This is a genomic window from Mesorhizobium sp. Root157, assembly GCF_001427385.1.
Classification (GTDB): domain Bacteria; phylum Pseudomonadota; class Alphaproteobacteria; order Rhizobiales; family Rhizobiaceae; genus Mesorhizobium.
The window spans coordinates 110,659-226,001 of the sequence record NZ_LMGJ01000034.1 but is presented as its reverse complement, the minus strand read 5'-3'; the positions used below and the strand labels follow the sequence as shown (position 1 = coordinate 226,001).

Annotated in this window: 101 protein-coding genes and 1 tRNA gene (2 of these 102 only partly in view); 51 read left to right on the top strand and 51 right to left on the bottom strand. The window is 60.7% G+C overall.

Translation table 11 applies throughout. From position 1 onward, the window contains the following. On the top strand, nucleotides 1–220 hold the end of the coding sequence (locus ASD64_RS16640) for a kinesin (protein ID WP_056107040.1). The gene continues 5,582 nt to the left of window position 1, outside the view; only the last 220 of its 5,802 coding nucleotides appear in the window; its start codon lies off the left edge, out of view; the stop codon is at nucleotides 218–220. Between the two features lie 187 nt (nucleotides 221–407). Here ASD64_RS16640 and ASD64_RS16635 read toward each other — a convergent pair whose 3' ends face one another. The 5 genes from ASD64_RS16635 to ASD64_RS16615 form a co-directional block, all read right to left on the bottom strand. After that, on the bottom strand, nucleotides 408–1,058 hold the full coding sequence (locus ASD64_RS16635) for an OmpA family protein (protein ID WP_056107038.1): 651 nt from the start codon (nucleotides 1,056–1,058) through the stop codon (nucleotides 408–410). A 151-nt stretch (nucleotides 1,059–1,209) separates the two neighbouring features. Continuing rightward, nucleotides 1,210–1,578, bottom strand: coding sequence for a GFA family protein (locus ASD64_RS16630; RefSeq protein ID WP_056107183.1), 369 nt, complete (start codon nucleotides 1,576–1,578; stop codon nucleotides 1,210–1,212). Nucleotides 1,579–1,781: 203 nt separating this feature from the next. After that, a protein-coding gene (gene prfB / locus ASD64_RS16625; protein ID WP_156460193.1) for a peptide chain release factor 2 occupies nucleotides 1,782–2,913 on the bottom strand; the annotation gives its coding sequence in 2 pieces (ribosomal slippage) (nucleotides 1,782–2,846 and nucleotides 2,848–2,913; 1,131 coding nt in all). A gap of 152 nt (nucleotides 2,914–3,065) precedes the next feature. Beyond that, the gene (locus ASD64_RS16620; protein ID WP_056107034.1) at nucleotides 3,066–5,522 is read right to left on the bottom strand and encodes a penicillin-binding protein 1A; all 2,457 of its coding nucleotides are present in this window, start codon (nucleotides 5,520–5,522) and stop codon (nucleotides 3,066–3,068) included. A gap of 204 nt (nucleotides 5,523–5,726) precedes the next feature. Continuing rightward, nucleotides 5,727–6,863 (bottom strand): N-acetylmuramoyl-L-alanine amidase, encoded by a 1,137-nt coding sequence (locus ASD64_RS16615; RefSeq protein ID WP_244480830.1) that lies wholly within the window; start codon nucleotides 6,861–6,863, stop codon nucleotides 5,727–5,729. A gap of 759 nt (nucleotides 6,864–7,622) precedes the next feature. On the opposite strand from ASD64_RS16615, the gene ASD64_RS16610 reads away from it, so the two are divergent. Then, complete coding sequence (locus ASD64_RS16610; RefSeq protein WP_056107029.1) at nucleotides 7,623–10,577, top strand: Rne/Rng family ribonuclease; 2,955 nt, start codon at nucleotides 7,623–7,625, stop codon at nucleotides 10,575–10,577. A 129-nt stretch (nucleotides 10,578–10,706) separates the two neighbouring features. Here ASD64_RS16610 and ASD64_RS16605 read toward each other — a convergent pair whose 3' ends face one another. Continuing rightward, the gene (locus ASD64_RS16605; RefSeq protein WP_056107026.1) at nucleotides 10,707–11,633 is read right to left on the bottom strand and encodes a glutaminase; all 927 of its coding nucleotides are present in this window, start codon (nucleotides 11,631–11,633) and stop codon (nucleotides 10,707–10,709) included. 15 nt (nucleotides 11,634–11,648) lie between these two features. Then, nucleotides 11,649–12,797: a pyridoxal phosphate-dependent aminotransferase gene (locus ASD64_RS16600; protein WP_056107024.1), complete on the bottom strand. Its 1,149-nt coding sequence runs from the start codon at nucleotides 12,795–12,797 to the stop codon at nucleotides 11,649–11,651. A gap of 143 nt (nucleotides 12,798–12,940) precedes the next feature. Between ASD64_RS16600 and ASD64_RS16595 the strand changes: the two genes are divergently transcribed. The 6 genes from ASD64_RS16595 to aat all read left to right on the top strand — a co-directional run bounded on the left by ASD64_RS16595 (nucleotide 12,941) and on the right by aat (nucleotide 18,245). Continuing rightward, nucleotides 12,941–14,341: a M48 family metalloprotease gene (locus tag ASD64_RS16595; protein ID WP_056107022.1), complete on the top strand. Its 1,401-nt coding sequence runs from the start codon at nucleotides 12,941–12,943 to the stop codon at nucleotides 14,339–14,341. Between the two features lie 41 nt (nucleotides 14,342–14,382). After that, nucleotides 14,383–15,189 (top strand): DsbA family protein, encoded by an 807-nt coding sequence (locus tag ASD64_RS16590; protein WP_056107020.1) that lies wholly within the window; start codon nucleotides 14,383–14,385, stop codon nucleotides 15,187–15,189. A 140-nt stretch (nucleotides 15,190–15,329) separates the two neighbouring features. Continuing rightward, nucleotides 15,330–15,764 (top strand): type II 3-dehydroquinate dehydratase, encoded by a 435-nt coding sequence (aroQ, locus tag ASD64_RS16585; protein ID WP_056107018.1) that lies wholly within the window; start codon nucleotides 15,330–15,332, stop codon nucleotides 15,762–15,764. Nucleotides 15,765–15,791: 27 nt separating this feature from the next. After that, nucleotides 15,792–16,259, top strand: a complete 468-nt coding sequence (gene accB, locus ASD64_RS16580; protein WP_056107016.1) for an acetyl-CoA carboxylase biotin carboxyl carrier protein — start codon at nucleotides 15,792–15,794, stop codon at nucleotides 16,257–16,259. A gap of 11 nt (nucleotides 16,260–16,270) precedes the next feature. Beyond that, complete coding sequence (accC, locus tag ASD64_RS16575; RefSeq protein WP_056107014.1) at nucleotides 16,271–17,614, top strand: acetyl-CoA carboxylase biotin carboxylase subunit; 1,344 nt, start codon at nucleotides 16,271–16,273, stop codon at nucleotides 17,612–17,614. A gap of 10 nt (nucleotides 17,615–17,624) precedes the next feature. Continuing rightward, complete coding sequence (aat, locus tag ASD64_RS16570; protein WP_056107012.1) at nucleotides 17,625–18,245, top strand: leucyl/phenylalanyl-tRNA--protein transferase; 621 nt, start codon at nucleotides 17,625–17,627, stop codon at nucleotides 18,243–18,245. Between the two features lie 97 nt (nucleotides 18,246–18,342). Here aat and ASD64_RS16565 read toward each other — a convergent pair whose 3' ends face one another. Next, nucleotides 18,343–18,918 carry a GNAT family N-acetyltransferase gene (locus ASD64_RS16565; protein ID WP_056107010.1) on the bottom strand — a complete coding sequence of 192 codons (576 nt, stop codon included), beginning with the start codon at nucleotides 18,916–18,918 and terminating at the stop codon, nucleotides 18,343–18,345. A 66-nt stretch (nucleotides 18,919–18,984) separates the two neighbouring features. Here ASD64_RS16565 and ASD64_RS16560 point away from each other — a divergent pair, with 66 nt between their 5' ends. Both ASD64_RS16560 and ASD64_RS16555 read left to right on the top strand, forming a co-directional pair. Continuing rightward, on the top strand, nucleotides 18,985–20,349 hold the full coding sequence (locus tag ASD64_RS16560; RefSeq protein WP_056107008.1) for a DNA polymerase IV: 1,365 nt from the start codon (nucleotides 18,985–18,987) through the stop codon (nucleotides 20,347–20,349). 87 nt (nucleotides 20,350–20,436) lie between these two features. Next, a complete protein-coding gene (locus ASD64_RS16555) occupies nucleotides 20,437–21,324 on the top strand; it encodes a DMT family transporter (protein ID WP_056107006.1) in 888 nt (295 codons plus the stop codon). A gap of 18 nt (nucleotides 21,325–21,342) precedes the next feature. Here the strand turns inward: ASD64_RS16555 and ASD64_RS16550 are convergent, their stop codons facing one another. From ASD64_RS16550 to ASD64_RS16540, 3 genes are all read right to left on the bottom strand, one after another. Next, nucleotides 21,343–22,143 carry an ion transporter gene (locus tag ASD64_RS16550; RefSeq protein ID WP_056107004.1) on the bottom strand — a complete coding sequence of 267 codons (801 nt, stop codon included), beginning with the start codon at nucleotides 22,141–22,143 and terminating at the stop codon, nucleotides 21,343–21,345. A gap of 39 nt (nucleotides 22,144–22,182) precedes the next feature. Beyond that, a complete protein-coding gene (gene dnaE / locus ASD64_RS16545) occupies nucleotides 22,183–25,662 on the bottom strand; it encodes a DNA polymerase III subunit alpha (protein WP_244480827.1) in 3,480 nt (1,159 codons plus the stop codon). A 151-nt stretch (nucleotides 25,663–25,813) separates the two neighbouring features. Next, on the bottom strand, nucleotides 25,814–27,826 hold the full coding sequence (locus ASD64_RS16540; RefSeq protein ID WP_056107000.1) for an acetyl/propionyl/methylcrotonyl-CoA carboxylase subunit alpha: 2,013 nt from the start codon (nucleotides 27,824–27,826) through the stop codon (nucleotides 25,814–25,816). 197 nt (nucleotides 27,827–28,023) lie between these two features. Between ASD64_RS16540 and ASD64_RS16535 the strand changes: the two genes are divergently transcribed. From ASD64_RS16535 to ASD64_RS16520, 4 genes are all read left to right on the top strand, one after another. Further along, nucleotides 28,024–29,151: an S-(hydroxymethyl)glutathione dehydrogenase/class III alcohol dehydrogenase gene (locus tag ASD64_RS16535; RefSeq protein ID WP_056106998.1), complete on the top strand. Its 1,128-nt coding sequence runs from the start codon at nucleotides 28,024–28,026 to the stop codon at nucleotides 29,149–29,151. Between the two features lie 72 nt (nucleotides 29,152–29,223). Then, a complete protein-coding gene (gene gfa, locus ASD64_RS16530) occupies nucleotides 29,224–29,793 on the top strand; it encodes an S-(hydroxymethyl)glutathione synthase (RefSeq protein WP_056106995.1) in 570 nt (189 codons plus the stop codon). Between the two features lie 49 nt (nucleotides 29,794–29,842). Continuing rightward, on the top strand, nucleotides 29,843–30,310 hold the full coding sequence (locus ASD64_RS16525) for a YaiI/YqxD family protein (RefSeq protein WP_056106992.1): 468 nt from the start codon (nucleotides 29,843–29,845) through the stop codon (nucleotides 30,308–30,310). Nucleotides 30,311–30,327: 17 nt separating this feature from the next. Next, a complete protein-coding gene (locus ASD64_RS16520) occupies nucleotides 30,328–30,999 on the top strand; it encodes a DUF1345 domain-containing protein (protein WP_056106990.1) in 672 nt (223 codons plus the stop codon). A 19-nt stretch (nucleotides 31,000–31,018) separates the two neighbouring features. Here the strand turns inward: ASD64_RS16520 and ASD64_RS16515 are convergent, their stop codons facing one another. Next, entirely contained in the window at nucleotides 31,019–33,160 is a 2,142-nt protein-coding gene (locus tag ASD64_RS16515) for a GumC family protein (RefSeq protein ID WP_056106987.1), read from the bottom strand. A gap of 243 nt (nucleotides 33,161–33,403) precedes the next feature. On the opposite strand from ASD64_RS16515, the gene ASD64_RS16510 reads away from it, so the two are divergent. The 4 genes from ASD64_RS16510 (at nucleotide 33,404) to ASD64_RS16495 (ending at nucleotide 37,959) form a co-directional block, all read left to right on the top strand. Further along, the gene (locus ASD64_RS16510) at nucleotides 33,404–33,967 is read left to right on the top strand and encodes a polysaccharide biosynthesis/export family protein (protein ID WP_056106985.1); all 564 of its coding nucleotides are present in this window, start codon (nucleotides 33,404–33,406) and stop codon (nucleotides 33,965–33,967) included. A gap of 4 nt (nucleotides 33,968–33,971) precedes the next feature. Next, nucleotides 33,972–35,102, top strand: a complete 1,131-nt coding sequence (locus ASD64_RS16505; RefSeq protein WP_056107180.1) for a glycosyltransferase family 4 protein — start codon at nucleotides 33,972–33,974, stop codon at nucleotides 35,100–35,102. Between the two features lie 92 nt (nucleotides 35,103–35,194). After that, entirely contained in the window at nucleotides 35,195–36,727 is a 1,533-nt protein-coding gene (locus ASD64_RS16500; RefSeq protein ID WP_056107177.1) for an undecaprenyl-phosphate glucose phosphotransferase, read from the top strand. After that, nucleotides 36,724–37,959: an O-antigen ligase family protein gene (locus ASD64_RS16495; protein ID WP_056106983.1), complete on the top strand. Its 1,236-nt coding sequence runs from the start codon at nucleotides 36,724–36,726 to the stop codon at nucleotides 37,957–37,959. The genes ASD64_RS16500 and ASD64_RS16495 overlap by 4 nt, the downstream gene beginning before the upstream one ends. Nucleotides 37,960–38,028: 69 nt before the next feature. On the opposite strand, the gene ASD64_RS16490 is transcribed toward ASD64_RS16495, so the two are convergent. Beyond that, nucleotides 38,029–38,556 carry a hypothetical protein gene (locus ASD64_RS16490; RefSeq protein WP_413813614.1) on the bottom strand — a complete coding sequence of 176 codons (528 nt, stop codon included), beginning with the start codon at nucleotides 38,554–38,556 and terminating at the stop codon, nucleotides 38,029–38,031. A 610-nt stretch (nucleotides 38,557–39,166) separates the two neighbouring features. On the opposite strand from ASD64_RS16490, the gene ASD64_RS21755 reads away from it, so the two are divergent. The 9 genes from ASD64_RS21755 to rfbD all read left to right on the top strand — a co-directional run bounded on the left by ASD64_RS21755 (nucleotide 39,167) and on the right by rfbD (nucleotide 51,807). Further along, on the top strand, nucleotides 39,167–41,053 hold the full coding sequence (locus ASD64_RS21755) for a hypothetical protein (RefSeq protein ID WP_056106979.1): 1,887 nt from the start codon (nucleotides 39,167–39,169) through the stop codon (nucleotides 41,051–41,053). Between the two features lie 118 nt (nucleotides 41,054–41,171). After that, entirely contained in the window at nucleotides 41,172–43,283 is a 2,112-nt protein-coding gene (locus tag ASD64_RS16480) for a type I secretion protein (RefSeq protein WP_156460192.1), read from the top strand. Nucleotides 43,284–43,305: 22 nt separating this feature from the next. Next, nucleotides 43,306–45,597, top strand: a complete 2,292-nt coding sequence (locus ASD64_RS16475) for a type I secretion system permease/ATPase (protein ID WP_156460191.1) — start codon at nucleotides 43,306–43,308, stop codon at nucleotides 45,595–45,597. Then, nucleotides 45,594–46,931, top strand: a complete 1,338-nt coding sequence (locus ASD64_RS16470) for an HlyD family type I secretion periplasmic adaptor subunit (RefSeq protein WP_056106975.1) — start codon at nucleotides 45,594–45,596, stop codon at nucleotides 46,929–46,931. The genes ASD64_RS16475 and ASD64_RS16470 overlap by 4 nt, the downstream gene beginning before the upstream one ends. A 337-nt stretch (nucleotides 46,932–47,268) precedes the next feature. Further along, complete coding sequence (locus tag ASD64_RS16465) at nucleotides 47,269–48,201, top strand: glycosyltransferase family 2 protein (protein ID WP_162249085.1); 933 nt, start codon at nucleotides 47,269–47,271, stop codon at nucleotides 48,199–48,201. A gap of 196 nt (nucleotides 48,202–48,397) precedes the next feature. After that, entirely contained in the window at nucleotides 48,398–49,279 is an 882-nt protein-coding gene (rfbA, locus tag ASD64_RS16460) for a glucose-1-phosphate thymidylyltransferase RfbA (RefSeq protein WP_056107176.1), read from the top strand. Beyond that, nucleotides 49,272–49,850, top strand: coding sequence for a dTDP-4-dehydrorhamnose 3,5-epimerase (gene rfbC / locus ASD64_RS16455; protein ID WP_056106971.1), 579 nt, complete (start codon nucleotides 49,272–49,274; stop codon nucleotides 49,848–49,850). Before rfbA ends, rfbC begins: the two co-directional genes overlap by 8 nt. Further along, entirely contained in the window at nucleotides 49,847–50,908 is a 1,062-nt protein-coding gene (rfbB, locus tag ASD64_RS16450; RefSeq protein WP_056106969.1) for a dTDP-glucose 4,6-dehydratase, read from the top strand. Before rfbC ends, rfbB begins: the two co-directional genes overlap by 4 nt. Before the next feature lie 17 nt (nucleotides 50,909–50,925). After that, complete coding sequence (gene rfbD / locus ASD64_RS16445; protein WP_056106967.1) at nucleotides 50,926–51,807, top strand: dTDP-4-dehydrorhamnose reductase; 882 nt, start codon at nucleotides 50,926–50,928, stop codon at nucleotides 51,805–51,807. Nucleotides 51,808–51,885: 78 nt separating this feature from the next. Here rfbD and ASD64_RS16440 read toward each other — a convergent pair whose 3' ends face one another. Beyond that, nucleotides 51,886–54,591: a glycosyltransferase gene (locus ASD64_RS16440; protein WP_162249084.1), complete on the bottom strand. Its 2,706-nt coding sequence runs from the start codon at nucleotides 54,589–54,591 to the stop codon at nucleotides 51,886–51,888. Between the two features lie 176 nt (nucleotides 54,592–54,767). Between ASD64_RS16440 and ASD64_RS20750 the strand changes: the two genes are divergently transcribed. Beyond that, nucleotides 54,768–55,511: a class I SAM-dependent methyltransferase gene (locus tag ASD64_RS20750; protein WP_082550021.1), complete on the top strand. Its 744-nt coding sequence runs from the start codon at nucleotides 54,768–54,770 to the stop codon at nucleotides 55,509–55,511. A gap of 33 nt (nucleotides 55,512–55,544) precedes the next feature. Here the strand turns inward: ASD64_RS20750 and ASD64_RS16425 are convergent, their stop codons facing one another. The 5 genes from ASD64_RS16425 to ASD64_RS16405 form a co-directional block, all read right to left on the bottom strand. Next, complete coding sequence (locus ASD64_RS16425; RefSeq protein ID WP_056106958.1) at nucleotides 55,545–56,705, bottom strand: DUF2793 domain-containing protein; 1,161 nt, start codon at nucleotides 56,703–56,705, stop codon at nucleotides 55,545–55,547. Between the two features lie 69 nt (nucleotides 56,706–56,774). Continuing rightward, complete coding sequence (locus tag ASD64_RS16420; RefSeq protein WP_082550020.1) at nucleotides 56,775–57,986, bottom strand: class I SAM-dependent methyltransferase; 1,212 nt, start codon at nucleotides 57,984–57,986, stop codon at nucleotides 56,775–56,777. 153 nt (nucleotides 57,987–58,139) lie between these two features. Next, nucleotides 58,140–58,820, bottom strand: coding sequence for a class I SAM-dependent methyltransferase (locus ASD64_RS16415; RefSeq protein ID WP_056106953.1), 681 nt, complete (start codon nucleotides 58,818–58,820; stop codon nucleotides 58,140–58,142). Nucleotides 58,821–58,872: 52 nt separating this feature from the next. Beyond that, nucleotides 58,873–60,135: an ABC transporter ATP-binding protein gene (locus tag ASD64_RS16410; protein ID WP_244480822.1), complete on the bottom strand. Its 1,263-nt coding sequence runs from the start codon at nucleotides 60,133–60,135 to the stop codon at nucleotides 58,873–58,875. Nucleotides 60,136–60,208: 73 nt separating this feature from the next. Continuing rightward, entirely contained in the window at nucleotides 60,209–61,018 is an 810-nt protein-coding gene (locus ASD64_RS16405; RefSeq protein ID WP_056106949.1) for an ABC transporter permease, read from the bottom strand. A 538-nt stretch (nucleotides 61,019–61,556) separates the two neighbouring features. Between ASD64_RS16405 and ASD64_RS16400 the strand changes: the two genes are divergently transcribed. Further along, a tRNA-Pro gene (locus tag ASD64_RS16400) sits at nucleotides 61,557–61,633 on the top strand. 48 nt (nucleotides 61,634–61,681) lie between these two features. Here the strand turns inward: ASD64_RS16400 and ASD64_RS16395 are convergent. The 7 genes from ASD64_RS16395 to ASD64_RS16365 all read right to left on the bottom strand — a co-directional run bounded on the left by ASD64_RS16395 (nucleotide 61,682) and on the right by ASD64_RS16365 (nucleotide 66,595). After that, nucleotides 61,682–62,020, bottom strand: a complete 339-nt coding sequence (locus ASD64_RS16395; RefSeq protein WP_244480821.1) for a hypothetical protein — start codon at nucleotides 62,018–62,020, stop codon at nucleotides 61,682–61,684. Between the two features lie 169 nt (nucleotides 62,021–62,189). After that, complete coding sequence (locus ASD64_RS16390; protein WP_056106945.1) at nucleotides 62,190–62,732, bottom strand: MerR family transcriptional regulator; 543 nt, start codon at nucleotides 62,730–62,732, stop codon at nucleotides 62,190–62,192. A gap of 193 nt (nucleotides 62,733–62,925) precedes the next feature. Further along, nucleotides 62,926–63,249 carry an integration host factor subunit alpha gene (locus tag ASD64_RS16385; protein ID WP_056106943.1) on the bottom strand — a complete coding sequence of 108 codons (324 nt, stop codon included), beginning with the start codon at nucleotides 63,247–63,249 and terminating at the stop codon, nucleotides 62,926–62,928. A gap of 99 nt (nucleotides 63,250–63,348) precedes the next feature. After that, nucleotides 63,349–64,320 carry a beta-ketoacyl-ACP synthase III gene (locus tag ASD64_RS16380; protein WP_056106941.1) on the bottom strand — a complete coding sequence of 324 codons (972 nt, stop codon included), beginning with the start codon at nucleotides 64,318–64,320 and terminating at the stop codon, nucleotides 63,349–63,351. A gap of 7 nt (nucleotides 64,321–64,327) precedes the next feature. Further along, complete coding sequence (gene plsX, locus ASD64_RS16375) at nucleotides 64,328–65,398, bottom strand: phosphate acyltransferase PlsX (protein ID WP_056106939.1); 1,071 nt, start codon at nucleotides 65,396–65,398, stop codon at nucleotides 64,328–64,330. A gap of 99 nt (nucleotides 65,399–65,497) precedes the next feature. Beyond that, nucleotides 65,498–66,046 (bottom strand): YceD family protein, encoded by a 549-nt coding sequence (locus ASD64_RS16370; RefSeq protein ID WP_056106937.1) that lies wholly within the window; start codon nucleotides 66,044–66,046, stop codon nucleotides 65,498–65,500. A gap of 12 nt (nucleotides 66,047–66,058) precedes the next feature. Beyond that, entirely contained in the window at nucleotides 66,059–66,595 is a 537-nt protein-coding gene (locus ASD64_RS16365; RefSeq protein ID WP_056106935.1) for a ubiquinol-cytochrome C chaperone family protein, read from the bottom strand. A 121-nt stretch (nucleotides 66,596–66,716) separates the two neighbouring features. On the opposite strand from ASD64_RS16365, the gene ASD64_RS16360 reads away from it, so the two are divergent. Next, entirely contained in the window at nucleotides 66,717–67,229 is a 513-nt protein-coding gene (locus ASD64_RS16360) for an outer membrane protein assembly factor BamE (protein ID WP_082550027.1), read from the top strand. Nucleotides 67,230–67,546: 317 nt separating this feature from the next. Here the strand turns inward: ASD64_RS16360 and ASD64_RS16355 are convergent, their stop codons facing one another. The 3 genes from ASD64_RS16355 to ASD64_RS21120 form a co-directional block, all read right to left on the bottom strand. Continuing rightward, on the bottom strand, nucleotides 67,547–67,930 hold the full coding sequence (locus ASD64_RS16355) for a hypothetical protein (RefSeq protein ID WP_244480820.1): 384 nt from the start codon (nucleotides 67,928–67,930) through the stop codon (nucleotides 67,547–67,549). Between the two features lie 66 nt (nucleotides 67,931–67,996). After that, nucleotides 67,997–69,376, bottom strand: a complete 1,380-nt coding sequence (locus ASD64_RS16350) for an aspartate aminotransferase family protein (protein ID WP_056106929.1) — start codon at nucleotides 69,374–69,376, stop codon at nucleotides 67,997–67,999. Nucleotides 69,377–69,433: 57 nt separating this feature from the next. Further along, nucleotides 69,434–69,592, bottom strand: a complete 159-nt coding sequence (locus tag ASD64_RS21120; RefSeq protein ID WP_156460190.1) for a hypothetical protein — start codon at nucleotides 69,590–69,592, stop codon at nucleotides 69,434–69,436. Between the two features lie 135 nt (nucleotides 69,593–69,727). On the opposite strand from ASD64_RS21120, the gene ASD64_RS16345 reads away from it, so the two are divergent. The 4 genes from ASD64_RS16345 (at nucleotide 69,728) to ASD64_RS16330 (ending at nucleotide 76,055) form a co-directional block, all read left to right on the top strand. After that, the gene (locus tag ASD64_RS16345) at nucleotides 69,728–71,293 is read left to right on the top strand and encodes a trimethylamine methyltransferase family protein (protein ID WP_056107174.1); all 1,566 of its coding nucleotides are present in this window, start codon (nucleotides 69,728–69,730) and stop codon (nucleotides 71,291–71,293) included. A gap of 75 nt (nucleotides 71,294–71,368) precedes the next feature. After that, on the top strand, nucleotides 71,369–73,939 hold the full coding sequence (locus tag ASD64_RS16340; RefSeq protein WP_056106928.1) for a GcvT family protein: 2,571 nt from the start codon (nucleotides 71,369–71,371) through the stop codon (nucleotides 73,937–73,939). Beyond that, entirely contained in the window at nucleotides 73,936–74,706 is a 771-nt protein-coding gene (locus tag ASD64_RS16335; protein ID WP_056106926.1) for an NYN domain-containing protein, read from the top strand. Before ASD64_RS16340 ends, ASD64_RS16335 begins: the two co-directional genes overlap by 4 nt. Before the next feature lie 29 nt (nucleotides 74,707–74,735). Then, entirely contained in the window at nucleotides 74,736–76,055 is a 1,320-nt protein-coding gene (locus ASD64_RS16330; RefSeq protein WP_056107171.1) for a M24 family metallopeptidase, read from the top strand. Here ASD64_RS16330 and ASD64_RS16325 read toward each other — a convergent pair. Further along, on the bottom strand, nucleotides 76,052–76,876 hold the full coding sequence (locus ASD64_RS16325) for a phosphate/phosphite/phosphonate ABC transporter substrate-binding protein (protein ID WP_056106924.1): 825 nt from the start codon (nucleotides 76,874–76,876) through the stop codon (nucleotides 76,052–76,054). The two genes, ASD64_RS16330 and ASD64_RS16325, sit on opposite strands and share 4 nt — an antisense overlap. A gap of 75 nt (nucleotides 76,877–76,951) precedes the next feature. Then, a complete protein-coding gene (locus ASD64_RS16320; protein WP_056106922.1) occupies nucleotides 76,952–77,962 on the bottom strand; it encodes a fatty acid desaturase in 1,011 nt (336 codons plus the stop codon). A gap of 224 nt (nucleotides 77,963–78,186) precedes the next feature. On the opposite strand from ASD64_RS16320, the gene ASD64_RS16315 reads away from it, so the two are divergent. Together ASD64_RS16315 and bmt are read left to right on the top strand one after the other, a co-directional pair. Further along, nucleotides 78,187–79,035, top strand: a complete 849-nt coding sequence (locus ASD64_RS16315; protein ID WP_056106919.1) for a helix-turn-helix domain-containing protein — start codon at nucleotides 78,187–78,189, stop codon at nucleotides 79,033–79,035. Between the two features lie 81 nt (nucleotides 79,036–79,116). After that, on the top strand, nucleotides 79,117–80,133 hold the full coding sequence (gene bmt, locus ASD64_RS16310; RefSeq protein WP_056107166.1) for a betaine--homocysteine S-methyltransferase: 1,017 nt from the start codon (nucleotides 79,117–79,119) through the stop codon (nucleotides 80,131–80,133). Between the two features lie 13 nt (nucleotides 80,134–80,146). Here the strand turns inward: bmt and ASD64_RS16305 are convergent, their stop codons facing one another. The 6 genes from ASD64_RS16305 to ASD64_RS16280 form a co-directional block, all read right to left on the bottom strand. Continuing rightward, nucleotides 80,147–80,425, bottom strand: a complete 279-nt coding sequence (locus ASD64_RS16305) for a hypothetical protein (protein WP_056106917.1) — start codon at nucleotides 80,423–80,425, stop codon at nucleotides 80,147–80,149. A 144-nt stretch (nucleotides 80,426–80,569) separates the two neighbouring features. Beyond that, nucleotides 80,570–82,576, bottom strand: a complete 2,007-nt coding sequence (locus ASD64_RS16300) for a vWA domain-containing protein (RefSeq protein ID WP_056106915.1) — start codon at nucleotides 82,574–82,576, stop codon at nucleotides 80,570–80,572. Between the two features lie 2 nt (nucleotides 82,577–82,578). Then, nucleotides 82,579–83,139 carry an RNA polymerase sigma factor gene (locus ASD64_RS16295; protein ID WP_056106913.1) on the bottom strand — a complete coding sequence of 187 codons (561 nt, stop codon included), beginning with the start codon at nucleotides 83,137–83,139 and terminating at the stop codon, nucleotides 82,579–82,581. A 177-nt stretch (nucleotides 83,140–83,316) separates the two neighbouring features. Then, entirely contained in the window at nucleotides 83,317–83,742 is a 426-nt protein-coding gene (locus ASD64_RS16290) for a DUF1810 domain-containing protein (protein ID WP_056107164.1), read from the bottom strand. 178 nt (nucleotides 83,743–83,920) lie between these two features. Next, nucleotides 83,921–84,580 carry a hypothetical protein gene (locus ASD64_RS16285; RefSeq protein WP_056106911.1) on the bottom strand — a complete coding sequence of 220 codons (660 nt, stop codon included), beginning with the start codon at nucleotides 84,578–84,580 and terminating at the stop codon, nucleotides 83,921–83,923. Next, on the bottom strand, nucleotides 84,577–85,203 hold the full coding sequence (locus ASD64_RS16280) for a LysE family translocator (RefSeq protein ID WP_056106909.1): 627 nt from the start codon (nucleotides 85,201–85,203) through the stop codon (nucleotides 84,577–84,579). Before ASD64_RS16280 ends, ASD64_RS16285 begins: the two co-directional genes overlap by 4 nt. Before the next feature lie 243 nt (nucleotides 85,204–85,446). Between ASD64_RS16280 and ASD64_RS16275 the strand changes: the two genes are divergently transcribed. Together ASD64_RS16275 and ASD64_RS16270 are read left to right on the top strand one after the other, a co-directional pair. Continuing rightward, the gene (locus tag ASD64_RS16275; protein WP_056106906.1) at nucleotides 85,447–85,680 is read left to right on the top strand and encodes a hexameric tyrosine-coordinated heme protein; all 234 of its coding nucleotides are present in this window, start codon (nucleotides 85,447–85,449) and stop codon (nucleotides 85,678–85,680) included. Between the two features lie 10 nt (nucleotides 85,681–85,690). After that, on the top strand, nucleotides 85,691–86,242 hold the full coding sequence (locus ASD64_RS16270; protein WP_082550019.1) for a redoxin domain-containing protein: 552 nt from the start codon (nucleotides 85,691–85,693) through the stop codon (nucleotides 86,240–86,242). Nucleotides 86,243–86,413: 171 nt separating this feature from the next. Here the strand turns inward: ASD64_RS16270 and ASD64_RS16265 are convergent, their stop codons facing one another. Continuing rightward, entirely contained in the window at nucleotides 86,414–87,988 is a 1,575-nt protein-coding gene (locus ASD64_RS16265; RefSeq protein ID WP_056106904.1) for a trimethylamine methyltransferase family protein, read from the bottom strand. Between the two features lie 256 nt (nucleotides 87,989–88,244). Between ASD64_RS16265 and ASD64_RS16255 the strand changes: the two genes are divergently transcribed. Further along, nucleotides 88,245–88,943, top strand: coding sequence for a corrinoid protein (locus tag ASD64_RS16255; protein ID WP_056106900.1), 699 nt, complete (start codon nucleotides 88,245–88,247; stop codon nucleotides 88,941–88,943). A gap of 52 nt (nucleotides 88,944–88,995) precedes the next feature. On the opposite strand, the gene ASD64_RS20740 is transcribed toward ASD64_RS16255, so the two are convergent. Beyond that, nucleotides 88,996–89,130 (bottom strand): entericidin A/B family lipoprotein, encoded by a 135-nt coding sequence (locus ASD64_RS20740; RefSeq protein ID WP_082550018.1) that lies wholly within the window; start codon nucleotides 89,128–89,130, stop codon nucleotides 88,996–88,998. 64 nt (nucleotides 89,131–89,194) lie between these two features. Between ASD64_RS20740 and ASD64_RS16250 the strand changes: the two genes are divergently transcribed. From ASD64_RS16250 to ASD64_RS16210, 8 genes are all read left to right on the top strand, one after another. Continuing rightward, a complete protein-coding gene (locus ASD64_RS16250; protein WP_056106898.1) occupies nucleotides 89,195–89,827 on the top strand; it encodes a DUF1638 domain-containing protein in 633 nt (210 codons plus the stop codon). A gap of 49 nt (nucleotides 89,828–89,876) precedes the next feature. After that, entirely contained in the window at nucleotides 89,877–90,452 is a 576-nt protein-coding gene (locus ASD64_RS16245) for a DUF4893 domain-containing protein (RefSeq protein ID WP_056106896.1), read from the top strand. 194 nt (nucleotides 90,453–90,646) lie between these two features. Then, nucleotides 90,647–90,949: a virulence factor gene (locus ASD64_RS16240; RefSeq protein WP_056106895.1), complete on the top strand. Its 303-nt coding sequence runs from the start codon at nucleotides 90,647–90,649 to the stop codon at nucleotides 90,947–90,949. Beyond that, complete coding sequence (locus ASD64_RS16235; protein WP_413813613.1) at nucleotides 90,942–91,601, top strand: methylenetetrahydrofolate reductase C-terminal domain-containing protein; 660 nt, start codon at nucleotides 90,942–90,944, stop codon at nucleotides 91,599–91,601. The genes ASD64_RS16240 and ASD64_RS16235 overlap by 8 nt, the downstream gene beginning before the upstream one ends. Continuing rightward, the gene (locus tag ASD64_RS16230) at nucleotides 91,598–92,689 is read left to right on the top strand and encodes a methylenetetrahydrofolate reductase (RefSeq protein ID WP_056106893.1); all 1,092 of its coding nucleotides are present in this window, start codon (nucleotides 91,598–91,600) and stop codon (nucleotides 92,687–92,689) included. Before ASD64_RS16235 ends, ASD64_RS16230 begins: the two co-directional genes overlap by 4 nt. 73 nt (nucleotides 92,690–92,762) lie before the next feature. After that, nucleotides 92,763–93,734, top strand: coding sequence for a methyltetrahydrofolate cobalamin methyltransferase (locus ASD64_RS16225; RefSeq protein WP_056106891.1), 972 nt, complete (start codon nucleotides 92,763–92,765; stop codon nucleotides 93,732–93,734). Nucleotides 93,735–93,926: 192 nt separating this feature from the next. Then, a complete protein-coding gene (locus ASD64_RS16215; protein WP_056106888.1) occupies nucleotides 93,927–96,002 on the top strand; it encodes an ASKHA domain-containing protein in 2,076 nt (691 codons plus the stop codon). A gap of 125 nt (nucleotides 96,003–96,127) precedes the next feature. Further along, nucleotides 96,128–97,072, top strand: coding sequence for an alpha/beta hydrolase fold domain-containing protein (locus tag ASD64_RS16210; protein ID WP_056106886.1), 945 nt, complete (start codon nucleotides 96,128–96,130; stop codon nucleotides 97,070–97,072). 67 nt (nucleotides 97,073–97,139) lie between these two features. On the opposite strand, the gene ASD64_RS16205 is transcribed toward ASD64_RS16210, so the two are convergent. Beyond that, complete coding sequence (locus ASD64_RS16205) at nucleotides 97,140–98,039, bottom strand: LysR substrate-binding domain-containing protein (protein ID WP_056106884.1); 900 nt, start codon at nucleotides 98,037–98,039, stop codon at nucleotides 97,140–97,142. Between the two features lie 219 nt (nucleotides 98,040–98,258). Between ASD64_RS16205 and ASD64_RS16200 the strand changes: the two genes are divergently transcribed. From ASD64_RS16200 to ASD64_RS16195, 3 genes are all read left to right on the top strand, one after another. Continuing rightward, complete coding sequence (locus tag ASD64_RS16200; RefSeq protein WP_056107159.1) at nucleotides 98,259–98,459, top strand: hypothetical protein; 201 nt, start codon at nucleotides 98,259–98,261, stop codon at nucleotides 98,457–98,459. A gap of 323 nt (nucleotides 98,460–98,782) precedes the next feature. Next, nucleotides 98,783–98,917 (top strand): hypothetical protein, encoded by a 135-nt coding sequence (locus tag ASD64_RS21860; RefSeq protein WP_156460187.1) that lies wholly within the window; start codon nucleotides 98,783–98,785, stop codon nucleotides 98,915–98,917. A 331-nt stretch (nucleotides 98,918–99,248) separates the two neighbouring features. Next, on the top strand, nucleotides 99,249–100,187 hold the full coding sequence (locus ASD64_RS16195) for a GlxA family transcriptional regulator (RefSeq protein ID WP_413813616.1): 939 nt from the start codon (nucleotides 99,249–99,251) through the stop codon (nucleotides 100,185–100,187). A gap of 32 nt (nucleotides 100,188–100,219) precedes the next feature. Here ASD64_RS16195 and ASD64_RS16190 read toward each other — a convergent pair whose 3' ends face one another. From ASD64_RS16190 to ASD64_RS16140, 11 genes are all read right to left on the bottom strand, one after another. Then, on the bottom strand, nucleotides 100,220–101,038 hold the full coding sequence (locus ASD64_RS16190; RefSeq protein WP_244480819.1) for a DUF1194 domain-containing protein: 819 nt from the start codon (nucleotides 101,036–101,038) through the stop codon (nucleotides 100,220–100,222). Between the two features lie 141 nt (nucleotides 101,039–101,179). After that, a complete protein-coding gene (locus tag ASD64_RS16185) occupies nucleotides 101,180–103,741 on the bottom strand; it encodes a GcvT family protein (RefSeq protein ID WP_056106878.1) in 2,562 nt (853 codons plus the stop codon). Nucleotides 103,742–103,877: 136 nt separating this feature from the next. Beyond that, a complete protein-coding gene (locus ASD64_RS16180; RefSeq protein ID WP_244480818.1) occupies nucleotides 103,878–104,651 on the bottom strand; it encodes an FkbM family methyltransferase in 774 nt (257 codons plus the stop codon). Next, complete coding sequence (locus ASD64_RS16175; protein WP_056106874.1) at nucleotides 104,648–105,841, bottom strand: hypothetical protein; 1,194 nt, start codon at nucleotides 105,839–105,841, stop codon at nucleotides 104,648–104,650. Before ASD64_RS16175 ends, ASD64_RS16180 begins: the two co-directional genes overlap by 4 nt. A 31-nt stretch (nucleotides 105,842–105,872) precedes the next feature. After that, nucleotides 105,873–107,345 (bottom strand): aspartate aminotransferase family protein, encoded by a 1,473-nt coding sequence (locus ASD64_RS16170; protein ID WP_056106872.1) that lies wholly within the window; start codon nucleotides 107,343–107,345, stop codon nucleotides 105,873–105,875. A gap of 58 nt (nucleotides 107,346–107,403) precedes the next feature. Beyond that, complete coding sequence (locus ASD64_RS16165) at nucleotides 107,404–108,411, bottom strand: NAD-dependent epimerase/dehydratase family protein (RefSeq protein ID WP_056106871.1); 1,008 nt, start codon at nucleotides 108,409–108,411, stop codon at nucleotides 107,404–107,406. Next, nucleotides 108,411–108,851, bottom strand: a complete 441-nt coding sequence (locus ASD64_RS16160; protein ID WP_056106869.1) for an EamA family transporter — start codon at nucleotides 108,849–108,851, stop codon at nucleotides 108,411–108,413. Before ASD64_RS16160 ends, ASD64_RS16165 begins: the two co-directional genes overlap by 1 nt. A 120-nt stretch (nucleotides 108,852–108,971) precedes the next feature. Next, nucleotides 108,972–110,327, bottom strand: a complete 1,356-nt coding sequence (locus ASD64_RS16155; protein WP_056106866.1) for an FAD-binding oxidoreductase — start codon at nucleotides 110,325–110,327, stop codon at nucleotides 108,972–108,974. Continuing rightward, complete coding sequence (locus ASD64_RS16150; RefSeq protein WP_056106864.1) at nucleotides 110,324–111,763, bottom strand: UbiA family prenyltransferase; 1,440 nt, start codon at nucleotides 111,761–111,763, stop codon at nucleotides 110,324–110,326. The genes ASD64_RS16155 and ASD64_RS16150 overlap by 4 nt, the downstream gene beginning before the upstream one ends. A gap of 194 nt (nucleotides 111,764–111,957) precedes the next feature. Next, entirely contained in the window at nucleotides 111,958–112,221 is a 264-nt protein-coding gene (locus tag ASD64_RS16145) for a hypothetical protein (protein WP_056107157.1), read from the bottom strand. A gap of 141 nt (nucleotides 112,222–112,362) precedes the next feature. Next, nucleotides 112,363–114,843 carry a mechanosensitive ion channel family protein gene (locus tag ASD64_RS16140; RefSeq protein WP_056106863.1) on the bottom strand — a complete coding sequence of 827 codons (2,481 nt, stop codon included), beginning with the start codon at nucleotides 114,841–114,843 and terminating at the stop codon, nucleotides 112,363–112,365. Between the two features lie 208 nt (nucleotides 114,844–115,051). Between ASD64_RS16140 and ASD64_RS16135 the strand changes: the two genes are divergently transcribed. Then, on the top strand, nucleotides 115,052–115,343 hold the 5' portion of the coding sequence (locus ASD64_RS16135) for a sarcosine oxidase subunit beta (RefSeq protein ID WP_056106861.1). It continues 968 nt past the right edge of the window; the window shows 292 of its 1,260 coding nt (coding positions 1–292); its start codon is at nucleotides 115,052–115,054; the stop codon falls past the right edge of the window.

Here is a 115,343-nt window from a genome sequence, read left to right as displayed (position 1 = left end):
CACGCTGAAAGGCCAGCAGACATTCGATGAAATCCGCCGCAAATATCAGGCGGAGGCCGAGTTCCGGGCCGCGGTCGACCGCTATTGCGACGACTTCGAGAAGTTGCTGAAGGACGTTGCCCGCAACGATCGCGACAACATCATGACGCAGACCTACCTGACCTCCGATACCGGCAAGGTCTACACCATGCTGGCGCATGCCAGCGGCCGGTTGCGGTAACGCCAAATGTCGCCCGAAAGCGGGAACCGGTTTCGGGATAACGAGCGCGGCCAACGAATCTGAATGATCGCGACGCTTAAAAGCGTACAGGAAACGAAAAGGGCGGGAAATTCCCGCCCTTTTTTGTTGATGCCGAAGGATCGTATCGCGGGCGGCGCGGTGCGCCCGGCGACAGCAATCAAGCCGCTCAGGTAAGCGGCGACAACTGGATCTCGACGCGGCGGTTCTGCGCGCGACCCTGCTCCGTACCATTGGAAGCGATCGGCCGGGATTCGCCAAAGCCGGTGACGGCAAAGCGGCGCTGATCGACGCCCTGCCCGGCCAGATAGTTGGCAACCGCCAGAGCGCGGCGCTGCGACAGGTCGAAATTGTGCTGGTCGCTGCCGGTCGAATCGGTATGGCCGTAAACGTCGACGAGCGTCTGGTTGTACTTGCGCAGCACCAGCGCCACCGAGTTCAGCACCTGATAGAAGCCGGGCTTCACGGCGTCCTGGTCGACGTTGAACGTGATGTCGGACGGCATGTTGAGCATGATCTGGTCGCCGACACGCGTGACGCTGACGCCGGTGCCCTGCAACTGGGCACGCAATTCGGCTTCGTTCTGATCCATTTTCGCGCCGACCAAGCCGCCCGCGAGAGCGCCAACGCCGGCGCCGATCAGGGCGTTACGCCGATCGTTGCCGCCGGCCAGCGTGCCTAGAGCCGCACCGGCGAGCGCGCCGATGCCAGCGCCCGCTGCCGTGTTCGAAACCTTCTGCTGACCTGTATAGGGGTCGGTGGTGCATGCCGCGGCAAACACGCCGGCCATCATTACGGCGATCAAAGTTTTTGTCTTCATAAGCTTGTCCCTCGTAAAACTGCGGCGCGCAATGCGCACCGTACCACCCTTCCGGCTGTGTTGTAGCACACAATGCGGCAAAATACGGAACGGGAAAGGCTTTCCCGCCCGCTTTGTCGCAATCGGGAAGGGAAATTTCTGCCTGGGCAACCTACCAGAGGTTCTTTCCGTCGATCACCACCACTTCGACAGCGTCAAGGTCGAAATCATCGAACAGCCGCGCATTGACCGCGATCTTGGGGTTGTCGAAATCCGGCTCGCCGGTCGACCAGTCCGGCGATTCCGTAAAGGTCCCGCAGCCGCAGATCGCACAGAAGCCGTGCTTGACCATCTTTGACTGCCACCGATAGGCCGAAACGTTCTCGGGCGGACTGGTCAGCTTGAACTGATCCGGGCGGTAGTAGGCCCAAAGCGCGCCGCGTTTGGAGCAGATGGAACAGGTGCACCGCGTCACAGTCCGCGGCGCCTCGGAGACCTCGAAGGTAGTGGCGCGGCAGTGGCAGCTTCCCTTGATGCGCATGGCTCGGCCCTCGAATGTGCTGTCGATGATGGCAGCATATACCGGGCCTCCTGACAATGCCTGTCAGGAGATGTCGCGATGGCAGATCGCCTCGCATCTCCTGACGGATGCACAAAACATGTAAAACCAACGGCTTACGGTCGTTGCATGAATCCGGTTGAGAGCGGCGCGCTTTCGCGTTTCACCGCCGAACGGAAACGGCTCTAATCGAGATCGGCTACCGCCTCGCCGGAAGCGCCTTCGATGCGCTGCGACAGCGAGGCTTCCATGAATTCGTCCAGGTCGCCGTCGAGCACGCTGCTGGGATTGGTGTTTTCGACCCCGGTGCGCAAATCCTTGACCAGTTGGTAGGGCTGCAGCACGTAGGAGCGGATCTGATGGCCCCAACCGATGTCACTCTTCGAGGCTTCCGTTGCGTTGGCCGCCGCTTCGCGCTTTTTCAGTTCTTCCTCATAAAGCCGCGAGCGCAGCATTTCCCAAGCCTTGGCCCGGTTCTTGTGCTGTGAGCGCTCCGCCTGGCAGGCAACGGCAATGCCCGTGGCGATATGGGTGATGCGGACGGCGGAATCGGTGGTGTTGACGTGCTGCCCGCCTGAGCCGGACGAACGATAGGTGTCGATGCGCACATCGGATTCGGAGACGTCGATCTGGATCGAATCATCGATCACCGGATAGACCCACACGCTGGCGAACGACGTGTGGCGGCGCGCATTGCTGTCATAGGGCGAAATGCGCACCAGTCGATGCACGCCGGACTCGGTCTTTAGCCAGCCATAGGAATTGTGACCCTTGATCATCAAGGTCGCGGACTTGATGCCAGCTTCTTCGCCGTCATGGATTTCCAGAACTTCGACCTTGAAGCGGCGGCGCTCGGCCCAGCGCGTGTACATGCGCAGCAACATCGAAGCCCAATCCTGGCTCTCCGTGCCGCCCGCGCCCGCATGGACTTCGAGGTAAGTGTCGTTGGAATCGGCCTCGCCCGAAAGCAGCGTCTCGACTTGCCTGGCCTTGACCTCGCCGCGCATCGCGCGCAGGGCGCCTTCGGCCTCGGCGACGACGCCTTCGTCGCCTTCCTCCGCACCCAGTTCGATGAGGCCCAGATTGTCTTCCAAAGCCTGCGTCAGGCCTTTGACCGCGCCGATTCCGTCTTCGAGGGACTGGCGCTCGCGCATCAGCTTCTGCGCTTCCAGCGGGTCGTTCCAGAGATTGGAATCTTCGGCAAGAACGTTGAGGTACTCAAGCCGTTTCAGCGCCTGATCCCAGTCAAAGATGCCTCCTCAGCAGGGTTATGGCCTGCCTGATCTCGTCGACAATGTTCTGCGTTTCCGCGCGCATGGCTCTAGACGCTCTACCCGTTCATCAATGGCTTGATTTGCTTGGCGCGATACATAGGCATGCCCGCATCGCCTGTAAAGCGAAATGGCAAGGCGCCGGCTTGCGCTCTAAAAGGGCCAGCGACGCGCATGTTCGAAAGGGCCGGCGCAGCCTCAGTAGAGGCCGCCGCCACCCGACTGGATGGCCTGATTGGCCTGCGGCGACAGGGCTTCGCCCGAACCGTTGGAACCATCCTCGCCCATGCCGATGATCCAGTAGGAATCGGCCGGCCCGGTGCCGGGCTTGAAGGCCTCGATGATGGTTCCGGCCTGTCCTTCCGCCGCCTGCATGCCGGTCTTGCGGTCGATGGCGACAAGGCTCATGCCCTCGGGCACCTTGAAGTCGACATTGGGCGTTCCTTCGAGCGCCACGCGCATGAAATCCTTGAAGACCGGCGCGGCAAGGCCACCGCCGGTGGTGCCGCGCCCGAGCCCCTTTGGCTTGTCGAAGCCCATGTAAAGACCGACGACAAGGTTCGGCGTGTAGCCGATGAACCACGCGTCCTTCTCGTCGTTGGTCGTGCCGGTCTTGCCGGCAATATGGCGGCCGAGTTCGGCAACCGTGGTGGCGGTGCCGCGCAGAACCACGCCTTCCATCATCGACGTGATCTGGTAGGCCGTCATCGGGTCGAGGACCTGTTCGGAATTATCGACCAGTTCAGGTTCCGGCTGGTCCTGCCATTCGGCCGCGTTGCAGCCTTCGCAACTGCGCTCGTCATGCTTGAACACGGTCTTGCCGTAGCGGTCCTGGATACGGTCGATCAGCGACGGTTTGATCGAGCGGCCGCCATTGGCCATGATCGCATAGGCCGAAACCATGCGCATCACCGTGGTTTCGCCCGAACCCAACGCCATCGGCAGGTAGGGTGCCAGATGATCGTAGACGCCGAAGCGCTCGGCATATTCGGCGACAAGCTTCATGCCCATGTCGTTGGCAAGACGCACGGTCATAAGGTTGCGCGACCTTTCAATACCGTTCCGCAATGTCGAGGGGCCAGCCGCACGGCCGTCGTAGTTCTTCGGCGTCCAGGTGGTATTGCCGCTCTGGATGGTGATCGGACCGTCCATGATGACGGATGCCGGCGTGTAGCCGTTGTCCAGCGCCGCCGCGTAGACGATCGGCTTGAACGACGATCCCGGCTGGCGCATAGCCTGCGTGGCGCGGTTGAATTCCGACTCCGCGTAGGAGAAACCGCCGACCATGGCCAGGACGCGCCCGGTATGGGGATCCATGGCGATCATGCCGCCTTCGACTTCCGGCGCCTGGCGCAAGGCATAGGCACCTTCTGCATCGTCGCGCTTCTGAACGAAGACGACGTCGCCGGGCTTCAATACCTCAGACGGAGACTTGGCCTTGACGGTCTTGCCGTCGACGACATGGCGCATGGCAAATGCCATGTCTTCCTTGCTGACGGTTGCCTCGACGCGCTCCTCGACCAGTTCGCCCGAGGCCTGCTTTGCCGGCTGGAGGCCGATCCGAAGCCCTGTGTCGGAACTGTCCAGAACAACGGCAAGCGTCCATTCAGGTACATCGTCCAGGCCCTTGACGGCACCCAGCGGCACGCCCCAGTCGCCCGAAACGTCGATTGCGGTCACCGGCCCGCGATAACCACGCAGCGTATCGTACTTGATCAGGCCGCTCTGCATGGCCTTGCGCGCGATCAACTGCAACTTGGGATCGAGCGTGGTGCGCACCGAAAGCCCGCCTTCGTAAAGCGCGTTCTGTCCATAGCGCGCGCTGATCTCGCGCCGCACTTCCTCGGTGAAGTATTCACCGGCAAACAGGTACGTGCCATTGCGGCGCGGGGTGACGCCGAGCGGTTGAGCCTTGGCCTTTTCGCCTTCCTCGCGCGTCACGTAGCCATTGTCGACCATCTGGTCGAGCACCCAGTTGCGGCGCTCGATGGCGCGGTCGGTATGCCGGAACGGATGGTAGTTGGACGGCCCTTTCGGCAAAGCGGCCAGATATGCCGCGTCCGCGATGGTCAGTTCGTTGACCGACTTGTCGAAATAGGTGAGCGCGGCACCCGCCACGCCATAAGCGCCGAGGCCGAAGAAAATCTCGTTGAGATAGAGTTCGAGGATACGGTCCTTCGGGTAGGCCTGCTCGATGCGGAACGCCAGGATCATTTCCTTGATCTTGCGCTCGTAGGTCTGGTCCGAGGTCAAAAGAAAGTTCTTGGCGACCTGTTGCGTGATCGTCGAAGCGCCGACCTGCCGGCGGCCGGAGCCGAGGTTTTGCAGGTTGGTGACGACGGCACGGCCAAGTCCGGTCACGTCTATGCCCGGATGGTTGTAGAAATTCTTGTCTTCGGCCGAAAGAAAGGCCGCCTTGACGCGATCCGGAACGGCCTGGATCGGCAGATAAAGCCGGCGCTCATGCGCGTACTCGGCCATCAACGAACCGTCCGAGGCATGAATGCGCGTCGTCACCGGCGGCTCATATTTGGCCAGCACCTCGTAATCGGGCAAATCCTTGGTCAGATTGCCGATATAGACGGCCACGGCACCAGCCACGAGCAGCGCAAGCGCCGTGCCGATGCCAAAGAAATAGCCGATAAGCCGAATCATGCCCGCTCCAGTCGAAAGTCCGTCACTTTCCTAAACGACACCCCGTCGCGTTCAAGGTCAGGCAAGTGCACGAACGAGGACATTTGTCGCCTTGATGTGGGCAAAATGCGGCAACGACCGATTCCGATCCTCATATCCGTACAATATCGCCGGGTGTTGTGCGCATGCAACGCCGTCATGTGGAGGCACGGCATGACGCCTTGCTCAGAGCGTCCCGCCCTTGGCCGCTTTCACGGAGGCGAACGCCGCAACCGCATTGGTGATGCTTTCAGCGGCCTTGTTGCGCCAATCCGGGTCGATCAGTTGAGCTTCGTCCTTGGGATTGGACAGATAGCCGAGTTCGACCAGCACGGAAGGAACATCGGGAGCCTTCAGCACGCGGAAGCCGGCAAACCGGTGCGGGTTGTTGATGAGGCCGACCGTGGTGGCAAGTTCGTCGACCAGCGTGTTGGCAAAGCTCATCGAGAAGGAATGGGTTTCGCGGCGGATGAGGTCGATGAGGATGTCCGTGACCTCCGGATTGTCGGCCTTCACCTCGATGCCGGCCAGCCTGTCGGACAGGTTCTCGCGGTCGGCAAGGGCTTGCGCTTCCGCATCGGAAGCCCTGTCGGACACGGTATAGACCGTGGCGCCGCGAATGCCCTTGAGGCTGATCGTGTCCGCATGGATGGAAATGAACAGGTCCGCCTCATGCTGGCGGGCGATGCGCACGCGGTCGTCGAGCCGCAGGAAAACGTCGCTGTCGCGCGTCATGAACACATCGTACTTGCCGGACGCCTCGAGCTTGTTCTTGAGTTCCCTGGCAAAAGCCAGCGTGACGGCCTTCTCTACGGTGCCGCTCAGCCCCTCGGCGCCGCCATCGATGCCGCCGTGGCCGGGGTCGATGACCACGGTGAAGCGCCGCAGCGGAAATTTGCTGACCCGGTCGCTCTTGTTGCCGGCAACGGTGGAACCCGTCGTTTCGGCCTGGATCGACAGTGCTTCATCGAATTCCCGGTCGGATGCCGCCGAAAGGTCGGCAACGATGCGGTAGCCCGCACCATCGTCGTTCTTCAGCACATCCACCCGTTCGACCAGAAACGGCCCCTTGCCGATCACGACCAGCCGCGACGACCCGTCAGGCAAGGCGCCGTAGCGAACGTTCTTGACCAGCCCCCTCGCCTTCAACGCCTTTGCATCGATCGCCACTTTCGCAGCCGGCAGGTCGATGACCAGCCGATTGGGAGCACGTAAGAGAAACCATCTCACGTCGGGCTCGCGGTCGAAATTCATGACGATGCGCATTTTCGTGGCATCGCCCGCCATCTTGTAGTCGATCATCCTGGCCGGTTCGGCAGCCATGGCCGATGCGGGACCGAGGCAAGGCAGGCCAAAGAGCGCCGTCAGCAGGACTAAAACGACAAGGTGAAAGCGCCACCGGATGCGCTTAGCCTTCTCCTTGTTCGCTGCCGGGCCCATATGCGGTCCTGTCGCTCCTGATTCGGCGCGGGGGCCGCTTGATTGGACGTGGCGCGGCCAAGCACGCACGCAATTAACAATTCGTATCCAGAGAAGGTTAACCAAGCCTTTTCACGAACCGGATTCCGCTGCGTCATGCCCTTTTGCCGGCAGCGGAAAACAGGGTTGCCTTCTACCTCGCCAAATCATAAAAGCGGCATTGGACTACCGCAATCTTGGAACCGTCCTTCTCGGCAGCATGTTGCTGCTTCTTGCAGTTAGAGACGGCTTCCACATTCACATGACAAAGCTTGCGGCTGGTTGCGACGGATTTCGCAGGTATGCGCCCATGGCGGAGGCGGTACCTGCGTGAAGAAAACGGCCTGGGTTTGCCCCGCGCCGGCTCTGGTCAAGAGCAAAACAAGCTGGTCCGGGTTTTCCGGGCTTTGGTTCAAAAGGTCCACTGGCTAACGATGCTTTCGAGCGCCAACATGGAAAGGTCCGCACCAAACCGCGCCATTTCGGCTGCGGGCGGTACCTCCATCGCGCTCCGGCACCGGCTGGCGGCCGCTCAATTATCCGGCACCCACCCCCAACCAGACCAACAGCATCGGGCCTTGCCCGACAGGCTGGCGCTGGCGGCTGCCGGGAGGAAACGAAATAATGCCCAACAAGATGCTGATAGACGCCTCCCACCCGGAGGAAACACGCGTAGTCGTCGTACGCGGTAACCGTATCGAAGAATTCGACTTTGAATCCCAGGACAAGAAGCAGCTCAAAGGAAACATCTACCTAGCCCGCGTAACGCGCGTAGAACCTTCCCTCCAGGCAGCCTTTGTCGAATATGGCGGAAACCGGCACGGTTTCCTCGCCTTCAGCGAAATACACCCGGACTATTACCAGATCCCGGTCGCGGACCGGCAGGCGCTGCTGCGCGCCGAAGCCGAAGAGGCCGAGGAAGATAACCACGACGACGATCATGACGGCGAGGAACGCCACGACCGCAATCGCGGCAAGCGCGGCCGGCGTCGGGGCAGCAGGAGCCGTGATCACGGCGAGCGCAAGCATGAGACCGCCGGCAGCAGCGGCGACGACAATGGCGAGAGCCCGAACGAGGACGGCGGCGAAAGCGCGGCCGAGGCCGACGCTGTCGGCGAAATCACGGAACTGACCGCGGAAGCCGGCGAAAGCGCCGCTGTTCAGGCCGAGGAAGCCGATACGCCGCATGAAGCGGCCGACGCCGCTGAAAACGAGGCAGACGCCTCCGGTTACGGCCCTACCACAACCATCGCGGCAAGCGTCGATGCCGACGTCATTTCGGAAGCCGTCCCAGAAGCGGATGCGGTCACCGAGGCGACTTCGGACAACAATGATCGTGGCATGCTGGAAGAGGTACATTCCTCGCATGGCGACGATGAGCACGAGGTCGAGTCCGTCGGCGCTGAGGACGCGCTGGAAGAGGTGCGCAACCGCCGCAAGCCCGCTCGCCGCCAGTACAAGATCCAGGAAGTCATCAAGCGCCGCCAGATCCTGCTGGTGCAGGTCGTCAAGGAAGAGCGCGGCAACAAGGGCGCGGCACTTACCACCTATCTGTCGCTCGCCGGCCGCTATTCGGTGCTGATGCCCAACACGGCGCGCGGCGGCGGCATTTCGCGCAAGATCACCAACGCGCAGGACCGCAAGCGCCTGAAGGAAGTGGTAGCCGATCTCGAAGTGCCGCAGGGCATGGGTGTCATCCTGCGCACCGCCGGCGAAAGCCGCACCAAGGCTGAGATCAAGCGCGACTACGAATATTTGATGCGGCTGTGGGAAAACGTCCGCAACCTGACGCTGGAATCGACCGCCCCTGCCCTCGTCTACGAGGAAGGCTCGCTCATCAAGCGTTCGGTGCGCGACCTCTACAACAAGGACATCGATGAAGTCCTGGTGGCCGGCGAGGATGGCTACCGCGAGGCCAAGGACTTCATGCGCATGCTGATGCCCAGCCACGCCAAGGTGGTGCAGCCCTATCGCGACACCACGCCGATCTTTGTGCGCTCCGGCATCGAAGCGCAACTCGACCGCATGGTGCAGCCGCAAGTGACGCTGAAGAGCGGCGGCTATCTCATCATCAACCAGACGGAAGCGCTGGTCTCCATCGACGTCAACTCCGGGCGCTCCACCAAGGAGCACTCGATCGAGGAAACCGCGCTCCACACCAATCTGGAAGCTGCCGAGGAAGTCGCCCGCCAGTTGCGCCTGCGCGACCTCGCCGGGCTGATCGTCATCGACTTCATCGACATGGAGGAAAACCGCAACAACCGTGCGGTGGAAAAGCGCCTCAAGGATCACCTGAAGAACGACCGCGCCCGTATCCAGGTCGGCCGCATCTCGCATTTCGGCCTGCTGGAAATGTCGCGCCAGCGCATCCGCGCCAGCGTGCTGGAATCGACCATGAAGACCTGCCCGCATTGCGGCGGCGCCGGGCATGTCCGCTCGGATTCGTCGGTGGGACTGATGGTGGTGCGCGCGATCGAGGAATTTCTGCTCAAGGATTCGCGCTGCCACATCACCGTGCGCACCCCGGCAGCGACGGCGCTTTACGTGCTCAACCACAAGCGCAGCACGCTGGTCGATCTCGAAAAACGCTTCGGAGTGACAATCACCCTCGAAACGGACGAGTCGGTTGCAGCCCAGCATTATGCGATCGCGCGCGGCGCTGTTGCCGACAAGCCGGAAGGTTTCGTCGAGTCCCGTCCGCAGCCGGTCTATGTCGAGCCGGAGGAACCGGAAGACGAAATCGTCGTCGAGGAAGAAACAGCCGACGAGGGCGAACAGCCGCAATCCGGCGAGCAGCAGGCACCACGTGCGGGCGACGACAATGGCGACGGCAATCGCGACCGCAAGCGGCGCAAAAGGCGCAGGCGGCGCGGCGGCAGGGATCGCGAGCATGGGGAACGCGAACAGTCGCATCCGGTCGCCGGCGAGGCCGAGGATGGCTCGACGTCGGAGCAGGTAGCCGGTTCGGTCGAGGAGACCGAAGAGGTTGAGGCCGGCACGGCTGCCGCCGTTGCTGAAACGGCGGACGCCAGCGAGGACGCACAGGCCAAGAAGCGGCGGCGCGGCAAGCGCGGCGGCAAGCGCAATCGTCAGGAAAATGACGAAGCCGAATCCGCAGCCGTTGCGGAAGGCGAAGCTGCTGAGACCGAAACGGCAAAACCGGATGCGGCCACAGATGCCAAGCCGGAGGCGGTAGAACCCGTCGCAGCCATCGAGGCGGCGGAAGAGGTGCAGGCGCCGACTGAAGCAGACGAGCCCGCCGCCGAAAAGCCGAAGAAGCCGCGCCGTGCGACGAGATCGAAGAAGGCAGTGGCCGAGGCCGACGCAGTGGCAACCGCGCCAGAAGCGCCGGCCACCCCGGAAGCAGTTGCGGTCCCCGCACCGGCCAGCGTCGAAGAGCCGACCGCAGCAGAGGCAGCGCCGAAGATCAAGCCGCGGGCGAGCCGCCGCAAGACGGTCGCTGCGGAAACCCCGGCAGCCCCGGTCGTTTCCTCGGACGCCGTCAGCGAGCCAGCCGAACCTGCTGCGGAAGAAAAGCCGAAGCGCGGTGGCTGGTGGCAGCGCAAGGGCTTTTTCTAGGATCTTTGCTCAGGGCGGACAAAACCCTCCTGCAGAACATGAAAACCCCGCGCCATCGTTGTGATGGCGCGGGGTTTCTTTTCTCGGCCACCCGATATGCGGGCAGGTATTCCGGAACGCCAGTTGGCGTCATCCAGCGAAGATCGACCAGTTCATTGCTCTCGCCAGTTTTTCGAGCGCGATGGAGCCAAGCTTGGAATTGCCATTGGCGTTGAGGCCTGGCGACCAGGCCGCGACCGAAGCCACTCCCGGCACGACGCCCAAAATGCCGCCGCCGACACCGCTTTTGCCAGGAATGCCGACACGGAAGGCGAAATCGCCCGATCCGTCATAGTGGCCGCAGGTCAGCATCAGCGCACTGATGCGCCGCGCCCTCTCCTGCGAGACGACGGAATGGCCGCTGACACTCTTGCCGCCATTGGCGAGAAAGCGTCCCGCCAGCGCCAATTGCCGGCAGTCCATGGCAATCGCGCAGTGGTGAAAATAGACGCCCAGCGCCAACTCCGGTGAATGGTGCAGATTTCCGAACGATTTCATGTAATTGGCAAGCGCGACATTGCGAAACCCGGTCGCCTGTTCCGAGGCCGCGACCTCGTGGTCGATGACGATGGTGTCGTCGTCCGCCACATACTGCACGAAACGCAGGATCTCGCCGATCGCCTCGCGTGGCTGATGGCCGGCAAGCAGGATATCGGCAATGACGATGGCGCCTGCATTGATGAAGGGATTGCGAGGAATGCCGGCCTCGTGCTCAAGCTGGACAATGGAATTGAAGGAGTTGCCGGACGGTTCGCGCCCGACCCGCTTCCACAAGGCGTCACCGACCTTGCCGAGCGCAAGCGTCAAGGTGAAGACCTTGGAAATGCTCTGGATCGAAAAGGCCTGGTCCGCGTCACCGGCGGTGAATATCTCGCCGTCGATGGTCGTCACGGCGATGCCGAATTTGCCCGGATCGACCTTTCCAAGCTGCGGGATGTAGCTGGCAACCTCGCCGCGATCGGTACGGCCGGCCATCTCGGCGGTGATTTCATCCAGTATTTGCTGTAGGTCCGACAAGGCGTGCCCTCTCGCCTATTTCAGCCAGCGTTCGATGCGCGCCAGCGCTTCGACCATTTCGTCGTAACTGCCGGCGTAGGAAAAGCGCATCGTACGATGGCCCTGCAACGGATCGAAATCCTGTCCCGGCGTCGCCGCCACATGCGCTTCGGCCAGCATGCGTTTGGCGAAGGCCATGCTGTCGTTGGTGTAACGGGTCACATCGCAAAAAGCATAGAAGGCACCATCCATCGGGGCCGCCAGCGCAAAACCGAGTTCAGGCAGCCGCTTCATAAGCAGGTCGCGGTTGGCCGCATAGCGCGCCTTGACCACTTCCAGTTCGTCTTCTGCCTTGAAGGCTTCGATGGCCGCGATCTGCGACAGCTCCGGGGCGGAAATGTAGAGACTCTGAGCGATACGCTCGACAGGGCGCACCAATTTCTCGGGCAGGACCATCCAGCCGACGCGCCATCCGGTCATGCAGTAATATTTGGAGAACGAGTTGATCACGGTGACATCGGGGCTGTGGGCAAGCGCGGTCGTGTCCGGCGCGGCATAGGCAAGCCGATGGTAGATTTCGTCTGAAATCACCGAAATGCCGAGGTCGTCAGCCGTCTTGACCAGGGCTGCAAGCTCCACATCCGGTATGACGGCGCCCGTAGGGTTGGCCGGGCTGGCGAACAGCACGCCTTTCAGGGGCTTTTGCGCATGCGCGATACGCAGATGGTCGGCGTGCAGATAGGCCGCACCGTCGAGTTCGATTTCCACAACCTCGATGCCAAGCGCGGCCATGATGTTGCGGTAGGCCGGATAGCCCGGCGCGGCGATGGCGACACGGTCGCCCGCATCGAACATTGCCAGGAAGGCGAGGTTGAACGCTGCCGACGAGCCAGTGGTGACGGCAATGCGCGACGGCGAAACATTGATGCCGTAGTGCTCGCCATAGTGGCTTGCGATCGCTTCTCGCAGCGAAACGAGACCCAAGGCATCGGTGTAGCCGATGCGGCCCAGCTTCAAGGCGGCCGCCGCAGCTTCCCTGACGCGAATCGGCGCGGGATCGGACGGCTGGCCGACCGCCATCGATACGACCGAGGTGCCGAGCGCTTTCAGCCGGTTCGCTTCGGCCAGAATGTCCATGGCGTGGAACGGCTCGACCTCGCCGCGTCGCGAAAGCGAAACACTCATTTGCCTCAATCCCGCCCTTTCATCAGCTCGGCTAAGATCAGCCGCGCCGCACAATTGCCCGATTGCTGTGAGGTTCACAAGTTCATGAACTTGTCAGCGCCGGCTTTTCATCGCGGGAAGGCTCGGCTACCAGTGGACGCACGATGATGAACCTGCCGCGCCCTGCTTTGCGGCTGGCCAAGGCTGGCCGGACCGTTGCAACGCTGTCTCTGGGACTGGCGTTGACCGTCGCCGCCGCTCTGCCGGCATTCGCGCAGCGCGTTCCGGTGGTTCGCGACGCCGAAATCGAAGCCCTGGTGCGCGACTATGCGCGGCCTATCTTCAAGGCGGCCGGCTTGTCGAAGGCCGGGATCGAGATCGTTCTGGTCAACGACAACAGCTTCAACGCTTTCGTCGCCGGCCGCCGCATGTTCATCAACACCGGCGCGTTGCTGCAGGCCGAAACGCCCAACGAGATCATCGGCGTCATCGCCCATGAGGCCGGACACCTGGCCGGCGGCCACCAGCAACGGCTGCGCGACCAGTTGGAACGCGCCAAGACCATGGCAATTGTCGCCGGCCTGCTCGGCGCAGGCGCAATGGTCGCCGGCGCCACCACAGACTCAAAGGGCCTCGCAGGCGTCGGCATGGGATTGGCGACCGGCGGCGGCGAATTTGCCCGCCGCAGCCTTCTCACTTACCAGCGCGGCGAAGAGATCACCGCCGACCGCTCGGCCATCACCTATCTGAACGCGACGGGCCAGTCGGGCCGCGGCATGCTGAAGACCTTCCAGCGCTTCCAGAGCGCATTGTCGCTGTCGGGCGCACAGGTCGACCCCTACCGTGTCAGCCACCCGATGCCCCAGGATCGCATCTCCAACCTGCAGACGCTGATCCAGAAAAGCCCCTATTTCGACACGACCGATTCGCCGGCGCTCCAGCAGCGTCACGACATGATGCGCATGAAGATCGCGGTCTACACGCAGGGCCAGGCTGCTGCATCGCGCCTGATCCAGAAGAACCCGGCCAGCCTTGCTTCGAAATATGGCGACGCGCAATCCACCTATCTCTTCGGCAATTTGCGCTCCGCACAGGCCAAGGCCGACGCCTTGATCAAGGCGCAGCCCAAGAACCCCTATTTCCACGAATTGCGCGGCGACATCCTGATGAAGGCCAACAAGCCCAAGGACGCGGCCGCCGAATACGCCAAGGCCGCGAGCCTAGACCCGGCCCGGTCCGGGCTTTTGTCCGTCATGTATGGCCAGGCGCTGCTTGCCGTGGGAACACAGGATTCGCTGAAGAAGGCCGTTACCGAAATCTCCAACGGGTTGGAACGCGACCGCGAGAACGCGTCCGGCTACCGCTATCTTGCCCAGGCCTATGGCATGCTGGGCGATGTCGGCGATGCGGACCTGGCGACGGCCGAGGGGCATTACTATTCCGGTGCCTACAGGGACGCAGCCGTTTTCGCGACGCGCGCGCAGCAACGCCTCAAGCCAGGCTCGCCAGGGTGGATTCGCGCCCAGGACATCATCAACCAAGGCAAATCGGCCAAGAAGAAATAGGCGTTCCGGCGGCACGCGGAACGAGCAAAGGACAAATCATCATGAAAAAGACAATTCTGCTTGGCACCGCAGGGACCGCCGCCGGACTGGCGATGCTGGCTCTCGGGTTCATGACTGCCGGTCCACAGGTGGCAAACGCCGAAGACGCACCTGCCCTGATGCAGGCGGCATCGACCGACACGAAAGTCGACCGCGCCGAGGTTGAAGAAATCATCCGCGATTACCTGCTGAAGAACCCGGAAGTGCTGCTCGAGGTGCAGGAAGCACTGGAAGCCAAGCAGAAGGAAGAGCAGCGCCTCGCCAGTCTCGGCGTCATCGAGGACAACAAGGACGAAATCTTCAATTCGACCTTCGACGGCGTCGTCGGCAATCCGAACGGCAAGGTCACCATCGTCGAGTTCTACGATTACAACTGCGGCTTCTGCAAACGCGCCATGGAAGACATGCAGGCGCTGACCAAGGCCGACCCGGAGTTGCGCTTCGTCCTCAAGGAATTCCCGATCCTCAGCCCCGATTCGCAAAAGGCCAGCATGGTCTCGATGGCCTTCCACCTGATGATGCCGGAGAAATACGGCGAATTCCACAACGCGCTTCTGGGCGGAGAGGGTCGGGCGACCGAGGCGACGGCTCTCAAGGTCGCCCTGTCGCTCGGCGCCGACGAAGCCGAACTGCGTGCCAAGATGCAAGACCCCTCGATCGTCGATGCGCTTTCCAAGACATACGACCTCGCCAACAAGTTGGCGATCACCGGCACGCCATCCTACGTCGTCGGCAATGAGGTGATGTTCGGCGCGCTCGGCCAAGAGGCGCTGGCGGAAAAGATCGCGGTGGCAAAGGCGGCGCTCTGAAGCAGGCCAGCCGCGATTTCGCCTTCGCTGCCTCTGTGGACAGGAAAAGAAGGCACTTGCGCTCTTTTCGCAGCGGTCTATGCCCATTATAGAGGGTCCGGTGCACCGGTTACGGTCGGCGCCGGGAAAGGTCGGCATTTTTGAAAACGATATTCGTTTTAAACGGTCCCAATCTGAATATGCTCGGCAAGCGCGAGCCATCGATCTATGGCACCCAGACCCTGGACGACATCGCTGGCGATTGCCGCAAGGCTGGAGCCGAGCTAGGGCTTGAGGTAGACTTTCGCCAATCCAACCATGAAGGTGCACTCGTCGACTGGATCCAGGAAGCTTCACAGGCGTCGGCGGGCATCGTGCTCAATGCAGGCGCCTATACACACACCTCGATCGCCATCCACGATGCCATAAGGGCGGCCGCGCCGCTGCCCGTGGTCGAGGTGCACCTGTCCAACATTCACGCTCGCGAACCGTTTCGCCACGTCTCGAAGGTAGCACCTCACGCTGTCGGAATGATTTGCGGTTTCGGTCCGCTCGGTTACACCCTGGCGCTGCAGGCGCTGGCCGCGCGGCTATGACCGGCGCTTAAACAAGAAGGCTCAACGATGACTACGAAGAAAAACGGCGTCGACCAGGAACTGATCCGCGATCTGGCGGGCATACTGAACGACACCAACCTGACCGAGATCGAAGTCGAACTCGGCGACTTCAAGGTACGCGTTTCGCGCCAGACGCAGACCGTTCACGCCGCGGTCGCAGCCCCACCGGTCTTCGCGCAGGCGCCTGCGCAGCCGGTTGCACCCGGCGTCCCGGCCCCGGCCGCTCCAGCGGCGGATACGAAGAACGCAGTGCCTTCGCCCATGGTGGGAACCGCCTATCTCGCCGCCTCGCCGGACGCCAAGCCGTTCGTGGAGGTCGGGCAAACGGTCAAGGAAGGCCAGACCTTGCTGATCATCGAGGCGATGAAGACGATGAACCAGATTCCGTCGCCGCGTTCAGGCACCGTCACCGCCATCCTGATCGAGGACGCGCAGCCGGTCGAATACGGCATGCCCCTGGTCGTGATCGAGTAGGCCCGACCGGGATGTTCCAGAAAATCCTCATCGCCAATCGCGGCGAAATCGCGCTCAGGGTGCTTCGCGCCTGCAAGGAACTCGGCATCAAGACGGTTGTGGTGCACTCCACCGCCGATGCCGACGCCATGCATGTGCGGTTGGCCGACGAAAGCGTATGCATCGGGCCGCCGCCTTCTCGCGACAGCTACCTCAACATCCACCAGATTGTCGCCGCCTGCGAAATCACCGGCGCGGACGCCGTACATCCGGGTTACGGATTCCTCTCGGAAAACGCCAAGTTCGCGGACATTCTTGCCGCCCACAACATCACCTTCATCGGCCCCTCCGGCGACCATATCCGCGTCATGGGCGATAAAATCGAGGCCAAGCGTACGGCAAAGCGCCTCGGCATCCCGGTCGTTCCCGGCTCCGACGGTGCGGTCACCGAGGAGAAGGAAGCCAAGCGCATTGCCGCCGAGATCGGCTATCCGGTCATCATCAAGGCTTCCGCCGGCGGCGGCGGGCGCGGCATGAAGGTGGCGCGCACCGAAGATGACCTCGAAATCGCGCTCGCAACAGCGCGCTCCGAGGCGGGCGCCGCTTTCGGCGACGACGCCGTCTACATCGAAAAATACCTGGAAAAGCCGCGTCATATCGAACTGCAGGTGTTCGGTGACGGCGCCGGCCGGGGGGTGCACTTCGGCGAGCGCGATTGCTCGCTGCAGCGCCGCCACCAGAAGGTCTGGGAAGAGGCCAATTCCCCTGCGCTCAACGCCGACCAGCGCGCCAGGATCGGCGACACCTGCGCCAAGGCGATCGCCGAACTCGGCTATTCCGGCGCAGGCACGATCGAATTCCTCTATGAGAATGGCGAGTTCTACTTCATCGAGATGAACACGCGCCTGCAGGTCGAACACCCGGTGACCGAGGCGATCACCGGCATCGATCTTGTCCACGAGCAGATCAGGGTCGCGTCCGGCGGCGGCCTATCGGTCAAGCAGGACGAGATCAAGTTCAACGGCCACGCCATCGAATGCCGCATCAATGCCGAGGACCCGCGTACATTCACGCCCTCGCCCGGCACGATCACGCATTTCCACACGCCTGGCGGCCTCGGCATCCGCGTCGATTCCGGCGTCTATTCCGGCTACAAGATCCCGCCCTATTACGACAGCTTGATCGGCAAGCTGATCGTGCACGGCCGCAACCGGGTCGAGTGCATGATGCGGCTGAGGCGCGCCTTGGACGAGTTCGTCGTGGACGGCATCAAGACCACCCTGCCGCTGTTTCGCGACCTCGTCGGCAATCATGACATCGCCGACGGCGAGTATGATATTCATTGGCTGGAAAAATATCTGGCGGCTGCCGACTAGAACCAAGACGATGACCCGTCCCTTCGCCCCGGGTTTTCGAATACCGACTGACCTTCTGCTGAAGGCCTACGCTTCCGGTGTGTTTCCCATGGCCGAAAGCGCCACGGACCCGGAAGTGTTTTGGGTCCGTCCGGAAACGCGCGGCATCATTCCGCTGGACGCCTTCCACATTCCCAAAAGCCTGGCCAAGGCAGTCCGCAGGAACCTGTTCGACGTCCGCTTCGATTTCGACTTCGAATCTGTCGTCGACGCATGCGCGGAAAAGCGGGAAACACGCGCCTCGACCTGGATCAACGGGCCGATCCGAGAAGCCTATGTGCAACTCCACCGGATGGGGCACTGCCATTCGGTCGAAGCCTGGCGCGACGGCCACCTCGTAGGCGGGCTCTACGGCGTGTCGCTCGGCCGGGTTTTCTTCGGCGAAAGCATGTTCTCGAAGGAAACGGACGCATCGAAGGTCTGCCTCGTTCGACTTGTCGAGCGCCTGAACCGGCAAGGCTTCGCGCTTCTGGACACGCAATTCACGACCGAGCATCTGAAACGCTTCGGCGCCGTCGACGTGCCGCGCGGCAAATACGAGAAAATGCTGGCGCAAGCAATCAAGGGAACGGCGGATTTCAACCCCTCCTGACCGTCCGGGGAGGTTTACCCGAACCCTTTTTGCCCATCGCGGCTGGCAACGCCAGCTTCTGCGCAATCGGGCTGGTGACGCCCAACCAATTGCCGCACTACAAGACCAGCCGAACCAGCGGCCGGCCCGCCTTGCGCTCGATCATGCGCTGGAAACCGGCTTTCTCGAAGACGCGCGTCGAACCGACGAACAGGCCGATCGAACGCGAATCGCGCGACAGGTCCATCGGGCACGCCTCAAGCAGGCGCGCGCCATTGTCGCGGGCAAAATCGATGCCGCCTTCGACAAGTTGGTGCGTGAGACCTTGCCCACGCGCCCTGGTACGCAGGAAGAAGCACGAAATCGCCCATATGGCGGGATTGTCGGCATCGGCCGGCTCCATCGGCGCCGAGCCTCTGCCCGCATTGTTGAACTCGGGCACATCTGCGCGCGGCCCGATCTGCATCCAGCCGACCGCCTTTCCATCCTGAAAGGCAAGCAGGCCGGGCGGCGGGCCGGCCTCGATGCGCGCCTTGATATGGTCCTTGTTGCGCTCGCGGTCGTTCTCGCGCCGCGCCGCCGGCGGGAGCCGGAAATGCGTGCACCAACATCCGTAACAAGCGCCTTGCTTGCCGAACAAATCCTCGAAATCCGGCCACCGCTCGGGCGTAGCCGGCACAATGGTCGTGCTCATGGTCCTCTCCGGCGCCCTACCTTGCCGCTGCCCGCTTCCTGACGTACCATATCGTTTGTTCTCTTTATGTTCGCACCAATGAACACCGCTGTCAACGATCCCGAGCATGGCTTCTGCCGCGACTGCCTGACCCTGCAGGATAGTGCAGCGCGGCGCTGCGAGCGTTGCGGCAGCCCCAGGCTGGCGCGCCACCCCGAATTGTATCGCCTGCACCTCGCCCACATCGATTGCGACGCCTTCTACGCGGCGGTTGAAAAGCGCGACAATCCCGCGCTGAAGGACAAGCCGGTCATCATCGGCGGCGGCAAGCGCGGGGTGGTCTCCACCGCCTGCTACATCGCCCGCATCAGCGGCGTGCGCTCCGCCATGCCGATGTTCAAGGCGCTGGAAGCCTGCCCGGAGGCTATCGTCATCAAACCCGATATGGAAAAATATGTCCGCGTCGGGCGCGAGGTGCGCACCATGATGCAGGCACTGACACCGCTGGTGGAGCCGATCTCCATCGACGAGGCCTTCCTCGACCTGTCCGGCACGGAGCGCCTGCACGGCCTGCCGCCGGCACTGGTGCTGGCGCGCTTTGCACTGGCGATAGAAAAGGAAATCGGCATCAGCGCCTCGGCCGGCCTGTCCTACTGCAAGTTCCTGGCCAAGGTGGCTTCCGACTTCCGCAAGCCGCGCGGCTTTTCGGTCATTGGCGAAGCCGAAGCGGTCGGCTTTCTCGCCGGGCAGCCGGTGACCATGATCTGGGGCGTCGGCAAGGCGTTCGCGGCATCGCTCGAACGCGACGGCATTCGCCTGATCGGCCAGTTGCAGCGCATGGAGCGCACAGATCTCATGCGCCGCTATGGCGTCATGGGCGACCGGCTCTACCGGCTGTCGCGCGGCGAAGACGACCGCCGCGTCAGTGCCGACCGCGATTCCAAGAGCGTGTCGGCCGAAACCACCTTCGATACGGACATTGCCGGACTCGACGATCTTGTGCCGGTGTTGCGGGCACTGTCGGAAAAGGTGTCGGCCAGATTGAAGAAAGCCGGCATCGCCGGCCGCACGGTGGTGTTGAAGCTGAAATCGCAGGATTTCAAGATCCGCACCAGAAACCGGCAACTCGGCGACCCGACGCGCCTTGCCGACCGCATTTTCTCGACCGGCCTCGATCTCATGCGAAAGGAAATCGACGGCACCAGATACCGGCTGCTCGGCATCGGAGTCAGCGACCTTTCCGACGACGACAAGGCCGATCCGCCCGACCTCGTCGATGTCCAGTCGCGCAAGCGCGCGCTGGCCGAGGGCGCCATCGACGCGCTGCGTGACAAGTTCGGCGGCAAGGCGGTCGAGACCGGCTACACCTTCGGCAAGGGACATCGCGGCCGGCCGGCGAGGCCCGACGAGGACGACGAGCCGGAAATCCGCCACCCATGGGAGCGGATTTGACCGACATGCTATGCGCGGCGCGGTCTGGCCCACCGGTTTCAACTGACTAGCGGTTGCGGCATTCCCGACGGGCTGCGAGAAAACGTCATGACGCCCGCCCCCTCCCTGCCCAAAGCCGCCTTCTGGATGGCGCTGTCGATTGCCTCGTTCCTCGGCATGACCGTCTCCGGGCGCGAAACGACCAATGCCCTGAACGTCTTTCAGGTGATGGAACTGCGTTCGCTGGTCGGGCTGCTCATCCTTCTGCCGCTGGTGATGGCCAGCGGCGGTTTTGCCGCGATGCGGACCCAAAGGCCCATGCAGCATGCGGCACGTAACGCCGTCCACTACATGGGCCAGGCCGGCTGGCTCTATGCGCTGACGCTGATACCCCTGGCCGAGCTGGTTTCGATCGAGTTCACCACGCCGATCTGGACGGCGATCCTCGCTGTGATGTTTCTTGGCGAGAAACTGAGCGCCCGCAAGGTCATCGCCATCGCATTCGGTATGCTCGGCGTGCTGATCATCGTGCGCCCCGGCATCGGCGCGATTGCGCCAGGCCACATCGTCGTGCTGTGCGCGGCCGTGAGTTTCGGCATTTCCATGGTGATGGTAAAATCGCTGACCCGGACCGAAAGCGTGGTGCGCATCATCTTCTGGATGCTGGTTATCCAGTCGATCATCGGCCTTGTCCCGGCGCTGATGGAATGGCGCAATCCACCGCTCACGCTATGGCCGTGGATCGTGGCGATCGCCTTCACCGGCATGTCGTCCCACTTCTGCCTCGCCCGGGCACTGACCTACGCCGACGCCACCATCATCTCGCCGATGGATTTCCTGCGCCTGCCGTTTACCGCGCTGGTCGGCTGGCTGATCTACAGCGAAAACCTCGATGCCTTCACCGTTGCAGGCGCCGCCCTGATCCTGCTTGGCAATCTGGTGAACGTGCGCCGGCGCAAAATGAAGCCGGAAGAGGCGGTCGCCGCGGCTCCCTGACGGTCGCCGACCGTCAGGCTATTCTCCATCGTCCGGAATGTTGAGAAGGTTACCGCAGGCCTTGCAGTGAACAGCGTCCGGCTCATGGCGCTGCAATCCGCATTGGGGGCATGGAAAGAACACCTTCGTCGGCCGGAAGATCGCTTGCGCCAGCCGTACGAACAAAGAAATGCCGATGATCATGGTGACGATTGCGGTGAGCTTGCCAGCTACGCCCGGCAAAACGATGTCGCCAAATCCCGTCGTGGTGACGGTGACAACCGTCACATACATCGCGTCGACATAGCCGGCGAATCCGGAACCGTCGCGAAAGAAGAACGTGTAGACGAAGCCGGTGACGACGAAGAGGAAAGTCAGCAGATTGACCACCGCATGGCTGGCGTCGCGCCATGCGCGGAGCCGCCGCATTTCCAGGTGCCGCCACAACGCGCCGCTGCGCGACAGCGACCACAGCCGCAGGATGCGCAGGAAGGCCAGGTTTGCCAGCGCCGTGGGGAAAAGCAGCGTCAGCAGGATGAAACCGTCGATCCACGAGGTCGGCTGCTTGAGAAGCCGCACGACATCGGTGGAAGCCAGCATTCGCCCCACAATGTCGGCGGCGACCAGCGCTGCAACGAGATAGTCGAGCCATAGGAAGGCGGGCGATTCCTGCAGGACCGGCGTAATGATGAAGAAGACGATGATCGCAAGATCGACGATGACGGCAGCGATCTGGAATTTGAACGCCGCTGGCGTGCTGCCGTGATAAAGCTTGCGCAGCCGATCTCTGACATGCTCCAGGGCAGACACGGGCCCGGCGGATTGTTCGCTTCCATCCATCACTTGCGATAGCGCTCCGGCTTCCGACCGTCCAGTGGGCTACACGAGTTCCACCTCGACCACGCCGGGCACGGCGCGCATGGCGGAGGCCACTTGCGGGGAAATGCGGTAGCGATTGGGCAGTTCGATCTCGACCTCACCCTTGCCGTCGTCCTTGATCACCACGAAACTGACCTGCCCCTCGCCCTTCACGGAAAGCTGGCCGGCCAACATGCTGACGGGTGCGGCATCGCGCACGAAGATGCGCAGCGCCTTCTGGATGCGGCTGGCCTCTTCCTCCAGCGACTGCACGGTCTGGATGCGCAGATTGACGCCTTCGGGGCGGTCCTCTGCCGCAACGGTGATGACCATCGACTTGCCGAGTTCAAGCAGGTCGCGATACTGCGCCAGGGTCTCGGAAAACATCACGGCTTCGTACTGGCCGGTGGTGTCGGAAAAGTTCACTACGCCCATCTTGTTTCCGGTGCGGGTCTTGCGCTCCTGTTTCGAGGTCACGGTGCCGGCAAGCCGCCCCGCCGTGGCGCCGCGCTTCACCGCCGCCGAAAACTCGGCCCAGGTCTGCACCCGCATCTTTTCCAGCGCCGCCTTGTATTCGTCGAGCGGATGCGCCGAGAGATAGAAGCCGACGACCTGGAATTCGCGATGCAGGCGGTCGGCCGGCAGCCATGCATCGGTCGCGGGCAGATGCAGCGCCTCGGACTGGGCACCCAGCGAGGCGCCGAAAATATCGGCCTGGCCAAGGGCCGCGTTCTCGTGCGCCAACGCGGCGAGGCCCATCATGCGTTCGACACCGGCCATCATCGCGGCGCGGTCATGGCCGAAGCAATCCAGCGCGCCCGCCGTGATCAGGCTTTCGAAGACACGCTTGCCCACCACCTTGGGGTCGATGCGCTCGCAGAAATCGGCAAGGCTCTTGAACTGGCCTTCCTTGCGCTTTTCCGCGATGTGCTCGACCGCCGCATCGCCGACGCCTTTCAGCGCCGCCAGCGAATAGAAGATGCGATTTTCGCCTACCTCGAAATCGCGGTAGCTGGAGAGCACCGAGGGCGCCACCACATCGATGTCGAGCCGCAGCGCATCTTGGCGGAAGTCCGCCAGCTTGTCGGTGTTGCCCATGTCGAGCGTCATCGAGGCGGCGAGGAACTCGACCGGATAGTGCGCCTTGAGATAGGCGGTCTGGTAGGAAACCACCGCATAGGCGGCGGCGTGCGATTTGTTGAAGCCGTAGTCGGCGAACTTGGCCAGAAGGTCGAAGATGAAATCGGCCTGCGGCTTGGTCACGCCGCGCTCGACCGATCCGGTGACGAAGCGCTCGCGCTGCTTGTCCATCTCGGCGCGGATCTTCTTGCCCATGGCCCGGCGCAGAAGGTCGGCTTCGCCCAGCGAGTAGCCCGCCAGTTCCTGGGCGATCTGCATCACCTGTTCCTGATAGACGATGACGCCTTGCGTCTCCTTCACCAGATGATCGATCTTTGGATGGATTGAGGCGGTCTCCTCCTCGCCGTGCTTTCTGGCGTTGTATGTGGGAATATTTTCCATCGGGCCGGGACGATAGAGGGCCACCAGAGCAATGATGTCCTCGATGCAGTCCGGCTTCATGCCGAGCAGCGCCTTGCGCATGCCGGCGCTTTCAACCTGGAACACGCCGACGACCTCGCCGCGCGACAGCATGGCGTAAGTTTTCTCGTCATCGAGCGGGATATGCGCCAGATCGATATCGATGCCGCGCCGGGCGATCAGTTTCACGGCAGTGTTGAGCACCGTCAGCGTCTTGAGGCCGAGAAAGTCGAACTTCACCAACCCGGCCTGCTCGACATACTTCATGTTGAACTGGGTGACCGGCATGTCCGAGCGTGGATCGCGGTACATCGGCACCAGTTCCGACAGCGGCCGGTCGCCGATGACGATGCCGGCGGCATGCGTGGAAGCATGGCGATAAAGCCCTTCAAGCTTCTGCGCCATGTCGAGCAGCGTCTGCACGATCGGCTCTTTCTCCACCTCTTCGGCAAAGCGCGGCTCATTGGCGATCGCCTCGGCAAGCTTGACGGGGTTGGCCGGGTTCTGCGGCACCATCTTGCACAACCGGTCGACCTGCCCGTAGGGCATCTGCAGCACCCGCCCGACGTCGCGCAGCACGGCGCGCGCCTGCAGCGTTCCGAAGGTGATGATCTGGCCGACCTGATCGCGGCCATACTTGCCCTGCACGTAGCGGATCACCTCTTCGCGGCGGTCCTGGCAGAAATCGATGTCGAAGTCGGGCATCGACACGCGCTCGGGGTTGAGGAAGCGTTCGAACAGCAGGGAAAAGCGCAAGGGGTCGATATCGGTGATGGTCAGCGCATAGGCAACGAGAGAGCCTGCGCCCGAGCCGCGCCCCGGCCCGACCGGAATGCCTTGGGCCTTCGCCCATTTGATGAAGTCCGACACGATGAGGAAGTAGCCGGGGAACTTCATGCGCTCGATGATGCCGAGCTCGAACTCCAGCCTCTCCTTGTAGTCTTCGACCGAATGGCCCGTGGTCGCCCCATGCGCCGCAAGCCGGTGATCGAGCCCTTCCCTGGCCTGACGCCTCAATTCTTCCGCCTCGGCCTTTTCGGCGGCCTCCGGGTCGGCAACGCCGGCACCGGCGAAACGCGGCAGGATCGGCTTGTGCGTCTTCGGATAGAAGGAGCAGCGCTGGGCGATCTCGACGGTATTGTCGAGGGCTTCCGGCAGGTCGGCGAAAAGCGTCGCCATTTCCGCCTGGCTCCGGAGAAAATTGTCGGGCGACAGCCGGCGGCGGTTGTCGGCGGCGACGACAGAACTTTCGGCAATGGCGATCAGCGCGTCATGCGCTTCATAGTCCTCGCGCGACGAGAAGAAAGCTTCATTGGTGGCAACAAGCGGCAGTTCATGCCGATAGGCAAGTTCGATCGTTGCCTTCTCGATGCCGCGGTCGTAGCCGATTGTGCGCTGCAATTCGACATAGAGCCGGTCGCCGAACAGCGCTTTCAAGGCCGACAGCCGGCTCTCGGCCAGGTCGCGCCGGTCTGCCCTGAGCGCGACCCCTATCGGACCGCGCGGGCCGCCGGTCAGGCAGATAATGCCGTCGCAATTACCGGCCAGCATGTCGGTGGTCAGGTGAACCGCCTCGCCCGCCAGCGTTTCGAGATAGATGCGGCTATCCAGCCTGACCAGGTTGCGGTAGCCGGCCTCGTTGGCGGCGATCAGTACGACGGGGGATGTCTCCGGCCCCAGTCGGCGGCGGTCGCGCTGGCCATCGGCATTCTCGCCGGAGAAAGCCAGGTCGATCTGACAGCCAATGATCGGTTGGATGCCGTCCTTGACCGCCTTCTGGGCGAATTCGAGCGCGCCGAACAGATTGTTGGTATCGGTGACCGCGATGGCCGGGCTTTCGTCCTTGAGCGCGTGGCCGACGATCTTGCCGAGTTGCAAGGCGCCCTCAAGCAGCGAATAGGCCGAGTGGACGCGCAGATGGATAAACATGCGCGGGGACGCTTCCGGCCGCGCCTGCCGCATCGCCGCTTCCCGCTTCAGCGGATCGCGTGGAAGTCTGTCATCCGCCATGTCGTTCGCGCCGCCTGAAAGGACTCAACTCCGCCCAGATGTATTGTCCCGGTCGAAGCGATGCGAGTCCAGCCGCGATGAGTTCACAACTACGGCTTTCGTCTCACGCAAACTCCATGATCACGGCATCGACCGCCAGACTGTCGCCCGGCTTGGCCTTGAGCTTTGCCACGATGAGGTCGCGCTCGGCCCGAAGCACATTTTCCATCTTCATCGCCTCGACCACGGCCAGCGTGTCGCCAGCCTTGACCTCCTGCCCTTCGGCAACGGCGATGGAGACGACCAGCCCCGGCATCGGGCAAAGCAGCATCATCGAGGTGTCCGGCGGCAGCTTTTCCGGCATCAGCTTCTCAAGTTCGGCCGTGCGCGGCAGCATCGCCCGCGCCGTTACCGACATGCCCTTCCACGCCAGCTTCATGCCGTTGGGCACCGGCCGCAGTTGGGCTGAGATTTTGCGCCCGCCCACCGTGCCGTGCCAGACCGGATCGCCGGGGCGCCAGTCGGACGCAACGGTCAACGGTTCGCCGCCTTCGATCGACAGATCGATCTCCATCGGCACCGAAATCATGCCTTCAAGAATGGCGGCTGAAATGTAGTCCTCGCCAATCTTGACCACCCAGTCGCGCTTGAGCGCGCCGGAGTGCGGGGCAAGACGTCCGCCCAGCCGGTCCAACCGGTCACGCCGCAACAACTCGACCGCGAGAGCGACGGAGCCAAGCACCGCCCTTTCCTCGGCATCGGGCGAGATGGGGGCGAAGCCATCCGGGTATTCCTCGGCGATGAAGCCGGTCGACAGCCGCCCTTCCCGCCAACGCGGGTGCTGCATCAGCGCCGACAGGAACGGGATATTGTGTTCGATGCCGTCGACGACGAAATTGTCGAGCGCATCCGACATCGCGTCGATCGCCTCGATGCGGGTCGGCGCCCAGGTGCACAATTTGGCGATCATCGGATCGTAGAACATCGAAATCTCGGCGCCGTCGGTGACCCCGGTGTCGTTGCGGATGACGATATCGCCGAACCTGCCTTCTTCCGGCGGCTGGTAGCGCGTCAGCCGGCCGATCGACGGCAGGAAGTTGCGGTAAGGGTCTTCCGCATAAAGGCGGCTTTCCACCGCCCAGCCGTTGAGCTTCACATCGCTCTGCTTGATGGCGAGTTTCTCGCCAGCCGCAACGCGGATCATCTGTTCGACCAGGTCGATGCCGGTCACGAGTTCCGTCACCGGATGCTCGACCTGCAAACGCGTATTCATTTCAAGGAAGTAGAAGTTCTTGTCGTGGTCGACGATGAATTCGACGGTGCCGGCGCTCTGGTATTCGACGGCCTTGGCAAGCGCCACCGATTGCTCGCCCATCGCCTGCCGGGTTTTCCCGTCCAGAAAGGGCGACGGCGCTTCCTCGGCAACCTTCTGGTTGCGGCGCTGGATCGAACATTCACGTTCGCCGAGATAGACGGCATTGCCGTGGCCGTCGGCGAGCACCTGGATTTCTATGTGGCGCGGATCAACCACGAATTTCTCGATGAACACGCGCTCGTCGCCGAACGAACTTTTGGCCTCCGAGCGCGCCCGGTCGAAACCGTCGCGCACCTCGGCTTCAGACCATGCAATGCGCATGCCCTTGCCGCCGCCGCCGGCAGACGCCTTGATCATCACCGGATAGCCGACCTCGCCGGCAATCTTTTCGGCGTGATCGGCGGTCTCGATGACGCCCAGAAAGCCCGGCACCGTGGAAACCTTGGCGGCATTGGCGAATTTCTTCGACTCGATCTTGTCGCCCATCGCCCGGATGGCCTTCGGCTTAGGCCCGATGAAGACGATGCCCTCCGCCTCCAGCGCCTCGCAGAAACTGGCACGCTCGGAAAGGAAACCATAGCCCGGATGGACCGCCTCGGCTCCGGTCTGCTTGCAGGCCGCGATGATCTTTTCGGGGACGAGGTAGCTTTGTGCGGCGGCGGCGGGACCGATATGCACAGCTTCGTCCGCCATTTCGACGTGGACGGCGTTGCGGTCGGCGTCGGAATAGACAGCCACGGTTGCGATGCCCATTTTCCTCGCCGTCTTGATGACACGGCAGGCGATCTCGCCGCGATTGGCGATCAGGATCTTCTTGAACATAGGCTTACGGGTCCCTCGGATTGCGGTCTCTTTTATGGACTTCATTCGACCTGCTCAAGCCGACAAAGGTTTAAACCGGCGTCGCAAGGCGCGCTTTTCCTCGTAGACAACTAAGTTGCCTTGCGTCCTGCGCAAGGCCTGCTAGCTTGGCGGCCAATCCGGACATACAATCTGAAATTGCCTTGGAGGGCCTGCCTATGAAAACCCGTGCCGCTGTTGCTGTCGCTGCCGGAAAGCCGCTGGAGATCATGGAGGTCGACCTCGAAGGTCCGCGCGAGGGCGAGGTTCTGGTCGAGGTGAAGGCAACCGGCATCTGCCATACGGACGAGTTCACGCTGTCGGGCGCCGATCCGGAAGGCATCTTCCCGGCCATCCTCGGCCATGAGGGCGCCGGTGTCGTCGTCGATGTCGGCAAAGGCGTGACCAGCGTCAAGAAGGGTGATCACGTCATTCCTCTCTACACGCCGGAATGCCGCTCGTGCCCGTCATGTCTCAGCCAGAAGACCAATCTGTGCACGGCAATCCGCGCCACGCAGGGCCAGGGCCTGATGCCGGACGGCAGCTCGCGGTTCTCGATCGGCAAGGACAAGCTGTTCCACTATATGGGCTGCTCGACCTTCTCAAATTTCACCGTGCTGCCGGAGATCGCGGTGGCCAAGGTCAACCCGGACGCTCCATTCGACAAGATCTGCTACATCGGCTGCGGCGTCACCACAGGCATCGGTGCGGTCATCAACACCGCCAAGGTCGAGATCGGCGCAACAGCTATCGTCTTCGGACTGGGCGGCATCGGCCTGAACGTGATCCAGGGCCTGCGTCTCGCCGGCGCCGACATGATTATCGGTGTCGACCTCAACAACGACAAGAAGGCATGGGGCGAACGCTTCGGCATGACGCATTTCGTCAACCCGAAGGAGGTTGACGGCGACATCGTGCCATATCTGGTCAACATGACCAAGCGTGGCGCCGACCAGATCGGCGGTGCCGACTACACGTTCGACTGCACCGGCAACACCAAGGTGATGCGCCAGGCGCTTGAATCTTCGCACCGTGGCTGGGGCAAGTCGGTCGTCATCGGGGTGGCCGGTGCCGGCCAGGAAATCTCGACCCGGCCGTTCCAACTCGTCACCGGCCGCACCTGGATGGGCACCGCATTCGGCGGCGCGCGCGGCCGCACCGACGTGCCGAAGATCGTCGACTGGTACATGGACGGCAAGATCCAGATCGACCCGATGATCACCCACACGCTGAAGCTCGAAGACATCAACAAGGGCTTCGACCTGATGCATGCCGGCGAATCCATCAGAAGCGTCGTGGTTTTCTGAGTAAGGAAAGGGAAAAGCCGCCGACCGCAGGGCCAGCGACTTCACGTTGAAGGTTCAACAGGGGAGGAAAGCATGCCTGAAAAACTACATCCCGGTATCGACAAGGGATTGCCCAAGAAGAGCGCCAAATTCAAAGGTGGAACGCTCGTCTGCGCTTGCGTGAACAACCCGGTGACTGTCGAAATCACCGGCCAGATCGCGCACAACCATGTCTGCGGCTGCACCAAATGCTGGAAGCCGGGCGGCGCGCTGTTCTCGGTGGTCGCTGTGGTGCCCACCGAAAACGTCAAGGTCACCGCCAGCAAGAGCAAACTCAAGGTGGTCGACAAGAAAGCGCTGATCCAGCGCCATGCCTGCCGGGCCTGCGGCGTCCACATGTACGGGCCGGTCGAGCGCGACCATCCGTTCCAGGGCCTGTCATTCGTCCATCCGGAGCGGTTCCAGGAAACCGGCTGGGAGCCGCCGGGGTTCGCGGCCTTTGTCTCTTCCATCATCGAGGCAGGCGTACAGCCGGCCAAGATGAAAGGCATCCGCAACCAGTTGAAGAAGATTGGCCTGGAACCCTACGATTGCCTGTCGCCCGGTCTTATGGACTATATCGCTACATGGACGGCCAAGAAGTCCGGCGTGCTGCCGGCATAGGCCGAATCATGGCCGGGCGCCAAACGCCCGGCCCCTGCATCGAGTAACAATGACGCCACCCATCATCCTCGTCGATGCCGACGCCTGCCCCGTCAAGGCGGAGGTCGTCAAAGTGGCTGAACGCCTTGGCGTAGCGGTCACTTTCGTATCGAACGGCGGCATGCGCCCTTCCCGCGACCCGATGATCCGCCACGTCGTGGTTTCCAAGGGCGCTGACGCGGCTGACGACTGGATCGTGGAAAATGCGAAACCGAACGACGTCGTGATCACGGCGGATATTCCGCTGGCTGCACGAGCGGTAGCACTCGGCGCGCATGTGCTGGGGCCAACCGGTCGACCTTTCACGCCCGAAACCATAGGCATGGCTGTCGCCATGCGCGATCTCAAGCAGCATCTGCGTGAAACCGGCGAGAGCAAGGGTTACAATTCGGCATTCACGCCGCAAGACCGCTCGCGTTTTCTTGGCGAACTCGACCGCATTCTGCGGCGCGCCGTAAAGTCCGTGCAAGAGCCGTAACCGGACCTGACCGACCGATGGCCATCACCAAATTCCCGATGCACAGACATGTTCAGTTCGCCGCATCGGCGCTGGTCGGCATTGTTGCGCTGGCGGTGGCGCTGTTCGTTGCCGCACCGATTGCTTATTCCATCGGCGCCAACGCCTTCTTCGCCGCCTACATCGCGCTGGTCCTGGCACAAATGCCGCAACTGACGCCGGGCTATCTGCGCAAGAACGCCGACGCGACAGACCAGCCGGTGATCGTGATATTCATGGTGACCTTGATCGTCGTTGCCGTGGCCATCGGCTCGCTTTTCCAGATCATCAATTCCAAGGACAGCCCCCATGCATGGGAACTGGTCTTCGCTCTGCTTTCCGTCCCGCTCGGGTGGTTCACGATCCATGCCATGGCTGCGATGCATTATGCGCACATCTACTGGAAGGACGACGAAAGGGGCACCGGAAAAGGAGAAGGCAAGCAAGGGCCTCCAATCGGCGGACTGGATTTCGCAGGCGCCAAGCGCCCGGAAGGCTGGGATTTCCTCTATTTCGCAACCGTCATCGGCATGACGGCGCAGACAGCCGACACCGGCATCACCACAACGCAGATGCGCCGCGTCGTGCTGGTGCATTCGATCGTGTCGTTCTTCTTCAACACCGTGATCGTGGCAGCAGCGGTGAACCTTGCGGTCAGCCTCGGGGACTGACGAGGCAGAACGGGGCTTGTCAGGCAGCGGATTTGCCAGGCAACGGCGCACCGGGCGTATCGTGGCCAGCCGGCGTCACCAAAATCACGTCGGGGTAGCCGTTTTCGATCAGTTTGACGGTCGCTTCAACCACGCTGTCGGCAACTTCCAGCACGCTCACGAAGACCACTGTGTCCTCCCCATTCAGGCGACGGATGCCTTGCGCATCGGTCGGCCCGCATTCCACCACGACAAGATCGTAAGCGGTGGTCAGGGACTGCATGATGATCGGCAGACGGTCAGCGGCCCGCATCGCGCGAACCGGATCGGCAGTGCCCACCGGGATGACATGGCAATCCGAATATTGGTCGGGGTGGATCACGTCGCTGAACTGCGCTTCCGACGCGAGCAGATTGGTGATCCCGGGAAACACGCCGCTCTCCAGCATGGCGCGCGATGCAGCCCCTGAGGCTGTCAGATCGAGAAGGATCACGCGCAGGCCGGCATCGGAGACCTCACGGGCGACCAGAATTGAACTCGCCGCCGCCTCATCGCCTTCAGGCGAAATGAAGATGGCACGGCCAGCCCCCCCCGCGATCAGTTTCTCGGCCGCCTTCTCGATGTCGATCTCGCCCAGATTTGGGCGCGAAGGGGCGACGATGTCCTCGACGACCGCCGCATCTGTGGTGGCGGCGACCAGCCGCGCTTCGGCAATATCATCGGCGGCGACGCGCACTGGCGGCGGCATCTCAATCTGCTCGACATGATCCGGCCTGGCGCCGACGGCTGGCCGCATGGCACGCCCGGAGAACAATTCGATCAAAAGCGCCACAACCGCAGCCAACAGAAGCGACCCGACGAAGGCTGCCCCGGCGATCGGCACGATCTTCGGGAAATAAGGCTCGGAGGGTAGCGTGGCGCGCGAGAACACACGTGCATCCACCGGCAAATAGTTGCGGTCCTGGCGCGACGAAGCCTCGCGATAGCGTGTTAGGTAGGATTCCAGAAGTTGACGCTGGGCTGTTGCCTCGCGCTCCAGTGCGTTGAGTTCCACTTCCTGCTCGCCGGCGCGTGCGGACTGCGCCTTCAGCTTGTTCACGTCGGCCACGAGTTGAGCTTCCCTCGCCTGCGCGGTCTCAGCCTCGGTGATCAGCGCCGCCATCACCTTCTCGGCCTCGACGCGAATCTGCCGGTCGAGATCCGCAAGTTGCGAGCGCAAGGCGCGGATACGCGGATGATTGTCGAGCAAGGTGGTCGACAGGTCGGCGATGTCCGATTTTAGTTGCAACTGACGTTCGCGCAGCCGCTGGATCAGGCTGGAAGACAGCACTTCCGGGATGGCATCCAGAGAGCCCCCGCCCTGCAGGGCCTTGCGCACGCTTTCGGCTGTCGCTTCGGATGCGGCCCTGCCGGCGCGGATACGCGACAATTCGCTGGAAAGCTCGGAAAGCTGCTGCGTTGCCAGAAATGAATTGTTCTGGCCGAGAAGCAGACCGGATTGGCTGCGATAGTCGGCAACCTTGGCTTCGGCCTCCTTGACCCGCCTGGACAGGTCTTCGATCTCCGGCGCAAGCCAGTCCGTGGCGGCGGAATTCGATTCCAGCTTGGCGCTGCCTTGGGCAGCGATATAGGTGTCGGCGATGGCGTTCGGGATTTCTTGCGCCAGCCTGGGGTCTTGCGAAGAAAACTCGATGACGATAACGCGAGACTTTTCAACGCGGTAGACGTTGATCTTTTCGCGCATGGACTTCAACACGCGCTCTTCGGCAGGAATCTCGCCGGGGTCGCTCTTCAAGCCCGCAACGACCAGCAAACGGCCGAGAAAAGACATGTCGGCAGCGGCATCGAACTCCGGCAGCTTGGCGAGGCCGAGCTTGGCCGCCACCTGTTTGAGGATGTCGGTGGAGGAAATCACCTCGACCTGACTGGTCACGCCTTCCTCGTCGAGGATCGGCCGGTCGCCTTCGGCCGTGTCCGGCCGTGTGAACACCGACTCCCGCGTTTCGATCAGCAGGCGCGTCTCGGACTTGTATTTCGGTGTCGCGGTCCAGGCGAACGCCAGCGCCAGCGCGGTCACGACCAGGGCCACGCCCAAAATGCGCAACCAGTTCCCGGCCAGGCTGGCGAAGAGCTGCCTCAAATCGACATCGATGTCGGCGGCTGCCGACTGTGCACCTGACATGCGCCCTACTCCGGAAAACGGGTCGGATCACACCGTAAACAGATATGGTAACCCACCGGTTAAAACGCGATTAAGACTTGATTACGTGCCCCGCGCGAACCGCGGCCAGAGAACCACTTCCGAGGCCGAAAGCCTGCATGGAACGCACGCCCTTTACCGGCCATTAACCCTAACGGGAGGATAACGGGCGCGATCCTCAAGGCTCGCCATTGGCGGCGATGAATCGAAGGTACGCATCCGGCCATGAAAAGCCTCGCCGTCTTGTTCAGCGCTTTTGTTGCCGCGTCGGTGTTGACTGGCTGCTCCAGCTACAGGCCGACGCCGGCCGCCTTCCACGAAGTGCTTGACCAGCCCTATCGCCTGGGCGCCGGCGACCGCATCAGGGTCACCGTGTTCGAACAGGAAGGCCTGACCAACACCTACAGCGTAGACCAGTCCGGCTATATCTCCTTCCCCCTTGTGGGAGCGGTTCCTGCGCGTGGCCACACCGCGCAACAACTGGAGGCGGCAATCGCCGCAAAATTGCGCCAAGGCTACCTGCGCGACCCTGACGTCTCCATCGAGATGGACCGCTACCGTCCGATCTTCGTCATGGGTGAAGTCGGCGCAGCCGGCCAGTATTCCTACGTTCCCGGCCTGACGGTGCAAAAGTCGATTGCCATTGCCGGCGGCTTTTCTCCGCGAGCCAATCAGGAAAGCGTCGACATCACGCGCGACATCAACGGCAAGGTCATCACCGGGCGGGTGCGCACCTCCGATCCGCTGATGCCGGGCGACACCGTATATGTTCGCGAAAGGCTGTTCTGACGACGTGTCGAACCAGTTGCGGATCGTTCACTGCTTTCGTTCACCCATCGGCGGAATATTCCGCCATGTGCGCGACCTTACCGACGCACAGATCGCGGCCGGACACGCGGTCGGCATCGTGTGCGATTCCACCACGGGCGGGGAATTCGAGGAGCGCCTGTTCAACGTGATGGGCAGCAAGCTTGCTCTGGGCATCCATCGCACGCCGATGCAGCGCCACATCGGCCCGGGCGACGTCGCGTCCGCCTGGCGAACTTACAGGATCATCAAGGAATTGCAGCCGGACGTGCTCCATGGGCACGGCGCCAAGGGTGGAGCCTACGCGCGTCTGTTCGGCTCATTGTTGCGGGTTTCAAGGTCTTGCGTGGCCCGCCTTTATTCTCCCCACGGCGGGAGCCTTCACTATGACGAAGGAACGCTGACAGGCAAAATCTTCTTCGCCATCGAACGCCTGATGGGCCGCTTCACCGACCATCTGCTTTTCGTTTCCGAATATGAGCGGCGTGCCTATCGAAAGAAGGTCGGGGAACCGAAAGTCCCAAACAGCCTGGTCTATAACGGCCTGCGGACTTCCGAATTCGAGCCGGTCGCCGCAGGCGGCGACGCCGCCGATCTTCTCTACATCGGCATGATGCGCGACCTCAAAGGACCCGATATCTTCATCGATGCGATCACAAGAGCCGAAAAGGCGCTCGCACGCAACCTGCGCGCCGTCATGGTCGGAGCAGGCGACGATCTTCCAAGCTACCGCGCCCAGGCCAAGCGGCTTGGCCTGGGCGACCGCATTGAGTTTCTGGAACCAATGCCGGCCCGGAAAGCCTTTGCGCTGGCGCATCTTGTCGTCGTTCCTTCACGAGCCGAAGCAATGCCCTACATCGTGCTGGAAACGCTTGCTGCGGGCAAGCCGATGATTGCCACCGCGGTCGGCGGCATTCCCGAGATTTTCGGATCGGGCTCGCCTGCCCTGGTCGAACCGGATCCTGTCGAACTTGGCAACAAGATGGTCGCCGCATTGACCGACCTGGCCGCTTATCGGGACACCATGCCGAACGGCAGCGGCCTCAAGGCGCGTTTCGGCGCCGATGTCATGGCACGCGAAATCGAAAAAGCCTATTTCGCGGCGCTTGGCCGTTAACTTTACCTGGCGGAAAGTGCGAATCTCGCCGCCACTCAAGGCTTTTTTAGCTCTCCTCGACTATGTAGCCTGTGGAACCGACAGGCTATCAGATGACCGGAATTGATCCCGCCCGCTTCTCCGCCGATGCGGTGCGCAAGTTCGAAAGCTCGGACGGCGGCGGCAAACCCGGCGGACTGAACGAGGTCGCCCGGCACGTCGCCGCGCAGTACCGCCGCGACACCATGTCTCCGGTCATGGTCAGCGGTGTCCTGCGCATCGTCGAATTCGCCGTGCTGTTTGTGTCCGGCATCGCCGTCTATTGCTTTTATCTCGGCCCCTTCACCCACCTCCCCTGGCAATATCCGCTGGTGCTCGCGACAGCATCCCTGCTCGCCGTCACCCTTCTGGAATTGACCGACTGCTATCTGGTGTCGGCGCTGATGCGTCCTGTCGCTTCCTTCACGCGGATCCTGACGATTTGGGCGGGAACCTTCGCGCTGATGGCGCTGACCGGCTTCATGCTCAAGGTGACGGAAGACTATTCGCGCATGCTGTTCGGCATCTGGTTCGTCGTCGGCTTCATCTGCATTTTCGGCCTGCGTCTCGTTATGGCAGGGCTGATCCGCCGCTGGGCGCGCGACGGGCGCATGGAACGCCGGGCGGTTATCGTCGGCGGCGGCGAGGTCACCGAACAGCTGATCCGTTCTGTCGAGAAGCAACCTTACAACGACATCCGCATCTGCGGAATTTTCGACGACCGCGACGACAAGCGCTCCCCGCCGATCGTCGCCGGCTACCCCAAGCTGGGAACAGTGTCGGAATTGATCGAATTTGCGCGCATCGCACGCATCGACATGCTGATCGTATCGCTGCCGATCACGGCCGAACGGCGCGTTCTCCAGCTTCTCAAGAAGCTATGGGTGCTGCCGGTGGACATCCGCCTGTCCGCCCATTCCAGTGCCCTGCAGTTCCGGCCGCGCTCCTATTCCTACATCGGCGCTGTGCCGATGCTCGATGTTTTCGACAAGCCCATCAATGACTGGGATTCGGTCGCCAAACGCGCATTCGACATCGTCTTCAGCCTGATCGGCATCGTCGTCTTTTCCCCGGTCATGCTGGCCGCGGCCATCGCCATCAAGCTCGATTCCAAAGGGCCGGTGCTGTTCAAGCAGAAGCGCCACGGCTTCAACAATGAGGTCATCGAAGTTTACAAGTTCCGGTCCATGTATACGGAGCAGTCCGACCCGACGGCGAAGAAAACGGTCACAAGGAACGACCCGCGCGTCACCCGCGTCGGCCGCTTCATCCGGAAAGCTTCGATCGACGAACTGCCGCAGTTTTTCAATGCCCTGTTCGGCTCGCTGTCTCTCGTCGGGCCCCGCCCGCATGCGGTCGCCGCCCAATCCCACAACATGCTCTACAACGAAGTGGTCGACGGCTACTTCGCCCGCCACAAGGTCAAGCCCGGCGTCACCGGATGGGCGCAGATCAACGGCTGGCGCGGCGAGATGGACACCAACGAGAAAATCCGCATGCGCACCGAATACGACCTCTTCTACATCGAGAACTGGTCGCTGCTGTTCGATCTCAAGATCCTGCTGCTGACGCCGATCCGGCTGCTCGACACGGAAAACGCCTATTGAGCGCGCTGGCGCATTACCTGCCCGCCGAGGCGATCAACGCCAAGTTGATCGCCCTGATTGCCGCTGGAGCCATATTCCTCGGTATATTCCTGTCAGGCTTCGTCATTCGCGAGCCCGCTCCCTATGACATCTACATGGTCGGGCTGATCGCGGTTTGGGCCCTGTTCGGCCTCAGGATATCGCGTGCGGCGTCACCGTTGCTCGTCCTGCTTATCATGTTCAATGTTGGCGGCCTGATCGCCATGACGCAGATGGCGGACCTGATGGAAACGCCGCTTTACCTGGCGGTTTCGCTGTTCCTCGCCTTCACTGCCATTTTCTACGCCGCGGTGCTGGAGGCACGGCCCGACACCTACCGGCTGATATTCTTCGCTTATGTTGCGTCGGCCATCGTGACCTCATTGCTGGGCATCGCCGGCTATTTTCACGCTTTTCCGGGCGCCGACATTTTCACCAGATACGACCGGGCCGCCGGGGCCTTCCAGGATCCAAACGTATTTGGCCCATTCCTGGCCCTGCCGGGCATCTACCTGCTTTACTTGCTATTGACCGGACCCGTGTCGCGAATGCCGCTATTGGCCGTGCCGTTGCTGATCATTGTCGGCGGCATCTTCTTTTCGTTTTCGCGCGGTGCCTGGGGCCTGTTCGCCGTAGCCGCGATCCTGCTCACCGGCGCCCTGTTCCTGCAAAGCCTGAGCGGCCGGTTTCGGTTGCGTATCGTGGTCATGACCCTGGCGGCGATGGCGCTGTTGATCCTGGCCATGATCGTCATCATTCAGATACCGGGCGTCTCGGACATGCTGTCCAACCGGGCCAAGCTGGCGCAGGATTACGATTCCGCCCGCCTCGGCCGCTTCGCCCGTTATGCCATCGGTTTTCAGTTAGCCCTGGAGCGTCCGCTTGGCATCGGTCCGCTGGTATTCGGCAAAATCTATGGCGAAGACACCCATGACATCTGGCTGAAGGCTTTGATGGACTATGGCTGGCTGGGCTTCGTGTCCTATCTGACGCTGACCCTGTGGACTGTCGCCGCCGGCTTTCGCCTGCTTTTGCGCGACCGTCCCTGGCAGCCTTACGTGCTGTGCGCCTATGTCGTCTATATCGGCCATATCGGACTCGGCACCTTCATCGATACCGATCATTGGCGCCATTTCTATCTCCTGCTCGGGCTGATCTGGGGCGGCATCGCCCTTGAATACCGCTACCAGCGGCAGGCGCGCCTGCAAGGCTGAGCTAATGCACGTCGCCCGAAAATGGAACCGGTTTCGGGACAACGACATTCATAGAAACAGGTCCTGACCCTAAGTCGGAAACCTGTTCCGCTTCACGACATCCCAGATTCCGTTGTTGATGTCGGTGATGTCTTTTATGCACTCGGTGATCCGCACCACTTCAGGTTCATCCACCGCCTCGACCTTGCCGTATTTGATCGAGGTCTTGCCATCGAAAATGCGCATCTGCTGGGTGTGCGAAATGTCGCCCTTCTCGTCGAACGAATAGATGCAGTGGCTGTATTTGTTTCTTAGTTTCGACTGCTGGCCAAGGCGCTCGAGGAGTTGCAGCACATCGGCCCGGCAGTCTTCGGGAGTTTGCGGCAGCTTGGCCAGCCGCTCGACCACATCCATGCGGGCTCGCGTCGTGTTGAGCGTCAGGAAAATGACGATCGCCGTCTCCTTGTTGACCTTGGCCAGGCCGGCAATGAGATAGATCAGGAGGCTCTCGGTATTTGTCCACGCATAATTGAGCCGCCCGACAAGAAGCAAAATCTGATCGAGGCCACCCGGTGCGCGTCTTTGCGGCATCGCCACCTGTCTTTTTTGGCCAGTCATAGGACGATATCCTCTTATGTGGGTGCTCGGGACGCAAGAGATCGGTAAAATTGAACCTACCGCGTGCCCATTCGCCTCGACCCCACGGCACTATAGTGGCGTTGAAGCCAGCGGGGGCCATCGTAAAATAGAGGTATGCCGCCGCTAACCAGGATCAGTTGACAGGTGTATGGCGGTTGGCGGTCTAACGTAACGTAAGTTTCAGATGCCCTTGTATCGCAAACCGTATTCGCCCTGATTGGGAAAAATCCCGTTCGGGACAAAGTGCCCCACCGTCAAACGATCTAGATCGTTTTTCAGACTAGGCGTCCCGAACATACGGTCACAGACTGCCAATATCCCGGAAGAGCGGGATCAGGGCATTCGACAATACGACGCATTCCCGCAAGCAATTCAGTCACTTGCCGAATTGGAAGGTGGAACTGTGCCCGCGATGTCGCAGCCCTTCATGAGAAGTGGGGATTTCTGGCTCCGGCGCGTTCTACCGTCCCCTCGAAGGTAAACAACCGAAGCAAGGTCTATCCCTAGCAACCACAAACTGCCGTGCAGCCAAGTCCCCGTAAGAGATGAATAGGGTCGCGTTGGCATGGCATAACCAGGGGTAACTTCTATGGCCAAGCCGAGCAACTCGACCTACATGAATTTCTTCGATCCCAGTCAGGACCAGCATCAAGATCAGGACCAGACCGAATTGCAAGCTCAGGCCCAGGCCGAGCTTCAGGCACAGGGCCAAGGTCAGGGTCAGGGTCAGGGCCAATTCCAACATTCCGAAAGCGAAAACTGGAACGGTAATGGCAATGGAAATGGCAACCTGAACGGCAATGGCAACCTGAACGGCAATGCCAGCCTCAACGGCAACCTGAATGGCAACCTGAACGCCAATCTGAACAAGTCGCTCAGCGAAAACACCAATACGAACACCAACACGAATAACACCAACGTCAACGTGAATGTTGGTGTGAACGTGCCCATTGCTCAGCCGTCAGACGACGATTATGCCGATATCGACATGAGCGGCGGCGCCAAGGTCGACCAGATGCTGGTCAATCACGACGGGCAGATTTTCTACAATCCCGGCGACGGTGCGTCCTTCAATGATTTCCTGAACGGTGCGCTTACCGGCGAAGGCAATGATGCCGCGCTTGTCGTCGCCCAGACCAACAACCTGGATGACAATGACGATCTCGGTCAGGCTTCGGTCTACAACACCGGCAACTTCACCCAGAGCGGCGACGCCACTGGCGGCATAGCCAAATCCGGAGACGGCATCACCGCTGGCGGTGGTGGCGGCGGCGGCGGTGGCCATGGCTCGGCCGACGGTGGAGAGGGTGGCCTCAGTGCCAACTTCGCCGGCTTCGGTATTGGCGGCAGCGCCATCGGTGCAGCTCATGGTGGAGACACCACTGGCGGCAATGGTGCTGAAGGCGGCGAGGGAACCGGCACGGGAACCGGATTGGGCCTCGGCGTGGGCCTCGGCCTCGCAGGCGCTGACGGCGGCGAAAGCGGATCAGCCAATGGCGGCAACGCCCAAGGCAATGGCGGCGCCGGCCTCGGTCTTGGCCTTGCAGGCGCATTGGGCGGCATATCCGGTCCGGCCACATCCGGTGACGGCGGCGCGGCCACGGCAGCCGGTGCGGGCGCAGGCGGGAGCGGTCCTGGCGGTGCCGGCGGCAGCAGCGACGGCGGCGATGCTGCAGGCATCGGCCTTGGTGGATCGGGAGCCTTGGGTGGTGTAGGCGGAGATGCGGGCACCGATGGTGGTGACGCGGCCGGCCTCGGCCTAGGCCTTATCGGCGTAGGCGTCGGCGTTGGTGGCGACAACAGCGGCGCGGCTACGGGCGGCGCCGGCAGCAACACAGCAGGTGACGGAACCGGTTCTGGCTCCGGGACGGGCGGCGATGCTGGCAATTCCAGCGGCGGCGATTCCGGTGACGCTCTGGGTTTGGGCCTCGGCAAGGCCATTGGCGGCGACACGGGCGCCACGTCCGGTAACGTCGGCGACGCGCTCGCACTCGGCCTCGGTAACGGCGAAGGCGGCAATGCCAACAACAGCGCCGATGGCGGCACCAGCGGCGACGGTGGCGACGCGGGCGCTATCGGCCTTGGCGCCGGCCACGGCGCGGGCCTCGGCATAGGTGCCGGGCTCGGCGGTGACGGCGGTAACGGCGGCATGGCCTGGGGCGGCGATACGATCGTTGTTCCGGTTGCCGGCGACGGCAATGGCGGCGATGCAACTGGCGGCGACGGCGGTTATGGCGGCGCCGGCGGCACGCTCAATTTCGGCGATGGCGGCAATGGCGGTGCCGGCGGCACATGGGGTTCCAACAATACCGGCGACACCTACGTCAACGGCATATCGGAAGCCCACGCTGACGCAGCGATCGACGTCACCGCGTTCAACCAGAGCATCGTCATGGGTGCCAACCTGATGGAAAACCTGCTCAGCCAAACGGTCGTGGGCGGCAACTACGACGTCGACCACAGCGGCGACGCCTGATGCCATATCCGCGCAAGCGGAAAATTGAAAACGGCTACGCGGGATTTCCCGCGTAGCCATTTCCATCACAGCCAATCTTCGTTCACCGGGAAGCCAAGCAACATCGAGGAACGAGACCGTGCTATTGGACAAAGTCACTGATTCAATCGCCCATTTCATCGGGCTGTTTCAGATTGCGGCCGAACAAGCGCGGATGCGCGACGACTATCTGGAATTCGTCGCACGGCGCGCACATGATGAGGCTCCCCCTTCGGACGAGCCTGTTCAGATAAAGTTCGATGCGCCCTATGCGCTGGATAACCCCGAGCCGGGAATCCACTATGTTCCGGCCCCGAACTCCATCGAGCCATATGTCGCTCACCATGAGCCGCTTTACGCAGCCCCGGAAATCCCCATATCGGCACAGATGCAGCCGGTCATTTATCCAGGCTACGTCCCGCCCGTCTTCCTCCATCACGCCAGTTCCTCGCTGAAGATCATCGATCCCCAGCCGCCTGGTTCGGTAGCCAGCATCGTTTCGCAGACCAACCACCTATCCGACAACGACTTCGTCAATGTCGGCGGCAGCGATGCAGTGTTCGAGCAGATCGGCACGCCCCAAACCTCGCTCCAGGAACTGGTGGATCAAGCGTCGCAAGCCATGCCGATACTGGCTGGCAGCCTGCCTGGATCGTCGCAGGACATCGGCACGTTCATCACGACATCGGCGGATTCCATCCACGACTTCCTGGCCGGTCTGGAAAGCGGACAACAAGCCGGCGAAGCTGGATCTTCCCAAACGATCGTCGACAATGGTGACGGCACGTCCACCGCAACCCAGGTGACCGCCGTGACGCCTGCCGAAGATACGGTTTACGTCAACGGTACGGCCACCGACGAAGCCCCGAAGCTGGATGATTATCTTCCCGCCGCATCGCCTCTGGTCGAGGATACCCCGCCGGAAGCGGCCCCCGAAGCGAGCAACGGCAGTTGGCAAACCGGGTCCACCGCGACCGGCCAGGTCGTGCACGGCCAAGGCAGCATCGCCGTCACCGCGTCGGTGGAGATCAGCACGGGTCTCAATGTGCTGGTAAATTCGGCTACGCTGGTTAGCGACACCCTGGAAGGCCATGTCTTTGCCATCGCCGGGGATCATATTTCGCTGAACCTCATCGTCCAGATAAATGCCTGGAGCGATGCCGATTCAGTCGGCGCCAGCATGTCGGGCTGGAATTGCCCGCCTGACGGCACCACAGCCTTCAACATAGCTTCGATGGAACACGTCGAACTGAACACCGGTACAGATGAGCCCTCTGGCGCCGGCACGCCCGTTTTCCCGAAGGCCTGGGCGGTCACCGAAATAACCGGCGATTTCATTTCGCTGAACTGGCTCCAGCAGCTCAATTTCGTCATCGACAACGACACGGTCGTCGCATCGTCGTCAGCCGGCGTAACCTCGATGGTGGGAACCGGCGCCAATCAGACCTTCAACAGCCTCTCGATCTTCGATCTCGGCAAATATTTCGACCTGATCCTGATCGGCGGCAACTACTACAACGCCAACATCATCCTCCAGAAGAACATCATGCTCGACGACGACATCGTTGGCGGCGTGAGCGGCTTCCAGACCTCCGGCCCGGGCGCGGTATCCACCAGCGACAACCTTTTGTGGAACGAGGCCAGGATTACCAACATTGGCACCGCCAACACCGATGGCATGCCCGACGGGTTCCACAACGCCCTCAACGAATTTGCTGCCGGCAACAAGGTCCTGTCAGCGGACGTGCTCAACGACAGCGCATTTGCCGGACTTGCCGGGCTCCACGTGCTCTACATTTCGGGCAGTATCTATGATCTGCAGTACATCCAGCAAACCAACATCCTCGGCGACGCCGATCAGGTCGCAGCGGCTATGCAAGGCGTCAATCCGACCTCGGATGCCAACTGGTCGATTACCACCGGATCCAACGTACTGGTGAACCAGGCCCAGATAATCGATGTTGGCCCAGGCGGGGCGATCTACTATGGCGGCGGCCAATATTCCGATGAACTCCTGGTACAAACCGACATCATCAGGACCGACAACGGTACGGATGTGAAAAGCCCCGACCAACTGGTGAACGAGGCCGTGGCCTTCTTGAGCGATGACATGCTCACCCCTGACCAGAGCCAGGAACACCAAATGGGCATCAAGGACGATGTCGGCATGCATCCGGCCCACACGGACATCATGCAATCAGTCGTGACATGACCAACCATCCCGCCGGGGAATCATGAACCAGTATTTTGGTAATATTGGCGATGCGACGGTGAACCGTGCGGCCCCGGCCCATCCTGGTCGGGCTGACGACGACACCGCCCTGTCTCCAGGTGTGGTTCGTTTCAATGGCTTCGACACGCCATTCAATGAACTGATGGCTGAAGTCGACAGGATGGCCGCGCAGTTGCGGGCCGAGACGACGCCCATTTCCTCTCCGGCCAAAACGCCGGACTTGGATAAAACCGCCCCATTGGACGATCGGACCGGTGTGAGCGACCCTGGCCCTGCACAGAAGCTCGAAAACGAAACCGGGGCAACGCGCACCACAATTCTCTCCGGCGAACCAGCAACTGAGCCCGAACTCGAACGCCCCCAGAGACCCAGCATCGAACAACCAGTGTCGGCGGGTCAGCTGAAGTCGATAGACGGCGATACCGGGCCGCTGCTGTCGAACAACAACACCGAAACACGGCTGGCGACCAAGCTGCCGAAGGCAAGCAACGACGCAGGCGCGCAGGGAGACGTCTTCCACCGCCGCCTTGGCCCGGTCAATCTGGCTGACAACCTCAAGGCCGGCGTTCTGGCGGTGCGGCGGAACCTCATGGTGGTGATGGGTTTCACGCTCGCCACCAACATCCTCGTCCTGGCCATACCCGTCTATCTGTTCCAGATTTCGGATCGTGTGCTGACCAGCCGTTCCGTCGACACCCTGGTCATGCTGACCATCATCATCGCCGGAGCCGTGATCCTGAACGCCGTTCTGGATGCGGTACGCCGCTTCATCCTGATGCGCACGGCGGTCGAGGTGGCGGCTCAACTCGGTTCGCCGATCCTCGGTGCTGCGGCACGCGCTTCCTTGCATAGCAACGGGCGCGAATACCAGACGCTGGGCGACCTCCAGCAATTGCGCTCGTTCCTGGTGTCCGGCACGCTGCTGTCTTTCCTGGATGCGCCGCTGGCCCCGCTGTTCATGCTGGCCGTTTTCCTCGTTCACCCGCATCTCGGCTACATCGTCGTGGTATCGGCGCTGATGCTGCTGGTCATCGCCTACGTCAACCAGAAGATGACCGCGCAACCCTTCCACGAAGCCGGCAATTTCCAGAGCAAGGCCAATCTCCATCTCGATTCGATGTCGCGCAACTCGCAGATCATCAACGCGCTGGCGATGATTCCGGAGGCCGTGAAGATCTGGGGGCAAGACACCGCGGGCTCCCTCAAGGCGCAAGTCATCGCGCAGGACCGCAACGTCATCTCGGCCTCGATCTCCAAGGCCTTGCGCTTGCTCACCCAGGTGGCGATGCTCGGTTGGGGAGCCTATCTGTCGATCGAAGGGCAATTGACCGGCGGCATGGTCATCGCCGCCTCGATCATTGCCGGCCGCGCGCTGGCTCCGGTGGAAGGCGCCATTGAGGGCTGGCACCAGTTCCTCAACACGCGCTCCGCATATCAGCGCATTTCTACGCTGCTCAAGTCCTCGCCATTGAACTTCGAGCGCCTGAAGCTACCAAAGCCGCAGGGGCGTCTGGACGTGGAACGCCTGCTCTTCGTTCCGCAGGGCACCAAGCGCGTCGTTCTCAACGGCATTACGTTTTCGCTCGCGCCGGGCGAATCGCTGGCGATCATCGGCGATTCCGGGGCGGGCAAGACCACGCTCGGCAAGATGCTGGTCGGCTCGATCCTTCCGACATCGGGCAGTGTGCGCCTCGATCTCATGGACCTGAGGAACTGGGACCAGCGCCAGTTTGGCGAAAACATCGGCTACCTGCCGCAGGATGTGCAACTGTTTCCCGGCACCATCAAGGCCAATATCGGCCGCATGCGCGATGATGCCGACGACGACGACATCTACAAGGCCGCCATGCTGGCCGACGTTCACGAACTGATTTCGAGCTTTGCCCAAGGCTACGAAACGATCGTCGCCTCCGACGGCTCGCCCCTGTCAGGTGGGCAAAAGCAGCGCATTGCGCTAGCGCGCGCGTTCTTCGGCAGTCCCCATCTGGTCGTGCTGGACGAGCCGAACTCCAACCTTGACGGCGCCGGTGATGCGGCACTGCTTCGCGCCCTGGACCATGCCAAGAAGGAAAAGATCACCGTCATCACCATCACCCAGCGTCCGTCGCTGCTCAACGGTGTCGACAAGATCCTGCTTCTCTCCAATGGAGCCGTTTCGATGTTCGGCGTTCGCCAAGACGTTCTGAAGGCGCTGGCGCCGTACAACGCGGCCAACGCCCGCAACAATCTGCCTGACCAAAAGGCACAAGCCATTCAAAACACCACAAATGTCGTTCAACAGGCTGCCCAATGAGCATCAGCGTCGCCCACGTCCATGACATCGAATGGTATGGCGATGTGCCGCGTTCGATCCGCAAGCACGTCATATTCGGATTGCTGTTGGTAGCGGTGGCTTTTGGCGGCTTCGGCACATGGGCCGCCACCGCCCCGCTGGCGGCAGCGGTGATAAGCGCCGGCAGCTTCGTGGCGACCGGCGAGAACAAGGTCGTCCAGCACCTGGAGGGCGGCATCATACAAGAACTTCTGGTCAGCGAAGGTGACCATGTAACCGCCGGCCAGCCGTTGATCCGCCTCGACGGCATCGTGGCGCAGGTGAAGCAACGACAACTGTTCCTGCGCCAGGCGCGCCTTGAAGCGAACGTTGCGCGCCTGCAGGCCCAGGTGGCTGGCGGTACCGATGTCGCATTCCCCCCGATCATTGAAAAGAACCGCAGTGACAGCGATATCCGCTCGATTGTCGACGGTCAGATGGCGAATTTCCAATTGGCCAAAAGCAGGGTGGATAGCGAGATCGGCCTGCTCAGGCAGAACATGGAATCGCTGAAATTCCGCATCGAAGGCTTTGAACGGCAAAAGCAATCGATGATTGAGCAACGAACCTTTCTGAAAGACGAATATGCCGGCAAGATGCAGTTGCTGGCGGAAGGATTGATCCGCAAGACAGAGGTAAATGCCATACAGCGCGCCATGGCCGATGCCGATGGCCAGATCGGACGCCTGGATTCCGAAGTTTCCGAAACCCAGGCCCAGGTGCAGAAATTCGACCAGCAGATCGCTCAGACGGTGGCCGAGTTGAACCAGAAATCCCTGGATGAACTGCAGGTCGCGCAAGGCGATCTCGATGCGGTTCGCGAAGAGGCCAGACAGGCGCAGAATCTGCTGCGCCGCTCGACCATCAACGCCCCCGTCACCGGTACTGTGGTGCGCATGTACTATCACACCGCCGGCGGCGTCATCGAAAGCGGCAAGAAAATCCTCGAAATCCTCCCCTCGGACGTGCCTTTGATCATCGAAACGCAAATCCAGCGCAAGGACATCGACGCCGTGAAGCCCGGGCAGAAGGCGACCGTCCGCCTGGTGGCGCTGAACCGCCGAACGACCCCCGTGCTCAACGGTGACGTCTACTATGTATCAGCCGATGCCCTGACCGATGCGACGATGCCGAACAGCGAGGTATATCTCGCCCGCGTCCGGCTTCCGCCAAGCGAACTGGCAAGGATTCCCGGCTTCACGGCGACGCCAGGCATGCCGGCAGAAGTGATGATCGAGACGGCGGAACGCACCTTCCTCGACTACCTGACCAAGCCGATCCGCGAAAGCATGGCGCGCGCCTTCACCGAGAGGTGAGGCACCTGTTGGACGGTGTCCGATCCTGGGAAGTCCCAAGCCAGTCTGCCCTTCACGTCGTCTGTAATCAAATTTGACCACAAATGCGCAACCATTTCGGCCATAGTCGCCTCAATGAGGCCGCTTGCGCCGATCAAAAGGGCCACGTCTTTCGCCGGTTGATTTGTCAAATCCAAATTTTACAGCAAAGCACTGCCGCTCGCAAATCCGCAGTGCGATTAAACGTTCATGATTGGAAGGTCCGACCTGTATTTGAGAACAAGAATCATTGTCGATAACTGTCGTTTCGAACCAATTGCGATAAGATCGTATTGAAGAAATAAACGCGGAAATCCTGTTGCCACTTCAAGAACAACATGTTGCTATTCTTTTGGCCTCTTGGAACGGTGAGAAATTCATCGCCGAGCAGTTGGCGTCCATTAGCGCCCAAAGCCATAGGAACTGGTCGTTATGGATTTCAGACGACGGCTCCAGTGATGCCACTCTGACACAGATCGAGCGGTTTGCGAACACAGGCCACCATGACCAGGTCCATGTAATGAAGGGACCTGGCAAAGGCTTTGTCGCCAATTTTCTTTCGCTGGCTTGCAACCCCAATATTGAAGCTGACTATTTTGCATTCTGCGATCAGGACGACATCTGGCTCGAGCACAAGCTGGAAGCGGCTGTCAAAGCGCTGTCCGGATTTTCTGCCCAGCCGGCGGCATATTTTGGCCGGGTTACCATTGCTGATACTGGCGGGCGGTCGGTCGGAGCATCACCGCTTTTCGCTCGCAAGCCATCGCTGGAGAACGCCTTGGTGCAAAGTATCGGCGGCGGAAACACCACTGTCATCAACAGGGCGGCACGCAACATATTGCAAATGGCCGGTGAGGATATCCGCGTAGCCAGCCACGATTGGTGGACATATCTGGCTGTTTGCGCATGTGGCGGCACAACGATTTACGATCCCACGCCGTTTGTGAAATATCGCCAGCATGGCAGCAACGTCATTGGCGAAAATTCATCCATGAAGGCGCGCTTGTTTCGAACCCACCTCTTGCTAAAGGGTCGCTTTTCATCCTGGATCGACGGAAATCTCGCAGCGCTTCAACGGCTGGAGGTAGCCATACCCGCACAAAACCTGTCCACGATTTCCGCCTTTACCGCATTGCGACACAAAAGGAACATGCTTGCACGGGCAGTTGGCCTTTATAGACTGGGTTTGTATCGACAGACCTACTTCGGGGATTTATCGCTTTTAATCGCGGCCTTGCTGGGCAAATGGTAACGGATTCATGACCGCCAGGCTGATGGACCGATACGATAGATCAAGCCGATCTACTCTTATGAGATGCCGCAGCAGCCACAATTGGACTATATAACAGAATGCCTCGTTTGACGATCTTGCGCGTAAAGCTATGCGCATCAATATCGACGGATTCGACCGTTCTGGCACATAGTAACCCGTACTAAAGGTGACGTTCATGAAAGGCATAATTCTGGCAGGCGGCAGCGGAACGCGTCTTTATCCTGTTACGATTGCTACATCCAAGCAACTTCTGCCGGTATTCGACAAGCCAATGATCTACTATCCGCTCGCCACGCTCATGTTGGCAGGAATCAGGGATATACTGGTGATTTCGACACCGCGCGATCTGCCACAATTCCGCGAATTGCTGGGTGACGGAACAGATTTCGGCGTCACCCTTTCCTACGCCGAGCAAGCGCATCCGAACGGGTTGGCCGAAGCGTTCGTGATCGGACGCGACTTCGTCGGTGACAGTCCCGCAGCACTCATTCTGGGCGACAACATATTCTATGGCGCCGGCTTCTCCGCGACACTTCGCGAGGCGGTGGCCCGCAAGGCCGGAGCTACCGTGTTCGCCTACCACGTGGACGATCCGCAGCGCTATGGCGTGGTCGAATTCGACGGCACCGACGGATTGGCGAAATCGCTGGAGGAAAAGCCGGTGAAGCCAAAGTCGAACTGGGCCGTGACCGGGCTTTATTTCTACGACAACGACGTGCTCGATATTGCCGCCTCGATCCGCCCCTCTGCGCGCGGGGAACTCGAAATCACCGACGTGAACCGGGCCTATCTCGAACGCGGCGACCTTCATGTCTGCAAGCTTGGGCGTGGCTATGCCTGGCTCGACACGGGAACGCATGAGAGCTTGCATGAAGCGTCGTCCTTCGTGCGCACCATCGAACACCGCCAGGGGATCAAGGTCATGTGCCCTGAGGAAATCGCCTTCGATCGTGGTTGGCTTTCGGTCGGGCAACTGCTTGCCCGCGCGGACAAGCTTGGCAAGACCGAATATGGCGCCTATCTGCGCCGCCGGGCTGGGGAGACCGCCAATGCTTGAGATCAGGCCGCTCGGGCTCGACGGTGTTCTGGAAATAGCGCCGCGCAAATTCGGCGACGACCGTGGCTTTTTCTCCGAAACCTACAATGCCCGCGCCTTCGCCGAGGCGGGTGTCACCCTTGGTTTCGTGCAGGACAACCACTCCTTCTCAGCCGCTGCCGGTGTTTTGCGGGGCCTGCACTATCAGTTGCCACCCCGGGCGCAAGACAAGCTTGTGCGGGTGACGCGTGGGCGCGTATTCGATGTGGCGGTAGACATCCGGCACGGCTCCCCCACATTCGCCAAATGGGTGGGCATCGAGCTTTCCACGCAGAAATGGAACCAGATCCTTGTACCGGCGGGGTTTGCACACGGCTTCGTCACGCTCGAACCTGATACCGAGGTGATCTACAAGGTCACCGACTATTACGCGCCCGAACAGGACCGCTCGATCCGTTTCGACGACCCACAAATCGGCATCCAATGGCCAGTGGACATTGCTGGTGTGCAATTGTCTGAAAAAGACCGCGCTGCGCCAGTATTGGCCATGGCCGACGTTTTCCAGTATTCGCCGGAAGGAGCGCTGAAATGAAGGTCCTGGTAACCGGCGGTGCCGGCTTCATCGGCTCGGCAGTCTGCCGCCATCTCGTCGCCGACGATGCCAACACCGTCATCAATGTCGACAAACTGACCTATGCGGGCAACCTGGCTTCGCTACGCTCCATAGAGAACCGCCCGAATTATCGATTCCGGCAGATCGACATCTGCGATGACAAGAGCCTTGTCGAACTGATGGGACACGAAAATATCGACGCCGTCATGCATCTTGCGGCGGAGAGCCATGTCGACCGTTCCATCGACGGGCCGGCGGCCTTCATCGAGACGAACATCGTTGGAACCTTCCGCCTGCTCAATGCCTCCCTCGCCTACTGGCGCGACCTGCCCCCGGATCGCCGGGAAAAATTCCGCTTCCATCATATCTCGACCGACGAGGTGTTCGGCGACCTTCCCTTCGACAGCGGCATCTTCACCGAGGAAACACCCTACGCGCCATCCTCGCCCTATTCGGCTTCGAAAGCGTCTTCCGACCATCTGGTGCGCGCCTGGCACGAAACCTATGGCCTGCCGATCGTGCTCTCCAACTGCTCGAACAACTACGGGCCCTTCCATTTTCCGGAAAAGCTGATCCCACTGGTCATCCTCAACGCGCTGCACGGCGAGCCTCTTCCCGTTTACGGGGCCGGCGCCAATGTGCGCGACTGGCTCTATGTCGAAGACCACGCGCGGGCACTCGCCCTTGTCGCGACCAAGGGCCGGGTCGGCGAGAACTACAATATTGGAGGACGGGCAGAGCGCACGAACCTGTCAGTGGTTGAGACGATTTGCGACCTTCTTGATGAAAAGCGCCCTCGCATCAAAGGGCGTTATCGCGACCTGATCAATTTCGTCACCGACCGTCCTGGCCACGACCGCCGTTACGCCATCGACTGTTCCAAGATCGAGCGCGAACTCGGCTGGCGGGCCGAGGAGAGTTTTGACAGCGGCCTCTCCAAAACCATCGACTGGTATCTCGCCAACGAATGGTGGTGGCGACCGATCCGCGACGGCAGCTATGCTGGCGAGCGCCTTGGCAAAGCCGCGGCCCAATAGCGGATCGGAACAGCACGATGCGGATATTGGTGACAGGCAAGGATGGGCAGGTCGCTCGTTCGCTTGCGGCTCTTTCAAATGAAGGCATGAGCATCGTGGCGCTCGGCCGGCCGGACCTCGATGTTACCGAGGCGAATTCGATCGTCCATGCGATCAAGACCCTACGACCCGATATCGTCGTCAATCCGGCTGCCTACACCGCCGTGGACAAGGCCGAAAGCGAGGCGCAGGCGGCCTTTGCGGTCAATCGCGACGGGGCACGCAATGTGGCAGAGGCCGCCGCCACCATGGGGTTGCCCGTCATCCACATTTCGACCGACTACGTGTTTGCCGGCGACAGGGCGTCACCCTATCTCGAAACCGACGCGACCGGGCCGACCGGTATCTACGGACGCTCCAAACTGGAGGGCGAGCAGGCGGTGGCCAGTGCCAATGCTGCGCATGTCATCTTGCGCACAGCCTGGGTCTACAGCCCCTATGGCCACAACTTCCTGAAAACCATGCTGCGTCTCGCCGCTGATAGAGACGTGCTGCGCGTCGTCGCCGACCAGCAAGGCACGCCGACCTACGCACCAGACATTGCCGGAGGCATTGTCACTGCCGCGCGAAAGGTGCTGTCCGCGCCAGAAAGCGAGGACTGGCGCGGAATATTTCATATGGTCGCGCAAGGCGAAACGAACTGGGCGGGCTTCGCCGAGGAGATTTTCATCCAGTCGGCGCTCCATGGCGGCCCAAGCGCACGCATCGAGCCGATCGCGACCGCGGACTACCCGACGCCGGCACGACGCCCCGCCAATTCCCGCCTCGATACAACGAAGTTCCGCACGACTTTCGGCCACGCCCTGCCCGACTGGAAAAACGGCGTGGCCCGCTGCTTTGCCGAACTGGCGACTGGCTGAAACGCAACGGCGCTCAAAACCGCCGGGCGAACCAAACCTCACGCATCCGTGCCCAAGCGGGTGGCTACCTGTCTTTGACTACGACAGGAAGTCGACGATTTTCTTGATGGCTACCGGTTCGAAGGCATCGTCCCAGCTGGTCGGCCAGTCGATCTTCGAGCCCTTCAGGCGCTGGTCGTAATGATCGACGCGCGATATGGCATCCTTGAGGCCCTGGACCACGCCCTCCAGCGTCGGCTCCACAGCGATGAGGTTGGTCGAAATAGCCTCGAGGCTTTCGGCCGTCTTATTCTGGAAGGTGTTAGTTACCGTCCACATGCCAGCAGAAGCCATTTCCAACGGTACAAGGCTAGGATGCGGCGTGAGCATTAGCGAAAGGCCGACATCATGGCGCGGCATACGGTCCGTATAGGTCTGGAGGTCGGTCTTCGGCATCATCTCCATGACCACGTCGGGCGACAGCCGGACCTTGCTGGCCCCTCCGATTGAGCCCATGCCGTAGAATTTCCACTTACGGGCGTCGAAATCCGGCGAACGGGCCAGTTCGGCAAGCGCCATCATGCCAAGCTCGAAGAGGTTGCGCGCCGCATGCGGTTCGGGGCGCGCGTAGAACAGAATGCGCCGCTCGCGCTCACCCGCAATATCGTCGCGCGACGGTGTGAACCTCTGGATGGCATTCTTGAACACGGCATGGTTATTCGCCGCGCCGGAGCGCGAAAAGGCGCCAATCTTGTTCAGCTTGAAGAAATCGCGCAGCAGCGGCGTTGAGAAAAGCTGGAACTGCGGGAAGGTGTAGGATTGCTGGAACAGCGCCGCAATGGTGTTCATCGGCAGGAAATAGGGTTCATATTCCTGGACCATGAACATGAAGCGGTCCTGCCCCAGTTCGCGGCTGGCGCGATGCGCGACATGCGCTCCCCAGCAATTCGTGGCAATGAAGCGGTCGTCCGGGCTGACCAGCAATTCCTCGTCACGGTCATAGCGATGCTTGACTTCGACCTCATCGAACAAGTTCTCGACGCCGGGATAACCCTTTATACGCTGGCGCGCGAGGGCGATGTCCAGTTCGGTATACTCCAGCGTAACGATCCGGACGAGAAACCCCTCGCGGCGCAGACGAAGCGCCAGATTGAACATGCCGATATAGCCGCCGAAGATATATTTGAAATCGATCGTGGCCAGAAGAACATTGACCCTCTTTGGCTCTCTTTTCGAGACCCGCAGCCTGAGTGGCTTGATATTGTGAAATATCCCCGTGCCCGGAATATCTTCAAAACCGGGCGTAGCTGCAACCAGCGTTGCCAAGCCGGAGGCGGCAGAGGCCGCAATCGCCTTTCGATTGATAAAGCGTCTCTGCAGAACCCTATAGAGCGTATTACGTGCCTGGATACTCAACACTACATTCAGAAGATTACCCTCCATATTGAGCGTCGACTTTCTGCCTTTCATTACGGCGGACAGCTTCATCAGCAAGGCGGGCGGTGAGCCTTTCGTGCTGCTCAGGTAACGGTCAAGAATCTTCTTCTTGTTCGAGGGAATCTTATCGACGCGCAATTTGAGCGTTTCCCCGAAGGTCGCCTTCTCCAGCACGCCAGGAAAGGCAGCCGAAGCACGATGAATGAGTATTCGCCCGGATTTAAGGAGGTGTGCCTTACTTCTAGAACTTTTCAGCAATTCCTTGATAGACGCACCAATGCCGCTAAAGCGCTGCGCGCTCGTTTGGCCAATCACGTTGTTGTCGTGCTGATTGTAACTGTACAAAGGCCGATCGACGTACGAAATTCCACCCTCCAGATCGGCGACCAGCCCGATCCATTGATCGTGATACACGTCAAGAAGCCTTTGCGGGAAGGGAAGCACAAACTTCAAAATGTCAGCGCGGAACAGGCTTGCAGCCCCCGTAACGACATTGGCAATAAAGGTCGATTCGAAGTCGCGGTAATGGTTTTCGCGAGTGCTCCAATAAGTTGGTGAAACGATCTCGCCGTCGGAGACGATCCGGCAGTCGCTGAAAACGAGTTTGTGTCCTTCCTTGAGGCTGGAAATAAGGGTGGAGAGCTTGTCCGTGTCCCAGCAATCATCCTGATCAGCCAGGGCAACGAAATCGGCGTCGTCGGGAACTCGCGAAAGGCACTCCTCGAAGTTGCCATAGAACCCCTTCCGCTCCTCGTTCTTCAAATAGATGAAGCGGCTATCATGCTCGACGAGATCGAGAATGTCATGGCGGGAAATTGGATTGGTGCTATCATCGGTGATGATACAGACCCAATTCTCATGGTCCTGTGCCGAGATGGACGTGATTTGCTGCTGCAGAAGATCGCGCGCCGGATTATAAGTCGCCATGCAAATGGCCACTTTGGGACCAGTTGCTGGCCATTCGACCTTCTGGGGCCGCCGATTGTAACCAGGCCGAAGCTCCAGCACTGCAAGACTTTTCTCAACCCTTTCCCCTGATTTTAATTCGGCGCAGAGGATGATCTCGCGATTTTCGTTCGCGAAGATCTCCTCGATCGGCAATATGAGATTGTATCCGGAAAACAGACTTGCCCCGTCAGGATCGTTGGCCGGGTACATGTAATCCAGTACGTCGGGGCGCGGCCACGAGTGGTTATGGACTTTATGCCGCCGGTTGCCATCCAGCACATAGAGACGCTTTATGATCTTGCCCGGGCAAAAGGCCCAACCGCTCAGACTGAGCGCTATGCCCTTGCCGACGTGAAATGTGCGTTCATCTGGAATATCGAGACGGCAGAGAAGTTCAATGGGGGCAACTTTTAAGGTCAATTTCCAACTACCTCGCCAAATTCGGACAAATCCCCACTTGTTCTCCCGGCCACACTTTGCAGCGGCGACGGTAACCGCTAGCATTCGAGTACCGCGATATCCGGCAACACTCGACTACCATGATATGGATGTGGCGATGATCAGGGAACGGGCTTTCGAACTGAAGAGCGCTCAGAATGACATTTGTCCTACCGCTGCCGCCAAGCCATCTCCGGGGAACGAGCGATGGTCATGGCGACCCACTTCAGTTTGTCGCGCAGTCATATGAATTCCTTGGATACTTCCGTGAACTTGGCGGCCTTGATCACGATTCGAAAGTGCTTGACGTCGGTTGCGGAGTCGGGCGCATGGCCCGTAGCCTTACCGCATGTCTTTCCAGCGGCGAATATCACGGATTTGATGTAATCGAAGAGCAAGTCAGCTGGTGCAGAAATAACATCAGCCATAGGTATCCGAACTTTCATTTTCGTCACATCGATATCTGCAATAACGTTTACAATAGAGATGGGGAAATTTCCGCAGAGTCACTGCAATTCCCTTATCAAAGTTATACATTCGATCTCGTTTTTCTGGCATCGGTTTTTACGCACATGCTTCCCGAGGCAGTTGAAAATTATTTTCAAGAAATCAGCCGGGTTCTGAAGCCCGGCGGCCGCTGCCTCATAACGTGGTTCCTCCTAACGGACGAACGCGTCGGAAATATGGAGCGTGCCGCCTTCATGATCGACAAAGGCGGGAAGGACCGCGTCTACCGTGTCGCAAGCTTGGAACACCCTGAGAATGTTGTGGGGTATTATGAGCAGTATGTGCGATCGGCGTATCTCATAGCTGGCCTGAAGATCATCGAGCCTATCCGGCTTGGTTTCTGGGGCGGCACGCAGGGGATCTCTGGTCAGGATATAATTGTCGCTGAGAAATAGACCGGGCAACCACGTTTGCGGAGTCTCTATTCCTCACACCGCGCCGCCGTCAGTCACTTTCCGCCAAGCCGTTCCGTTGCAGAACACCAGCGCGCCGCCGCCAGCCACATCAGTCGCCCAAGCGAGCGCACCCGCACCGACCGTACCGGCCGCCGGCAGGTTGGCCTTGGCAAAACTGCCTGTGCGAACAGGGCCCGCGACATGCAGCGCGGTCGTGGGTGCGGCAGTGCCTATCCCGACATTGCCTTGCACATCGACTGTCATGCGCAATTGGCTCGATGTGGAAAACCGGATCTGGCCTGCTTCCGTATTATAAAAATCGATGCCTCCAAGGCCCCGATTGTAGACGGTGAACGCACCGTTTTTGCCGCCCCAACGGATGAAACGCGAAGCATAGTCCGTCCATTCGTCGTCGGCATGGAAATCAAAATAGGCCGGCCGGTCGCCGCTGCCGAAAAAACCGATTTCCATGGCCGGTCCGCCGGTCGTCTCTTCGGCCGAAACCAGATGCGTGCCGAAGCGGGCGATGCCCCCCGAGACTCTTAGCCGCGTCACGCCGTCCGGCTCACCCTGGAGGCCAATATTGCCGGTCGTCGGGTTGATGGTCAGCGCCTCTGTCCAGCTCTCGCCATCGGGACTCACCTTGACCGACAGGCGGTCGTTGCCGGCAAGTCCGATCTCGGCTCGGCCGGAATAATTCTCCTGGAAGATGAGACTTGCCGTATCAACCATAGCGGCCTTGTTGACGGCAACCCTGTGATCAGTGCCATCATGGGTCAGGAGCGTCGAAGGGCCTGCAACCGCCAGCCTGTTCTGTTCATCGGCATCCGTGTTGACGCCCAGCCATTCGGTGCGAGCGAGCGGGGGGCCGAAGGCGGCTCCGTCATGAAGCAGGAGCAGGCTTTCCTCCTTGACGAATATCAGCATTCCGGCCTGCGGCGGATAAAAGCACCATCCACCATCCTGCCAGGCGGCGATCTGACCGGCCTTGCCCGCCCACGCTCCGGAAGCAGCCGCGGCGGCAAGATAGCGCTGGCCTTCTTCAGCGGCGACCGGCGGCTCGCCAAGCGCCCGGCTCTCCACTGCGCAATGCACGAGAGCGTCGAGGATGCTCAGGGCCCCGTTGTGCGTGACATGCTTTTGCGCCTGCGAGGGCATAATGAAGGGAAGATCGAGATTGGACGAACGTTCCAAGGCGGCACTCCTGCTAGACCGTATGGGCAACAGGATGGGGCCTGCGAGGCACCGGTGGACAAAAAGGTGCTATTTTCCGGAATTCTCGTGCATTTTCCGGGTTTGGCCTTGATTTGTTTCCACACACGCAGGCCGCGTCGGCAAGCGGCCTTCCTTGCGGCCGAAAAGCAGATAGTGCACCAGTGGGTCCATGCCGCTTTCGGCGACGTCCGGATTGCTGGCAAGGTAATAATCCGAATCAAAGAGCGGCGATGGTTCGCGCTCTTCGCCGGCGCCATTTGCCAGATACTCGCCGGCAAGCCTCAACATGTCTTCCAGAGCCGGGATGTCTGCGGCAAGTGCGTCTCGTGCGGCCCTGAGATGGTTCGCTTCCTCGGCCAACCGGTCCTTCTCGGCAGTGAGAAGTTCTGTTTCCGTGGCAAGCCGATCCTTCTCGGCACTTAGGCGCTTTGCTTCCTCGCTTTGCCGGCCTATTTCCGCCCGCAGTGACATCGCCTCATCGCGGATTTTCCAGTAGACGTCGTAACTCGCGCTTACCAGAAAAGAACCTTCCAGGGTGGGAAGGCAGTTCTCATGCGCGGCAGCCACGGCGAGATAGTACATCGTGTCCGGGATAGCACGCGAACTCTGCTCAACGCTGTCTCCATCACGGAAAACGCTGGCCACCCCGCCGGTATCGTCGTGACAGGAAAGGATTGAGGACGCCACGGACAAACGCTGGCCGTAGAGGCGACGAACCGGGAATTGCGTTTCCAGCAGGTTCTCGAAATCCTTGCCAGTCAATTCATGGACATGAAATTCGTTGTTGTGACCCTGTCGCTGCGAATAGACTGCGGTATTGGGAGAGGACATGATCAGAAATCCTTCGGGTCTCAGGACGCGCCGGATTTCGCTCATCATCCCGGCTTGGTCAGCGAGATGTTCGACGGTCTCGAAGGATACGACCACGTCCACGGACCGGTCCGCCAGCGGCAGATCGACTGCGTCCGCACAGATGAAGGAAAGGTTCTGCGCCTGATACCTGGCTCCCGCATGTCTGATGGCAGCGTCCGAAACATCGATACCGACCACCCGACGCGCAACTCCGGCAAGCATGGCCGAACCAAAGCCCTCTCCGCATGCAAGGTCGAGCACGTCAAGCCCGCCGACAAGGCCCAGCGCCCAGAGATAACGATGAATATGCTCCTGACGGATCTCATCCAGAAGTTCGGGATGATATCGCTCGCCGGTATAGGTCAGCGCAGGTTTCTGGGCTGGTTTCTGAATTGTATTCATGGGCATTGTCAATTCCAAGAGAGTAGCGCTTTCTAGTAGAAGCGCGACACCAGACGACTCTCAGCCCCATTTCGAGCCGTCATCGCCTTTGTACTTCCCGTCGTTTTGTGCCTGAGACGGCATTCGCGGCCTTGGGTCACCGGACGTATCCCGTTGCCACTACCTGCGCGCCGCAATCGCCAACGCTGCCGGATAGGCTACCGGAAAAATCGTCACATCGGAATAGCCTGCCTCGAAAATCAAGCACCAGGCATCGGCACCGAATTCGGTATGGACCACATAGTCATCGCCGTTTTGCTGGGGATTGCCATGATAGCTTTTCGACAGGCCAGCCCTCCCCCGGGTCATTCGCCCGACGATGATCGGAACTGTCAGGCAAAGCGTCCCTGTCGGTTTGAGAACGCGACGGCATTCAACGAGCGCGTGGACAGGATCGGGGACATGTTCCAGCGTGTCGGAGTGAACAACTATGTCGAACGTCTCATCCGGCCACGGCAATGCGTGCATATCGACCTGTGGGTAGGCGCCGAAAACATGGCATGGCATTCTGGAAAGAACCGGATTGAGCGTACCGGCTTCGTTCAACTCCAGAATATGTATGGGCCCCGCTTCGGCAGAGCCGACGAAATCCCGCAACACCTGCGGTGTCCCGACGACTGCGCGCAGTGCATTGGCCAGTGCAATTGACCGGAGGTTTGCACCGCAGCTCGAGCAACATTCGCCTTGCTGGCAGTCTACATAGGCCACTTCGGCCGGTGACAGTTGCCATTGATCGATCAGTTCCGGCCACAAGACCGGTTGCGCCGTGAATTCGGTGCCGCCGCAAACCGTGCATAACATTCAGCAATGATCTCCGTGTCGACCGGTTCTCACATTCACCATCAAGCAGCACTCACGTTCGGAACGCCCCGGTAACTTCTTTGCTGGACGTGATTGTAATGTCGTGCATCGGCAAGCCAATCAGACCATGCGTTACATGACTGCCCGTGCAGTGGAAGATCAGCGCTTCATCGACCCAGTGATGCTGGACGTGGTCCATCTGGGAGCCTTGAGCCAACGCTGTCGCCACGGCGTAGTCGCCCGCCGGAAGATAAGGCATGCGAAATGAGAACGAGGCGATGAATTTTTCGCCTTTGCCAATGGAAAGCGGCGTGCGCGAATAGGTCAGGTAGGTATTGTCGCCGAACAGGTTCTGGCCCAGACGATCGCGGATCAGGAAGCCGATGATCGGTGACACAAACCCTTTCCTGGCCAAACAGGATATTTCGAGCGTCACGTCCTCGCCACCCTCGATCACCGCCAATTCCTCGCCGGAACTGTTCAGGAACCGCGCGGATTGGATCTTGGCGCCACCAGCCCCAAAGGATGGGGCGTTGGGATCGAAGCTGAAAACCTCCATGACGTTGCGCTTGTCGGAGGCCTTGATAGCCTGATGACGGACGTCTCTTTCGGCAGGCTTGCGGTCGGCCCGGCGCCGCCCGGAGATTGAAAATGCCTCGCCGTCAGTTTCCTCGTGCTGGGAGGCCTGGTAGGCAAGGCTTACATCCTTTGCCGTCCCCTCCCCGCGCACACGGCCTTTGTCCATCCAGATCGCCCGATCGCACAACGATGTCACCGCGCCCGCATCATGTGAGACGAAAAGCAAGGTCCCGTTCTCCTTGAATTTCCTGATGTAGCGCATGCATTTTTGCGTAAACGCTGCATCGCCGACCGAAAGCGTCTCGTCCACGATGAGGATATCCGCGTCGACGTGGGCGGCGACAGCAAAGGCAAGCCGGGCATACATGCCGGACGAGTAGGTTTTGACCGGCTGTTCCACAAATTCGCTTATCCCGGAAAACTCCACGATGCTCTCGTAGCGCTCCTCGATCTGTCGGGAATCCAAGCCTAGAACGGCGGCGGAGAGTTGCACGTTTTCGCGGCCGGTAAATTCCGGATTGAACCCGGCACCCAGTTCGAGCAGAGGGGCGACACGTCCGCTCACGGACAGGCTGCCCAAATTGGGTTGCAAGGTCCCTGCAATCATTTGCAGCAATGTCGACTTTCCTGACCCGTTGCGACCGACGATACCGACGGTCTCGCCCCTGGCGATTGTCAGGTCGACATCCTGAACCGCCCAGTATTCCCGGTAGTAGTGACGATTGCGCAGGACCATCTGCTTCAGCCGGTCCTGCGGCTTGTCATAGATCAGATAGGCCTTGCCGAGACCCGAAGCGCTGATCGCAATCTCAGACGACATCCGCAAACGCCTTCTTGGTACGCGTGAACCAATAGCCCCCGGCTGTCATGACGAGAAAGGAAATCAAGAAATAGGCTGCCCATTCACCCAGAGGCGGCAACTTGCCCCAGAAGATCACGTCGCGCGCCTGAATGAGGCACGTGGTCAACGGGTTGAGATAGAGCCAAGGACGGTACGGCTCGGGCAAACTCTCCAGAGGATACAGCAGCGGGGACAAAAACATGATCGCCGTGATCAGCGGCGCCACCACCTGGGCAAGATCGCGCAGGAAGACACCCAACGAAGCAAAGAAATAGACGATGCCGATCGTTGTCATCACCAGCGGCAGCAAGATCAGCGGCAGCGCCAGAATGGTGATGGGCGGCAGGCCGTAGAGAAAGATGAAGACCGCAAGAAACGCGACGAAGGCGATGGCGGCGGTGATGATGGCGCTGATCAACGCAACAAGAGGCAAAATCTCGAGGGGAAACACGACTTTCTTGACGTAGGAAATGTTTTCCAGAACCAGGCCGGGAGCTCGGGTGACCGGCTCCGATATGATCCCGAAGATGATCAGCCCGGAAAAGAGAACCATCGGATAACCGTACTCGCCAATGGTCATCGCCCCACCGGGCCGCACCCAGCGCGTTCCAAAGACCGAACCGAAAACCAGAGAAAAAACCCCGAGCATCATCAGCGGCAGGACGAGGGCCCAGAACACGCCGAGCAACGAACCGCGAAAGCGTGCTTCCACCTCGCGCCGGGCAAGCCGCCAGATCAGAAAGCGGTGGTTCCAGGAACTAGTGAGGTATGAAATCATCTTCGCTTTGCTGAAGAATCGCGGGGAACAGTAGCTTCTGTCATCGAAATCGGAAAAAATAAAGGCTGATGAAAGGTAGCCTCAAACTTCCTTGTATCAACGGCGCCCGCGCTTGTAACAATATGATAATGGGAAAAATGCCGCGTGACGCAACGCTTTTTACATTGTAGCCCAACTCTTAGATACACCGTGATCAGCTCAACCTTTTAACGACCTATCCTTCTGGTACGTACTTTAAAACACGTACTTCGTTCGGGAATTTTTACGTGAATCAGACTTCGCCAAGGCTTGGCGATCATGGCCGCCCAATCCTTCGTGTGCACGGCGATAGCCTGAAGGCGATGGCCATCCGCAATACCCCCGCCGCGATTAGGCAACCTTCGATGCGGCTCCGAAATCGCGCGCATGAACGAGATGTGAGCGCCCACGGGAATTTCACCGCAAAACACGGCAAATACCGTAAATGGTCGACTTCTGTTCCGAGGTTGGTTTTTGGCCTTGCTTCTCGACCCTTGAGAATATAGGGCTTCACGCGGTTCGGAGTGTAGCGCAGCCCGGTAGCGCACTTGACTGGGGGTCAAGGGGTCGTGGGTTCGAATCCCGCCACTCCGACCATTTCTCCCTTGACCTCGGCGATGATTGCGGGCGCTCTGACCGAAAGCATCAGCGCCTGCTGAAAAGCAACGTCACCAGCAACCCAAGTACGGCGAGGCCGACAGCGGCCGTTGCCGCGGGGTGATCGCGCGCACTGCTTTCTATTGCCTTTGCCCGCTTGCGAAGGTCGGGAAGCCGCGCACCAATACGCTCGGCGATGTCAGTATAATAATCCGACACGGCATCGCGGCCACCGGCATAGAAAGCGCCGCCCCGCTTCGACATTTCCTTTTTCAGTGCCGCCAGTTCTTTTGACAGGCCCGCAACCTGCTTTTCAAGATCGATATCGCTGATCGACGAGAATGCCATTCCGTTTATTCCTTCGTTAAAAACCAGAAGGACGTTCAACGAATTGGGCAATCATTCGTTCCCAGACGCGCTTTATGCCCAACGTCCGGGCGGCGCCGAAACGGCACCCTGTTCTCCAACAACCTGCCAGATGGGATGCGGAACCAAGCACCCACTCTCTCTGTTTGCTTAGCCGTATTTATCGACGCTTGGTGTATGCGAAAATGCGCTACCGCACCTGATCCAGCAGGCGCTTGCATTCCAGGAGGTCGAACAATGCCTCCTGCAGCAAGGCGCGATTGTCACGTGATAGCTTGCCGCCGTCGGCCTGCACTGGTCCTTCGTCTTCCGATTTGCCAAGCCCGAAGAAGCGGCGGCTCGGCTTCACCTTGGGCTGCCCCACCAGCATCTCGTCGTCGTGGCCACGCGGTTGGGCGGCCGGCGTCAACGCAACGGCATCCGCCTGTTTGCGTTGGGCGATGGCTTCCACTGCCGCCATGTCGCCACTGCCGATGGCTACAAGAAATTGATTGCCGTTTTCGCGCAGCAATTTCTGCACGCCCTTGATCGTATAGCCCTGGTCGTAAAGCATGTGGCGGATGCCCTTGATCAGGTCGACATCCTGTGGCCGGTAATAGCGACGGCCCCCGCCCCGTTTCATCGGCTTGATCTGATTGAAACGCGTTTCCCAAAAGCGCAGCACATGCTGCGGCAGATCCAAATCCTCCGCCACCTCGCTAATAGTGCGGAAGGCATCCGGGCTCTTGTCCATGGCCAGTCCTCGCTTTACGCGTTCAGCGGAAACGGCGCCCGATCCCGTGGAAGTCACGCAACTGCGAATCGACAGGAAGGCACGACGCTCCGCGAACAGAGCCTCATTTCAATCCTTTATGGAACAACATTCAAGCCCGGCTTGAATGCCGGACGGCCTTTTCAACCGCTGCTTCATCCGAACGGCAGCTTGTCTACTTGCTGCCCTTGCTCTTGCTGTTCTGGTGGGAGCGCAAAATCCGGCTCTTGAGTACATTGGACGCCTTGAACGTCATCACCCGCCGCGGCAGGATCGGCACTTCTTCACCGGTTTTCGGATTGCGGCCAATGCGTTCATTCTTGGAACGCACGTGGAAAGTGGCAAAAGAAGACAGCTTTACCGTCTCGCCACGCACAATGGCTTCGCAGATCTCGTCAAGGACTGCTTCCACGAGTTCGGCTGACTCGGTTCTCGACAGGCCAACCTTGCGGTAAACAGCCTCGGCAAGGTCAGCACGCGTAAGAGTCTTTCCCCCCATCCGACCGTCCCATCAGCTCAAAACATCATTCAATACAAGCGACGGCGGAGCCTAAGTAATTGATCCGTAAAGGTCAAGGACCGATCCACCACTCTGCGCCTACCAGCGCACGAGAACCGCACCCCAGGTGAATCCACCACCCATCGCCTCCAATAGCACAAGGTCGCCACGCTTGATACGACCGTCTGCGACAGCGGCGGACAAGGCCAGCGGCACGGACGCCGCCGAGGTATTACCGTGGACATTGACCGTCACCACCACCTTTTCGTCGGCAATCCCGAGCTTCTTGGCCGAAGCGTCAATAATCCGTTTATTCGCCTGATGCGGCACGAACCAGTCGATGTCCTCAGCGGTAACGCCGGCTTGCGAGAACACCGCCTCGATCACGTCGGTGATCATGCCGACCGCGTGCTTGAACACTTCGCGGCCTTCCATCCTGAGATGGCCGATCGTGCCGGTCGTCGACGGCCCGCCATCGACAAAGAGCTTGTCCTTGTGCTCGCCGTCGGAGCGAAGGCTTGCCGCCAGCACGCCGCGGTCCGCGATCGAACCCGCGCCATCGGCAGCCTCCAGCACAAGAGCGCCCGCCCCGTCGCCAAAAAGCACGCAGGTCGAACGGTCGCTCCAGTCGAGAATGCGAGAAAACGTTTCCGAGCCAATGACCAGCACCCGCTTGGCCATGCCGCCGCGAATATAGAGGTCCGCCGTGGTCACGGCATAGACAAAGCCGGAGCACACCGCCTGCATGTCGAAGGCGAAGCCATGCCGCATGCCAAGCCGGTTCTGGATTTCGACGGATGTCGCCGGGAAGGTATTGTTGGGAGTGGACGTCGCCAGCACAATCAGGTCGATATCGGCAGGCGTCAAGCCGGCTGCGTCAAGAGCAGCGCGCGCCGCCGCCTCGCCAAGCGAGGCCGTGGTTTCGTCATCGGCCGCGATATGGCGCTGCCGGATGCCGGTACGTTGGGCGATCCATTCGTCGGACGTCTCGACCATACCTTCGAAATCGGCATTCTTCATGATGCGGCGGGGCAACGAGGACCCAATGCCGCGCACGACTGATCTGATCAAGGTATACCTATCCTTCTTCGCCGGTTTCGACGACCGATCTTTTTGTTTCAGGCTTGTGCGGGTTGCGCGCATGGAACAGGTCGAGATCGGCCTCGATCCGGTCCAAGAGCCGGTTGCGGATCATGTCATAACCAAGCTCGACCGCCGCTGCAAACCCCGTCGAGTCGGCGCCGCCGTGACTTTTCACCACAATGCCATTGAGGCCAAGGAAGACACCGCCGTTGGAGCGGCTGACGTCCATCTTCTCGCGCAACAGGTCGAACGCGCCCTTGGCAAAGAAATAGCCGATGCGGGCCATCAGCGTGCGGCTCATGGCGGCCTTGAGGTAGCCGGCGATCTGGCGCACGGTCCCCTCGGCTGTCTTCAATGCGATGTTGCCGGAGAAGCCTTCGGTCACTACGACATCGACGATTCCCTTGCCGATGTCGTCACCTTCGACAAAGCCGCGATATTCCATGAATGCCATGTCGGCCTCGCGCAGCATGCGCCCGGCCTCCTTGACCTCCTCCTGCCCCTTGATCTCTTCGACGCCAACATTGAGCAGGCCAACGGTCGGCCGGGTGATGCCGAAGATCGAGCGGGCCATGCCCGTGCCCAGGATGGCGAAATCGATCAGCTGATGCGCGTCGGCGCCGATGGTGGCGCCGACGTCCAGCACCACGCTCTCGCCGCGCACATTCGGCCAGATCGCGGCGATGGCGGGCCGATCGATGGTCGCCATGGTGCGCAGGCAGAATTTCGCCATCGCCATCAACGCACCGGTGTTGCCGGCAGATATGCAGGCATCCGCCGCCCCGCTCTTGACCGCTTCGATGGCCTTCCACATCGACGACTTCCAGCGGCCGTGGCGCAGCGCCTGGCTCGGCTTGTCGTCCATCTTGACCGCCACTTCGCAGTGCACGAATTCGCTGATGGCGGCCAGCTTCGGAAATTTGTCCAGTTCCGGCCGCACGATATCCTCGTGCCCATAGATGATGAAGCGGATGTCAGTGCGCCGGGTTGCGACAGTCATGAGAGCGGGGATAACCACGCTCGCACCGTGGTCGCCGCCCATGGCATCGATAGAAATTGTGATCACGCGGTAATTATCTCACGATTCATCTGGGCTGCACCGAGTGCCGGCGAAAATAGCGTTTTTGGCCGAGCGCACAACCGGCTTTTGTCACACAGGGGTGTTTCAGGTCTTTCCAAGGAGTCCGCGCAACTTTTTCTGGAATTCGGTTTCTTCCGCTCCGTCTTCACTCGAAACCTCAAGCAAAACCTCGGGCTTGCGCGGATAAGGATCGATGGCAAGGCCAAAGAATTGTTCTGCAAGTTCGCCGGCGTCAATCGTATCGCCTGAGAACAGTTCGGGGCTGTCCGGACCATCCGCATCGACCATGATCTCCCCCCCGACATCAAATCCGAGCCGTCCAAGTTTTGAATCATCCGGAAGGAACAGTCCTTCGACGGCCTCCTCGATATGAGCCTGGATCGGTTCCAGCGATACCACGCAGGCCTGTGTGATATCCGCCTCAACCGTTCCAGTGATCTTCACACCGTGGCGCTTCCATGCTGTCACCAGCAAATCCACCCGATAGGATTCGACCGACAACAGTCCATGCGCCCTCGCCAGAGCCTCGCGCTGGGCCTCGTCCGCCTCGAATACCAAAGGCAGCCCGTTTTGCGGCAGGCGTGCGACATGCGCTTCGAGGGAAACCGGGCTTCTCGCGTCTTCCTGCTTCATCGGAACAGTCTTTCAGGCGGCAACTGGAAAGGTCAGCTTGCCGGCGCATATGTCATCGGACGGTTGCGATGCAAGGCATTTAACGGCACTCATCATATAGGAGGCAAGATGCAGGGCCTCAGGCCACGCCTGAACGTCCGGCCTGACATTGCGCACAAGTGAGGCAACCAGCGCAGCCTCGTCGCCGCGTTCCAGTGCATCGGCGTAGGCAGCGGTGCGGCCATAGTACATCTTGGCGAGCTTCTTCATGCGCTTGGGAACGCCGACATCGCTGATCCCCAATTCCCGCAGCGAATGGTCGACGTCGAGAAAGAACTCGTCGATCAGCACCTGCGCGACAGTGGCCGAAACGCCCCCTTCCCCATATACGCGATGCTGAAACAGGAACATGTGCAGCGCAAGCATCTCGAATCGTCCAAGCGGCGTGTCCGGCACATTCCAGTGCGAATAGAATGATGGCTGCCGCGCGGCTGCCACGATTTGACCGTACAGCGCCTCGGTGATTGCGCGGTTTGCTTGGCGCTCGCGGCCGAAGAGGCGCTGGAACATCGGAGACGGTCTCCCGAGACCTTGATTGTTGGGGCGCCGTGTTGCATCGGCGGCAAAGCTGGTTTACCGCTTTTGCCACTCCGCGCAAGCGGCGTGCAAGACTGATTGGATGGAGTTGTCGTTGCGCGTGCAGAAAATCAAGTCGACGTTTTCGTCGCGCCCCGCCCAGTTGATTTCGCTGCTGGCGGTAGCTGTCGCGCTGTCTGCATGCAACACCTCGAAGATGGTTGGCGATTTAAACCCACGAGATACTCTGCACCAGGGTTACGTCGTCGACCAGCAGTCGCTCGATCTCGTACCCGTCGGCTCCAGCCGTGAGCAAGTGCTGCTGGCACTTGGCACGCCTTCGACGACAGCAACCTTCGACAACGAGGTGTTCTACTACATCTCCCAGACCCGCGAGCGGGCCGTCGCCTTCGCCAAGCCGAAGCTGGTCGATCAACGCGTTCTCGCCGTCTATTTCGGCACGGACGGCCGCGTCACCAATATTGCCAACTATGGCCTCAAGGACGGCAAGGTCTTCGACTTCATCTCCCGCACGACGCCGACAGGAGGCAAGGACATGAACTTCCTGGCCCAGGTCATCAGCGGTGCAGGAAAGATGTCGCCGGGCAATGTGCTGGGGGGTCTCTGACGCCTCAGGCGTCCATGCGCAAGTGCTGCGCGGACATGGACGCAACGAGAGCGAGGCCAGCAGTCTAGCTAAGTCGCTAAAATCACCGCAAATTTAGGTTTGCTTAAGCTCTCGATAACCGGGTGGTAACGATGTGCCTGTAGAACCGGTCGCAAGGCGGGCATCCGCCCGGCGCTCCGGATCAGGTCTCGCGTACCGGAGCCCGTAAAAGTCGAACTTGTACGTTTCGCATGTGCATCAGTAGCGAAACGCCGTGCGTATCTGGCAAAACCGCGTTCCCAAAAGGAGCGCGGTTTTTGCGTAAGATCGACCAGAAATCAGATCGAACGACACGAAAGACGTCGGAAATTGGCCTTGACCCGACGGCCCGCCGGACGAAGTGCCGCCCCCATTGCGCGTTCCAGCGCGAGTTGGGTGAGTGCCGTTGGCGAACGCCCTGCAAGTACTTGAGGCCAGAAATTTAACGTCGAGCCAATCAACGAAAGCTGGGCGGCCAACGCGCCCTCCATGGTTGCAGCCGTCTTTTCCGAGATTGCCCGCAGTGTTTCACTGCCCCAGCCCATTTCACTTTGCGATTCCGCCGCCATGATCGGCAGCCGCAACGCTACGACCATCGGAGCTAGCATGAAGCCTTGGGCGCCACCGGCAAGGCGGGCGGCACCAACTGTTGCCTTAAGCATGGATTTTCCTTTCGCGACCAAGCCGCAGACAACGCCGTGACCGGCCGATCGTTCCGGCCGGTCACATCTTTTAGGCAATCTGCAAATTTAGGCCTTGTGCAAATCCTTTGCCGCCAGATCGAGTGCCTTGGCTATGCGTTCGCAGGCCATGTCGATGGTTGCCCGCGTCCAGATCAGCGGCGGCGAAAGGATCATGGTGTCGCCGGTAGCGCGCAGCATCATGCCGTTGGCAATAGCATGATCGCGCAAGACCACGGCAGCGCTGCCCGCCGGTGCGAAACGCTCCTTGGTCGCCTTGTCCTTGACGATCTCGATCGCACCCATGAGGCCGAACGAACGGACTTCACCTACCAGCGGATGGCCTGCGATGCGCTCCTGCAGGGCTTGAGCGAAATAAGGGCCGGTGTCGGTCTTAACGCGCTCAACCAGTCTCTCCCTCTCGATGATATCGAGATTGGCCAGAGCCACCGCGCAGGCAACCGGATGCCCGGCATAAGTATAGCCGTGGGCGAACTCACCGCCCTTTTCGACCAGCGTGGCGGCGATGCGGTCGCCCACCAGCAAGGCCGACAGCGGCTGGTAGCCGGATGTCAACGCCTTGGCGGTGGTGATTGTGTCCGGCTCGATGCCGAATGACTGAGCGGCGAACCATTCACCGGTGCGCCCGTAACCGGTGATGACCTCGTCCAGCATCAGCAGAACGTCGTATTTGCGGCAGATGCGCTGGACTTCCGGCCAATAGCTCATCGGCGGAATCTTCACGCCCCCTGCCCCCATGATCGGTTCGCCGATGAAGGCCGCGACATTATCCTGCCCGGCCTCGAGGATGGCATCTTCGACGGCTTTCGCCGCGCGCAGGCCGAAATCATGGTCGCTCTCACCCGGCCGCGCCAATTCATAGGCATAAGGCATCATCACATGGACGATGTTCGGCACCTCGCCGCCCAGTTGCTTGTGCATGGCATCCATGCCGCCCAGCGACGTACCGGCAACCGTCGAGCCGTGATAGGCGTTCTTGCGCGAGATGATGCGGTTCTTCTCGGGTTTGCCTTCCAGCATCCAGTAGTAGCGCACCAGCCTGAGCGCGGTGTCGTTGGCTTCCGAACCGGATGAGCCGAAAAACACCTGATTGACGGTCTTCGGTGCGATTTCGGCCAACCTCTTGGCCAAAAGGACCGGCGTCGGCGTCGAGCATTTGAAGAAGGAGTTGTAGTAGGGCAGTTCCTTCATCTGCTTGTAGGCGGCCTCCGCCAGTTCGTCGCGGCCATAGCCGACGTTGACGCACCAAAGGCCCGCCATGCCGTCAAGGATTTCGGCGCCTTCCGAATCGTAGATATACGGACCTTCGGCCCGCGTGATGATGCGTGAGCCCGCGGCCCTCAGTTCCTTATGGTCGGTGAACGGATGCAAATGATGCGCGGCATCGATTTGCTGAAGCTGCTTCAGCGAATAATTCTGATAGGTCATTTTTGGTGGCCTTTCCTCTTCAAATCGTTCCGGCAAGCTTTAGGCCGGGGCGGATCGTCAGAGGGCGAAAGGCGGGGAGTAGCCGATGCGGGCGCACAGGCGCAAAAGCTCGGCATGACGCGTGCGCGGCGAAGGCGTCGCGGCGATCAGAAGCTTGCGCGGTTGGACGTTGAACACACTCATGCCGCCCACTGTAGCCGAGACGTGCCGCTTCATTCAAGCGCGGTCCGAAAGGTGCGAATTTGGCGAAAAGTCATGTCGCTTTGTTCGCCCTAGTGGTCGCCGCCTCCGCAATGACAGCCGGGAGACCGGTCCATTATGGCCTCAATCGCATATGCAATGAGGACTGCCATGACTGCCGCGCTACATCCCGCCGAACCGGTAACAGCAAGACGCGGCGGCCGTGCAGGCAAACGGGCCAGCGGTGCCGCCACCTTCGAGCAACTCCCGTTTCGCCAGCTCAAAATCCCCTTCCAGCCGACAAAATTGATCTCCGACGATGAGTTGGAATCGATCCACCTCGCCTCATTGCGGGTGCTGAAGGAGATCGGCGTCGAAGTGCTGCACGACGAAGCGCGGAACATCATGAAACGAAACGGCGCCGAAGTGAGCGAAGGCTCGCAACGCGTGCGCTTCGACCCTGACATGATCCTGGAGTTCATCGCGTCAGTTCCTTCGGAGGTTACGCTGCACGCCCGCAACCCCGAGCACAATGTGCGCTTCGGCGGCGACAACATCATCTTCGCGCAAATGGCCTCGGCCCCGAACTGCTCCGACGTCGATCGCGGGCGGCGGCCCGGCAACCAGCAGGATTTCCGCAATCTGGTGAAACTGGGCCAGATGCACAACATCCTGCATGTGACCGGCGGCTATCCGGTGGAACCGGTGGATATCCATCCCTCCGTCCGCCATCTCGAATGCCTGCGCGACTTCGCCACGCTCACGGACAAGGTGTTTCATTGCTACTCGCTGGGCAAGGAACGCAATGTGGACGGCATGGAGATCGCACGCATCGCGCGCGGCGTGTCGATGGAGCAGTTCATCGAAGAACCGTCAGTGCTCACCATCATCAATACGAATTCGCCGCTCAAGCTCGATATCCCGATGATGGAAGGCATCATCCAGATGTCGTCGCTCGGGCAACTCGTGGTCGTTACGCCTTTCACTCTGGCCGGCGCGATGGCTCCAGTGACCGTTGCCGGAGCGCTGGTCCAGCAGAATGCCGAAGCGCTTGCGGCAATAGCCTTCAGCCAGATGTTGAGAAAGGGCGCTCCTGTCGGCTATGGCGGCTTCACGTCGAATGTAGACATGAAATCGGGCGCTCCCGCCTTCGGCACGCCGGAATACATGAAGGCGCAACTTGTCGGCGGACAATTGGCGCGCCGCTACAACATCCCCTACCGCACCTCCAACGTCTGCGCGGCCAATACGGTCGACGCGCAAGCGGCCTATGAAAGCGTATTTTCGCTCTGGGGGTGCATCCAGAGCGGCGGCAACTTCATCAAGCACGCGGCCGGATGGCTCGAAGGCGGGCTTACCTGCTCCTACGAAAAGACCATCCTCGATATCGATCTCTTGCAGATGGTGGCGGAATTCCTCACACCGCTCGACCTGTCCGAGGACGCACTTGCCATCGACGCCATTCGCTCCGTCGGCCCCGGAGGCCATTTCTTCGGCACCCCACATACGCAGGAGCGCTACAAGACCGCCTTCTACCAACCGATCATCTCGGATTGGCGCAACTACGAAACATGGGCCGAAGCGGGCCGTCCGACGGCCATAGACCGGGCGAACCGCCTGTGGAAGCAGCGCCTGGCCAGCTATGAAGAGCCCTACATGGACCCTGCCATTCGCGAGGAACTGGATGCCTTCGTCGCAAAGCGCAGGGCCGAAGGCGGCGCGCCGACGGATTTTTAGAAATTCCTGATCGGCGCCCTTCCGAACCAACCCTTCTATCCTTGACTCAATTTCAAAACATTCGGATCCATCTACATGAAATCTCACGCAAAAGCGGTTGTCATCGGCGGCGGCGTCGTCGGTTGTTCGGTTCTCTACCACCTGGCCAAGGCCGGCTGGACGGACATCATGCTGATCGAGCGGTCGGAACTGACCTCCGGTTCGTCCTGGCATGCCGCCGGCGGCTTCCATACTTTGAACGGCGATCCCAACGTCGCCAAGCTGCAAGCCTACACGGTGCAACTCTACAAGGAGATTGAGGAACTTTCCGGACAATCCTGTTCGCTGCACCTGACCGGCGGCGTGATGTTGGCGGATTCACCGGAGCGCATGGATTTCCTGCGTCTGGCCCACGCCAAAGGCCGTTATCTCGGCATGGACACGGAATTGATCACGCCGTCCGAAGCCAAGGCCATGTTCCCGTTGATGGACGAAAAGCACTTCGTCGGCGCGATGTGGGATCCGGTGGAAGGGCATCTCGACCCTTCCGGCACCACTCACGCCTATGCCAAGGCGGCGAAGAAACTGGGTGCTGACATCGTGTTGCGCAACCGCGTCCTGGAACTGACGCAGGAGCCGGACGGCATCTGGAACGTGGTGACCGAACAGGGCACGGTGAAGGCCGAGCATGTCGTGAACTGCGGCGGCCTGTGGGCGCGCGAGGTCGGCCGCATGGTCGGCATCGAACTGCCGCTTTTGGCCATGGAGCACATGTACCTGCTCACCGAACCGATGCCTGAAGTCGAAGCCTTCAACAAGGAAACCGGCCGCGAGATGGTCGGGGTCCTCGACTTCAAGGGTGAGATCTATACCCGCCAGGAGCGCAACGGCGTACTGCTCGGCACCTATGAGAAGGCGTGCAAGCCGTGGTCGCCTGTCAACACGCCGTGGGAATTCGGGCACGAACTGCTCCAGCCCGACATCGACCGCATCGCGCCCTCGCTGGAAGTGGGCTTCAAGCACTTCCCCGGTATCGAGAAGGCCGGCATCAAGCAGATCATCAACGGGCCCTTCACCTTCGCACCGGACGGCAATCCGCTGGTCGGGCCGGTGCCGGGCCTGACCAATTTCTGGTGTGCCTGCGCAGTCATGGCGGGCTTCAGCCAGGGCGGCGGCGTGGGCCTGGCGCTCTCGAACTGGATGGTCAATGGCGATCCGGGCTTCGACGTGTGGGGCATGGATGTCGCACGCTTCGGCGAATGGGCAACGCTGCGCTACACCAACGCCAAGGTACGCGAGAACTATTCGCGCCGCTTCTCGATCCGCTTCCCCAATGAGGAACTGCCGGCCGCGAGGCCGGCACAGACCACCCCGCTCTACGACACCATGGTCGCCAACAACGCGGTGATGGGCGATAGCTGGGGTCTGGAAACGCCATTGTGGTTTGCGCCCAAAGGAACCGAGCCGAAGGACATAGTCTCTTTCCGCCGCTCCAATGATTTCGAGCATATCGGCAATGAGGTGCGGGCGACCCGCGAGCGTGTCGGCGTCACCGAAATCGCCAACTTCGCCAAATATGAAGTGACCGGACCCGGTGCGGAAGATTTCCTCAATCGGTTGATGACCAACCGAATGCCCAAGGCCGGCCGCATCGTGCTCACTCCGATGCTCAACGAATTTGGCAAGCTGATCGGCGACTTCACCATCGCCAAGGCGGCGGAGGACCGCTTCATGATATGGGGTTCGTCGGCGGCCGCCAGATATCACATGCGCTGGTTCGGAAAGCATCTGCCCAAGGACGGAAGCGTGCGCATCCACCGCTTCGACCAGACATTGGTAGGCCTCTCCATCGCCGGTCCAAAATCGCAAGCGCTGCTGCAGAAGCTAGTCGATGCGGATGTTTCGTCGAAGGCATTCCGCTTCATGGATTTCCGCGAAATGGCGGTCGGGCGCGCGCCGGCAATCGTCAACCGCATCACCTATACCGGCGATCTCGGCTACGAAATCTGGATGGCCCCCGCCTATCAGCGGCTGGTTTACGCCGCGATCAAGCAGGCCGGCGCAGAGTTCGGCATTGTCGATTTCGGCATGCGCGCTTTGCTTTCGATGCGGCTGGAAAAGAATTTCCCGACATGGTTCCGCGAACTCAGGCCGATCTATGGGCCGTTTGAAGGCTCCATGGACCGCTTCATCAAGCTGGAGAAGAACGATTTCATCGGCCGCGAAGCGGCAGCGAAGGAACACCAGGCCGGGCCCAAGCTACGCCGCGTTTCGTTCGTCGTCGATGCTACCGATGCAGACGTGATGGGCGACGAACCGATCTGGGCCAAGGTCTCTAAAGATTTCGGCACCGTGGAATCGCCGCATGGCTATGGCGCGCCGCGCTTCGATCATTCCGGCAAGGAAATACGCGGCTCCACGGCAGCCAAGGGCGCCTCAAGCGTGCGCGGCATCACCGATGGCGAGTGGCGCGTCGTCGGCTGGGTAACATCAGGCGGCTATGCCCACTATGTCGGAAAGTCGATGGCGCAAGGCTATGTCCCGGCAGCATTGGCCGAAAACGAGAGCAATGGGCTGTTCGAGATCGAAATCCTCGGCGAACGCCGCTCGGCCCGCATCAATGTCGAGCCCCTGTTCGACCCGAGCGGTGAGAAGATGCGGGCATGACGAATTCCACTGCCAAATTGTCGACGCGTCCTCCCCGGCTCGCCGTGTTGATCGATGCAGACAACACGTCGGCCAAGATCGCTAGTGGGCTGTTCGAGGAGATCGCCACGATCGGCGAGGCCAGTGTGCGCCGCATCTACGGCGATTTCACCAGTACCCGCTCGAAAGGCTGGACAGAGGTCTTGTCTACCTATGCCATCGTGCCACAGCAGCAGTTCGCCTACACGATAGGCAAGAACGCGTCCGACATCACGCTGGTCATCGATGCGATGGATCTCCTGCACAGTGGACGCTTCGACGGCTTTTGTCTTGTCTCGTCAGACAGCGACTTTACACGGCTCGCTTCTCGCATTCGCGAGGAAGGTGTCGACGTCTACGGATTCGGCGAACAGAAGACCCCGGAGAGCTTCCGCCAAGCCTGTCGCAGATTCATCTACACAGAAAACCTTTTGCCTACCGCTGCAGCCAACACCGACGACGCGGCGCGCCCTGCACCGTCGCTGCACCCGCCGAGCGCGGCCGTCCCGGTTATCAAACGTGCGATTGCCCAGGTCGAGTCCGAGGACGGTTGGGTTGCATTAGGCACCGTCGGCAACCAGCTTGCGAATCTGGCACCGGACTTCGATCCGCGAACCTTCGGCTTTCGAAAGCTCAGCGACCTGGTTCGCAAAACTGGAGCCTTCGATGTCGATCAACCCAAAGACAAGGCGATGCGCATTCGTCTCAAGGCTCCCTCGCCCAAGAAAAAATCGGACAAATCCGCGTGAACTCGAACTTCGGCCGTCACCGCAAGATCATGCCGTTCGAACCGGGATCGGAGAACGACATCAAGGCGTTGCGGAGCCAGGCGCGGGAGAAGGCGGCGGCGCTCAACCAGCATGTACTCGGCTACGGCGCGCAGGCCGAATCCGAATGGGCTGGCGCTGGCATCGCCGCGCCGGACCTGCCAGCCATGCGCCGTTACCGCCTCGAACGCATACGGGCCGAATTGCGCAAGCGCGACCTAGCCGGCATAGTGCTCTACGATCCGATCAACATCCGGTACGCCACCGACTCCACCAATATGCAATTGTGGGTGGCGCATAATCCGACCCGCCATTGCTTCGTTGCCACCGATGGACCGGTGATCCTGTTCGATTATTTCTCCTGCGAACACCTGTCCGATCATTCTGGCGTGGTCGACGAGGTGCGGCCGGCGGTGTCGTGGATGTATCTCTATAGCGGCGAACTCACCGACAAGAAGGTACGTCGCTGGGCGTCAGGCATTTGCGAACTCGTGCGCGAGCATGGCGGGGGCACTCGTCGCATCGCCATCGACCACATCAATCCGGAAGGCGTTGCCGAACTGGAGCGGATGGGGGTCGGTATCCACAACGGCGAAGCCGTGATGGAAAATGCCCGGCTGATCAAATCGCCGGATGAACTGCTGGCCATGCGCCGCGCCATTGTTGCCTGCGAAGCGGCAATGAAAGAAATGCAGCATGCGTTGAAGCCGGGCATTTCGGAAAACGAGCTTTGGGCCGAACTGCACCGCGGCAACATCGCGCGCGGCGGCGAATGGATCGAAACGCGGCTGTTGTCGTCCGGCCCGCGCACCAATCCGTGGTTTCAGGAATGCTCGTCGCGCTTCGTCGAGGCCGGCGACCTCGTTGCCTTCGATACCGACCTCATCGGACCCTACGGGTTCTGCGCCGACCTGTCGCGCACGTGGCTGTGCGGTGACAAGCAACCCACTGATGAGCAGCGCGACCTGTACCGCATCGCTGCCGAGCAGATCGCCTTCAATATTGATCTGATGCGGCCGGGCATATCCTTCCGTGACCTTGTCGAACGCTCGACGGTGCCGCCGGCCGATTGTTTTCCGGCCCGCTACGGCGTGCTCTACCATGGCGTCGGCCTTGCCGATGAATATCCGACGCTGCCGCATGCCGCAGACTGGACCGACGACACGCCGGACGGCCTGCTCGAGCCGGGCATGGTGCTTTGCGTGGAAAGCTACATCGGCAGGCTTGGCGGGCACGAGGGCGTCAAGATCGAGGAGCAGGTGCTGATCACCGAGACCGGCAACGAACAACTTTCGACCTATCCGCTGGAACAGGCGCTTTTGGAGAACTAGCCGGGTTCTGACGAGCAGGATCGTGTTGCTGTTGCCAGAACTTCCCGTAGCGTTTCGACCACGTTGGGCGACGTCGTGCGCGAGGAGATGAAGGGCAGGCCCTTGCGCTGCCCGGTCCAGCCGACCACCGCAAGCTCGGCCGCCGCAGGCTCGAAGCGCCGCGCCAGCGCCCAACTGCGGCAATCGATTGCTGCGACATCGGCCCTTCCTTCAGCGACGGCACGAATCGAGACGCGATGCCCGCCGCTCTCCGCACACTCCGAAAACAGAGCGAGGCTTTCGCCCATGGCCTCAAGATCGCGCTTGAGCGCATTGATTCCCGACATGGACTCCGCATCGTTGTAGATAAAGCGCTTGCCACGCAGGAGATCGAGCGGAATGCGCGCATGACCGTCAGACGGGGCTGAAACGTGAGCGCCACCATGGCTTCGTATCACAATGGCGCTCGAATACAGTTCCCCATCGCCGCCCTCAATGCCATCGTAATTCGCTTGTCCGATCACCTGTACGTGGCCGGACAGGCCGAATTCCATCGGTCCCCAGCAAGTCTGCGCCAGAAGAAGCGCCGGATGCCGCCAAAGCACCTGAACGTCCAAATCGTCGGGTGGCAGAGTGGCCGGGTCGGCGGCAATGGCCTCGCCTGTCATATCCCGGATACCGCCGGGTGCTGCAGGCAGGTCGGCATTGCGGCGCACCAGATGTCGGGGCGCATCGATACCCCGTTCCCGCAAGGTAGCGCGCAACCGGCTCCAAAAGGCGTCGGTCCGCGCCCGGAGTTCCGGCCAATCGTACATCGGCAGCGCCGCGATGAAACCACTCATACCGCGATACGGTCCATTTTGATGAATGCGGAAGCTTATCACGCAACTTTAAGGAAAGCGTGCCGGTACTGGCAGCTATTCCTTGGGCGGCTCGGCGGGCACAGGGGCGGTGCCGAACCCGTTGAGATTGCGGGTGCGCACACGCGGCACGAACGCCCTTCCCTGCTCCGGCGCGCGGCGCAGGGCCGGGTGCACGACAGGTTCCTTGGCCTTGAAGGCATAGGCTTTCAGCAGCGCCCAATAGTTGGGATAGACATAGCCCTTGTTCGCCGACAGCCACTCCTCGCGTCGCGCCCGGAAAAGCGTCGGCAGGCGATACCAGGCAACGGTCGGCTGCTTGTGATGAACGAAGTGCAGGTTGTTGTTGAGAAACAGGAATGCCAGCGGCGAGCGCTCGACGATCACCGTGCGGCCTTCGGGATGCTCCGACCACTGGTGCTCGGCAAAAGTACGGATGGAAATCAGCGACTGGCCGATCCACATCGGCACCAAAACATAGAGCCAAAGCGGAATACCAAATCCGAACTGGACGATCGGCAACACGACAGCAAGGCCGGCGGCATGGAGCAGCCAAGCCTTGCGGATTGCCTTGTCGCCGGCCAGCATCTGTTTTGCGTCGTCGATGACGAAGCCAATCGCGGCCAGCCACGGGCCAAGCACGAACCGGCCGATCATGGTGTTGTTGACCCTCAGCAATGTCTTCATCGCCACCGGCATTTCCTCATGCCGCCAAAGCGCTTGATAATAGCTCTCCGGATCGTCGAACGGATCGGTCAGCCGTTCGTCGGCATGATGGCGCAAATGCAGCGTCTTGAAGCGGCGGAATGGCCAGATAAGGCCGATGGGCAGGAATACGAAGGCTTCATTGATAAGCGCGTTGCGAGTGGGGTGGCCGTGCAGTATCTCGTGGACCAGTGAGGAGTGCAGCGCCACGGTAAAGGCGAGAACTGCTAGCCCTGCCACGGGAAAAGAGCTCCAGATCAATAGACCTGCAAGCGCCCACGTTCCGTAGCAGGACAAGGCGAGAAATACGGTCGGCCACTCGACCGTTGGTAAGCGCTCCGCTTTGCGCGATCTGTTCACCATAGGATTGGCCCCGCCCCGGCGCCGGAACCCTGATTGATTCCTGACAACATTGTGTCAGCAGTCCTTTGGGGTCGCAACGCGATAATGCGCACAAGGCGTTGCTATTGCGCATAAAAAGTCTCATACGTTGTATATAGTAAACAATTTTAAGGATTCATTTACGCCTAACGTCGAGCACTGGAGGCACCATCGGAAATTTTTCCTCTTCAACCGAGTACGTTGTCATGGACAAGCGTGATCTCTCAAATCTGTTTCGGGACCGCCTCAAGGTGCTCCTGACAAGATCGGACCTGAACCAGTCCGCTTTCGCGGCAGCGGTCGGCATTGATCGCTCTGCCCTGTCCCAGTTGCTTTCTGGTGCCTCGACACGCCTGCCGCGCGCCGAGACGCTGCTCAACATCGCGGCTGAGTTCAAGGTTTCGCTCGACTGGCTTCTGGGGCTCAGCCAGGACGAGGGCGTGACCGGCGAAATCCGCGAAAGCCTGGAGATCGAGGAAGCCGCTGGTGGCTTCGACCGCACGCTGCTCGCCAAATGGCATGCCGAAGCCGCGGGGTCGAAGATCCGCTACGTGCCGGCAGGTATTCCCGACCTTTTGCGCACCGAGGCTCTTGTCGAATACGAAGCTGGCATCGCTAACAAGAGCAGGCGGGCCCAGGCCGGCGAGACGCAATACCGCATCGACTACAACCGGCGGCCCGAAACCGACATGGAAGTCTGCATGCCGCGCCACACGCTGGAGATTTTTGCCCGCGGCCTTGGCGTATGGGATGGCTTTCCCGAAGCCGACCGGCGCGAGCAATTGCTGCATATGTCGGCCCTGCTGGACGATCTCTACCCGACCTTCCGGCTGTTCCTCTATGACGGCCGCATGCGCTATTCCATTCCCTACACGATCTTTGGTCCCTACCGGGCCGCGATTTATGTCGGCGACATGTATCTAGTCCTCAACGCGATCCAGCCGATCCGTACGTTGACCAGCCATTTCGACAATCTGATCCGAGCCGCCGAAATCAACGCACATGAGGCCGCCGCCTTTGCACAGCGCCTTGCAGACATGCAGTTTGACAGTTGACCGCGCAACAAAACATTGACCCCACATAACGAATTCTTTATATCATTATCTCGATAAGACCTCTTGAAGGCGAAGTTTCCCATGACCAATCCGATCGACGCCCTCATCGCCGAAAAGGGCGTGCTCCTGGCCGATGGCGCCACCGGCACCAACCTGTTCGCCATGGGACTCCAGGCCGGCGAGGCGCCGGAACTGCTCAACGACACCGCGCCCGACACCATCACCAGCCTGCACCAGAATTTCGTCGACGCCGGCGCCGATATCATCCTCACCAACTCTTTCGGAGGCACACGTCATCGCCTGAAGCTGCACAAGGCCCAGGACCGGGTTCACGAACTCAACAAGCGTGCGGCTGAAATCGCCCGCGCGGTTGCGGACAAGGCCGGCCGCAATGTTATCGTCGCCGGTTCGGTCGGGCCGACCGGCGAACTGCTCGTCCCGCTCGGCGCTATGACCTACGAGGAAGCGGTCGACGCCTTTGCCGAACAGATCGAGGGCCTGAAGGCAGGCGGTGCCGAGGTTGCGTGGATCGAGACGATGTCGGCGCCTGACGAGATCCGGGCGGCGGCGGAAGCGGCGATCCGCGTCGGTCTGCCCTATACCTATACCGGCTCCTTCGATACCGCCGGCCGTACCATGATGGGTCTTCTGCCCAAGGACATCCACGCCGTTGCCGAGGGGCTTGCGCAAGCGCCGGTCGGCGTCGGAGCCAATTGCGGCGTCGGCGCTTCGGACATCCTTGCCTCGCTGCTCGACATGACCGAGGCGAAGCCGGAGGCGACAGTGATCGTCAAGGGCAATTGCGGCATTCCCGAATTTCGCGGCTCGGAAATCCATTATTCGGGTACGCCCGAGCTTATGGCCGACTATGTGCGGCTGGCGATCGACGCGGGCGCGAAGATCGTGGGGGGTTGCTGCGGCACGTCATTCCAGCATCTGGCCGCGATGCGCGAAGCGCTGGACACGCACAGCAAGGCGGCTCGTCCGACAGTGGAAGCCATCATCGAGCGCATCGGCCCGCTTCGCAACAAGCAGGCCACCGCAAACACTGCTGAAACGTCAGAAGGCCGCCGCGAACGCCGCCGCTCTCGCGCCTGAGAGCCATTGCGGCTTATTCGCTGTTGTCGGCGTAGCTCGACAGCACTGATGCATGGTCTGCGCTGGCACCCTCGTCCCGGCGCATGAGCATCATCGCATCGGACGAGCGCGGATCGGACAGCTTTTCCAAGGCGGCGCTGAAACGCTCATTGTGCAACGCCGACAGCGCCACCCTTCGTGCCGTGTCGACGTCGCTCATGATGCGGCTGGTTTCGACGGATCTCGATTCCGAGACTGGTGAGCCGCGGCTGGCCGTGACTGGCGTCCATCCGGAGTTTCCGTCGATGCGCATCCTGAGCCTCTCAAAGCTGCATTGCGCCAATTTCTAGCATCGCGAGAATTGCGATGCGGTGCCCAAAATGATGCGCATTTTAACAACCGTAAGAAAAAGCCGACGGACAACTTGCCCGCCGGCCCGACTCGAAAACGGAGGCCTTCACTGCCTGCCGGCAAGAGCCGACGCCAGCCGCACCAGTGACAGGAATTCCGACCGATAGCCGAACGGATCGTCCCCGCGCGCCGCTGAGGCCATGCCTAGGATGCGGTCATAGCCAAAATCAGCCATCGCATCCTCATTACGAAGTTTCTGGCCGAACGCGGCCACGGATACCGAGAACCGCTGGTCGGTGCCGGCCGCATCGAACGAGGCCACTTCATTCGATGCCGTCACCGCAGTGGTAATGAGCTTTGACGCATCCGCATCAGGCAGCTTGTAGCGGATCTTCACGAAGGCATATTCCCCGGCATTGGCCACGCCGCCATTGGCGGTCGCCGCCTCGCCATAGCGCAATGGATCCGTCTGCTGCGGCGCGCCCTTCGGCGTGATTTCGTAGATCGCCGTGACCGAATGGCCTGATCCGATATCGCCGGCATCGACGCGATCATTGTTGAAATCCTCGCGGTTAAGCGCCCGCGTCTCATAGCCGATCAGCCGGTATTCCGCGACTTTCTGCGGATTGAACTCGACCTGGATCTTCACGTCCTTGGCGATGGGAAACAATGTCGAGGACGCATCTTCCACCAGCACCTTTTCGGCTTCCGCGAGCGTATCGATATAGGCGGCGGTGCCGTTGCCGTTCTGGGCGATGGTCTGCATCATCTGGTCGTTGAGATTGCCGCGCCCAAAACCGAACACTGACAGGAAAACGCCCGTCTTGCGCTGGTCTTCGACCAGGCGCTTGAGATCGTCATCGTTAGATTGGCCGACATTGAAATCGCCATCGGTGGCAAGCATGACGCGATTGACGCCGTCCTTGACGAAAGACTGCTGCGCCAACCGGTAAGCTTCGCGGATACCCGCCTCGCCCGCCGTCGAACCGCCCGGCTGCAGGCCGTCGATGGCGGCAAGGATCTTTGTCTTGTCGGACGCTTTGGTCGGCTCAAGCACCGTTCCGGCATTGCCGGCATAGGTAACGATGGAAACCGTATCATCCGCGCGCAACTTGCTGACCAGCAGGCGGAAAGCCGACTGCAACAAGGGAAGCTTGTCTGGTGCGTTCATCGAGCCTGAAACGTCGATCAGGAACACCAGATTGGCCTTCGGCTGCGCGGCTGGTTGCACATCGTAGCCCTTGATGGCAACGTGCATGAGCTTGTGCTGCCCATTCCAGGGCGCGGGCATCACCGTCACCGTCGAATTGAACGGCGTTTCGGCCGTCGCCGGACCTTTCCAGTCGTAGGGGAAATAGTTGACCATTTCCTCGACACGCACTGTGTCGGCTTGCGGCAGCAAACCTTCCTTCAGCGAGCGGCGCACAAAGGAGTAGGATGCCGTGTCGACATCTATGGAAAATGTCGAAACTGGATCTTCGGCTACGGACCGGACCGGATTGGTCTTGAACGTCTCCAGGCGGTCGCGGCTTTCCGGTTGCGGCAGATAAAGATCGGAAGGCGCAGGTTCCGTCATCATTCTTAGCGTCGCGGTTCGGGAACCGGCCGCAGTCTCCGCCGCCGGTGCAGGTGCGCCAGCCGACGCCATCGTATCCTGCCGCACAGTGCCCATTTCCGCAGGTGCTTCGGTATTCAATGCTGGTGCGGCAGCCGCATCGCTTTCTGCATCGCCGGCCTGCTTCTTGGATTCCGAAGCAGCGACGGATTTCGGTGCGGGCTTGTTTGCAACAGCATCGCTGACCTGCTCCGAGCCTCGGAACCTGAACGGCGAATCCTGCAACAGGTAGAACGCCGCATATCCGGCGATCGGCAAGGCGACGAGGCCGGCAATGGCCGGCGCGGCAAACAGCTTCTTTTGCATGATGTCTCTCCAGAGCTTGCGTGCTCGTTCAGTGAGACGTTGCTTCGAAGCCGATCCTTGGGGCGCCGGCGCATTTTTTTCCTGCGCGTCGAAAGCCACCATCGCCGCATGCAGCGCCCCCACCTTGGCCGCGGGTCGCGGCCTGGGCGCGGCCATGTCGCGCAATCTCTTGAGTTCGTTGTCATTGACCATGGTCACACTTCCCCGGCCGAGCGCATCAGCACCTTCAGCCGTTTCTTCGCTTCATGGATGTGCCAGGACACCGTCGCTTCCGAGATTGCCATCACTTCACTGGCAGCGGCGTGGCTCAATTCCTCGCCATAGACCAGAAGCACCGCATCGCGCTGCTTGCCGGGCAGCCTGCGCACGGCCTGCCACAGAGCGTCGGCGTACCCATCTGCTTCGTCAACCGATTGACTGCCAATCAGGGCGTGGGTGCCATAGGCGTTCACCTTTGCTGTCTCGCGGGTGGCTTTGCGGGAGAGATCGCGGGCCGCATTCAGTGTCATGGCATAGAGCCAGGTAGTAAAAGCGCCCATACCGCGATAGTCGCGGATGGAACGTCCGAGCCTTATGCACACCTCTTGCGCAATATCATCCGCATCGTCACGGTTTCCGCACCACCGCCAAGCAATGCGATGGATAAAATCGTAGTGCCTTTCGACGAGCGCGCCGAAAGCCTTCCTGTCCCCGCCTTTTGCCCGGTCGACCAACTCCGCATCGGAGCCGCCGCCATCGTCCAAAATCATCGCCATCTTCGCCTCTTAGACGAAAGTCTCAGGCAATTCCTTGGGGGCAAACAGAAAGATTCTTCGAATGGTTAATCCGGCGCTCGAAAACCAGACGACGACAGTCGCGCGCACATATTCCGGGCCTCGCCGCCTGTTTGAATTGCATCGTGCGGATCATTTGAGGGCCTTGCCACGCTCCGGTTAGAGGCGTTCGAGCGTTGCCTTGTCAGGCTCGCCGTCGAAGAACCGCGCCAACGCCTGGTCGAACAGTGGCTCATCCGGCGCAGCGCGTGAGAACAGCGTCAGCGAGGAGCGAAGTTTCATATCGTCCGGGCTGCCGAATATCCCATGAGCCGGGCTATCCTCGAGGTCGAGCAGGATCGCCACGCACTCCTTCAATCTGCGGCCCAGCACCGGATGGCCGAGATAGGCCCGTGCCTCATCGAGCGATGCAATGGCAAATCGCTGCGACATCGGGCTTCGGCCAAGGCCGGCAATCTGCGGAAAGACGAACCACATCCAGTGGCTGGTCTTGCGGCCTTGCCTGAGTTCTGACTTTACCTCGGCGATGACTCCATCCTGCGCCCGGACAAAGCGGTCGAGATCGTAGGAGACGCCCGCACCCATATCAGCTTCGAAACAGTCCTGCGCTCGCCGTTCCGTCCTCGGTCCAATTGTCAGTTTCTGCATGGCGTCACCGTTGTTCCTTGCGCGAGATCAAAATCCCTATCCGGCATCGGCGGAATGGCCGCCGAACCGGGAGCAGTCAAGATTTCGCGCGGGCAAGCCGAAAAGCACCTGCCCGCTAGCGGGCAAAGGCGGCCATGTGGAACGCCTGTACTTCGGCAGGATAACGATAGGCCGTTCCATAGGGGCAGGCATTGCGGTCGAAGCATCCAAGGCTGCGGCATGGCTCACCTGTCGGGCCGCGAACATGCGCCAGGCAATCCTGATAGGCGAAACCAGCCTCTGAATAGGCATCGACTGGACAGGATTTCAGACAAGGTTTTCCAACACATGTGTCGCAAAGATGAATCACTTTGTCAGGAGCTTGAATCTCTATTTCATGATCGAACAGCAGCGCGCCGCGATAAGCGTGCCACAGGCCGTAGTCGGGATGCAGGAGAACGCCAATCGACGACGGCTTCAGCCCTTCCGCCCGCATCGCCCATTGCTGGAACGGCAGGAATGGCCTGTCGTTTGGCGATACCGCCCTCCCCCCGAAACGCTCGGCGATCCCGCCGATCACCTCCCGCGACCAGGTATCGAGCGGATTTGCCAGATCGCGCGGCTTGGACTGCCGCCAGCGCATGAAATGTGGCCAAGGGGCGGCTCCCGCCTGCCCCACCAGCAGCACGGCCTTGGCCGGATCGCCTGAAAGAGCAGTCGGCGCGGCCTCGGCAACCTCGAAATTGAAGCCGCCGCGCGCGATCAGGCCATGGGCGGCAAGAGCGTCTTCGATCACGGCGCCAGCGGATTGCGGCTGTCGGCGAGGATGCGCCCGCCAATAACGATGAAGCAGGCGCCGGCGGCGCGCTCGATCCAGTGGCGCGCCTTACCGAATGCGCGAATGACCGGTGCCGACGACATGAACAGGCTGACCAGCGAATACCAGATGAGCGAACTCGTCACGACCAGCGCAATCATCGTCACCATCAACCACGTCGGCGTGGCAGTTGTCACCGATGTCGCAAAAACACTGGCGAATAGAACGATCGCCTTGGGATTGGTCAGCGTCACCCCAAGGCCGAACAGCAGCGGATTTCCACCTTTCGCCCGGCTGTCGATTTCAACGCCTTCCGGTTTCGCAAACAGGAGCCGAATGCCAAGATAGACCAGATACGCGCCACCGGCGACGCGGATCAGCCAGGCAAGCCACTCGAACTTGATCAGCACCGCCGACAGGCCAAGCAGGCCGAGCGTCGCATAGAGGCCAAGCCCGAGCGAAACGCCGACGGTGGTCAGCATGCCAGCCTTGGTACCGCGCGTCATGGACGAGCGCACCACACCGACGAAGTCCGGCCCCGGCAGCATGAGCGCCGGAATGAAGATTGCGAAAACGCTGATGAGGACGACTGTCGGCTGCATGGCCCAAACCTGCGGAACCCGCCAAGGAAATCACGCCGGTCAATCCGCTGCAAGCGCGAACTGCTGTGCCAACGGCATGTCGGCAATGACGAACTTGCCTCATCATCTGAGGGCAAGCATCGGCCCACGAAGATCTAGCGGCCGGCTTGCAATATCCTGTTGACGGATCCGTTGCGTGACTGCAATGATAGCGTATCGATACTATTTCAGTCATACGCCCTCGAAAGCTAAGCAGACACGATAATGACCACGACCCCTTCCTGGCTCCCCAGCCTTTTGACCGAGACCCCCGAAGCCGGCTTCGCGCTAGCGCTGAAGCTTTCACGCATGGCGGTAAAATTCACCCAGCCGTCGGACGATATCCGCGGCGAACTACGCCCCGACTACGAACGCGACGCAGATGCCCTGATCGCCGCTTCACATGTGGTGGCGGTCAATTTCGCGACAGTGGCCGCGGCAAACAGCTACTGGCGCTAGGCGCATCGCCATGACCCGGCAGGAAGTCAAAGCACCCGAATTGATGGTCGAGCGCTGGTTCAACAGCGCCGATCCGATCACGCTGGAAAGCCTGCGCGGCCGTCCCGTGCTGCTTCATTCGTTCCAGATGCTGTGTCCCGGTTGCGTGGCCCACGCCATACCGCAGGTCAAGCGCATCGCAGCGATGTTTCGCGAAGCCGACCTGGCCGTGATCGGACTCCATACTGTGTTCGAACATCACCAGGCAATGACTCCGGTTTCGCTCGAGGCCTTCCTGCACGAATATCAGATCACTTTCCCGGTCGGCGTCGACCAGCCGAGTGAAAACGGCCCTATCCCAAGAACCATGGCCGCCTACGGCTTTCGCGGCACGCCCTCGCTCGTGTTGATCGACCGGGGCGGATATATCCGCCATCACGGATTTGGCCAGGAAGACGATATCGCGCTCGGCTTCCGGCTCGGAATGCTGATGGCCGAAAAAGCGCCCGTTCAATCATCGGATGCTGCCGACCGCAGCGCAGTCTGCGATGCGGATGGCTGCGCCGCCCCACTGCCAGGATAATATCGCAGTACCGCTCTGCAGCGAACATCACGCAGAAACCCGGTCTGGAATCCCGTTTGAGCGCAATGCGTTTTAGCCAACACCACCCTTGTCCGGGTCGGAGAAAGCGCTCCGCCAGACTTCCTTGTGAATGATGTTGGCCACTTTAGCCCGGCCTGTCTCGGGCTCTTTTCAAGTGAAGGCGTCGGGCATGGACTCCTTCTTCTTCGCAATGAAGTCCTTCAGTCCATCGTCGATGCCCGGATCGAGGAATGGCGCCTCATAGCTTTCCAGCCAGTGGCGGGCGAGCGCATTGGCGCGCTGCGGCGCGGTCTTCTCGCCCTCCGCCAGCCACTGCTCGAACGAATTGTTGTCGGCAATGGACGAACGGTAGAAGGCGGTCTGGAAGTTGGCCTGGGTGTGATCGCAGCCAAGGAAATGGCTGCCGGGGCCGACCTGGCGGATGGCGTCCATCGCCTGGCCGTTTTCGGACAGATCGATGCCCTCGGCGAATTTCTGGGTCATGCCGAGCTGGTCGATGTCCATCATGAACTTGTCGTAGCTGGAGGCGAGACCGCCTTCGAGCCAGCCCGCCGCATGCAGCACGAAATTGGTGCCGGCAAGGATGGTCGAGTTAAGCGTGTTGGCGCTCTCATAAGCCGCCTGCGCGTCTTCCACCTTGGAGGCGCATAGCGAGCCGCCGGTGCGGAACGGCAGGCCAAGCCGGCGAGCCAGCTGGGCTGCACCATAAGACACCAGCGACGGCTCCGGCGTTCCGAAGGTCGGCGCGCCCGACTGCATGGAGATGGACGATGCAAAGGTGCCGAACAGCACCGGAGCGCCCGGCTTGATCAACTGCGTGAAGGAAGCGCCGGCCAGCACTTCTGCCAGCACCTGTGTCAGCGTCCCGGCAACCGTCACCGGGCTCATCGCGCCGGCGAGGATGAATGGGGTGACGATGCAGGCCTGGTTGTGGCGCGCGTAGACCTTCAGCGCGCCCAGCATGGTCTCATCGAACACCATCGGCGAGTTGGCGTTGATGAGCGAAGTCAGCACCGTATTGTTCTCGACGAAATCGTCGCCGAACAGGATCTTGGCCATCGCGATCGTATCTTCCGCGCGTTCCGGCGCGGTGACCGAGCCCATGAACGGCTTGTCCGAATAACGGATGTGCGAATAGATCATGTCGAGGTGGCGCTTGTTCACCGGAACGTCTACCGGCTCGCACACCGTACCGCCCGAATGGTGGATGGACGGGGCCATATAGGCGAGCTTCACGAAATTGCGGAAATCCTCGATCGTGGCGTAACGGCGATTGCCGTCGAGGTCGCGCACGAAGGGAGGGCCATAGACCGGCGCAAAGACCGTAGCATTGCCGCCGACCTGAACCGAGCGCTCGGGGTTGCGGGCGTGCTGCGTATAGATCGAAGGAGCCGTCTTCAAAAGCGACCGGCACAAGCCCTTGGGAAAGTGCACCCGCTCGCCCTTGACGTCGGCGCCGGCATCCTTCCAAAGCCGCAAGGCTTCTTCGTCGTCGCGAAAGATGATGCCAGTCTCTTCGAGCACGATGTCCGTGTTCTTCTCGATCAGCGCCAGGCCTTCCTCGTCCAGCACGTCGTATACGTTGATGTTGCGCTTGATGTAGGTGAGCTGCGTGCCCGGTCCGCCGCCGCTGCGCGCCGCGCGTCGCGCTGCAGCACCACCGCTTGCCCCACGACCGCGCCTGCCACCCGTCGATTCCTGCTCGACTGCCGCGTTTTCGCTCATGATATTCTTCCCTGAAATCCGGTTCGGCCGCACTTTTCACGGCTGCTTGCCGGATCGTAGCCATGCACCCTATTCGAAACGGCCCGCCAGCGCCAACACCTGTCGCAAAATCGACAAGATTTCAAAGACATTTCCGGTCGCTTTCCCATTGCAGGAAGTCGCAAATCAGCTATGGAACTAGTCATGCTAGCGATACGTATTGGCAGACTGATCATTGCCCTGCGACATCGTCGCGCGGCAGCATGGAGTTGAAGACATGGCCGATGACGAGATCATCCTTTCCGAACTTTCCGACGACGAACTCGTGCAGCAGATGCACGACGATCTCTATGACGGTCTGAAGGAAGAAATCGAGGAAGGCACCAACATTCTGCTGGAGCGCGGTTGGATACCCTACAAGGTACTGACCGAAGCGCTGGTGGAAGGCATGCGCATCGTCGGCGAGGATTTCCGCGACGGCATCCTGTTCGTGCCCGAGGTGTTGCTCTCGGCCAACGCGATGAAGGCCGGCATGCATATCCTGCGCCCGCTGCTCGCCGCCACCGGCGCGCCGAAGCAGGGCAAGATGGTTATCGGCACGGTCAAGGGCGACATCCACGATATCGGCAAGAACCTCGTTGGCATGATGATGGAGGGCGCCGGCTTCGACATTATCGACCTCGGCATCAACAATTCGGTCGACAAGTATCTTGCGGCCATCGAGGAACATCAGCCCGACATCCTCGGCATGTCGGCGTTGTTGACCACCACCATGCCTTACATGAAGGTCGTCATCGACACGATGAAGGAAAAGGGTATTCGCGACGACTATGTCGTCATGGTCGGCGGCGCGCCCCTCAATGAAGAGTTCGGCAAGGCCGTCGGTGCCGACGCCTATTGCCGCGACGCCGCTGTCGCCGTCGAGACCGCCAAGGACTTCATGAAGCGCAAGCACAATTTGCGCGCGACCGCCTGACCGACGAAGGCAGCGCCTTGCAGCGCGGCCTTGCCGGTCTTGGATCAGCGTTCTAGTTTACGGAATCCTCGATCGCATCGGCGGTGTTGTTGATGTCCTTGCCGGCGCCACGGACGGTATTTGCACAAGCTGCAAGGGCCAGAGCACAGGCGATAATGGCAATGGGTGCTAGTTTTGACAGTTTCATGGACGGGACTTCCCTCTCTCGACGGTTTTACCCTCTAGCAACGAAAGCCGGTTCGACTGGTTCCATGGCGACGGAGCAAAATCAGGGGTCTGGCAAGCAAGAAAGGCTGCTCGTTATCGCCTGTGGCATGCTGGCGCGCGAAATCCTGGCGGTGAAAGAGCAACTTCACCTCGATCACCTCGAACTGACCTGCCTGCCGGCTGAATTCCACTTTTATCCGGATCGCATCGCGCCTGCGATGGACAAGGCGATAGTAGACGCCAAGGCGCAAGGCTATCGGCACATTTTCGTCGGTTATGCCGACTGCGGCACCGGCGGCCATCTCGACCGCGTCTGCGAGAAGCACGGCGTGGAACGCATGGCCGGCCCGCATTGCTTTGCCTTCTACCAAGGCATGGAAACCTATGCGAAGATTGCCGGCGACGACATGATGTCGTTTTACATGACCGATTTCCTGTGCCGCCAGTTCGACGCCTTCTTCATGAAGCCGCTCGGCCTCGACAAGCACCCGGAGTTGATTGCGGACTATTTCGGCAACTACGAGAAGCTGATCTATCTCGCCCAGACCGACGATCCGGAACTGGACAAGGTCGCCGAAAGCGCCGCCGAACTGCTCGGCCTCGTCTATGAGCGCCGCCCGACCGGCTATGGCGACCTGACAGCAGGGCTTGCGCGGGCCGCCGCTCCCGTCGTGTAATGCCGGCTTGGGGGTCGCGCCTGTCTCTTGCCGCCACTGGGAGAATTTCATGAAGGTTGCAGCGATCGTACTTGCCGCGGCCGCAACGCTTGCCGCATCGGTCGCATTCGCCGATGGCGAGGTCCAGAGACTGATGACGGCAGCAGACAAGGCCCGGCTCGAAAACTACGGCGAGACACGCAAGGCCGCATTGCAGGAGGCCAAAGGCGGCGACCCGGCGGAAGTCAAGCAACTCGGCAAGGTTCTCGACCGAAAGATCGTTTCCTTTTCCGATCAAGATCTTACCGGCAAGTGGCAATGCCGCACGATAAAGGCCGGTGGCCTCGGCGCGCTCGTCATCTATGACTGGTTCAAGTGTGAGGTGTCCGACGACGGCTCCGGCTGGATGCTGAAAAAGACGACCGGATCGCAGCGCACCACCGGCCGCCTCTACGACGACGGCGACAAGCGCGCGATATATCTCGGCGCGCTGCATTACAATGACGATCCGGTGAAGCCTTACGGCGCCGACGCCGAGATGGATCAGGTCGGCTATGCGTTCCGCACCGGTCCTAACGGCTGGCGGATCGAGTTCCCGAAGCCCGTTCATGAGTCTGTTCTCAACATCATCGAACTTCGGCGCTGAACGGGAAAAGGCGTCCTGGTCCGTACTATCTGTGGACCAAGCTGACGAAACGCACGCGGTAGCTTTTCATTGTACGAAGCCGTGTCAATTTGCATCGCATTCAGGCGTCGTTTTTGAATGCACACGCGTCGTCCCATGAGAAGCGGGGCGGTACTGCTTACGGCAATGCTCATACAAGCAAGGAGTTGGAATTCATGGCCGATCTCATCGTTGTCTTTTGGCGCGACATCCCCGCCCAGGTCATCGTGAAAAAGGGACGGCAAAGCGCCAAGCGCGAACTGCCGCTGCGTTTCATCGAGGCTATCGACATGTGCGCCATGCGCAGCGGCGCCAAGGGCAGCAGCGACTACCTCGAAGACTGGCGCAAGGCGAACCCGATCCCGGTTGGTGACGACCTCGACGCAGAGGCCGATCAGGCCATGGCAAGACTGGAAACTGAATACGACAAGGCGAGGCTTGTTGCCCTCGTCAATTCTGGCGGCAAGGAAAATGCCTGAGACCCAGCCGACCCCAACGACTGCTTCCGGACCTGCGAACGGTTCGCAGGTCATGCCGCCTAACGCTCCACCCGGAGTGACGCAGGCGACCGCGGTCAAGATGGCCGCGCCGAAGACGGACTACAAGCCGTCCGATGTCTCGCCGCAGCGGCGCGTGCAGCGTTCTTTTGCGGTCAGGCTGTGGTCGGTGCGGCATTCGCGGCTGTTGGAATGGTTCTACGCGAAATTTGCCGACGCCTTCCTGACGCTGCACCCGTTGTGGAAAAGCATCGGCTACGGCCGCGTCGAGGCACCGGTCAAGTTCATCGAAAAGCGCGTCAAGGGCTTCATGTTTGACTGCCGCATGTGCGGCCAGTGCGTTCTGTCCTCCACCGGCATGTCATGCCCGATGAACTGCCCCAAGCAATTGCGCAACGGCCCATGTGGCGGTGTGCGCGCCAACGGCCATTGCGAGGTCGAGCCTGATATGCCCTGCGTGTGGGTCAAGGCCTGGGAGGGCTCCCGGCAGATGGTGCATGGTGACAAGATTCTCGATGTACAAAAGCCCGTGGATCAGTCGCTGCGAGAAACCTCCGCCTGGCTTCGCGTAACCGCACAGGCTGCCGCGGCGCGTGAGGCCGCAAAGGCTGCAAACACCGGGGCATCGGCATGATCGTCAATCAGCGCGATGAGAACCCGGCCGGCCCTCACCTGCCGCTGGAGCGTTTGCCCGGCCACACATCGCTCGGGCGGCTGGAACGCGTGCTGCGGCGAGGCGAGTTTGCGGTAACCACCGAACTCAATCCGCCCGACAGCGCAGATCCGGAAGACGTCTACAACCGTGCCCGGATTTTCGACGGCTGGGTCGACGCCATCAATGCCGTCGACGCCTCCGGCGCCAACTGCCACATGTCCTCGGTCGGCATCTGCGCGCTTCTGACCCGCATGGGCTATGCACCGATCATGCAGATCGCCTGCCGCGACAAGAACCGCATCGCCATTCAGGGCGACGTTCTGGGCGGTGCGGCAATGGGTGTCGCCAACATGCTGTGCCTGACTGGCGACGGCGTGCAGGCCGGCGACCAGCCTGGAGCCAAGCCGGTGTTCGATCTCGACTGCATGTCGCTGCTCGAAACAGTGCGCATCATGCGCGACAATGGCAAGTTCCTGTCCGGCCGCAAGCTGACGACGCCGCCACAAGTGTTCCTGGGCGCTGCCATCAACCCTTTCGCCCCGCCTTACGATTTTCGCCCGTTCAGGCTGGGCAAGAAGATCGCGGCAGGCGCGCAGTTCGTTCAGAGCCAGTACTGTTTCGACGTGCAGATGTTTCGCACCTACATGCAGCGCGTGCGCGACCTCGGCTATACCGAAAAGGTCTTCATCCTGTGCGGCGTCGGCCCCCTCGCCTCTGCCAAGACGGCGAAATGGATCCGCTCCAACGTGCCCGGCATCCGCATTCCCGACGCCGTCCTCAAGCGGCTGGAGGGCGCTCAGGACCAGAAGAAAGAAGGCAAGCAACTCTGCATCGACATCATCAACGAGGTGAAGGAAATTCCCGGCGTCTCCGGCATCCATGTGATGGCCTACCGCCAGGAGGAATATGTCGCCGAAATCGTCGATGAATCCGGCGTGCTCAAGGGGCGCCAACCCTGGAAACGCGAGGCACGCGACGACGACCGTATGGTTGCCGACCGCCTGGACCAAATACTCAACGAAGACCTAACCGAAACCCAGGTGGACATGGTCAAGAGCGCGCACTGAAAATGCGACCGAACGCTTGATCGATATCAGATAACGATATAAAGAATTCTTTATATCACAACGGAGAGATTGCATGACCCGCACGATCGTCGCCTCTGCGACCCGAGAAATCGTCATCGGTTTCGATCAGCCTTTCTGCGTGATCGGCGAGCGCATCAATCCGACCGGCCGCAAGAAGTTGGCCGCCGAGATGATGGAAGGCAATTTCGAAACGGTGAAGAGAGATGCGCTTGAGCAGGCTGCCTGCGGCGCCACCATGCTCGACGTGAATGCCGGTGTGACCGCAGTCAACCCGAATGAAACCGAGCCGGCACTGCTGGTCCAGACGCTGCAGATCGTGCAAAATCTGGTCGACCTGCCGTTGTCGATCGACTCCTCGGTGTCGGCTGCGATCGAGGCGGCACTCAAGGTCGCCAAGGGTCGCCCGCTGGTGAATTCCGTCACCGGCGAGGAAGAAAAGCTCGAGGCCATACTGCCGCTGGTCAAGAAATACAACGTGCCTGTCGTTGCCATCTCCAATGACGAGACCGGCATTTCGATGGACCCGGATGTCCGTTTCGCTGTCGCCAAAAAAATCGTGCAGCGCTGCGCCGACTATGGCATTCCTGCCCACGACGTCGTCGTCGACCCCCTGGTCATGCCGATCGGCGCGCTGGGCGATGCAGGCCGCCAGGTGTTCGCGTTGCTGCGCCGGCTGCGCGAGGAACTCAAGGTCAACACCACCTGCGGCCTCTCCAACATCTCTTTCGGCCTGCCGCATCGCCACGGCATCAATGCCGGCTTCATCCCGATGGTGATCGGCGCGGGAATGACTTCCGCGATCATGAATCCGGTCCGCCCGCAGGAGATGGAGGCGGTGCGCGCAGCCAATGTGCTTGCCGGCACCGACAAGGATTGCATGGCCTGGATAAAGACCTACAAGGACTACAAGCCGGGTGAACAGGCTGCCCCCACCCCGGTCGCCGTTTCGGCACCCGGCGAGGTCGGCTCCAACAATGGCGGACGCCGTCGGGGCGGCCGTGAAGCTCGTATGGCGCGAGGTTAAACCGACATCTGAAATGATTGCATTCCTGCATACGCTTCTCTGGCCCGTCGGGCATCTTCCTTTCAAGGAACAAGCCTCGATAGCGTTGCCACTTTCGCTGGTTTCCAACGCCGCAGGACATGCGTCGACCTCGCAACCGCCGGTCTTTTCCCTGGAAGGGAGAACGGCTTGTGGGCTGAAGGGGATTTTCAGATGAACTCTCCCGCCAACATCACCGATCCACTGATCCTGTTCATGCCTTCCGGCAAGCGTGGACGCTTCCCGGTTGGTACTCCGGTGCTGGACGCCGCCCGACAACTTGGCGTCTATGTCGAGAGCGTATGCGGCGGACGCGCCACCTGCGGCCGTTGTCAGATCGAGGTGCAGGAAGGCAATTTCGCCAAGCACAAGATCGTCTCCTCCAACGACCACATTTCGCCCAAGGGCCCGAAGGAAGAGCGCTACGAGCGTATCCGCGGCTTGCCCGAGGGCCGCCGCCTTTCATGCTCCGCAACCGTCCAGGGCGATCTGGTTGTGGACGTGCCGCAGGATACGGTCATCAACGCACAGGTGGTGCGCAAGGCCGCCGTGGACCGCCATATCGAGCGCGATCCCGCAATCCAGCTCTGTTATGTCGAGGTCGAGGAACCCGACATGCACAAGCCTCTTGGCGATCTGGATCGGCTCAAGCGCGTGCTGGAAAAAGATTGGGGCTGGAAGGACCCGCTGATCGCGCCGCATCTCATTCCGCAGGTGCAGGGCATGTTGCGCAAGGAGAACTGGGGCGTCACCGTCGCCATTCACCGCGACATGGACATATCGCGTCCGTTCATCATCTCCATGTGGCCGGGCTTGAAGAACGAGGCGTACGGCATCGCCTGCGACATCGGTTCGACCACCATTGCCATGCATCTGGTGTCGCTGCTTTCCGGCCGCATCGTCGCATCGTCCGGCACGTCGAACCCACAGATCCGCTTTGGCGAAGATCTGATGAGCCGCGTGTCCTACGTGATGATGAATCCGGACGGGCGCGAGGCAATGACCGTGGCCGTCCGCGAAGCCGTTAACTCGCTTATCGGCAAGGTCTGTGAAGAAGGCGGCGTCAGCCGCTACGACATCCTTGACGCGGTGTTTGTCGCCAACCCGATTATGCACCATCTGTTCCTAGGCATCGATCCCACAGAGCTTGGCCAGGCACCTTTCGCGCTCGCCGTGTCAAGCGCCCTGCAATATTGGGCGCATGACCTCGATATCGACATAAACCGTGGCGCACGCCTCTACACCCTACCCTGCATCGCCGGCCATGTCGGTGCCGATGCGGCAGGCGCCACGCTGTCGGAAGGCCCGTACCGGCAGGACAGCATGATGCTGCTCGTCGATGTCGGCACCAATGCCGAGATCATTCTCGGCAATCGAAAACGCGTCGTCGCCGCATCGTCTCCAACCGGACCCGCCTTTGAAGGTGCGGAAATTTCAGGCGGTCAGCGCGCTGCTCCCGGCGCAATCGAACGCGTACGTATCGACCCCGAGACGCTGGAACCGAAGTTTCGTATCATCGGCGTCGACAAATGGTCGGATGAACCGGACTTCGAGCAAGCTGCCGGCGTCGTCGGCGTAACCGGCATCTGCGGATCGGCGATCATCGAGGTGATCGCGGAAATGTACCTGTCCGGCATCATCTCGGAAGACGGCGTGATCGACGGAGCGCTGAATGCGAGATCGCCGCGCATTTTCCAGGACGGGCGGACTTTTTCCTACCTGTTGCGCGACGGCGAACCACGGCTGGTCATTACCCAACGGGACGTTCGCGCCATCCAGCTTGCCAAGGCTGCCCTCTATGCCGGCGTCAAGCTGCTAATGGAAAAGCAGGAGGTCGATCATGTCGACACCATCCGTTTCGCTGGCGCTTTCGGCTCCTTCATCGACCCGAAATACGCCATGGTGCTGGGCCTGATCCCCGATTGCGACCTGGCCGAGGTCAAGGCCGTCGGCAACGCCTCCGGCACAGGCGCCCTGATGGCGCTCTTGAACCGCAATCACCGCCGCGAGATCGAGGACGAGGTTCACCGTATCGAGAAGATCGAAACCGCGCTCGAACCGCATTTCCAGCAGATCTTCATCGACGCGATGGCCTTGCCAAACAAGGTGGATGCTTTCCCGCATCTGTCGCTGGCCGTCAAACTGCCCCCGAAGAAGAACCTTTCCGATGACGGCGGCGCTACGGACTCAGGTGCCGCACCCCGTCGGCGTTCGCGAGAGGAACGGGCGGCACGCCGCGGACGCGAATAGAAGCATACAGGAGCGCTGCGGCTGGAACGCCGTAGCCTCGCGCGGCGTCAGCATTGACTTTTTTCGATCGGACACGATTTCTCGCTCGAGGGGAAGTTGCAACCTGCCATTTTGCGTGGCCTGTCATGCCCAGTCTGAAAAGCCGCATCATTGCGCTTGTTCTGAAACTCAGCCGCAAGAAGGCCTTCTCGAGTCCGGAGGCCATGCACCAATGGATCGCGCACGCCAGGAAGAAGCAGAGCCACCAGCCGCCGACCTCAATAACCTCGCGTTTCGACACTACGACCCATGAAGTCGCCGGTTTCCCTGTTTATGAGATCGCACCGCGCGCAGAGATTTCCAGGCGGATTCTCTATATGCACGGCGGTGCCTATGTCTTTGAAATCACGGCCTATCATTGGGATTTTATTGCTGAGATGGCGGATCGACTTGGCTTCGGCATCACGGTGCCGATCTATCCGATCGCACCTGAGCACGATTTCCATGACATGTTCGGCATGGTCGGCGACGTCTACCGGGACATGCTCCATGAAACGGATGCGCGCGACATCGTCTTCATGGGCGATTCCGCCGGCGGCAACATGGCTGTGGTGCTAACCATGATGATGGCCGAGGAAGGTTTGCCGCCACCAGGCCGCCACGTGCTGATTTCGCCGGGCCTCGACATGTCACTCACCAATCCGCAGGTGTTCGAAGCCGAACGAACGGATCCTTGGCTGGGTATTCCAGGCGGCCTCGAGGCGATCCGCCTTTACGGTGCCGGGATGGATCGCGGCGACTGGCACATCAGCCCACTTTATGGCGATCTCTCAGTGCTGCCCAGAACGCTGCTGCTTACCGGTTCGCGCGATCTGCTAAGCCCCGACAATCTGATTTTCGTGGAGAGGGCGCGTGCCCTCGGCGTCGAGATCGACCTGTTTTACGAGGAAGGCATGTTCCACGTCTGGCCGCTGATCAGAATGCCGGAAGCACGCCGTGCCCGCGACCGCATCGTGGCTTTCCTGGACGAACCTCACCCCACTATGGAAACCGGAACAGCCGACAACAAGTCCAGTCCCAACCTGACTTGAAAACAAAGGGTTGGCACGGCTTCTTAATTCAAGTGACAGGTACGGGAACCAGCAGGCCCCCCGCGGCTCAGAACTTGCCCGTCTCGCGAAACAGTTCGAACGTTGCGCGGATATGGTCGGCAACCGCTTTCACTGGCGCACTGGCATCCGGAGAAACGACCATGGCCAGGTTGTAGTTGCCGATATTGGGCATTCCGTCCTTGGGGCCGAGTTCGACCATATCGTTGCCAAGGAACGACTTCGGCAGCGGCGCGACCGCCAGATCGGCCATGATGGCCGCGCGCTGGCCCGCCGTGTGCGAACTCATATAGGCGACGCGGTAGTCGCGCCCTTCGCGGCCCAGCGCCTCCAGCGCGCCGGCGCGCCAGGCGCAGCCCTCCTCCCAGATCGACACCGGCAATGGCTCACGCAGGTGCGCACAGCCGCCCTTGGCGCCTGCCCACACGATTGGCTCGGTCAAAAGCACTTCCGCGCCATTGGCGCTCGTCTTGTAGGAGTTGGTGAGCAGCGTAATGTCCAGCGCACGGTCGTCCATGCGTCGGCGCAGATTGACACTCTGGTCGATGGTGACGTCGACGGCGATCGAAGGATGCGACTGGGCAAAGCGCTTCAGCACATGCGGCAACACACGCTCGCCATAATCGTCCGGCGAGCCAAGCCTCACGATGCCGACAATATCAGGGATGATGAACTTGGAAACCGCCTCGCGGTTGATGGCCAGCATCCGGCGCGCATAGCCGATCAGCATCTCGCCATCGGTGGTCAGAGAGACCGAACGCGCATCGCGCGCGAAGACCGAACGGCCGAGTATATCCTCCAGTTTCTTGATCTGCATGGAGACCGCGGATGGCGTGCGGAAGACGGCAGCGGCAGCGGTCGTGAAACTGCCGGTTTCGGCAATGGCAACGAAAGTGCGCAGCACGTCGAGATCGAGTAGCGGCAAGGGGTGGTTGAGTGGAGCGTTCATTCGGATCAGCCTTCAATTTTTCTGATACAAAGCATCATTCCATTTCGATTGATTGAACATCAATTCCGGAAGATAGTCAACTCCATCGAAGGCAAGACACTGAACGCAACCCACACCGAATGCGACCGCAACAAGCCTTCGATACGGCATGCGCACCCTGCAGATCGCGCAAATCCCTACCTCCCCGGGCAATCCCGGCCAATTTGGAAGGAGAATGAAATGTCCATCCTGTCCTCCATCGGCCGCATCGCGACCGAATACAATGCAGCCCGTGCCCGCTATCAGACCGAGCGGGCGATCCGTTCCCTGCCGTTCGAACTTCAAAAAGATATAGGTTGGCCCGAAGCCAACGGTAGTGAGCCATCCTCAAGAGGCGCCTCCGTCAGGACCGGTGTCGGCATCTGGGCAGGGGCAAAGTAAACATGCACATCGAGACCGTAACCTGCCGTGTGATGAACCACGGCAGGTCCATTTCCCAGCCCGTTCTGGAGTAGGCCTGATCGTGTCGCATGACGCATATGAACAAATCGCATAGCAATGCTAAACGTAGATAACCATTTGAAATTTATTGATATTTGCACAAGGACATCAACACTTCCGGCAGCGATGTCGCATTTCCGATCAAGCGCTTCGTTTTTGCGATTTGTTTTGTGTGCTGTCGTGCTTATATGCGGTGCAACAAACGAGCTGCCCCACTCCAGAACGCGAAGGCGACCCGTCTTGGCAACTGATTGGAGATTACAATGAAGTTTCTTGCTCGCCTGTTCTCACGCCGTGAAACCAACCTGACGACTGCGCTCGAGCGTCAGCGCTTGGCTAAAACCATGCCCGGCCAGACCGCAGCAGTGGCTGCCGCTCGCCTCGGTTTCATCGCCTGATATCGATTTTTCGTCACCGCGCCGTGCGCGTGGCTGTTACGTTTGAAGCCGCGCTGGCCCTCCGGCGCGGCTTTGTTGTGCGCGCACCATGAGGATGGCTCCCTATCAGACAGGATATACAGGTGCGGACCACTATTGGCCAAAACGCGACCCTGCCGGAAAAAATATCCTGTTACCGACACTCTACCTGATTGACAGAAAAGCCTTTTCCTGATGACGCTGTGCTGATAGCGACGTTCTGTCTGCGTCATGGCATCGGGAGGGTTCCTTGAACGCTGTCAAACAACCGATCAAAAGATCGTTCGTCTTTTTTCTCGTGCCCGACTTCACCATGATCGCTTTCGCGACAGCGCTGGATCCTTTGCGATCGGCCAACCGGATGCTCGGCTACGAGGCCTACACGTGGCGTCTCACCAGCATCGACGGCAAGCCGGTGCGGGCCTCCAACGGCGTCGAATGCGCGGTGAACACTTCGCTCGAAGAAGAACGTCGGAAGATGTCCGGCGCCGACAGGCCATCCATGGCCATCGTCTGTAGCGGCTTAGAGGTCGAGAGATACCAGAACAAGTCCGCTTTCGCCTGGCTGCGCGAGGAATATAATCGCGGCGTCGCCGTTGGCGGCCTGTGCACGGGAGCGCATATCCTGGCCTCCGCCGGCCTGTTGTCCAACAAGCGCTGCGCCATCCATTGGGAAAATCTGCCGGGCTTTTCGGAGGCGTTCCCCAAGGCCAATGTCTTCGCCGATCTGTTCGAGATCGACCAGAACATCTACACCTGCGCCGGCGGCACCGCCGCGCTCGATATGATGCTGAAGCTGATCGGCGATGATTTCGACGACAATCTCGTCAACCGCGTCTGCGAGCAGGTGCTGACCGATCGTGTGCGCAGCCCGACCGACCGCCAGCGGCTACCCTTGCGCGCCCGCCTTGGTGTACAGAATTCCAAGGTCCTCACCATCATCGAACTGATGGAAGCGAACCTGGCCGAACCGCTGTCGCTGATCGAGATCGCCGACCATGTCGATCTTTCGCGCCGCCAGATCGAGCGGCTGTTCCGCTCGGAGATGGGCCGCTCGCCTGCCCGCTATTATCTCGAAATCCGGCTCGACCGCGCCCGCCATCTGCTGATCCAGTCATCGCTTCCGGTCGTGGAGGTCGCGGTGGCCTGCGGATTCGTCTCCGCGTCCCACTTCTCCAAGTGCTACCGCGAACTCTACGCCCGCTCGCCGCAGCAGGAGCGCATCGACCGCAAGCAATTGCTGGCTGCCTGACGCTAGAGCATTTTATGGACACGCTCTCGCTGTCACCGACTCTCGTCATACATCCAGTAGCGGTTACGCCAAGCTTTCTCACCCGCAAGGCAATCGCTCTCTACAGAGGCCTGTGCCATCACGATTGGCGGAAACGCAGCCTCTTCCGCAGTCCAGCGGGGTGACAGAGGTCCAGCCAGTTCGAGCACGAGTTTGCGTCGAACGGCTTCGGGAAACTGGCTCCAGTCGTTGACCGGGATCATGAAGGCGCCCGGTCCTCCGATGACACAATCGGTATAATATTGGTCCAGATTGTCCACCTCATAGCCCAAGGCGGGACCACCATTGGTCATCAGCGGCAAGCCGTTGATGGTGATGCCTTGCGCGACCAACCGGTTACGCACCACGGTCACTGGCGCTCCCTGATTGTTCGGGCCGTCGCCCGAGACGTCGATGACCCGTTTGACGCCCTCAAAGCTGCTTTCGGCGAACAGGTCGGCGCCGAATTCCAGACCGGCCGAGATGGATGTACGCCGCGCACTGTTGGGCGGATGCGCGGAAAGCTGCGCTATCACCCTTTCGGCATCGGCCCTGGTGGCAATGGCCGTCCACGGCACGACGACCTGCTGCGAGGTCACACCTGCCCATTCGACATAGGTGACGGCGATCTTGCCATGCACACCATCGGCAATGGCTTGCAGCACGCTGTCGTGGATGAGTGCGGCGGCATAGCCGTGGCGCTGGATTTCAAGCTCCACCGGCGACATCGACAAGGACACGTCCACCGCGAGAACGAGTTCGATGTCAACCGGTTCGGCCGAGACCCCCGGCGCGCTGCATAAACCGGTCAGCGCCAAAGTTGCGCCAACCATCAGGGCATGCCGTGCAGTACGCCGGAAAGCAGCCATGCCTTAAGGTACGTGAGAATTGTTTCAGGCAAAAGAACCTGCCCGCCTGTGGCTGGGCCGATCCCTTCACATTTTTGCGAACACCTGGGCTGCCTGTTCTCAGTCTTAACTCCGCGGCTTCAGGTTCTGCGGATCGTAGAGCGGTTTGTAGCCAACTCCCGCCACCTCCACGGGATAGGTCTCGCCGAAATACTCGACGCTCAGCTTACGGCCGTCCTGGCAGTAGGCCCACGGCAGATAAGCGAGAGCGATGTTCTTGCCGATGGTCGGGCCATAGGCGACCGAAGTGGTGAAGGACCGGCGGCCAAGTTCGTCAACAAGCGCTTCACCAGTCTGCGGGTCCATCACTGGCATGATACCGACCGGATAGCGGGCAACGCCCTTGGAATCGGTATTGTCGATCATGAGCAGCGTGCAAAGCATGGCCGGCTGTTGCTCGCGCGCCTTGTATTGCTCGTGCTTCGCCTTGCCACGGAAATCCGCCTCCTTGACCTTCGGGCGGGCAAGGTCAGCCTCGAACAAATTGTATTCAGTCAGCAGATCGGCATTCTGCAGGCGCAGGCTTTTCTCCATGCGGCGGGTGTTGGCATAGGTCTCGACACCGAAGGCCATAATGCCCGTCGAGCGCAACGCGTCCCATATGGCGAGACCGTCTTCATAGCGCATATGCAGTTCCCAGCCTTGCTCGCCGACATAGGAAATGCGGAAGGCCATCAAATCCTTGCCGGCGATACGGATCGGCTTGATCGCGGCAAAGGGGAAGTTTTCCAAAGACAGTCCATCCGGGTTCTCCACCACCTTTTGCAATGTGGCGCGCGCGTTCGGCCCCCAGATGCCGATGGTGACATATTTTTCGGTCACGTCGGTGACGGTGGCGTCCAGGCCACGATCCTGCGCCGTGCGCTTGATGTAGTTGAAGTCACGCGGGCCGGCATCCGCACCGTCGATGACGCGGCAGCGATCGGCCATGCGAATGACGGTCAGGTCCGCGCGCACCATGCCCTCGTCGTCGAGGAAGTGGGTGTAGATGCCCTTGCCGATATTGCCGTCGCCGCCGATCTTGGCCGCGCACAGCCATTCCATCAGCGCGACATGATCCGGGCCTTCGACATCGTACATGGCAAAGTGCGACAGGTTGACGATGCCGCAATCCTCGCTCATCGCCAAATGCTCGGCATTGGAAACGCGCCAGAAATGGCGGTTGTCCCATTCGTTCTCGCGCACTGGCACGCGGTTTCCATATTTCTCCAGAAGATGTTCGTTGGCGGCATAGCCGTGGGCGCGCTCCCAGCCGCCGAGTTCCATGAAATAGCCGCCGAGTTCCTTTTCGCGTTCATAGAAGGGCGAGTGGCGCACGTTGCGGCCGGTGGCATAGGGCTCGCGCGGATGGACCGCCGGATTGTAGATTTTCTGCGCGGCCTCGCCGCAACGGCCTTCGATGAAGCTCTCTTTCAACTGGTGCGGCGAGAAGCGGGCATAATCGATTTTTGCGTGATCGATTTCGGTGCGGCCATCGGTCATCCAGTCTGCGACCAGCTTGCCGAAGCCCGGCCCGTCTTTTACCCAGATCGCCACGGCATACCACAGGCCCCGCACCTTCTGGCTTTCGCCGATCGAGGGGCCGCCGTCGGCCGTTACCTGCAGCAATCCATTGAAGGAATGGCTTTCGTTGTAGCCCAGTTCACCCAGGATCGGCGTCAGTTCCATCGCGCGTTCGAGCGGCGCAATGATCTGATCCATGTCGAGATCGCGCTGGGAGGGTGAAAGACGAGCCTGTTCCTTCTCCAGAAGGTCGCGCGGGTGGCACAGGCGCGGATTGGTTTCCTCGTAGTAGCCCCATTCGATCTGCCCGCCTTCTGCGGTCTTGGGGTCGCCGGTATCGCGCATATAGGCCGAGTTGCCCTGGTCGCGTAGGAGCGGCCAGCCGATCTCCTTGCCGGTGCCGGCAAATTCGTTGTACGGGCCGAAAAAGGTCAACGGGTGGTCGACCGGCATCACCGGCAGATCCTCGCCAGCCATTTCCGCGATCAACCGGCCCCACAGGCCGGCGCATACCACCACATAATCGGCCATGATCGTGCCGCGATCCGTCACCACGCCCTTGATGCGGCCGTCCTCGATGACCAATGACTTGGCTGACGTGTTGGCGAAGGCCTGCAATTTGCCGGCCTCAACGCCCTGATCCACCAGTTCGCCCGCCACCGTCTGCGAACGCGGGATGACAAGGCCGGCATCGGGATCCCACATGCCGCCCTGCACCATGCTCTCTTCAATAAGCGGAAATTTCGCCTTGATCTCGGCAGGCTCGACCAGCCGCGCGCGGGTTCCGAACGCCTTGCCCGAAGTCACCTTGCGCTTGATTTCGTCCATGCGGGCATCGTCGCCGACGCGCGCGACTTCAAGACCGCCGATGCGCGCGTAGTGACCCATCTTCTCGTAGAAATCGAGAGAATAGAGCGACGTCCAGCACGACAGGAAGTCGTGGCTGGTCATGTAGCAGAAGTCGGAGGCGTGTGCCGTTGAGCCGATATCCGTTGGGATGCCCGACTTGTCGATACCGACGATATCATCCCATCCGCGCTCGATCAGGTGGTGAGCGACGGAAGCGCCGACGATGCCGCCCAGCCCGATGATGACGACCTTCGCCTTTTCAGGAAACCCTGCCATTGCCTGCGACTCCGAAATGTAAATTTCGGGCAGACTATAGAGCAGCGTGGCGCGATTACAGCCTGTTTGCGACACGGCGCGGATACAGCGCGACCGGTAGCGCTACAACGGCTGAACTGCAGCAATTTCCGGGCATTCAGGCGAAGGCCCAGACGTCTTCCGCGTAGATGCCGACGCTGTAACCGGCTGTTTTCAGCTTGACCAAGACCTCGCCTATTTCGGCGGCGGGCAAAGCACCCACTTCGACCTTGATGAGGCCTGGCCGGTAGCGATTGAGGTCGAGCTGATCGAAGACGGCCCAGTCGGCTCCCTCGCAGTCGACCAGGAAAGCGTCGATATAGTCGACGCCATGGCGATCAAGCAGCGCCTGCAAGGGCTCGGAAGCGACCTCGATGTCCTTCAGGTAGGGCGCGAATTTCGCGAAATTGTCATCCGCCTCGCCCCAGGCACTCTTGCCGGACATCAGGTTGGTGTCCATGATGGACGAACAGCCGATGAATTCGATCGGCAGCGTGCCGGCCTCCAAAGCCGCCGCGTCGAAAGTCTTGACCCTGATCGTTCCCTTCGACCGGGTAACGGCAACCGGTTCGATGATGAATCGCTCCATATCAGGATAATTGGCGCGCAAGCGCTTTTGGTTGTACGGAATCGGCTCAACCAAGAGCGCGCGCGAATTGGCGATGCGATGGAGCCAGGGCGTTACATCGTCGAACAACGCACCGTCACAAGCGCCGACATTGACCATCTGAAACGGACGCCCTCGCCCCAGACGCGCCTTCAAGGTAGCCTGGGCCAGGAACTTGGTTCCTCTAAGCGCCGCCCCTCGATCGAGAATGCCGACCGGCAGGCCGAAAGCCAGTACGATCCGCACGAATTCGAGAAACGCCGAGACTTCGCCGCCATCCATCATGAATTTTCCTTCGGCGCACAGTCGAGACGCGGTTTCCACATCACGACAAGCAGCATCGCCATGCCCGCCGTGAAAACAAAATAGAAGCGGTCGTCAGGTAGCGGAAAACTGGCGAATTTCCCAAGCAGGCCAATCGTCAGCGCAAACATGAGCGATATCTCGCGCTGGGTCCCTGCCCTGCCAGCGCGCCAAAGCAGCACCCAGCCGGCGAGCATCGCCACCAGCAACGGCGGCCAGTCATTGTCGAGCAGTGCTACCGCAGCACCACGTGCATAGCCCTTGGCGAAATCGATCAGCGAGAAGTCTGGATGGAAGCCCGTCATCGAGTTCTGGATTTCCACACAGGAGAAATAGAAATGCGCCCACCAGCCAGGGTGCCCGCCATAACGGGAGATCAGCACACATGCGGCAAACGACGCCACGAAAGTGACCGCTATCGGCAACAGTCGCCAGCCGAACAGGATCGCGGTTAGCAACAGGGCAAAGATCAGGATGATGTTGTCAGGCCGTATAACTATGGACAGGAACAGAAGTAGGCACGCAGCAACGTCGCGTTGCCTGGCCAGAAGGTACAAAGCCGCCATGGAAACGACAGCCAGAAGCATGTCCGGCGTCGCAGCCGTCATCATGTGAAAGACATCCGCCAGGATCAGCAGCGGCGCCAGGATGATCGCCCCTTGCAAGGCCTGTTCGCGGCCCAGCCACCACAGGCATATGGCCGCAAATCCGAGCGCCGGAATGATCGACAACAAGATCGCGCCCGAGGCAATGCCGGTCACGGGCTCCAGCACCCTCATCAGCCAGATATAACCGAGCTTCACCCGGTACATGGAAAGCTGCGATTCGAAATCGGCCGGATTTTCCCATTGGTGCCGGTTGTATGGATTGCCGTACTGAAGGTTGTAGAGTTGCTCTTCACGCGCACCCTCGGCGATTGCCGCCCAGGTTTCGGCGTGAAGCTCCTCAGGCGTTTCCGTGCGGTTTTCAAGCGCGGTCGCCACATAGGCGACCATGTCCCAATTGTAATCGGGGCGGGCCCAACTGTAGATCGACACGAAGACGAATACCGCAATGAAAGCTGCGGCCGCACACTTGTCGAGCAGGCTGCGCCTGGCCGCGGCCCTTGCCAGCGCATCGGCTGCACCGGTGCGCATCGCCCAGCCGATGGCAGTGCCTTGCAGGCTGGTCATCGCCGCGCCCCCAAGCCTCGATGCGCCAGCATCACTTCACCTGGCTTTTGATGAAATCCTTCACGATCGCGACGATGCCGCGCGACAAAAGGCCGTCCAGTGCATCGATGAAGCGGTCGACATGTTCGCGCTGGCAAATCAGCGGCGGTTCCAGCCGGATGACGTTGCGGTTGTATTCGGTGAAGGCAACCAGCACATCGTAGTCGCGCAGCAGCAAGGCACCTACAAAGCCCGACAGCGAGCCCTTGAGCTTGTCGTCCAGCACACTTACGAGCGGCCGCAGCACCATCGGCAAGGTCTGCGAGAAATCATGGAATTCCAGACCGACCATGAAGCCCCTGCCGCGAACATCCTTGATGATCCTGGGGTACTTGGCCTGCAGCGCCTGCAAGCGCTCCAGCAGGTACGCGCCGGTATCGGCGGCATTGTCGATAAGGCCTTCGTCGTAAAGCACATCGAGCGCTTCGATCGCCGTGACGCAGGCTTCACCCATCCCGCCGAAAGTCGCCTGCGCGTGAATCATCGCCGTCTTCGGCGTACCATAGGCCCTCATGTAAACATCACGCTTCGCGACCATCGCGCCTACCGCCGCCTTGCCGCCGCCCAGCGACTTGGCCAGCGCGGTGATGTCAGGCACGACACCGTAATGCTCGAACGCGTAGAAGCGCCCGGAACGGCCGTAGCCGCACTGCACTTCGTCCGCCACCCACAACACGCCGTATTGGTCGCAAAGCGCGCGCAGCTTCTGCCAGTAGTCGGCAGATGCCTGGATGATGCCGCCGCCGCCCTGAATGGTCTCCAGCACGATCGCGCCGATTTCGGGATCGGCGCGGAACAGCCGCTCGACCGCCTCGATATCGCCGAAAGGAACACGCGCCGTGTTGTCCATCAACTTGAATTCGCCACGGTAGAGTTGGCCGTCTGTGATGGCCAGAACGCCCTTGGTCTTGCCGTGGAAGGAATTTTCGGCATACACGATCTTCGGCCGCTTCGGCCCCGCCGCGCGCTCGGCGAGCTTTACCGCAGCTTCCATCGCCTCCGAACCCGACGAGCCCAGGAAGACCATATCGAGGTCGCCCGGCGAACAGGCGGCGATATTGTGGGCAAGGGCTGCCGCATATTGCGACATGAACGCAATCGCGATCTCTTGCCGCTTCTCTTCCTGGAATTTCAGTCGCGCATCCAGAATACGCGGATGGTTGTGGCCGAATGCCAGCGACCCGAAACCACCGAAGAAATCGAGGATCTTGCGGCCGTTCTGGTCGATGTAGAACATGCCTTCCGCACGCTCGATCTTGATCTTGTGGAAGCCGAGCAGCTTCATGAAATGCAACTGGCCCGGATTGATATGAGCCTTGAACAGATCGGTGATGCGGGCGACGTCAAGTGCCTTGGCCTGTTCGACGCTGATCAGGTCGGGCTTGGGCGTGGCGGCAGGCGACAGGCCTTGTGCAGTCACGACTGCGCGGGCGGTGGACTGTTCAGGTTTGGTCATGACTGTCATCCGATACTCCTGTCTGCTTGCGCCGCCGGCAATTCCGCCTGCTTCGCACGAAATGAAACTACTCGGCCGGGGCGTGCCGCGCCGCCAGCGAATGCCCATCCTTCTTGGCGCGGTATTCGCTGTAGGCCGCGATCAGCATGTCCTCGTCGCGATACTTTGGCACCCAGCCGAGTTGCCGCTCGGCCTTTGACACGTCGAGCACGCATTCCTCATCGGCAATCAGGTACTGCTCAGGATCCATGATCGGCAGGTTCATGAGATCGAACAGATCGAGGGCGCGCTTGACCGCCCAGCCCGGTGTCGGGATGAGCAGCGACTTCGAGCCGGCATGCTTGACCAGATCGCCCAGCAGCTTCCTGACCGGAGGCGGATTGAGGGAGCCCAGATTGTAGGCCTCATTCGGTACGCCCGCCTTCCAGGCAGCGCGCGCAGCCTCCGCGCAGTCGAACACCGAGATGAACTGGTAGGGGTTTTTACCCGAACCGATCATCGGCACCGGAAGGTTCATATCGATCAGCTTGAACAGCTTTTCGAGGATGCCGAGGCGGCCGGGGCCGATGATGAGGCGAGGGCGAAACAGCGAAACCTGCATGCCGCGCTTGCGCCATTCCGCCGCCAGTTCCTCGGTCATCTGCTTGGAAAGACCGTACTCACCGAGCGGCGCGACCGGATGGTCCTCCTTCATCGGCGTGACGACGGTGTGGCCGTAGATCATGTCGGTCGTGAAATGCACCAGCTTGGAGGCGCCGGCCGCATCCATCGCCTCAATGATGTGAATCGTGCCGTAATAGTTGACCGGAAAGAAGAAGTCGTGCCGCTTCGCCCTGGTCTGGATCGGAGACAGCATCTTGGCCGACAGGTTGTAGACCATGTCGTCAGGCTTCAGCCCAACCGCCTCCACCGAGGTTGAATCCGTGACATCGCACTTCACGAACCGAACGGAGCGATAGTGCGAAAGATCGCTCTTGACGATGTCCGCCACGACCACCTCTGCGCCATCTGCCAGCAGCTTAGGAGCAAGGTGGCACCCGACAAATCCGTCGCCGCCGAAAATAACGTGTCTCATCATACGATCTCGCTGGTAGTGATCTTGTCAGTGGAATGGGAAGCCGCCGCCTCGTCGTGACCTGCCCCCTCCCGACCGCTCTGCGCAATCAGGACGGTGCCGACGCAGATGAAGGCGATGCCGGCGATGCGCCAGCCATTGAGGTCTTCGCGGAAGACGAAATAGGCAAACACAGCCACCGCCACATAGGCGAGGCTGAGGAACGGATAGGCGAAGGACAGCTCGACCTTGGACAGCACGTAAAGATGCGACGCCATCGAAATGACGAACGTGCAAAGGCCGAGAAACACCCACGGGCTGAACACGATCTGCAGCAGTCTCACCAGTGGATTGACGCCTTCAAACGAGATGGGGCCAAGCGACATCATGCCTTGCTTCAGCATGAGTTGAGCTGCGGCATTGGTCATCACTGTAAACAAAATGAAAGCCAAGTATTTCATGTCATTCCCACGTCACTTACGGCAGTACTACGAACAAAAGAACATTCCGTGAAATGGAGCGGATATTTTTAGGTAATCAAAAATTGTATTTCTGTTTACCAAAACCGCTTCAATTCTTCCCTATTCGGCGGCTTCGGCGAGGCCCTGGCCCGTCCCACCCATGCGACCAGCCGTTCGCACCCAGAACGACGATTGGAACGCCTGGTCCCGTGCCGCTTCGAGCCGCCGCCAATCAGGAAAGGAGGCCGCGAAAGTCTCCGCGCTCATGCGCGCGTCCTTGTAGGGGTTGACCGCGCCGCCCGCCTGGACCGTGATGTGGTCGAGTTCAGCCAGCAGCTTGATCGTCGGCTCACCGCGATTGGGGAAATCGAGCGTCAGCGTATAGCCTGGGCGCGGAAACGACAGCAACGCTGGCGAGCGCACGGAACCGAACCGCTTCAACACGGTGAGGAACGACCCCTGCCCCGCCCGTCTGGTCGCCTCCAGCAATGCGGGCACAGCCTCGCGCGCCATCGCGTCAGGCACCACGCTTTGATGCTGGAACAGGCCTTTCGGCCCGTAGAGCCGGTTCCAGTCGCGAACGCCGTCAAGTGGAAAGAAGAAGCCTTGATAGCCGCTTTGATGCGGCTGCGCCGACCTTCCCTTGCGCCAGCGATAAGCGCCGTTGAAGGCACGCAAGAATGGACGGTTTAGCATCGCGAAAGGCGGTTGGAAGGGCACCGACAGGCGAGCGGGCGAGTGGTTGACCGCCCTCGATCCGTCGTCGGCGTGATTTCCGGTAAACAGCAGCCCGCGACCCGCCCTGCTGCCGCTCGCCAACTGGTCTATCCAGGCGACCGCATATTCATTGTCCCGGTCAGCAGCCTCGGCAAGGGCGAAGAACTCGTCGATGTTCCTGAACGGGATGACCTGTTCCATGATGTCGAGCGATGGCACCCGCATCAAGCGGATCGACGCGGAAAGGATCAGTCCCGTCAGTCCCATGCCGCCGATGGTTGCCCAGAAAAGGCGCGTGTTCTCCATTTGGGAGCAGCGATAGGTCCGGCCATCCGAGCGCAGCAGAGTCAAGGCTTCGACATGGCACCCAAAGGTGCCGCGCCGATGGTGGTTCTTGCCATGAACGTCGTTGGCGATCGCGCCGCCCAGGGTCACGAACTGCGTACCCGGCACGACAGCGGGGAAATAGCCGAAAGGTGCGGCAAAGCCGATGATATCCGACAGCAGCATGCCGGCCTCGGCTTCCAGCAGGCCAGTTTTGGGATCGAAAGCACGCAGGCTCTTGAGAGAACGCATGTCGACAACGGCCCCGGTCAGGTTCTGGCAGGAATCGCCGTAGGAACGACCATTGCCGTAGCCAAGCAAAGAGCCGGCCGACGCCTGGCCGGATTTGAGCAGTTCGATGGCTTCGCCCGCCGCCATGAAATGCGGCGCCGGCGGTGTGGCCTGGCCGAAACTGGAATAGGGGCCAGCTTTCATGGCCACAAGCTTCCGGCAGCCAGAAGCAGCGCGCCGGCAACGATCACGATCTGGCTGCGCCAATCGCGAATGACGAAGACGACGGGGTCGTCGTGCATCTCGTCCCTGCGGGCCAGGATCCAGACGCGCATGGTCATATAGAGCACGATCGGCGGCAGCGGCCACATCATCCAGGGATGCGCATAGAGTTCGCGCACCGCCGTGCTGTCCAGGTAAAGCGCCAGAACCAGCGCAGACGAGAACGCCGAAGCCATGCCGGCCTGTGCCACGATCTCCTGATCCTCATAGCGATAGCCGCGTCCGGCGATGCGCTCTCCGGCGGTAAGGCTGGTGGAACGCAGTTCGACGAAGCGCTTCACCAAGGCCAGCGACAGGAAGAAGAAGATCGAGAATGCCAACAGCCAGAACGAAACGTCGGTGCCGGTCGCGGCCGCACCCGCCACCACGCGGATTGTGTAGAGACCCGCAAGCGTCAGCACATCGATCAAGAGCATGCGCTTCAGGGCCAGCGAATAGGCGGTCGTGATCACGAGATAGCCGGTGAGCACGAGCATGAATTCGGCCGGCAGCATGAGCGCCGCGCCAAGCCCTACAGCAAGCAGAACGCCAATCGACCAGATACCGGAGGGGATCGACAATGCGCCGCTCGCGAACGGCCGGAGGCGCTTGGTTGGATGCTGGCGGTCCAGCGGTAGGTCGAAGAAATCGTTGAGAATATAAATCGCGGAAGCCACTGCACTGAACGAAACGATCGCCAGCGCGCATTGCACGACCATCTGCATGTTGAGATACTCATGCGACAGCACCATCGGTACGGCGATCAGGCTGTTCTTCAGCCACTGATGGCAGCGCAACATCCTGAAGATGGTCTTTGAGGTCGGTTTCGCTCCGGCCATGACCTCGCAGTCATGCCGGGCCTGCCAGCGAGCGGCACGACGATCAGGCGCGACAACGATTACGGTGCGGGCAGCGTCGAAGACATCGAGGTCGTGACGGCTGTTGCCCGCATAGTCGAAACCGCCGTCGCCATAAGCGGCGACAAGCGCCTCACGCTTGCGCGACGAGGTCAGGTTGTGCGTCCCGTCGGTTGCAAGGACATGATCGAAAATGCCGAGGTGGGCCGCGACAGCCTCGGCGAACCTGCGCGGCGTGCCTGTCGCAAGCACGATCTTGCGGCCATCGGCGTGATCGGCCTGCAACCGGGCCAGCAAATGCTCCCGATAGGGCAGCGACGCAGCGTCGATCTCGACCCTTTCCGCAATTTTCTGCTTCAGGCGTGCGGGGCCACCGACAAGCCAGATCGGAATGAGAAGCAGGTAGAGCGGGTTCTTCCTGAGCAGTGCAAACAGACCCTCCCACAAGAGGTCGGTCGCGATCAGCGTGCCGTCGAGATCGACCGCAAGCGGCATCGCGTTCCTTTCCGACCGCACGTCCATGTTTGGCGCCCCAGTTTGTTGCCTGCCCGCTGCCGGTATAGCGGCGTGCGCCCAAGCGAACGTTAAAAAGTCCCGAGACTGACGGGAGGGCGGCCCGAATTTCGGCCGGTATCGTTAAGTTCGCCTTGCTTCAAACGATAAAAGGCCGGGCATATTGCCCGGCCTTCGCCTGCTCGCGACACAAGCGCGCGATGCTATTTGACCTTGGCCACACCGCCGGAAATCTCGACGGTTTCCGAACCCGTCAGGGCCTCCAGGTCACCGTTGGGCAAGGTGACGAAGCAGCCGCTCGGGCAGAATTCCACAGTCTCGCCCGCCGCCAGCGCCAGTTCGGTCTTGCTACCGCCTTCCGTAACGATAAGGGTACGCGTTTCCGCGTCCTTGTTGACGGCGCTCGCGGCAAAAGCCGCGCCGCCCGCGGCCAAAAGCACCGTGCCGGCGATCAGTGACTTCCACATTGCATTTCCGGTGTTGCCACCGCCTCTGTTGCCACTTGCAAGGCGTTTTTCGCCGTTGCAGACGAGCTTATAGGAGAATGAAGCTGAACCGCAACTGAATGCCCCATTCATGCCGCAATTGGTTTCGGAGCCGTCCAGGGTCTAGCTCGGGTCAGGTTTTCGCGGCTTGCGACGGCTTTTCACCGCCTTCTGTTCCGCCTCGGTCCTGAGGCGTTCACGCTCGGCGAACTCGGCCTCCGTCTTGTCGTCGTCGCCCGGCCACGGCTCGAGCTTCGGCATCTCCACCACGGCGCGCGGCGTCGACGGTATCTCGATACCTTCGCGGCTGAAGGCATCGAGGATGGCAAAGCGAATGTCGTTCTGGACACCGCCGCCGTTCAGGATGTCCGCCAGATAGATGCGAACCTCGAATTCCAGCGCGGCGGTGCCGAAATTGGTGAACTGCACGAACGGTTCCGGGTTCTTCAGCACCAGGGGATGGCTGCGCGCTATCTCCTGCAGGATTTCATGCACCCGCTTCACATCGCTGCCATAGGCTACCCCGACCTTGACCTCGACACGGCCGAGCTTGTTGCGGTGCGTCCAGTTGCCTACCGCATTGTTTATCAAATTGGAGTTGGGCAGAGTGACCGACTGACGCTGGAACGTTTCGATCTCGGTGGCGCGCACGCTGATCTTTCTGACCGTGCCGCTGACTTCGCCGGCCACGATCCAGTCGCCGACCTTGAACGGCCGTTCTGCAAGCAGGATGAGGCCGGAGACGAAGTTCGAGACGACATTTTGAAGGCCAAAACCGATGCCGAGGGAAAGCGCGCCGGCAACAAGGGCCAGATTCGACAGATCGATGCCCGCCGCCGATATCCCGACCAGTGCCGCAACCGCCACACCGGCGTAGCCGACAGCGAGTCGTATGGAGTTGCGCACCCCGGCATCCACCTTGCCACGCGCCATGACCGAGCCATCGAGCCAGCCCTGGAACCAGCGGGTCAGGAAATAGCCGATGACGAAAACGACAAGGCCGGACAGGATGCCGGTGAAGGATATGGTCACCGATCCTATGGTCAGGCCCGTGGCCAGCTTGTAACCCCAAGCTTGGACATCGCCCGGCTGGAACCCCCACATAAGCAGGATCAGCGGCAGGAACACCACGACGATCAGCAAGTTGAGGCCGATACTGACGGCAACGCCGAGTTGGTCGAGAGTGCCACCTTCGAGTTTGCCATTGTCGGCCAGCCAGCGGCCGGCGGACGAACTTTCAAATCCTCCCTCTGCCCCGATCGCTTTCGCCGACAAGAAACCGATATAGGCGGTCACCAGGATGGTGCCTGTGACCACCACCTGCAGTGAAACGAATATGGCAAGGCCGATGTAGCCCAAAAGCGCCGCCAGGATGGTGAAGCCGCCCGTCAGAAAGGCGCTGTAGCGCAGCCACGCCGGCCAGGGGCGCCAATCCCCTTCAAGCGTTTTGAAAGGCTTCACCAGCCCCATCATGATGACGATCGCGCCAACCACGATGGTCGCAACGAAGCTGCGCGCGACGGTCAGCGAAAGAGGCGACCTCATCTGTTCGTTGATCACGGAGAGGAACGTATTGAGGCCCACCACGATCGCCATGGCGGTGGCCAGCCGCACCAGCCACCGTGCCGCGCTCGATTCGACTGGAATGAGGCGCCAGTTCGGCAGGTTTGGCGCAAGAGCGGCATTCGCAAGCCGGTTGACGAGGAACATGATCGTCACAATCAGCATCATGGTAGAAAGGAAAATGCCGATATCGCCGCGCAACACATTGTAGGTGTCGAAGAAGAAATAGGTTGAAAGGAAAAACACGCCGAGCGCCGCTGTCGGCAAAAGCGTCGACCAGAAAGCAACCGACAGCCGGCTGAGATACGATGGATCTTCGGCGGCGGGGTCAGCCTGCAGTAAGCGTCCGAACAGACGCCTGCCGCCAATCATGAGCACCGCTGCGGCCGCAAGCGCCATCAACGTTGCCAGGACAACGGCCTGGAGTTTGAATTTGAATGCGAAACTGGTCCATGAGGAAATTGCGGTAAAGAACTTGCGGATTTCCTGACCGAAGTCCGACACCACCGTCCCGCTCAGCGCATCGGTAAGCTGATAGCGTTTCGTCAACAGACTGCGAAACAGTTTGCTTCGCATGGAAGCTATCTGGTCGATCAGTTTTGCGCTGCGAACCGAAAGATCCTGCGCCTTGGCCAGAACGACGTTGATCTGGGTCTTCTCGGCTGCAAGGGCCTTTCGCTCGTTCCTTACGATATCTGCTTCCGTCGCCTCGCCTTCCGCAGGGGCCGTGCCAAGCTGCTCCAGCCTCGAATTTATTTCAGCAAGCCTTGGCCGGAACACGAGCGCGCCGTTCAGCGCCTGGTGCGACACTTTCTCGAGTTCCAGACGGGCCTCGAGCAATTTGTCATCGTCTTCGCCAACCTGATCGAGCCTCTTTTCAAGGCTGTCGACTTCGCTGGTAAGAGCATTGAGTGCGCCCTGCTGCTCGACGATGAGCGGGGTCGGCGCAGGCGGTTGGTCCTGCGCTGCCGCAGGACCGCCCGATTGCCACGCAAAGACCAGTGTCAGCAGCAGGATGAAACGAAATATCCGCAAGGCCATATCCGGTTAAATGACTTGTTCAGCGGGCGAAAAGCAGGCTCACGCGCCGCCATTGATAGAGGCGGCGGCCTGAAGGAGCAAGCCGCCTTGCCCCATCGCAGCGGAGTCGATTTGTTGAAAAGCAGCGGCGTAATATTGGCCTTTCAAGGCTACCCTGCTCTATAGTCTGCCCGCGGCCCGAACGAATAGAAACGGCGGAATATCTACCATGGCGGAATATTCGGCCTTTGCGCTGATCAGGAATGCGCTCAACGGCAACAAGGACTGGAAGCCGGCCTGGCGCAAGCCCGAGCCGAAGGCCTCCTATGATGTCATCGTCATCGGCGGCGGCGGCCACGGTCTTTCGACCGCCTATTATCTTGCCAAGGAACATGGCATCACCAATGTCGCCGTGCTGGAAAAGGGTTGGCTCGGTTCGGGCAATGTCGGCCGCAACACCACCGCCGTGCGTTCGAACTACCTCCTGCCGGCCAACACCCGCTTCTACGAGCATTCCATGA

Bases quoted from the DNA above. Each gene is read 5' to 3' on its own strand.
- ASD64_RS16490 (WP_413813614.1), bottom strand. From the start codon at position 38,556: ATGACTGGCCAAAAAAGACAGGTGGCGATGCCGCAAAGACGCGCACCG.
- ASD64_RS16500 (WP_056107177.1), top strand. From the start codon at position 35,195: ATGACCGGAATTGATCCCGCCCGCTTCTCCGCCGATGCGGTGCGCAAG.
- ASD64_RS16390 (WP_056106945.1), bottom strand. From the start codon at position 62,732: ATGGACAAGAGCCCGGATGCCTTCCGCACTATTAGCGAGGTGGCGGAG.
- ASD64_RS16385 (WP_056106943.1), bottom strand. From the start codon at position 63,249: ATGGGGGGAAAGACTCTTACGCGTGCTGACCTTGCCGAGGCTGTTTAC.
- ASD64_RS16560 (WP_056107008.1), top strand. From the start codon at position 18,985: ATGTTCGCACCAATGAACACCGCTGTCAACGATCCCGAGCATGGCTTC.
- ASD64_RS20750 (WP_082550021.1), top strand. From the start codon at position 54,768: ATGACATTTGTCCTACCGCTGCCGCCAAGCCATCTCCGGGGAACGAGC.
- ASD64_RS16550 (WP_056107004.1), bottom strand. From the start codon at position 22,143: ATGGATGGAAGCGAACAATCCGCCGGGCCCGTGTCTGCCCTGGAGCAT.
- ASD64_RS16250 (WP_056106898.1), top strand. From the start codon at position 89,195: ATGGCGACGGAGCAAAATCAGGGGTCTGGCAAGCAAGAAAGGCTGCTC.
- ASD64_RS16405 (WP_056106949.1), bottom strand. From the start codon at position 61,018: ATGATTTCATACCTCACTAGTTCCTGGAACCACCGCTTTCTGATCTGG.
- ASD64_RS16255 (WP_056106900.1), top strand. From the start codon at position 88,245: ATGGCCGATGACGAGATCATCCTTTCCGAACTTTCCGACGACGAACTC.
- ASD64_RS16315 (WP_056106919.1), top strand. From the start codon at position 78,187: ATGGACAAGCGTGATCTCTCAAATCTGTTTCGGGACCGCCTCAAGGTG.
- ASD64_RS20740 (WP_082550018.1), bottom strand. From the start codon at position 89,130: ATGAAACTGTCAAAACTAGCACCCATTGCCATTATCGCCTGTGCTCTG.
- ASD64_RS21120 (WP_156460190.1), bottom strand. From the start codon at position 69,592: ATGAAGCGGCACGTCTCGGCTACAGTGGGCGGCATGAGTGTGTTCAAC.
- ASD64_RS16180 (WP_244480818.1), bottom strand. From the start codon at position 104,651: ATGATGGATGGCGGCGAAGTCTCGGCGTTTCTCGAATTCGTGCGGATC.
- ASD64_RS16635 (WP_056107038.1), bottom strand. From the start codon at position 1,058: ATGAAGACAAAAACTTTGATCGCCGTAATGATGGCCGGCGTGTTTGCC.
- ASD64_RS16195 (WP_413813616.1), top strand. From the start codon at position 99,249: ATGATCGCTTTCGCGACAGCGCTGGATCCTTTGCGATCGGCCAACCGG.
- ASD64_RS16320 (WP_056106922.1), bottom strand. From the start codon at position 77,962: ATGGTGAACAGATCGCGCAAAGCGGAGCGCTTACCAACGGTCGAGTGG.
- rfbC (WP_056106971.1), top strand. From the start codon at position 49,272: ATGCTTGAGATCAGGCCGCTCGGGCTCGACGGTGTTCTGGAAATAGCG.
- ASD64_RS16470 (WP_056106975.1), top strand. From the start codon at position 45,594: ATGAGCATCAGCGTCGCCCACGTCCATGACATCGAATGGTATGGCGAT.
- ASD64_RS16595 (WP_056107022.1), top strand. From the start codon at position 12,941: ATGATGAACCTGCCGCGCCCTGCTTTGCGGCTGGCCAAGGCTGGCCGG.
- ASD64_RS16175 (WP_056106874.1), bottom strand. From the start codon at position 105,841: ATGACCAGCCTGCAAGGCACTGCCATCGGCTGGGCGATGCGCACCGGT.
- ASD64_RS16295 (WP_056106913.1), bottom strand. From the start codon at position 83,139: ATGGCGATGATTTTGGACGATGGCGGCGGCTCCGATGCGGAGTTGGTC.
- accC (WP_056107014.1), top strand. From the start codon at position 16,271: ATGTTCCAGAAAATCCTCATCGCCAATCGCGGCGAAATCGCGCTCAGG.
- ASD64_RS16185 (WP_056106878.1), bottom strand. From the start codon at position 103,741: ATGGCAGGGTTTCCTGAAAAGGCGAAGGTCGTCATCATCGGGCTGGGC.
- ASD64_RS16200 (WP_056107159.1), top strand. From the start codon at position 98,259: ATGTCCATCCTGTCCTCCATCGGCCGCATCGCGACCGAATACAATGCA.
- ASD64_RS16565 (WP_056107010.1), bottom strand. From the start codon at position 18,918: ATGAGCACGACCATTGTGCCGGCTACGCCCGAGCGGTGGCCGGATTTC.
- ASD64_RS16415 (WP_056106953.1), bottom strand. From the start codon at position 58,820: ATGTTATGCACGGTTTGCGGCGGCACCGAATTCACGGCGCAACCGGTC.
- ASD64_RS16155 (WP_056106866.1), bottom strand. From the start codon at position 110,327: ATGAAAGCTGGCCCCTATTCCAGTTTCGGCCAGGCCACACCGCCGGCG.
- ASD64_RS16205 (WP_056106884.1), bottom strand. From the start codon at position 98,039: ATGAACGCTCCACTCAACCACCCCTTGCCGCTACTCGATCTCGACGTG.
- ASD64_RS16300 (WP_056106915.1), bottom strand. From the start codon at position 82,576: ATGGTCAATGACAACGAACTCAAGAGATTGCGCGACATGGCCGCGCCC.
- ASD64_RS16515 (WP_056106987.1), bottom strand. From the start codon at position 33,160: ATGTCAGGTGCACAGTCGGCAGCCGCCGACATCGATGTCGATTTGAGG.
- ASD64_RS16615 (WP_244480830.1), bottom strand. From the start codon at position 6,863: ATGGCTGCCGAACCGGCCAGGATGATCGACTACAAGATGGCGGGCGAT.
- ASD64_RS16555 (WP_056107006.1), top strand. From the start codon at position 20,437: ATGACGCCCGCCCCCTCCCTGCCCAAAGCCGCCTTCTGGATGGCGCTG.
- ASD64_RS16600 (WP_056107024.1), bottom strand. From the start codon at position 12,797: ATGAGTGTTTCGCTTTCGCGACGCGGCGAGGTCGAGCCGTTCCACGCC.
- bmt (WP_056107166.1), top strand. From the start codon at position 79,117: ATGACCAATCCGATCGACGCCCTCATCGCCGAAAAGGGCGTGCTCCTG.
- ASD64_RS16305 (WP_056106917.1), bottom strand. From the start codon at position 80,425: ATGCGCATCGACGGAAACTCCGGATGGACGCCAGTCACGGCCAGCCGC.
- ASD64_RS16165 (WP_056106871.1), bottom strand. From the start codon at position 108,411: ATGAGACACGTTATTTTCGGCGGCGACGGATTTGTCGGGTGCCACCTT.
- rfbA (WP_056107176.1), top strand. From the start codon at position 48,398: ATGAAAGGCATAATTCTGGCAGGCGGCAGCGGAACGCGTCTTTATCCT.
- ASD64_RS16230 (WP_056106893.1), top strand. From the start codon at position 91,598: ATGATCGTCAATCAGCGCGATGAGAACCCGGCCGGCCCTCACCTGCCG.
- accB (WP_056107016.1), top strand. From the start codon at position 15,792: ATGACTACGAAGAAAAACGGCGTCGACCAGGAACTGATCCGCGATCTG.
- ASD64_RS16335 (WP_056106926.1), top strand. From the start codon at position 73,936: ATGACGAATTCCACTGCCAAATTGTCGACGCGTCCTCCCCGGCTCGCC.
- ASD64_RS16190 (WP_244480819.1), bottom strand. From the start codon at position 101,038: ATGGTTGGCGCAACTTTGGCGCTGACCGGTTTATGCAGCGCGCCGGGG.
- ASD64_RS16540 (WP_056107000.1), bottom strand. From the start codon at position 27,826: ATGTTCAAGAAGATCCTGATCGCCAATCGCGGCGAGATCGCCTGCCGT.
- ASD64_RS16245 (WP_056106896.1), top strand. From the start codon at position 89,877: ATGAAGGTTGCAGCGATCGTACTTGCCGCGGCCGCAACGCTTGCCGCA.
- gfa (WP_056106995.1), top strand. From the start codon at position 29,224: ATGCCTGAAAAACTACATCCCGGTATCGACAAGGGATTGCCCAAGAAG.
- ASD64_RS16330 (WP_056107171.1), top strand. From the start codon at position 74,736: ATGCCGTTCGAACCGGGATCGGAGAACGACATCAAGGCGTTGCGGAGC.
- ASD64_RS16140 (WP_056106863.1), bottom strand. From the start codon at position 114,843: ATGGCCTTGCGGATATTTCGTTTCATCCTGCTGCTGACACTGGTCTTT.
- ASD64_RS16265 (WP_056106904.1), bottom strand. From the start codon at position 87,988: ATGAGCGAAAACGCGGCAGTCGAGCAGGAATCGACGGGTGGCAGGCGC.
- ASD64_RS16210 (WP_056106886.1), top strand. From the start codon at position 96,128: ATGCCCAGTCTGAAAAGCCGCATCATTGCGCTTGTTCTGAAACTCAGC.
- ASD64_RS16370 (WP_056106937.1), bottom strand. From the start codon at position 66,046: ATGAAGCAGGAAGACGCGAGAAGCCCGGTTTCCCTCGAAGCGCATGTC.
- ASD64_RS16510 (WP_056106985.1), top strand. From the start codon at position 33,404: ATGAAAAGCCTCGCCGTCTTGTTCAGCGCTTTTGTTGCCGCGTCGGTG.
- ASD64_RS16225 (WP_056106891.1), top strand. From the start codon at position 92,763: ATGACCCGCACGATCGTCGCCTCTGCGACCCGAGAAATCGTCATCGGT.
- ASD64_RS16235 (WP_413813613.1), top strand. From the start codon at position 90,942: ATGCCTGAGACCCAGCCGACCCCAACGACTGCTTCCGGACCTGCGAAC.
- rfbD (WP_056106967.1), top strand. From the start codon at position 50,926: ATGCGGATATTGGTGACAGGCAAGGATGGGCAGGTCGCTCGTTCGCTT.
- ASD64_RS16145 (WP_056107157.1), bottom strand. From the start codon at position 112,221: ATGTGGAAGTCACTGATCGCCGGCACGGTGCTTTTGGCCGCGGGCGGC.
- ASD64_RS16610 (WP_056107029.1), top strand. From the start codon at position 7,623: ATGCCCAACAAGATGCTGATAGACGCCTCCCACCCGGAGGAAACACGC.
- ASD64_RS16280 (WP_056106909.1), bottom strand. From the start codon at position 85,203: ATGCAGCCGACAGTCGTCCTCATCAGCGTTTTCGCAATCTTCATTCCG.
- aat (WP_056107012.1), top strand. From the start codon at position 17,625: ATGACCCGTCCCTTCGCCCCGGGTTTTCGAATACCGACTGACCTTCTG.
- ASD64_RS16520 (WP_056106990.1), top strand. From the start codon at position 30,328: ATGGCCATCACCAAATTCCCGATGCACAGACATGTTCAGTTCGCCGCA.
- ASD64_RS16160 (WP_056106869.1), bottom strand. From the start codon at position 108,851: ATGAAATACTTGGCTTTCATTTTGTTTACAGTGATGACCAATGCCGCA.
- ASD64_RS16270 (WP_082550019.1), top strand. From the start codon at position 85,691: ATGACCCGGCAGGAAGTCAAAGCACCCGAATTGATGGTCGAGCGCTGG.
- ASD64_RS16215 (WP_056106888.1), top strand. From the start codon at position 93,927: ATGAACTCTCCCGCCAACATCACCGATCCACTGATCCTGTTCATGCCT.
- dnaE (WP_244480827.1), bottom strand. From the start codon at position 25,662: ATGCGGCAGGCGCGGCCGGAAGCGTCCCCGCGCATGTTTATCCATCTG.
- ASD64_RS16590 (WP_056107020.1), top strand. From the start codon at position 14,383: ATGAAAAAGACAATTCTGCTTGGCACCGCAGGGACCGCCGCCGGACTG.
- ASD64_RS16345 (WP_056107174.1), top strand. From the start codon at position 69,728: ATGACTGCCGCGCTACATCCCGCCGAACCGGTAACAGCAAGACGCGGC.
- ASD64_RS16150 (WP_056106864.1), bottom strand. From the start codon at position 111,763: ATGGACGTGCGGTCGGAAAGGAACGCGATGCCGCTTGCGGTCGATCTC.
- ASD64_RS16535 (WP_056106998.1), top strand. From the start codon at position 28,024: ATGAAAACCCGTGCCGCTGTTGCTGTCGCTGCCGGAAAGCCGCTGGAG.
- ASD64_RS21860 (WP_156460187.1), top strand. From the start codon at position 98,783: ATGAAGTTTCTTGCTCGCCTGTTCTCACGCCGTGAAACCAACCTGACG.
- ASD64_RS16420 (WP_082550020.1), bottom strand. From the start codon at position 57,986: ATGCCCATGAATACAATTCAGAAACCAGCCCAGAAACCTGCGCTGACC.
- ASD64_RS16630 (WP_056107183.1), bottom strand. From the start codon at position 1,578: ATGCGCATCAAGGGAAGCTGCCACTGCCGCGCCACTACCTTCGAGGTC.
- ASD64_RS16275 (WP_056106906.1), top strand. From the start codon at position 85,447: ATGACCACGACCCCTTCCTGGCTCCCCAGCCTTTTGACCGAGACCCCC.
- rfbB (WP_056106969.1), top strand. From the start codon at position 49,847: ATGAAGGTCCTGGTAACCGGCGGTGCCGGCTTCATCGGCTCGGCAGTC.
- ASD64_RS16170 (WP_056106872.1), bottom strand. From the start codon at position 107,345: ATGACAGTCATGACCAAACCTGAACAGTCCACCGCCCGCGCAGTCGTG.
- ASD64_RS16410 (WP_244480822.1), bottom strand. From the start codon at position 60,135: ATGGTCCTGCGCAATCGTCACTACTACCGGGAATACTGGGCGGTTCAG.
- ASD64_RS16525 (WP_056106992.1), top strand. From the start codon at position 29,843: ATGACGCCACCCATCATCCTCGTCGATGCCGACGCCTGCCCCGTCAAG.
- ASD64_RS16475 (WP_156460191.1), top strand. From the start codon at position 43,306: ATGAACCAGTATTTTGGTAATATTGGCGATGCGACGGTGAACCGTGCG.
- ASD64_RS21755 (WP_056106979.1), top strand. From the start codon at position 39,167: ATGGCCAAGCCGAGCAACTCGACCTACATGAATTTCTTCGATCCCAGT.
- ASD64_RS16350 (WP_056106929.1), bottom strand. From the start codon at position 69,376: ATGACCTATCAGAATTATTCGCTGAAGCAGCTTCAGCAAATCGATGCC.
- ASD64_RS16620 (WP_056107034.1), bottom strand. From the start codon at position 5,522: ATGATTCGGCTTATCGGCTATTTCTTTGGCATCGGCACGGCGCTTGCG.
- ASD64_RS16325 (WP_056106924.1), bottom strand. From the start codon at position 76,876: ATGAGTGGTTTCATCGCGGCGCTGCCGATGTACGATTGGCCGGAACTC.
- ASD64_RS16365 (WP_056106935.1), bottom strand. From the start codon at position 66,595: ATGTTCCAGCGCCTCTTCGGCCGCGAGCGCCAAGCAAACCGCGCAATC.
- ASD64_RS16340 (WP_056106928.1), top strand. From the start codon at position 71,369: ATGAAATCTCACGCAAAAGCGGTTGTCATCGGCGGCGGCGTCGTCGGT.
- ASD64_RS16290 (WP_056107164.1), bottom strand. From the start codon at position 83,742: ATGGGTGCGGGCGTCTCCTACGATCTCGACCGCTTTGTCCGGGCGCAG.
- ASD64_RS16240 (WP_056106895.1), top strand. From the start codon at position 90,647: ATGGCCGATCTCATCGTTGTCTTTTGGCGCGACATCCCCGCCCAGGTC.